Below are 115343 nucleotides of genomic sequence, written 5' to 3'. Positions count from 1 at the left end.
TTCCCGACGTCGCCACCGACACGGGCAAGAGCGAGGACGGCGGCAAGAAGTGGACGTTCACGATCAAGGACGGCGTCAAGTGGGAGGACGGCAAGCCCACCACGTGTGAGGACTTCAAGTACGGCTTCTCGCGCAACTTCGCCACCGACGTCCTGACCGGTGGACCGTCGATCTACCCGCTCAACTTCCTCCCGACGGTCGCCAAGGCCTACAAGGGCCCGTACCTCAAGACCGGTCAGGAGGTCTACGACAAGGCCGTCACCTGCAACGGCAACGTGCTGACCTTCAACTTCGAGAAGCCGTGGGCCGACTTCCCCATGGCCATCGCCGGCCTCAACTTCGCCGCCCCGTTCCGTCAGGACAAGGACCAGGGCGACAAGAACAACTTCGTCATCTTCTCCAACGGCCCCTACAAGGCCGAGGGTGGCAAGTGGACGAAGGGCTCGGGCGCCACGTTCGTGCGCAACGACCAGTACGACCCGAAGACCGACGGCAACCGCCAGGCGAACCCGGACAAGTTCGTGTTCACCGAGGGTCTGACCAACGAGATCATCACCCAGCGTCTCATCGCCGACGGTGGCAACGACAAGTACGCCATCACGGACCGCTCGATCCCGCCGGCCTTCTACAACCAGATCACCGGTGACGTGGCGAAGCGTGCAACCAACGTCCCCTCGCCCTACACGTTCTACATCCTGCCGAACTTCAACAAGATGAAGAACCTCAAGGTCCGTCAGGCGCTCGCCCTGTCGACCGACCACACCGGCTACATCAACGCCCTCGGTGGTGCCAAGGCCGCGACGCTCGCCAAGAGCCTCGTCGCCCCGGACCTGCCCGGCTACAAGGAGAACCCGGCGTTCGCCAGCATGAACCCGGCGGGTGACCCGGTTGCGGCGAAGAAGCTGCTCCAGGAGGCCGGTGTGCCGATGCCGTACCCGATCACGTACACCTACCAGGGCGGCACGCCGACCAGCGACAACGCTGCGGCGGCCCTGAAGTCCGGTTGGGACAAGGCAGGCTTCAACGTCAAGCTGGCGCCCCTGACGGACACGTACTACGACGTGATCCAGAACCCGTCCAACAACTCGTTCGACGTCACCGAGGGTGGTTGGGGTGCTGACTACCCGTCCATCTTCACGGTGCTGCCGGCCCTGTTCGACTCGCGCATCAACCTGACCGGCAAGTCCAACGGCCAGGACTACGGCAACTACAAGAACCCCGACGCCGAGAAGATCATGGACGAGGCCGCTGCTGCTCCGAACGCGGACGCAGCGAACGCCAAGTGGCAGGAGCTGGACGCGTTCCTCGGCAAGGACGTCGCCTACATCCCGAACTACATCCAGAACTTCTACTTCCTGCACGGTTCGGGTGTCGGCAACTACAACCAGAACCCGGCTGTCAGCCAGTTCCCGGACCTCGGCGTCATCAGCGTCAACAAGTCCTGACACATCGGATCGGTGCGGCGGCTCTGAGATGAGCTGACGCACCGGGTGGGGGGCGGCCACGCCCGCCCCCCACCCTTTCCGATGCTCGCTCCACCCCGTCACACACGCCCCACCCCCACTACCGGAAGGACGGGCCCCCCTTCGGGGGGCGACCTCGCACATGTTCGCGTACATCGTCCGCAGAGTGGCTGCAGGCATGGTCATGATCCTGGCCATGTCGCTCGTCACGATGGTGCTGTTCTTCGCCAGTCCCGTCGACCCGGCGCGCTACACGTGCGGGAAGAACTGCACTCCGGAGCTCCTCGAGCAGAACCGCAAGGCGCTCGGCTACGACCAGCCCGTGCTGTCCTACTGGGTCGACTTCACCAAGGGCATCTTCGTCGGCAGCGAGTTCCCCAAGGACCCGGCTCTGAAGAAGTCCGCCCCCGAGACGATCGCCGACTGCCCGGCCCCGTGCCTGGGCTACTCGCCGCAGTCGAGCAGGCCGGTGCGCGACATCATCGTCGAGAAGCTCCCCGTGTCGGCCTCCCTCGCCGTCGCGGCCTTCATCATGTGGATGATCGCCGGCGTCGGACTCGGCATCGTGGCCGCGTTGCGCAAGGGGTCGCTGGCCGACCGGGCCATCGTCGGCAGCGCCCTCGTCTTCTATGCCTTCCCGACCTTCTTCATCGGCTTGGGGCTCTACGTCTTCCTCGCGCTCAAGTGGGGCATCGTCCCCGTGCCGGCCTACACCTCCATCGCCGACGGAGGCGTCGGGATGTGGTTGCAGGGACTCTTCCTACCTGCCCTGACCCTCGCCCTCGTCTACATCGCGGGCTACATCAGACTCACGCGCGCGTTCGTCCTCGAGGTCAAGGGCGAGGACTACCTGCGCACAGCGCAGGCCAAGGGCCTGACGTCGGGACGGATCCTCTTCAAGCACACGCTCCGCGGCGCCCTGACCCCCATCGCGACGGTGGCAGGTCTGGACCTCGGTGGTCTCCTCGGTGGCACGATCATCACCGAACAGGTCTTCAACTACGACGGACTCGGACGCACCGCCGTCATGGCGGCCACGACCTACGACCTCCCGGTCACGGTCGGCATCGTGCTCGTGGCCGCGACGTTCGTCATCACCGCCAACATCGTGGTCGACGTGCTGTACGCAGTCATCGACCCACGCGTCAAGTACAGCTGACCCGGCACCGCCGCTGCACCATCAAGGATTGGACAACGCATGAGCACGTGGGTGCCCACGGAGGGGACGAGCGACGCACTGCTCTCCGTTCGCGACCTCAAGGTGACCTTCCCGACCGAGGACGGACTCGTCAAGGCCGTCAACGGCCTCACCTTCGACCTGAACGCCGGTGAGACCCTCGGCATCGTGGGCGAGTCCGGGTCGGGCAAGTCCGTGACGAGCCAGGCCATCATGGGCCTGCACCGGGGAACGCGCGCCAAGGTCGAGGGGAGCATCGGCTTCGACGGCAAGGACCTGCTCAAGCTCGAGGACGAAGAGCTGCGGGTCATGCGCGGGCGCGACATCGCCATGATCTTCCAGGACCCGCTCTCGGCCCTGCACCCGTACTACACGGTGGGCAACCAGATCATCGAGGCCTACAAGGTCCACCACGGGTCGGCCTCGAAGTCCGCGGCGCGTGCGCACGTCATCGACATGCTCGAGCGGGTCGGGATCCCCAACCCGCAGAAGCGCATCGACCAGTACCCGCACGAGTTCTCGGGCGGCATGCGCCAGCGCGCGATGATCGCGATGGCGCTTGTCAACAGCCCGCGCCTCGTCATCGCCGACGAGCCGACGACGGCCCTCGACGTCACCGTGCAGGCCCAGATCCTCGACCTGCTGGTCGACCTGCAGAAGGACATCAACGCGGCGATCATCATCATCACCCACGACCTCGGGGTGGTGGCCGAGATGGCCGACAAGATCATGGTCATGTACGGCGGAAAGGCGGTCGAGGGCGGCACCGCCGACCAGACCTTCTACTCCCCGGAGCACCCCTACACCTGGGGCCTGCTGCAGTCGATGCCCCGCATCGACCGGGAGCGCCTGGACCGCCTCCGGCCGATCCCCGGCAACCCCCCCTCGCTCATCAGCCCCCCCTCGGGCTGTGCCTTCCACACCCGCTGCGCCTACCGCGACGACGAGAACCTCGGGTGCTCGACCATCGTTCCCGAGTTCGACGTGCACGACTGGCACCCCGTCCGGTGCCTCATCCCGGCACCGAAGCGCAAGGCGATCTTTGACACGGAGATTAGGACGCCCTCATCGTGACCACCACCCACCCTGAGTCCGACGTGATCCTCGAGGTCAAGGACCTCCAGAAGCACTTCCCGACGCGCACCTCGGGCATCATCCGGCGAGCGTCCGACCCGGTCAAGGCCGTCGACGGCATCTCCTTCACGGTCAACCGCGGTGAGACCCTCGGCCTCGTGGGCGAGTCCGGCTGTGGCAAGTCCACGGCCGGGCGCACGATGCTGCAGCTGCTCGCGCCCACGGGCGGCACGATCCACTACAACGGCCGCGACATCACGGGCGTCCACGGCAACGACCTGCGCAAGCTGCGGACCGAGATGCAGATGGTCTTCCAGGACCCCTACGGCTCGCTCAACCCGCGCCAGACCATCGGCACGATCGTTGCCGCGCCGTTCGACATCCAGGGGATCACCCCTGAGGGCGGCGTCAAGGCCGAGGTCCAGAGCCTCATGGAGCGCGTGGGCCTCAATCCGGAGCACTACAACCGCTACCCGCACGAGTTCTCCGGCGGCCAGCGTCAACGCATCGGCATCGCCCGGGCCGTGGCCCTGCGTCCCAAGCTCATCGTCTGCGACGAGCCGGTCTCGGCTCTCGACGTGTCGATCCAGGCGCAGGTCGTCAACCTGCTCGAGGACCTCCAGACCGAGTACGACCTGACCTACGTCTTCGTCGCCCACGACCTGTCCGTCATCCGCCACATCAGCGACCGGGTGGCGGTGATGTACCTCGGCAAGTTCATGGAGGTCGCCGACCGGGACGAGCTCTACGCCAACCCGCTCCACCCCTACACGCAGGCCCTGCTGTCGGCCGTGCCGATCCCGGACCCCCGCAAGGAGAACAAGCGCGAGCGGATCCTGCTCAAGGGCGACCTGCCCTCTCCCATCAACCCGCCCTCGGGCTGCGTCTTCCACACCCGCTGCCCGCGCTTCCGTGAGGAGCTGGGCGAGTCCGAGCGCAAGCGGTGCACCACGGAGATCCCACTCGTGCAGAAGATCGGCAACCACGAGGTCGCCTGCCACTTCGCCGGACCGGCCAAGATCGACGTGCTCTAGGCCGGCCGACGGTCGCGGCTCAGCCGTCCGTCTCGTCGTCGAACTGACCCAGGACCCGCTCCAGCAGGTCCTCCATGGTCACGAGCCCGACCGGCCCGGACGGCCCGTCGACGAGGACGAGCTGCGCCTGCTGGGCCCGCATGGTCGACACGGCGTCGAGCAGGGAGAGCTCGGCGTCGACGTGGACCGCGGGGGTCGTGACGGTCGTGACCGGCTGGCCTGGCGCGGCTCGCACGATGTCGCGCACGTGCACCACCCCCACGGGGAGGTCGCCCTCGAGGACGACCAGCCGTGAGCGTCCCGTGTCACGAGAGACGACTTCCGCCTCCGCGCACGACGCGGTCGTGGTGACGGCGACGAACCGCTCGCGCGGCACGACGACGTCACGAAGCGGCGTCGTGTCGAGGTCGATGGCTCCCGCGAGCACCCGGTGCTCCGGCTCGGCGAGCATGCCGTGGTCCTTCGAGCTGGCGATGAGCAGCTGGAGCTCCTTGGGCCCGTGGACCTGGCCGAGCTCGTCCTGAGGGGTGACGCCGACGAGGCGCAGACAGCCGTTGGCCATGGCGTTGAGCAGGCTGAGCGCCGGCCGCATGACCCACGCGAAACCGCGGAACGGCAGGGCCAGCAGCACCGCCGAGCGCTCGGGGTGGGCGATGGCCCAGGACTTCGGGGCCATCTCGCCGACGACCATGTGCAGGAAGACGACGATCCCGACGGCCAGGACGACCGAGACGACGTATGCCGCCGCGTCGGGGACGCGCACGAAGGTGAACACAGGGGTGAGCAGCTCGGCCACGGCGGGCTTGGCCAGCGAGCCGAGGCCGAGGGTGCACAGGGTGATGCCGAGCTGCGCGCCGGCCAGCATGAGCGAGAGCTCGCGGCTGCCGCGCACCGCCGCACGGGCCGCGACGCTGCCGCGCTCGGCCAGGACCTCGAGCCGGTGCCGCTTGCTGGCGACGAGGGCGAACTCCGCGGCGACGAAGAACGCGTTGAGGACGAGGAGCAGGAGCGAGATGAGCAGGGCGGTGGTCATCGACCGGCCTCCGTCGTGGCGTCGGTGTCGGCAGGGTCGGTGTCGGCAGGGTCGGGCTCTCGGTCGGAGCCGAGCGACTCGAGGTCGGACATGAGGTCCAGCACCTCGATGCGCACCGACGACGGCACGTGCCGCTCGACGGCCTCGACCGTGAGGCGCACCGACACCGGCAGGTGGCGGCTCTCGGGCTCGGGGTGGTCCTCCCGAGACTCGACGGGTTCGTCTGCGGCAGAGGGGGACTCGCCGTCGATGAGGCGCTCGAGAGCGACCTCCCGACGGGCCTGCAGGAGGACCTCGTCGCCGACGACCGCGGTGCGCCCGAGGTCCTCGAGCATCAGTCCGCTGATCGTGGAGTACTCGTCGCTGCTCGTGAGGTGCAGGTCGGTGGCCGTGTCGAGCTCGTCGATCCGCAGGTGTCCCGGGACGCGCCAGGTGTCGGGCGCGGTCTCGACGACACCGGGCTCGGGCACGTCGTCCTCGTCGAGGATCTCGCCGACGACCTCCTCGGCGATGTCCTCGAAGGTGACGATGCCGGCGAAGCCGCCGTGCTCGTCGACGACGACCGCGAGCTGGCGGTGGTCGGCCCGGATCTGCTCGAGCACGCGGGGGAGCGGTGCGCTCGTCGGCACGACGGTGGCCTCGGACACCACGGTGCCGACGGGCGTGGTCGCACGAGCCTCGAGCGGGGTGGCGAGCACCTCGGCGAGGCCGGCCACGCCCACGATGTCGTCGCCGTCGCGGCCCGTCACCGGGAAGCGCGACCACCCGGTGTCGAGCAGGTCGACGAGGTCGGCGACCGTGGCGTCGGCGTGCACCGTCGTGACGCGCACGCGCGGCGTCATGACGTCGCCGGCGTCGAGCTCGCGGAAGCGCAGGCCGCCCTCGAGCACGTCGGACAGGTCGTCGTCGAGCAGGCCGCCGGCGTGCGACTCGTCGATGATGCGGGTGAGGTCCTCGGCGGTCGCGCCCTGCTCGAGCTCCTCGACCGGCTCGATGCCGACCTTGCGCAGCAGGGTCGTCGACGCGCGGTCGAAGAGGCGCACGACGGGTCCGGCGAGCCGCAGGTAGAGCAGGGTGGACCGGCTCAGCGACCGGGCCAGCGGCACGGTGCGGGCAATGGCGAGGTTCTTCGGGGCCAGCTCGCCGAAGACCATCTGGACGACGGTGGAGAAGACGAGGACGGCGGTGACCGACAGGCTGAGGCGGGCGGCATACGACATCGAGGGGTCGAGCAGCCCGGCGATGCCGGCACCGACGAGCGGCTCGGAGACGTAGCCGACGAGCAGGGCGGTCACGGTGATGCCGAACTGGGCGGCCGACAGCGTGAAGGACAGCTGGGAGGTGACGCGCAGGGCGCGCTCGGCAGCGGCGTCACCGCTGGCGGCAAGCTGCTTGAGGGCGTTGCGGTCGACCGCGACATACGCGAACTCCTGGGCCACGAAGTAGCCCGTCGCGGCCGTCAGGGCCAGGATCAGGACGATGCCCAGGACGATGCCCAGGACGGTGCTCATGCGATCACCACCCGAGCGAGCGAGTGGTGGGTCAGGGTCGGCCGGACCGGGTCCGGCCAGGGACTATGGCCCTCCCGGGACTCGGCGCGCGAGTCGGAGCGTGAGTGGGATCGCATGAGGCAATCCTAAGTTACGCGACCACCCCGTCCGGCTCGGCGTCAGGTGGTCGCCACGGCGCCGCGCCGCGCGGCCTCCTGGCTGATCTGGTGCGCGAGCTCGACGTCGAGCTGGGTCAGGCCACCCTCGGAGTGCGTCGACAGCGCGAACGAGACCGTGCGCCAGCGGATGTCGATGTCGGGGTGGTGGTCCATCGTCTCCGCCGCGGCCCCCACCTCCTGCACGAGCGCGATCCCCGTGAGGAACGCGGGTGCCTCGAACGAGGCCCGCAGGGTGTCGCCGTCACGCGTCCAGTCGGGCAGGTCGCCCAGCTGGCGCTCGATCTCCTCGTCGGTCAGCCGTCGTGTCATGCAGTCCAGTAAACGCCCATGCGGCGGCGGGCGGGGGCGCTCCCACCGGCGGGAGCGGCTCCTGCCCGTAGCCCACCGGACGCCCGGGAGACCCCCGTCGGTCGTCCGGCTGTGGCACCATCGGTGGCGCCATGAGCAGCCCAGCCCCCATCCCGCACCCGGTGCGCCTCGTCGTCGGGGCCGCCGTCGTCGACGACCTGGAGCGCCCGACCCGCCTGCTGTCGGCCCGTCGCACCGAGCCGTCCGCCCTCGCCGGCGGCTGGGAGCTGCCGGGTGGCAAGGTCGACGACGGTGAGTCGCCGCTCTTCGCCCTGCACCGGGAGCTGCGCGAGGAGCTCGGCGTCACCGTGCGCCTCGGGCCGCACGTGCCGGGTCCGCAGCCGGGCTCCACCTGGCCGCTCGGCGACCGTTACGAGATGCTGGTGTGGCTCGCCGAGGTCGTCGAGGGCACACCGGAGCCGATCGAGGACCACGACGAGCTGCGCTGGCTCGGGCTCGACGAGCTGGGCTCGGTCGGGTGGCTGCCCGCAGACCTGCCGATCGTCGAGACGCTCGAGTCGATGTTGCGGGACCGTCCCGGCACGCACCCTGGCCCCGAGCGCCACGCCTGACCTCACCGCACGACCCCACGACGACGTGGTCCGAACCACCCTCAAAACCCTGAGAGACTGTTCCTCATGCCCATGAAGACCCGCGCGGACATCCGCAACGTCGCCATCGTCGCCCACGTCGACCACGGCAAGACCACCCTCGTCGACAAGATGCTCTGGCAGTCCGGCGCGTTCGGCGAGCACCAGCACGTCGACGAGCGCGCGATGGACTCCGGTGACCTCGAGCGCGAGAAGGGCATCACGATCCTCGCGAAGAACACCGCGGTGCACTACACGGGCAAGGCCGCCCAGGACCGCGGCCTCACCGACGGCGTCACCATCAACATCATCGACACCCCCGGCCACGCCGACTTCGGTGGCGAGGTCGAGCGCGGCCTGTCGATGGTCGACGGCGTCGTGCTCCTCGTCGACGCCTCCGAGGGCCCGCTGCCCCAGACCCGCTTCGTGCTGCGCAAGGCGCTCGCCGCGAAGATGCCGGTCATCCTCTGCATCAACAAGGTCGACCGTCCCGACTCGCGCATCGCCGAGGTCGTCGACGAGGCCTACGAGCTGTTCATGGACCTCGACGCGACCGAGGAGCAGATAGACTTCCCGATCGTCTACGCCTCGGCCAAGGCCGGTCGTGCCTCGACCGAGCGCCCCGACAACGGTGGCCTCCCGGTCGGCGAGGACCTCGAGGCCCTCTTCGAGACCATCCTCGAGACCATCCCCGCGCCGACCTACGACGACGAGGCGCCCCTCCAGGCCCACGTCACCAACCTCGACGCCTCCAACTTCCTCGGCCGCCTCGCCCTGCTCCGTGTCTTCAACGGCACGATCAAGAAGGGCCAGCAGGTCATGTGGTGCCGTCACGACGGCTCGCAGCAGCGCGTCAAGATCACCGAGCTGCTCATGACCGAGGCCCTCGAGCGCAAGCCCGCCGAGGAGGCGCGCCCCGGCGACATCATCGCCGTGGCCGGCATCCCCGACATCACCATCGGCGAGACCCTCGCCGACCCCGAGAACCCGATCCCGCTGCCGCTCATCACGGTCGACGAGCCGGCCATCTCGATGACGATCGGCACCAACACGAGCCCGATGGTCGGCCAGGTCCGCGGCTCCAAGGTCACGGCCCGCATGGTCAAGGACCGCCTCGACAAGGAGCTCATCGGCAACGTGTCGCTGCGCATCCTCAACACGGAGCGCCCCGACGCGTGGGAGGTCCAGGGCCGAGGCGAGCTCGCGCTCGCCATCCTCGTCGAGCAGATGCGCCGCGAAGGCTACGAGCTGACCGTGGGCAAGCCCCAGGTCGTCACGCGCGAGGTCGACGGCAAGGTCCACGAGCCCGTCGAGCGCCTCACGATCGACACCCCCGAGGAGTTCCTCGGCGCGATCACCCAGATCATGGCCGCCCGCAAGGGCCGCATGGAGCAGATGACCAACCACGGCACCGGCTGGATCCGCATGGAGTTCCTCGTGCCGAGCCGTGGCCTCATCGGCTTCCGCACCGAGTTCCTCACCGAGACCCGCGGCACGGGCATCGCCCACCACGTCTTCGAGGACTACGAGCCGTGGTTCGGCGCCATCACGACCCGCACGAGCGGCTCGCTCGTCTCGGACCGCAAGGGCGTCGTCACCTCCTACGCCATGGTCAACCTCCAGGAGCGCGGCACGCTCTTCGTCGACCCGACCACCGAGGTCTACGAGGGCATGATCGTCGGCGAGAACTCGCGCGCGGACGACATGGACGTCAACATCACCAAGGAGAAGAAGCTCACCAACGTGCGCGCCTCCTCCTCGGACAACTTCGAGAAGATCGTGCCGCCGCGCAAGCTCAGCCTCGAGCAGAGCCTCGAGTTCTGCCGCGAGGACGAGTGCGTCGAGGTGACGCCCGAGTCGGTCCGCATCCGCAAGGTCGTCCTCGACGCCGGCGAGCGCGCCCGAACGGCGTCCCGCGCGCGTTCGGCGGCGAAGGCCGAAGGCTGACCGACCGGTGCCGGTCGGAGGTCGCGGCGTGGTGCGTGGGCTGACGAGGTCGCTCGCTGCCGCGGTCGGGGCTGCCATCCTGGCAGCCACCGCTGCGGCGTGCACGGGCTCGAGCGAGCCCGCGAGCACCCAGGCCGCGCTGGGCTCTGCCCCGTCGGCGTCGACGGGGCAGCCCCAGCGGGGCGGCGCCCTGCAGGTGCTCGTCGCCGGGACGATCGCCACGTGGGACCCCCAGCTGATGTACGTCGGCCCTGAGGCGTTCTTCGCCCAGCGGACCTTCGCGCGCGGCCTGACGGCATACGGCACGGGCGACCACCAGCGCGACGTCCAGGCCGACCTCGCCACCACCACCGGCACGCCGAGCGACGGGGCCCGCACGTGGTCCTTCACGCTCCGTCCGGGGGTCACGTGGCAGGACGGCTCGCCGATCACGTGCGACGACGTGCGGCACGGCGTGGCGCGCACCTTCGACCGGCGCACCCACATCGGCGGCACCAACTACGCCAGCTTCCTGCTCGACATCCCGACGCAGGTGACGCCGGAGGGCCTCGAGAAGCCCGTCTACTCCGGGCCGGGCGACACCGCGCACCAGGCGGACTTCGAGCGGGCCGTGTCGTGCAAGGGGTCGACGATCACCTTCCGGCTGCGTGACTCCGAGCCCGACTTCCCGCACATCGTGGCCCTTCCGGAGTTCGCGCCGCGCAAGGCCTCTTCCGACACGAAGAGCGACAAGGCGTCGTATGCCGTCATGTCGAGCGGGCCCTACCGGCTCAAGGGCCCGTGGGTGGTCGGGCAGGGGGGCACCTTCGTGCGCAACGAGCACTGGGACCCGCGCACCGACCCCATCCGCCGCGCCTGCCCCGACGAGATCCAGGTGACCTCGGGGCTCGGTGAGCAGACCGTCATCCAGCGGCTGCTCAACCAGCAGGACGACGACGCGTATGCCGTGTCGTGGGTGCAGGCGAGCCCCACCCTGCGCAACCAGGCCGGCACGGGCCTCCAGGCGCGCCTGACCTTCCCCTACACGGGCAACGTCGACTACCTCGCCCTCAACATGCGCAGCAAGGTGATCTCGGACCCGGCCGTGCGCAAGGCCCTGGCCCTGTCGACGAACCGGGCGACGTACGTCACCGCCACCGGCGGTGAGGGGGCCGGCACGCCGACGTGGTCGATCCTGTCTCCGACCGTCGACCCCGAGTCGGTGAACCCGCCCCCGGGCGCCGGTGTCGAGGGCGACCCGGAGGGCGCGCGCCGCGTGCTGCAGCAGGCCGGCGTCAAGCTGCCCGTGCCCCTGCGCGTCGTCTACGCCCGCTCGGTGCTCGGTGACAAGGCCTACGCCGCGCTGGCGGCCGGCTGGGAGCGTGCCGGCTTCCAGGTCGACCTCACCGGGGTCCCGGCCGAGAAGTACTACGAGACGATCGAGAAGCCGTCGTCGGTCTCCTCCTTCGACGTCTTCCGCGGGGTGTGGACCCCGGACTGGCCGTCCGCGGGCGGGGTTCTGCCGGCGCTGTTCGACTCGCGCATCAACATCGACTCGACCGGGCCGGGACAGGACGTCGGCTACTTCAACAGCTCCGCCGTCAACGCCCTCATCGACAAGGCCGACGTGACGCCCGACGCCCGCGCTCGCGCCAAGGTGTGGGAGCAGGCCGACCGGACGCTGCGCGACGAGGGCGGCTACATCGCGCTCTCGGCGACCAAGGCGCTCTACCTGCACGGTTCCGGCGTCCGGTTCTACGAGGACCACGCCGTCGGTGGGATCGTCGACCTCGCCACGGTGGCCGTCCGGTGACGCCGGGCCTCCGCCGACCCCGCTGACCCGCTGACCCGAGAGGTGCCCACCGTGTCGCGACTGCTCTTCGTCCACGCCCACCCCGACGACGAGACGCTGACGTGCGGGATCGCCATGGCCCACCACGTCGCGCGCGGCGACGAGGTGCACGTGCTGACGTGCACGCTGGGGGAGGAGGGCGAGGTCATCCCGCCCGGTCTCGCGCACCTGGAGGGCGACCCCGACGACAGGCTCGGCCCCCACCGGCACGGTGAGCTGACGCAGGCGCTCGAGCGCATCGGCGCCGTCATGCACTTGCTCGGCGCCGACGACGCCGCAGGGCGGCTCTCGCTCTACCGCGACTCCGGCATGGCGGGCTCGGCCGCCGCGGCCCACCCCCACGCCTTCGCCGCGGCCGACCTCGACGTGGCCGGCGCCCTCGTCGCCGACGTGGTGCGCGAGGTGCGCCCTGACGTCGTGGTCACCTACGACGACCACGGCGGCTACGGTCACCCCGACCACATCCAGACGCACCGCGTGACGCGCCGCGCCCTCGAGCTGCTCGGCCCCGCCGACCGCCCCGCGCGCGTCTACGAGATCCTCACGCCCGCGGGGTGGGCGCGCGAGGACCGGCAGTGGCTGCGCGCGGCTGACCCCGCGCTGCTCGACACGTCCGCGTGGTGGAGCCAGCAGGACCTCGGAACAGGCTCGCCCGAGGCGCCGCGCCTCGTCGTGCCCGACCTCGTCCACCCGTTCCCGCCGTCCGTCGTCGATGACGCCCTCGTGACGCACGCCGTCGTTGACGAGGCGGCCCGCGCGACACAGAACGACGCCCTGCGCGCGCACGCGACCCAGGTCATCGTGGCGAGCGAGGACGTCCACGCCCTCTCCAACCTCGTGGCGGCGCGGACGACGGGTCGCGAGGGCTTCCGTCGGGTCGACCCCCTGACCTGGGAGACGGTCGGGGACGCGGTCGAGCCGGGCGAGGCTGGCCTGCTCGGCTGAGGCGCCTCCCCGCGAGAGCGGAGCCGTGAAGGGGAGCGGGGCGACCGCCCGACGTGTGCCGGGTGACGGCGCTGCCTCGCGGGTTTGGCGGCCGTCCGGGGTTACCTTCGTGCCACTCGATGTCCCCTGCCCGGAGAGCTCATGGCCGACGACTGGTACGACGACACGCGGCGCGAGCGACGCTCCACCGCCCTGCGCCTGCTCGTGGCGGCGATCGTCCTCGGCGGCGGCTACACCGGCCTGTGCCTGTGGTCCTCGGAGCACGTCCCCGCCTCGGTGTCTGTCGGCGGCATCCAGGTCGGAGGCATGACCCCGACCTCGGCGCGTGCGGCCATCGAGGCCGGGTCGCGCACCCTCCTCGCCACCCCCATCTCCCTCAGCGTCCCGGGTCGGGACGAGCCGGTCCCGGTGGTGCCGCGCGAGGCCGGGCTGGCCGTCGACGCCGACCGCTCGCTCGACGGGCTGACCGGCCTCACGCTCGACCCCCGCGTGGTCTGGGACCGGCTCACGGGCTCGGTGCGGGCTCCGCTGCTGACGAGCGTCGACGACGACGCCCTGACCGCCTACGTCGGCCGGATCGCCCCCACGGTCGCGGTCGCGCCGGTCGAGGGCCGGGTCACCTTCCCCGGCGGCTCCGTGGCCGTCGACATGCCGGTCCCGGGCCACGAGCTCGACGTGGCCGGCACCAAGCTGGCGCTCCGCAGGGCCTTCCCCGACTCCACGCAGGCCACCGCCGTCGTGCGCGAGACCCCGCCCCTCGTGAGCGCCGACGCGGTCGAGGCGATGGCCTCGGACTTCGGGAGCACGGCGATGTCCGAGCCGCTGACGCTGGTGTCCGGCACGACCCGGGCCCGGCTCGACCCGTCGGAGTTCGCCCCCACCGTCTCCGTCGTCGCCGACGCCTCCGGCACCCTCACGCCCCGGTTCGACGAGACGGCGCTCGCGCGCCTGGTCGCCAGCAAGGTCAAGGTGACGACGCGCGCGGCGAGCAGCGCCCGCTGGGAGTTCGAGGCCGACAACGGCAAGCCCCGCCTCGTGCCGTCGGTCGACGGCCTGACGGTCGACGAGAACGCGCTGGCCGCCCGGGCCGTGACCGCCATCTCGGGCGCCGACCGCACCGTCGACGTCAGCCCGGCCAAGGCCAGCCCGCCATTCACGACCGAGGACGCCCAGAAGGCGGGGGTCAACGAGCTCGTCGCCGACTTCAGCTCACCGTTCCCGACGAACGACCCGACGCGCACCAACAACCTCGTCGTCGCCGCGAAGCACCTGAACGGCACCTACGTCCCACCGGGAGGGACGTTCAGCCTCAACGCCATCCTCGGCGAACGCACCGAGGACAAGGGGTATGCCGACGGCACCGTCATCATCGACGGGCGCCTGACCCGTGGCACCGGGGGAGGCATCAGCCAGGTCTCGACGGTCGTCTACAACCTGGCCTACTTCTCGGGCGTCGACTTCCTCCAGTTCAGCCCGCACGCGTTCTACATCCCGCGCTACCCGGAGGGTCGCGAGGCGACCGTCTACTGGCCCACCATCGACAACAAGTGGAAGAACGACACCCCCTACGGGATGCTCCTTCAGACCTGGGTCGAGGGCGGCAACGTGCACGGCCGCGTGTGGAGCACGAAGACGTGGGACGTCACATCGGTCAAGGGCCCACGGCGAAACATCGTGCCTCCCAGGACGATCCGCAACGACACCCTGAAGTGCTATCCGCAGCAGCCCAACCCGGGGTTCGACGTGACGGTCACCAGACAGTGGCGACGTCCCGGTTCGACCGACCTGGTGCGCAGCGAGCCCGTGACGACGCACTACGTCCCCGAGGACCACATCATCTGCACCAACCCGCGCGCGACGCCGCCCTGACGCGCGGGCGCCGATGCCCCGCGGGCGCTCCGGCGGAGCCGACGCGAGCGCCGTCGACGCCTCAGGCGGTCGGGCGGCTGAGGTAGGTGTACTCGTGGTGCACGCCGAAGCCGAGCTCCTGCCAGAAGGCGACCCCGTCGGTGTTGTCGGCGGAGACCTGCAGGTAGATGGCCGGCATGTTGTTCTCGCGCGCCACCATGGCCACCGCCGAGACGAGCGTGCTCGCGAGGCCCTCGCGGCGGTGGTCGGGGTGCACCCACAGGCCGAAGATGCCGGCCCAGCCCGGGTGGATGGCCATGCGCGCCAGGGCGATGATGCGGTGGCTCTGCGGGTCGGTCACCGACAGGAAGAGCTGGCCCTCGCTGCCCGTCAGGACGGCCTCGGTCGCACCCGGGACGATCGGGCGCTGCTCGGCGTAGGCCTGGAGCCAGTCCAGCTTGAGCTCGGCATCGGCCGTGACCGGGACCGACTCCTCGGTGAGCGGCGGGACGGCGGCGGACAGCCCGGTCATGATCAGCACCCGCTGCCAGTCGTCACGGCCACCGCCCACGATGTAACCGCGCTCGAGCAGGGCGGCCGCGACCGGGTCGGTCCCGACGTCGAACCCGCGCTCGCCGTGCACCTGGAAGACCGTCGGGCGGCCGCGGCCGTCGTACCACTTCTCGACGAAGTCGATCGCCTGGGGCAGGGGCAGGCTCGGGTCGCCGACGACGAGCGCGGAGTTGGCGCGTCCGGTGAATCCCTCCGAGGCGCGCAGCACCCAGTCCCCGAGGCCGCCGCGGTCGAGGGCCTGCCACCCCTTGGCCATGAGCTTCTCGAGGTCGTCGGCCGAGATCCGCTCGTGCGCGTGCCCGGGCCGGCTCGCCGGAGGCGGCACGTCCTTGGCGGCGATGACGTCGGCTCGGATCAGCTTGACCCGCTCGGTCTTCGTGTCGACCACGAGGAAGTCGTCGTCACGGGCGACGAGCTCGCCCAGGAAGTCGGTGGCACCCGCCTCGGCGCCCTCGGCCAGCCGGTAGCGCACGACGACGCGGCTGCCGACCGTCAGCGCCGCGCTGAGCCGGTGGCCGGGGGTGTCCGTGGCGCCCCGAGCGACGTGAGACGGACCGCCCTGCGAGCTCGTCCCGCGAGAGCCCTCGGTGCCCGCGTGCAGGTTGGTCTCATCCGTGGGGCCGTCGGTGGGCTCGCGGTTCATGTCCGGCATACTAGGCGGTGCAGCATCCGCTCCCGAACGCTCCACAGCAGGAGGTCCGCACCCCCATGACCTACGTCATCGCCCAGCCTTGCGTCGACCTGAAGGACCGTGCCTGCATCGAGGAGTGTCCGGTCGACTGCATCTACGAGGGCAAGCGGTCGCTCTACATCCACCCCGACGAGTGCGTCGACTGCGGTGCCTGTGAGCCTGTCTGCCCCGTGGAGGCGATCTACTACGAGGACGACGTCCCCGAGCAGTGGGCCGACTACTACAACGCCAACGTCGAGTTCTTCAACGACCTCGGCAGCCCCGGCGGCGCCGCCAAGCTCGGCGTCATCGACAAGGACCACCCGCTCATCGAGGCGCTCCCGCCGCAGGAACACGACGAGTGACCGTGCCCGTCGTGCCCGGCGCGTCCGTGCGTGGGCTCGACCTGCCGGACTTCCCGTGGGACTCGCTCGCGCCCTACAAGGCGCGAGCGGTCGCGCATCCGGACGGCATCGTCGACCTGTCGGTCGGCACCCCCGTCGACCCGACGCCCGAGGTCGTGCGCCGTGCCCTGGCCGATGCGGCCGACGCCCCGGGCTACCCCCTGACGGTCGGCACCGCCGACCTGCGCGCCGCGATCTGCGAGTGGTTCGAGCGCCGTCGCGGCGTCCCCGGCCTGACGCCGGACGCGGTGCTGCCGACCATCGGCAGCAAGGAGCTCGTCGCGTGGCTGCCCACGCTGCTCGGGCTGCGTGCCGGTGACGTCGTCGGCATCCCGGCCGTCGCGTACCCCACTTACGACATCGGGGCACGCATCGCCGGTGCCACGGCCGTCGTGGCCCAGTCGCTGACGAGCCTCGGCCCGCTGACGGCCGCCACGACGCCGAAGCTGTTGTGGCTCAACAGTCCCGGCAACCCCAACGGTCAGGTGCTCGGCGTCGACCACCTCCGCAAGGTCGTGTCGTGGGCGCGCCAGCACGGCGTCGTCGTCGCGAGCGACGAGTGCTACGCCGAGCTCGACTGGCGCGAGGGGCACGTCGGCACGTCCACCCCGAGCATCCTGCACCCCGACGTGTGCGGCGGCGACCACACGGGCCTGCTCGCGGTCTACTCCCTCTCCAAGCAGTCCAACCTCGCCGGCTACCGCGCGGCGTTCGTGGCCGGGGACCCCGCGATCATCGGGACGATCCTCGAGGTGCGCAAGCACGCCGGCATGATCATGCCCACACCCGTCCAGCACGCGATGGCGGTCGCCCTGCGCGACGACGCGCACGTGCAGACGCAGCGGACGGCATACGCCCGCAGGCGAGAGCTCCTCCTGGATGCGGTCACGCGTGCAGGGCTGCGCGTCGACCACTCCGAGGCGGGGCTCTACCTGTGGGCCACCCGCGGGGAGGACTGCTGGACAACGGTTTCCGAGCTCGCCGACCGCGGGATCCTCGTGGCGCCCGGTGCCTTCTACGGCGCCGCCGGGGCGCAGCACGTGCGGATCGCGCTGACGGCCACCGACGAGCGCATCGCCGCCGCCTGCTCCCGGCTCTGACGCCTCACGTCGACGCCTGCCACGCACGCCCTCGGGCGGTGGTATAGGGGTGGACCTGTTTTCTCAGCGGACCCGACGCTGGGGTAACGTCGCTCGCGGATACGTCCGGCGATCGTGGGCCGGAGTTACAGGAGGCGGAGGAACAGTGACGAAGGCAGTGGACGCGACACTCAGGGTCGCAGACAAGGAACTCACGTTCCCGGGAGTCGGCGCCGTCGAGGGCAACGACGGACTGGGGGTCGGGTCCTTGCTCAAGGAGACCGGCCTCGTCACCTACGACGTCGGGTTCGTCAACACCGCGTCGTGCAAGAGCGCGATCACCTACATCGACGGCGACGAGGGCGTGCTGCGCTACCGCGGCTACCCGATCGCCGAGCTGGCCGAGAAGTCGACGTTCGTCGAGGTCTCCTACCTGCTCATCTACGGCGAGCTCCCCACCCCCGAGGAGCTGACGCGCTTCGAGGACTCCATCCGTCGGCACACGATGCTGCACGAGGACCTCCGCGCCTTCTTCAACGGCTTCCCGCGTGACGCCCACCCGATGCCGGTGCTCAGCTCGGCCGTGTCGGCGCTCGGCACGTTCTACCAGGACAGCCTCGACCCCTTCGACCAGGAGCAGGTCGAGATCTCGACCGTGCGCCTGCTCGCCAAGCTGCCGACGATCGCGGCCATGGCGCACAAGAAGAGCGTCGGCCAGCCGTACATGTACCCCGACAACTCGCTGTCGTTCGTCGAGAACTTCCTGCGGATGACGTTCGGCTACCCCGTGGAGCCCTACGAGGTCGACCCGACCGTCGCCAAGGCCCTCGACCTGCTCTTCATCCTGCACGCCGACCACGAGCAGAACTGCTCGACCTCGACGGTGCGCCTCGTCGGCTCGGCCCACGCGAACCTCTTCAACTCGGTCTCGGCCGGCATCCACGCCCTGTCGGGCCCGCTGCACGGCGGCGCCAACCAGGCCGTCCTCGAGATGCTCGGCAAGCTCCACGAGTCGGGCGACGACCCGAAGAAGTTCATGGAGAAGGTCAAGAACAAGGAGGACGGTGTCCGCCTCATGGGCTTCGGGCACCGCGTCTACAAGAACTACGACCCGCGCGCGGCCATCATCAAGAAGGCCGCCGACGACATCCTCGAGAAGCTCGGCCAGAACGACCCGCTGCTCGAGATCGCCAAGGGCCTCGAGGAGATCGCGCTCGCCGACGACTACTTCGTCGAGCGACGCCTCTACCCGAACGTCGACTTCTACACCGGCCTCATCTACAAGGCCATGGGCTTCGAGTCGAAGATGTTCACGGTCCTCTTCGCCATCGGCCGCCTCCCGGGCTGGATCGCCCAGTGGCGCGAGATGATGACCGACCCCGAGACGAAGATCGGCCGCCCGCGCCAGATCTACACCGGCGAGGCCGAGCGCAGCTATCCCGCCTGAGCCACGCGCTCACCGGACCGCACGACGGCCCGTCCCGCACCAGCGGGGCGGGCCGTTCGCGTACCCCACGGTGGACGCGTGACCCGAGCGCGGGGTGGCCTTGTGCCGGATCGCCGTCTGCCGGGTGGTCGTGCTCCCCGGTGGCCCTGCGCAGGCGGGCCCGGTGTCGGGGAGGGCGTGCCCCGGGTGGTGTATGCCGGGTGGCTCAGCCGAGGTTGATCGTGACCGTCGTGCCGGCCACGCCCCGCGACCAGCCCTCGTCGCCGGCCGAGCGCAGCCAGGCGCGGTCGCCGATGCTGACCTTGGTGGCGCCGTAGATCTCCGCACGCGCGACGGCCCACTGGGCGACGGCCCACGCGGTGGTCGTGTCCCGCGCCGTGACGGTGAGGTAGCCGGAGCCGGGTCGAGCCGAGCTCACCCCCATCTGCTGGACGAGGTCGCTCGCGACGCGCTGCGGGCTGGCGCTCGACTTCACCGCGTCGAGGCGGCACGTGAGTCCCGCGGGGGAGTGGCCGGTCAGGGTCGAGGCGAGCACGCGGCCCTGCCCCTCGTGGTCACGGTAGGCCTCGGGGAAGCCGCTCTTCTGCACCTGCTGGGCGATCGTGGTGATGTCGGCCGTCTCGTAGCCCTTGAACTTCACGAGGGCGTCGTAGAAGGCGTTCGTCGCGTGGACGGGGTCGAGGATCTGCTCCGCCGTGCCCCACCCCTGGCTGGGCCGCTGCTGGAACAGGCCCAAGGAGTCACGGTCGCCGTAGCGCAGGTTGCGGATCTTCGACTCCTGGAACGCCGTGGTCAGCGCGATGGTCGCCGCCCGAGGCGGCAGGCCGCGCTTGACCGACAGCGCCGAGATGAGCGCTGCGTTGGCCGTCTGGTCCGGGTCGAAGGTCTCGGTGGTCCCGGCAGCCTGGATCGTGCACTGCGGGTTGACGACGCTCTGGATGAGGAAGCGCGCCCCGAACCACCCGGCGGTGCCGAGGACGGCGAGCACGAGCAGCACGGTCACCCACCGGCGACGGCGACGCGCCGGTGAGCGGCGCCGCGAGTCGGCAAGGGTCGGGCCCGGTCGTTTCGTCGGCATGGGGGTCTGGTCCTCGGGTGGTCCGGCTCTGTGCTGAACCGGGTCGGGCCGGTCAGGTCAGTCGTTGGCGTGGAGCGCGGCGTTCAGCGTGATGCCGGTTCCCTTGCGGTCGCGGGCCTCGACGGCACCGGTCACGCTGTTGCGGATGAAGAGCACGTTGCTCGAGCCCGACAGCTCCTTGGCCTTGACCACGGTGCCGTCGGGAAGCGTCACCTTCGTGCCCGCCGTCACGTAGAGCCCGGCCTCGACGACGCAGTCGTCGCCGAGCGCGATGCCGATGCCACCGTTGGCTCCGACGAGACAACGCTCGCCGATGCTGACGCGTTCCGTGCCACCGCCGGAGAGCGTGCCCATGATCGAGGCCCCGGCCCCGATGTCGGACCCGTCGCCGACGACGACGCCCTGCACGATGCGGCCCTCGACCATCGAGGTGCCGAGGGTGCCGGCGTTGAAGTTGCAGAAGCCCTCGTGCATGACGGTCGTGCCGGCCGAGAGGTGGGCGCCGAGCCGCACGCGGTCGGCGTCGGCGATGCGCACGCCCTGCGGCACGACGAAGTCGGTCATCCGCGGGAACTTGTCGACGCCGTAGACGGCCACGTGCTGGCCCCGGGCGCGCAGCCGCAGCCGGGTCTGCTCGAAGCCCTCGACCGGGCAGGCGCCGGCGCTCGTCCAGACGATGTTGGGCAGGGTGCCGAAGACGCCGTCGAGGTTGACGGTGTTCGGCCGGACGAGGCAGTGCGAGAGCAGGTGCAGGCGCAGGTAGGCGTCGGGCGCGTCCGCGGGGGCGGCGTCGAGGTCGATCTCGACGAGACGGACCTCGGTGCGGACCCGGCGCGCCTCGTCGGTCCCGACGAGCGCGTCCAGCCCCTCCGGCGCCGCGGCGTCCGCGGGGCGGTCACCGAGGGCGGGCTGCGGGAACCAGGTGTCGAGCACCTGCCCGTCGTCCGTGATCGTCGTCAGTCCGTGACCCCATGCGTTGCGCTCCGACATGGCCGCAAGGATATGGGGCGTCGGGGCCGGAGTGTGACGGCGACCCACGCCGCGGACGCCGCGCCGCGTCCGGCGCCCCCGCTGCCCTCCGCCGGGGCGGGGGCTGCGGATAACCTTCGGCGTATGCCGTCGACCTCCTCGTCCGCCGACCCGACCACCTCCGTCTCCCTCGACCTCTCGGCCGACGTGACGTCGCTGACGGCGGCCGTGTGCGACATCGAGTCGGTGAGCCGGGACGAGGCGGCACTGGCCGGAGCCATCGAGGCGGCCCTGCGGCCGCTCGCCCACCTCGAGGTCTCCCGCCACGGCAACACCGTCGTGGCGTGCACCTCCCTCGGCCGGGCGGAGCGCGTCGTGCTGGCCGGGCACATCGACACCGTCCCGCTGACCTCGGTGCCCAACCTGCCCACCCGGCACGTCGACGGCGAGCTCTGGGGCCGGGGCACGGTCGACATGAAGGGCGGCGTCGGCGTCATGCTGCGGATCGCGGCGGAGGTCGCCGAGCCCACCCGCGACCTCACCTTCCTCTTCTACGAGTGCGAGGAGATCGAGGGCCAGTACAACGGCCTGGCCATCCTCGCCGAGACCGACCCCGAGCTGCTCGCCGGCGACTTCGCCGTGCTGCTCGAGCCGACCAACGGCGCCATCGAGGGTGGCTGCAAGGGCACCCTCCGCGTCGAGATCGTCACCAAGGGCATTGCCTCCCACTCGGCCCGTCCGTGGAAGGGCCACAACGCGATCCACGACGCCGCGGCGGTGCTGTCACGCCTGACCGCCTACGAGGCCGAGACCATCACCGTCGACGGGCTCGACTACCACGAGGCGCTGCAGGCCGTCGGCATCAGCGGCGGCATCGCCGGCAACGTCGTCCCCGACCGCTGCACCGTCACGGTCAACTACCGCTACGCGCCCGACAAGGACACCGAGGAGGCGCTGGCCCACGTGCGCCGCGTCTTCGAGGGCTTCGACGTGACGCTCACCGACGCCGCCGACGGTGCGCGCCCGGGGCTGCACCTGCCCGCCGCCCAGGCCTTCATCGAGGCCCTCGGCGTCGAGGTCAACCCCAAGGAGGGCTGGACCGACGTCGCGCGCTTCTCGGCGCTCGGCATCCCGGCCGTCAACTACGGGCCCGGCGACCCCAACCTCGCGCACATGGACGACGAGCGCTGCCCCGTCCACCAGTACGTCGACGCCGAGGCCGCCCTGCTGCGCTGGCTCCGCTGACCGCGTTGCATAGGGTGACGCTGTGACCGACCACCAGCCCGTGCCCGAGGCGTCGTCCGGCGTCCGCGCCGACCGCCGGCAGACCGGCCCCGTGACCCTGCGCGGCCACAAGGTGCCCAAGACGACGACCGACCAGCGCCTGCTAGAGACGCGCCAGCGCACCGACTGGCTGCACGCCGACCCCTGGCGCGTCATGCGCATCCAGTCCGAGTTCGTCGAGGGCTTCGGCACCCTGTCCGAGCTCGGGCCGGCCGTCGCTGTGTTCGGCTCGGCGCGCATGGGAGCCGACGACCCGGCATACGCCATGGGTGTCGAGGTCGGGCGGCTGCTCGCCGAGGCGGGCTACGCCGTCATCACCGGCGGGGGACCGGGCGCGATGGAGGCAGCCAACAAGGGTGCCTACGAGGCTGACGGCACCTCGGTCGGGCTCGGCATCGAGCTGCCCTTCGAGACCGGGCTCAACGAGTACGTCGACCTCGGCATCAACTTCCGCTACTTCTTCGCGCGCAAGGTCATGTTCCTCAAGTACTCCCGCGGCTTCATCGTGTTGCCGGGCGGCTTCGGCACCCTCGACGAGCTCTTCGAGGCCGTGACCCTCGCCCAGACGCAGAAGGTGACCGAGTTCCCTGTGGTGCTCATGGGGGTCGCGTACTGGCAGGGCCTCATCGACTGGATGCGCGACACCGTGCTCGCCGAGGGCATGATCGGCCCCGCCGACCTCGACCGCATCCTCCTCACCGACGACCCGCACGAGGCCGTCCGTGCCATCCGCACCTACGAGGAGCGGCCGGCGTGAAGTGGTTCATCCTCGTCGTCGCGATCATCGTCCTGTGCTTCGTCGTCGCCCTCGTCCTGGGTCTCGCCGGTGGCGGTCTCGGGCGCGGCACCACGAGCCTCAGCCACGAGCCGCTGCCCGACGAGCCCATCCGTGACGCCGACTTCGACGACCTCGTCTTCGACGTCGGCGCGCGCGGCTACCGGATGAGCCAGGTCGACGGGGTGGTCGACCGGCTGCGGCGCGAGCTGCGCGAGAAGGACGAGGAGATCGCGGTCCTGCGCGGCGACGAGGCCCCCGCCCGGACGCGTGAGCCGGCCGAGACGGCTGCGCCGACCGAGGCCCCCGAGCCGGACGAGGCTGCCGCGCCGAATGAGGCCTCCGCGCCGACCGAGGCTCTCGAGCCGGCCGAGCCCACCCAGCAGAAGCAACGCCCTGAGCCGGCCGTGGCCCGCGACGCTCCGGCCCCGACGGCCGAGGCGCCTACGCCGTCCGATCCGACGGTCGGCCGCGAACCCACCACATGACCGAGGGGCTCGCCCTGCGGCCTCGCCGCGTCTTCATCGCCTGCCTGCTCGCCGTCTACGCGCTGGCCCGGGTCGTCACGACGACGATCCTGCTCGTCGTCATGCAGCACCAGGTGCCCTCCGGCATGACCGGCGGCGACGACGTGCCGGTGTCGTACTTCCCGTTCACGGCGCTGTGGGACGGGCAGTGGTACCAGACCATCGCGCTGCACGGCTACCCGTCGACGCTGCCGATGAGCGAGGGCGGCAACGTCCAGCAGAACGCCTGGGCCTTCTACCCGCTCTTCCCGTTCCTGGCCCGCGCCGGCATGTCCGTCACCGGCCTCGGCTTCCCGGCCGTCGGCTCGAGCATCGCGCTGCTGTGCGGTGCGGGTGCGGCCGTGCTCATGGGGATGCTGCTGCGCGACCGCATCGGCGAGCCCGCGGCCTACCTCGTCGTGGCGCTGTGGGCGAGCTTCCCCGCGTCGGTGGCGCTGCAGCTGGCCTACACCGAGTCGCTCGCGATGCTGCTGCTCGTCGGCTACCTCTACGCGCTGGCGAAGGAGCGGTGGCTGGTCGCGACGGTCGTGGCCCTGCTCGTCGGCCTGTCGAGACCGATCGCCGTGCCGCTCGGGCTCGTCACGCTCGTGGTCGTCGTGCTGCGCTGGCGGGCGCGCCGAGAGCGACCCGTCACGAGGGGCACGTATGCCGCCATGGCCGCCGCGCTCGTCGGCTGCGGCGTCGCCGGGCTGCTCTGGCCCGCCATCGCCTGGTGGGTGACCGGCGTGCGGTCGGCCTACACCGACACGATGGCGACCTGGCGCGGGTCGGGGACCGTCGAGCCGTTCACGCCGTGGCTCGGCATGTCGAAGTACACCTTCGGTGACACCTGGGGACCGGTGCTGCTCGTCGTCGTGCCACTCCTGCTCGTCGCCGTGGTGGCGGGGCCGTGGGCCCGGGCGCTCGGGGCCGACCTGCGCACCTGGACGCTGGCCTACCCGGCCTACCTGGCAGCGGTGCTCGACCCGTTCACGAGCATCTTCCGCTACCTCATCCCGCTCTTCCCGATCCTCGTCGTCGTGCTCGGGGCCGGGTGGGCCGACCGGCGCGGCAACACGTGGAAGCGGCTGCTGTGGCGGTTCGTGCCGCTGCTCGTGCTCTGCGTGGTCGGCCAGTACTACTGGACTGACATCCTCTGGCGCTTCGTCCCCCCGAGCGACTACCCGCCGTGACCCGACCCGACCAGACCTCACCCACGCCCGGACCCACCGTCCGGCTGAGGATGGACCGGCAGATGGTCCTGCGCCCGGTGTGGTGATCACCCCACCGAGCGCAGGACCATCCCGCAGTCGATGGGTCGGTCCATACGGGAGCCACCATCCACACCCGCCCCGACCCGGCCTCGACTGTCCACAGCCGGGCGCGGCTCGCAGGCGTCGACACGCCGCTGCCTCCAGTCTCGAGGCATGGCGCTCACCGAGACGGCCCTGGCTCTCGCCCGGACCCAGTGCGGGGTCCTGACCCGGGCCCAGCTTCTCGCGTCGGGTGTCAGCCGCGAGACGCTGCGCTGGCGGGTCGGCCGGGACTGGCGCCTGCTGCTGCCGGGGATCTACGTCCTCCAGACCGGCCTGCCGACCGAGGAGCAGCGGCTCGTCGCCGCGCAGCTGTTCGGAGGCGACGGCGCGTGGCTGGCAGGCTCGACCGCTGCGGCACTGCACGGACTGCGGGCGTGTCAGGTCCGGTTTCCGATCCGGGTCCTTGTCCCGGCGCCGCGTCGGTCCCGTCGTGTCGCGTGGGTCGACATCCGGAGCACGACGCTGCTCGGAGAGCCACTCGTGCCGCGGGGGTCCCTCCGGCTCGGATGCCTCGCCCGGGCCGTCGTCGATGCTGCGGTCGAGACCCCCGACGATCGCAGCGCGCGTGCCCTCGTGATCGAGGCGGTGCAGCGCCGGCTCGTCCGCCTCGATGACCTCGAGCACTGGGTCGACGCGCGGGGGCGTCAGCACTCGCGACGCCTGCGTCGGGTGCTGGCTGAGGTCGCTGCCGGCGCCTGGTCGGCTCCGGAGGCCGACCTGCTGGCGCTGCTCCGCACCTCGGATCGACTGCCCGAGCCGATGGCCAACCCGGTGCTGACCGGGCCCGACGGGCGGGTCCTCACCTCACCGGATGTCTGGCTGGATGACGTCGGCATGGCCGTGCTGGTGCAGTCGAGGGCGTTCCATGCCGACGGCCTGGCCTGGGACGACACCGTCGAGCAGGCGTCGGACCTGTCAGCCGCGCGGGTCGTCGTCGTGGGTGTGACACCGTCGGCGCTCGCGCGCGACCCGATGGCCCAGCTCGTCCGGATCGAGCTGGCGCACGCGGAGGCGGCACGAACCGGGACGCGAGCCCCGGTCACGGCGACGGAGCGTCCGACACTGCCGCTCGGGCGGGCAGGCTGAGAGTGCTGACCGGTGGTCCGCCGAATAGTCCTGCGTCTGGTGGGGTGATCACCACATCAGACGCAGGACCATCGGCAGATCCATCCGTCGGTCAAGGCCTATCCGCTTGACCAGAGCTGTCGCGAGGCCGTGACGACGGCGGACGGCGTTGGGTCAGGCGCCGGTGTAGGTGGGCTTCTCCTTGGCCAAAAAGGCGTCGACGGCGGCGCGGTGGTCGCTGCTGCCGCCCGTCAGGGCCATCAGCTCCGCCTCGTTGGCGAGGGCGTCGGCGAGGTCGGTGCCCGCCGAGTGGGCCACCGCGCGACGGATCGAGCCGTAGGCGAGCGTCGGGCCGTCCGCGAGGGTCCGGGCCAGCTCGGTGACCCCCGCCTCCAGCTCCGCGTCGGGCACGACCTTCGTCACGAGACCCATCGCCAGGGCCTCGGCCGCCGGCACGGTGCGGGGGAGCAGCAGCAGCTCCTTGGCGCGCGCCGGCCCGACGAGCCGCGGCAGCGTCCACGAGGCACCCGAGTCGCACGAGAGCGCGATGCCGGCGAACGAGGTGTTGAGCCCGGCCTGCTCCGAGGCGATCCGGAAGTCGCAGGCGAGCGCGAAGCTCATCCCGGCCCCCGCCGCCACGCCGTTGAGCGCCGCGACCACCGGCTTGTTCATCGTCGACAGGGCGATGACGATGGGGTTGTAGTGGTCGGTGACGGTCGTGGCGAGGGTCGAGGTCGGGTCGCCGAGGCTGCGCACGTGCTCCTTGAGGTCCTGGCCGACGCAGAACGCGCGGCCGGTGCCGGTGAGCACGACGCAGCGGACCGCCGGGTCCTCGCCGACCTCGCGCAGCGCGGTGACGAGCGCGTCCTTGAGCGCGTTGTCGAGGCTGTTCATCGCCTCGGGCCGGTTGAGCCGGAGCCAGGCGATGCCGTCGGCGACCTCGACGAGCAGGGGGGCGGTGGAGGGGGAGTCGGGCGTCTGCGTCATGGCCGTCACTCTGTCCCAATCCGTCCCCCGGTGGAAGCGTGGCGGGCCCGTCGCGACCATGACGTGCCCTCTGTCACATCCCCAATTAGGTCTCGCAAACGAGACACGGAATAATGGTGCCAAAGACCGAGGATTCCTAGGGAAGGGGAACCATGGCAGCAATGAAGCCGAGGACCGGCGATGGCCCGCTCGAGGTCGTCAAGGAGGGCCGCGGCATCGTGCTGCGGATGCCCCTTGAGGGCGGCGGGCGTCTCGTCGTCGAGATGACCCCCGACGAGGCTGCAGCTCTGCGTGACGCGATCCAGGGTTGTGACGGCGTCAACTGACCCTTCCGCCTGATCCAGGTTCGACGGCCCCTGACCTCACGGTCGGGGGCCGTCTCGCTGCCCACGCGGACGAGCACGTATGCCGGGTGGCGCGCCACCCGGCATACGTGGTCAGCGCTTGACGGCGACCAGCAGGCCCTCGCCCACGGGCAGGAGGGAGACGGTGAACTGCTCGTGGTCGCGGATGGTGCGGCCCACCTCGCGCAGCGTGCGGGTCTCGGCGTCGCGGTTGGCGGGGTCGGACTCCTTGTCGGACCACGTCATGACGAGCGTGCCGCCCCGGCGGAGCAGGCGCGTGGCCTGGGCCAGGTAGTCGGGGTACTCCTCCTTGTCGGCGTCGACGACGACGAGGTCGTAGGCGCCGTCGGTCATGCGGGGGAGCACCTCGAGGGCGCGACCGGCGATGACGCGGGTGCGCTGGTGGGCGATGCCTGCGGCGGCGAAGGCGTCGCGGGCCGCGCGCTGGGGCTCGGTCTCGAGGTCGATCGTGGTGAGGATGCCGTCGGCGGGCATGCCGCCGAGGAGCCAGAGGCCGGAGGCGCCCGCGCCGGTGCCGATCTCCATGACGGCCTTGGCGCCGGTCGCCGCGGCGAGCATCTGCAGGACGGCGCCGACCCCGTTGCCGACGGCCGGCGCGCCGAGCTCCTCACCGCGGTGGGCGGCCTCGTCGACGTGCTCGGTCGGGGTGACGAACTCCTCGGCGTGCGACCACGCCGCGACCTTCTGACTGCTCATGTTCGTCACCCTACTGTGACGAACCGGGCGGTTTCGGCACCCCGTCGCCCCCGAGAGGGTAAGGAGTGGGTCATGGACGACAAGGACGCACCGACCCGTGAGCACCGGCGCCCGCAGGGTGTCGACGACGCCACCGTGGAGGCTCTCGGCAAGCTGTCCGAGGCCCTCGAGGTCGTCGAGGACGCCCGCGGCCACCTCTACGGCTTCCACCGGCTCTCGGGGATGGCCGACCTCACCCTCGGCGAGGCGGTGGACCTCTTCCGCGAGGCCGGCCACGACGAGCTCGCCGAGCGCCTCCAGACCGAGCTCGTCGGTCGCAACGTCGTCCAGGGTCGGTGGACCTTCCAGATCGTCGAGGAGTACGACGACGACTACTACGCCACCTTCAAGCGCCTCGAGGCCTCCGCGCGCGACGACCTCGTGGGTGGCCGACGCCACCTCTTCGAGGCGGAGATGAAGGAGGACCGCCGCACGCACGGCCTGGCCCACCACGAGGCCGTCCCGCACGACGGCAGCGAGCAGGCTCCCTGAGCACCAGCGGCCGCCCACAGCGAAACCACAGGTTCCGGCTGGCGGCGGGACAGCCCCATCCGAGACGATCGACGGGAACGAAACGAGAACAGATGGCGTTCTTGTCGTTGAACCCTCAGCCTGAAAGGCCCGGCCCCCTGTGAGCACCAGCGTGACGTCCACCTCTCCCACCTCGGTGGAGCAGGCCGACTCGACGTGGACTCCTCCCACGTGGGAGGAGATCGTCGAGCAGCACTCGGCACGCGTCTACCGACTGGCCTACCGCCTCACGGGCAACCCGCACGACGCCGAGGACCTGACGCACGACGTATTCGTGCGCGTCTTCCGCTCGCTGCACTCCTACCAGCCGGGCACCTTCGAGGGCTGGCTGCACCGCATCACGACCAACGTCTTCCTCGACAAGATGCGCCGCAAGCAGCGCATCCGCTTCGACTCGCTGCCCGACGACGCCGCCGGACGGCTGCCGAGCTACGAGAAGGGCCCCGAGCAGACGTACCACGACGCGCGTTTCGACGACGACGTGCAGCGGGCGCTCGACGCGCTGGCGCCGGAGTTCCGCGCCGCCGTCGTCCTGTGCGACATCGAGGGCCTCTCCTACGAGGAGATCAGCGCCACGCTCGGCGTCAAGCTCGGCACCGTCCGCTCGCGCATCCACCGCGGCCGCGCCCAGCTGCGCGAGGCCCTCGCGCACCGCGCCCCCGAGGTGGCCGCTGCCGCCCGTCCCGCCAAGCCCGAGTCGCGCGCCGCGCGTGCAGGCCTGCGCCTGCCCGGCCGTCGCGTCGCCGCGAGCTCGCGCTAGGACCGGCAGGTGATGTCGTGACGCCGCACCTCAAGGGCCACGTCCGGGCCTACGTCGACCGCGCCCTGCCGCCGGCGATGCTGCACCTCTACGACAAGCACCTCGTCTGCTGCACCCTCTGCCGCGCCGCGGCCGACCAGGAGCGCCGCATCGTGGCCGCGCTGCGCTCCGACACAGGCGTCCCCATGAGCCTGCGAACCTCCCTCATGGGGCTCGGCGCCACCGCCGGCGCCCCGCAGCCCCCTCCCGCCCCGCCCGCGTCGTCCGGCCCCCGCATCCCGCTGCCGCCCCTCGGCCTGCGTATGCCGTCCGCCCCCTCCTACGACCCGGTGCCCACCGTGCGCCCGACCGCACCCGCCCTGCACCGCTCGCCGATGCGCGCCGCGGTCGTGGCCTCGATCGCCGCCGGCGCCTCCGTGGCGGCGGCCTGGGGCCTGGCCATCGCGCCGGTCCCCGGCTCGCGCGTCCCCTCGGTCCGCGGCCCGGTGGCGAGCTTCGGCGACAGCTCGGTCAGCGCCGTGAACTTCGGCGGGTCCGTCCTGCCCGGCGACCGCGTCACGCCGGTCACGCGCGACGCTCAGGTCTCCCGCGACGTCGGCAGCGGCAACGTGCCCTACTGGGTGGTGACCACCCGTGCCTCGACCCGGGCACTCGGCACCGCCTCCGGTGTCGTGGCCCCGGTTCGGGTCGTCAACGTCCGTTCGGCACAATCAGGTCCATGAGCGACGAGCCGACGACGCCGGGCCCCGATCCCGCGGCAGCCCCCGAGCAGCCTGCTGCACCCGGCGAACCCTCGTCGGCCGGCCACCCCGTCGAGTCCGCCCCTGCCCGGGAGCAGACCGGCATCATCGACCTGCACGACACGCGCGCGATCCCGTCGAGGCGGCCTCACGACGCCGGCGACGACGCCTGGTTCGACGTCTTCGGCGGCGAGCACCCCATCGAGGGCGCCGCCGTCCCGGCCCGCGCCGACTCGTCGTGGGGGAGCGACCGCGCCGACGCCCGCGCCGAGGAGGCCCATCGCTCGGCCTACGCGCCTCCGGCGCCTGCTCCGGGACCCGACCCCGACGTCAGCCCGGCCACGCCCGTCGTGAGCGCGCAGACGGGTGCCCAGCACCCGGCATACGCAGGCCCCGTTCCTGCCGCACCCGGCAGCGAGTCCACGTCGGCAGCGGCCCCCGGCGGCCCGGGAGGCGTGCTCCTCACCGATGCCCCTCAGCCCGCACGGCGACGCGGTCGCGGCCGGCTCGCAGCGGCGGTCGTCGCCCTCTGCCTGCTCTCCGGCGTCGTCGGCGGCATCGCCGGCCAGCTCGTCGAGTCGCGCATCAGCCTCGGCGGGTCGACCCTGCCCGAGCCCGGCGCCGGCGCGACGCAGCGCCCGGCCGGGTCGGTCGCCAACATCGCGGCCAACGCGCTGCCCAGCGTCGTCACGATCAAGGTCGACGCCGGCAGCGAGGGCTCGGCCACCGGCTCCGGCTTCGTGCTCGACAACAAGGGCCACGTCCTGACCAACAACCACGTCGTCGAGCCGGGCGTCAACGGCGACATCGAGGTCGTCCTCAGCAACGGCGACACCGAGAAGGCCACGATCGTCGGGCGCGACGCGAGCTACGACCTCGCCGTGCTCCGGATCAACCGCACCGACCTCAGGCCCCTGACGCTCGGCCCCTCCGACAAGGTCGTCGTCGGCGACCAGGTCATCGCCGTCGGCGCGCCGCTCGGTCTGGACCAGACCGTCACCACCGGCATCGTCAGCGCCCTCAACCGGCCCGTGCAGCCCGGCGACCCCGGTGAGTCCTCCTACATCAACGCCATCCAGACCGACGCCGCCATCAACCCCGGCAACTCGGGCGGCCCGCTGCTCGACATGACGGGCAAGGTCATCGGCGTCAACAGCGCCATCGCCCGGGTGCCCGGCACGAGCGGCTCGACCGGCGGCAGCATCGGGCTGGGCTTCGCCATCCCCAGCGACCAGGCCCGGCGCACCGCCGACCAGCTCATCGCCACCGGCAAGGCCACCCACCCCGTCATCGGCGTCAGCCTCGACCGCACCTTCAGCGGCGAGGGCGCGCAGGTCGACGACAAGGCCGGCTCCGTGACGGCCGGCGGCCCCGCGGCCAAGGCAGGCGTGAAGCCCGGCGACGTCATCGTCGGCTTCGAGGGCAAGCGCATCCGCACCCCCGACCAGCTCATCGTCTCGATCCGCGCGAGGGCCGTCGGCGACACCGTGACCCTCAAGGTGCAGCGGGACGGCCAGGAGCTCGAGCTGAAGATGACGCTCGAGGCCGATCCGGCCAAGTAGCTCTCGGCTCGCCACCGTAGGATGGCGCAGCCGGTACGCGTGGAAGCGAGGGACTGTGTTCGACATCAACGGGTGGGAGCTGCTCCTGCTCGGTCTGCTCGCGATCCTCATCCTGGGTCCCGAGCGTCTGCCCGAGTACGCCGCCAAGTTCGGCAAGTTCGTCCGCCAGGCGCGCAGCATGGCCGACCGCGCCAAGCAGCAGCTCAAGGACGAGATGGGTCCGGAGTTCTCCGACGTCGACTGGCGGGCCTACGACCCGCGCCAGTACGACCCGCGCAAGATCGTGCGCGACGCGCTCGCCTCCCCGCCCGACGAGGACTACGCGCCCTCGCCGGCGGCCGACAAGCCGGTCAGCACCCCGAAGGGCCACGACCCCTCCGTGCCGACGCCGTGGGACAGCGAAGCGACCTGAATCTCTGACCCAGAGGCATCAGTGTCGGACGTCGGGGTTATCGTCCTGCTTGATGCCTGCTGACCCGACCTCGAACCCACCCGCCTCCGTCCGGTCCCTGTGGCGCCTCCGGGGCTACCTCCGGCCCCACCGGTGGGCCCTCGTCGTCATGTTCACCGTGTCGCTCGCCGGTGTCGGCCTGACGATCGCGATCCCGCTCGTCACCCGCGCGATCATCGACGGGCCGATCACGCGGCACGAGCTCGCCCCGGTGCTGCCGCTCGGCCTGCTCGCCCTCGCGCTCGGTGTCCTCGAGGCCGTGCTCATCTTCGTGCGCCGATGGGTGCAGTCCAACGCCGTGCTCGGGCTCGAGACCGACCTGCGGCGCGACCTCTACGAGCGGCTGCAGGCGCTCCCGATGAGCTTCCACACCCGCTGGCAGTCGGGGCAGCTGCTCTCGCGGGTCACGACCGACCTCTCGGCCATCCGCCGCTTCAGCGGTTTCGGGCTGCTCTTCCTCGTGGTCAACATCCTGCAGGTCCTCGTCGTCACCATCGTGCTGCTGACGATGTACTGGCCGCTGGGGCTCGTCGTGGCCGCGACGGCCGCGCCGATCGTCTGGCTGTCGATGCGCTTCGAGAAGGCCTACGTGCTCGTGTCGCGCCGCGTGCAGGACCAGCAGGGCGACCTCGCGACCCAGGCCGAGGAGGGCGCCGTCGGCATCCGGGTCATCAAGTCCTTCGGCCGCAGCGACCACATGGCGGCGCGCTACGACGAGGCGGCCCTCGAGCTGCGCGCGACGAGCCTCGAGAAGGTCCGGCTCTCGGCGAAGTTCTGGACCTTCCTCGAGGTCATCCCCAACCTCGCCGTCGTCGTCGTGCTCCTGCTCGGCGCCATCGGTGTCGGGCGCGGGGCCCTGACGCCCGGCGAGCTCGTCGCCTTCATCACCCTCCTGCTCTCGCTCGTCTGGCCGGTCTCCTCGCTCGGGGTCATCCTCGCCATGGCCCAGGAGGCCATGACGGCCGCCGCCCGGGTCCTCGAGATCTTCGACACCGAGCCCGACATCGTCGCCGGTGACCAGGGGGTGCGGGCCCCGCGCGGGCACCTGCGCCTCGAGCACGTCGACTTCGCCTTCCCTGACGCCCCCGACCAGCCGGTGCTGCGCGACGTCAACCTCGACGTCCCGCCCGGCCAGACCCTGGCGCTCGTCGGTGCCACCGGCTCGGGCAAGACCGCCCTGACCGCCCTCGTGCCGCGGCTGTTCGACGTGACCGGCGGCCGCGTCACCATCGACGGCGTCGACGTGCGCGACCTCGACCTCGCCGTCCTGCGCAGCCTCGTGGCCACCGCCTTCGAGGAGCCGACGCTCTTCTCCATGAGTGCCCGCGAGAACGTCACCCTCGGCCGGTCCGACGCCGACGAGGCCGACGTGCTCGCCGCGCTCGAGATCGCGCAGGCCGGATTCGTCCACGACCTGCCGTGGGGGCTCGACACCCGCATCGGCGAGCAGGGGCTGTCGCTGTCGGGCGGTCAGCGACAGCGACTCGCCCTCGCGCGGGCGGTGCTGGCGCAGCCGGCCGTGCTCGTGCTCGACGACACGCTCTCGGCGCTCGACGTCCACACCGAGAAGCTCGTCGAGGAGGCGCTGTCCAACGTGCTGTCCGAGACCACCGGCCTCGTCGTAGCCCACCGCGCCTCGACCGTGCTCCTCGCCGACCGGGTCGCCCTGCTCGAGCACGGCACCATCACCCACGTCGGCACCCACCGGGAGCTGCTCGAGACCGTACCGGCCTACCGTGAGCTGCTGGCCGCCGACCCGGTCGCGCCGGCCGGTCCCGGTCCGGACACCGGAGGGCCCGGTCCGTTCGGTGCCTCCGACGGGTCCGGAGCCGCGACGAGCGAGGGGGTGCGCGCATGAGCTCGCCGACCCAGCAGTGGCGTGGTGTCGCGGCCGACGACATCGAGGGTGACCTGACGGCGGAGACCTCGGCCCGCCTGGCCGGGCGCTCCAGCCGCCTCCTGCGCGAGGTGCTGCGCCCCTGGCGCCGGGCCCTCTGGTGGCTCATGGTCGTGGTGGTCGTCGAGAACGCCGCCCGGCTCTCCATCCCCTATCTCGTCAAGGAGGGCATCGACACCGGCATCCCGCCGATCCGGGCCTCGGGCGACCTCGAGCCGCTGCTGCTGGTCGTCGCCCTCGTGCTCGGTGCCACCGTGACCCAGGCCGTGGCGCGCAACCTCTTCCTCGTCCGGTCCGGCCTCATCGGGCAGGACATCCTGCTCTCGATCCGCCGACGCGTCTTCCGGCACTTCCAGGTGCTCAGCCCGGCCTTCCACGACCGCTACACCTCCGGTCGGGTCATCTCGCGCCAGACCTCCGACGTCGACGCCATCTACGAGATGCTCGAGACCGGCTTCGACGGGCTGGTCACGGCGGCGCTGACCCTCGTGGGCACCTCTGTGCTGCTGCTGGTGCTCGACGTCAAGCTCGGCGTCGTCGCGCTCCTCTGCGGACCCGCCCTCGTCCTGCTCACCAACTGGTTCCGCAAGGAGTCGGCCAAGAGCTACCGGGCCACCCGCGAGAAGGTCGCGCTCGTCATCGTCCACTTCGTCGAGTCCATGAACGGCATCCGGGCGGTGCAGGCCTTCCGCCGGGAGCCGCGCAACCAGGCGATCTTCGACGACGTCAACGACCAGTACCGCCGGGCCAACCTCGTGGCGTTCCGGCTCATCGCCTGGTTCATGCCCGGCATCCGCCTCATCGGCAACGTCACGATCGCCGCCGTCCTGCTCTACGGCGGCTACCTCGCCTACCACGGCGAGGTCACGGTCGGGGTGCTCGCTGCCTTCTTGCTCTACCTGCGCCAGTTCTTCGAGCCGATGATGGAGATCTCGCAGTTCTACAACACCTTCCAGTCCGCCTCAGCCGCCCTCGAGAAGCTCTCGGGCGTGCTCGAGGAGGAGCCCGACGTGCCCGAGCCCGTCGACCCGGTGCCACTGGCTGACGCGAAGGGTGAGGTGCGGTTCGACGACGTGCGCTTCGCCTACGTCGAGGGCTCCGTCGTGCTCCCCGGCCTCGACCTCACGGTGCCGGCCGGCCAGACCGTGGCCCTCGTCGGCACGACCGGCGCCGGCAAGACGACGATCGCCAAGCTCGCCACCCGCTTCTACGACCCCACGGGCGGGGCGGTGCTGCTCGACGGCGTCGACCTCAGGCAGGTCGCCACCGAGGACCTCCACCGGGCCGTCGTCATGGTGACGCAGGAGAGCTACCTCTTCAGCGGCACGGTCGCCGACAACATCCGGTTCGGCCGTCCCGACGCCACCGACGAGCAGGTCGAGTCCGCGGCCCGGGCGCTCGGTGCCCACGAGTTCATCGCGGCCCTGCCGGAGGGGTATGCCACACCGGTCTCCAACCGCGGTGGCCTGCTGAGTGCGGGGCAACGCCAGCTCGTCGCGTTCGCCCGCGCGTTCCTCGCCGACCCGGCCGTGCTCATCCTCGACGAGGCGACGTCGTCGCTCGACATCCCGTCGGAGCGCCTCGTGCAGCAGGCCCTCGGGACCATCCTCGCCGGACGCACGGCGGTCGTCATCGCGCACCGGCTCTCGACGGTCGAGAACGCCGACCGGGTCCTCGTGCTCGAGCACGGTCGCATCGTCGAGGACGGCGCGCCGGGGGAGCTCATCGCGTCGGGCGACGGCCGCTACTCCGACCTGCACCGCGCGTGGGTCGACTCCCTGGCCTGACCGGCTCCGCCCGCCGCGCCCGTCCATCGCCCGGTGCGCCTGCGCTCCGGCCCTGTGGCGCCTGCCCTGCGCAGACCGAACGCAGCGTTCGATCACGAACTCACTGCTCCGACAACGCTTTCGCCACCGAACGCGGCGTTCGGTGGCGAAAGGCGGGGCGTGCGGCCCAGGGGTCAGCCGGGTCAGCCGGGGTCAGGTTCGGTCAGCGGCCGGCGGGTGTCAGACCGAGCGAGCGGCCGGCGAGACCACGGGCGCGCGAGCCCAGGCTGCGGGCGATGCCGCGCAGTGCGACGGCCGCGGCCGAGTCGGGCTCGCCGAGCACGACCGGCGTGCCCGAGTCGCCGCCCTCGCGCAGGCGCGTGTCGAGCGGGATCTGGCCGAGCAGCTCGACCGGGGCCCCGATGCTCTTCGTCAGCGAGTCGGCGACCGCCTGGCCTCCGCCGGAACCGAAGATCTCCTGACGGGTGCCGTCGGGCAGCTCGAGCCAGCTCATGTTCTCGATGACGCCGACGACGCGCTGGTGCGTCTGCAGGGCGATCGAGCCGGCGCGCTCGGCGACCTCGGCCGCGGCCTGCTGAGGCGTCGTGACGACGAGGATCTCGGCGGTCGGGATGAGCTGGGCGACGGAGATCGCGATGTCGCCGGTGCCCGGCGGCAGGTCGAGCAGGAGCACGTCGAGGTCGCCCCAGAAGACGTCGCCGAGGAACTGCTGGAGGGCCCGGTGCAGCATCGGGCCACGCCACACGACGGGCTGGTTGCCGGGCACGAACATGCCGATCGAGATGACCTTCACGTCGTGGCTGATGGGCGGCAGGATCATGTCGTCGACCTGGGTCGGGCGCTGCTCGACACCGAGCATCCGCGGCACCGAGAAGCCGTAGACGTCGGCGTCGACGACGCCCACGCGCAGGCCCTGCTCGGCCATCGCGGCGGCGAGGTTGACCGTCACCGACGACTTGCCGACGCCGCCCTTGCCGGACGCGACGGCATACACCCGCGTGAGGCTGTTGGGCTTGGCGAAGGGGATCTCCTTCTCCGGGGCGCCGCCGCGCAGCTGCGAGCGGAGCTCGGCGCGCTGCTCGTCGCTCATGACGTCGAGCTCGACCTCGACCGAGGTGACGCCGTCGAGCGCGAGGAGGGCGTTGCTCGAGTCCTTGGTCAGGGTCTCCTTCATGGGGCAGCCCGACACGGTGAGGAAGATCGCAAGGTCGACCTTGCCGGCGTCGTCGATCTCGACCGACTTGACCATGCCGAGCTCGGTGATCGGCTTGCGGATCTCCGGGTCGTTGACCTTCGACAGCGCCGTGAGGAGGGCGTCACGGCTGGGCAGTGCGGCGACAGACATGTGCTCCATCGTATGCCGCGTGCCCGGGCCTACCGACCACGCCGGGTGTCTACCGCAACACACCGAGCAGACGGCGGCCCGCCCCGTGCCGGGGCCGGGTGCGTCGTGACCTACTCGCTGGGTTGCTGGGGTGGCGGCTGGTCCTCGGTACGGCCGCGGACCACGGCCCGGTCCTCGAGCTCGTCGAGGAGGTTGCGCAGCTCGGAGCGAACGAAGTCACGGGTCGCCTGCTCCCGCAGGGCGATGCGCAGGGAGGCGACCTCCCTAGTGAGGAACTCGGTGTCGGCGAGGTTGCGCTCGTCGCGGGCGCGGTCCTGCTCCAGCGCGACCCGGTCGCGGTCGGCCTGACGGTTCTGGGCGAGCAGGATGAGAGGTGCGGCGTACGACGCTTGGAGGCTCAGCGCGAGCGTGAGGAAGATGAACGGGAACTCGTCGAAACGCAGGCTGGCGGGCGCCGCGACGTTCCAGAGGATCCACGCGGCGACGAAGACCGTCATGCCGATGAGGAAGCCCGCGGTACCCATGAGTCGCGCGAACTGCTCCGAGAGGACGCCGAAGGCCTCCTGCGAGAACGTCATCCTCGGCAGCACGCGGGCACGCTGCTCCTGCGGCTGGTCCAGCTTGTCGCCCCGCACCGCGCGCGACGGGACGCGGCGCTCGGCGCGCTCGCTCACGTCACCACCCCGATCTCGTGCCGTTCCTCACGCCAGTCCTCGGGGAGGATGTGGTCGAGCACGTCGTCGACCGTCACCGCACCGATGAGCCGCCCGTCGTCGTCGACGACAGGCAGGGACACGAGATTGTAGGTGGCGAGGGTCCGGGTCACCTTCTCGAGCGAGTCGCCCGCACCGACCGGCTCGATCTCCTTGTCGATGATCGACCCGATCGCGGCGTGCGGTGGCTCGCGCAGCAGCCGCTGGATGTGCACGAGCCCGAGGTAGCGGCCGGTCGGCGCCTCGAGCGGGGGACGGCAGACGTAGACCATCGAGGCCAGGGCGGGCGCGAGCTCCTCTCGACGCACGGTCGCCAGGGCCTCGGCGATCGTCGCCTCCGGGCCCAGGATGACCGGCTCGGTCGTCATCATGCCGCCGGCGGTGTTCTCGTCGTAGGAGAGCAGTCGGCGCAGGGGAGCCGCCTCGTCGGGCTCCATGAGCTGCAGCAGCTGCTCGGCCTGCTCGGGCGGCAGGTCGGCGAGCAGGTCCGCGGCGTCGTCGGGCTCCATCGCCTCGAGCACGTCGGCCGCTCGGGCGTTGGCGAGGCCGGCGAGGATCTCCACCTGGTCGTCCTCGGGCAGCTCCTCGAGGACGTCGGCGAGGCGCTCGTCGTCGAGCGCGGCGGCCACCTCGGCGCGGCGCTTGGGGTTGAGGTCGTGGATGACTTCGGCGAGGTCGGCGACCTTGAGGTCGTCGTAGGTCTCGAGCAGCCGTTCGGCGCTCTGGGCGCCGAGCTGCTCGTGCAACCCCACGACGTCCCGGATGTCGACGAGCATCGTCTTGCCCGAGCGGCGGCGGGCGAGGCGCGACATGGCCTTGGAGGCCGACGACACACCGGTGGCGGCCTGGCGCACGAACACCTTGACGCCGAGCCAGTCACGGCGCGGGCCCTGCTCGATGGCGAGGTCCTCGACGAGGGCCTCGGAGAAGCCGGCCTCGACCGCCTCCGGAGCGGTGACCGTCACGGTGCGGTCGAAGAGCTCGGCGGCCACGAGGACCTCGTTGGTGCGCTGCTCGAACCGGCGCATGTTGACCAGGCCGGTCGTGATGACGGCGCCGGCGTCGATAGAGGTCACGCGCGTCATCGGCACGAAGACCCGGCGGCGACCGGGCACCTCGACGACGAGGCCGATGACGCGGGGCTCTGGGCGGTTGGCCGAGAACATCACCACGACGTCGCGGACCCGCCCGACCTGGTCACCGAGCGGGTCGAAGACGCTCAGTCCGGTCAGGCGCGCGACGAAGACGCGGGCGCTGGCACTCATGGGGCAAGGTTATGGGGTCAACGTCCGCGCCGACGGGCGCCACGTCGCTGACGCTTCTTGCGCAGCTTGGCCCGCTCCTTCGCGGCGCGCCTCGCGGCCTTGAGCTCGTCGCGGGCGCGCTTGCGTGCGGCCTTCTCCTCACCGCGACCACCCCAGTGCCACGGGCGCCACGCCGTGGTCGTCGCGGCGGTCCGTGCGGGGGGCTGGCGGTGGTCGTGAGCGGCATACGCGCCCGGTGACTCGAGGGGGCTGTCGAAGGGGACGAGGGCGGTGACCGTGCACTCGGCGGCCCACCGGGTCAGGGAGTCGTCGACGGAGTTGAGGCGCGAGGCGCGGAGCAGCCCGGTCGCCCGCTCCCACTCGGGGGTGCCCGGCTCGAGGACGTGCACGTGCGCGCGGACGGTGAGCAGCCGGCCGCCTGTGTCCTTGCTGCGCAGGATGAGCCGGACCTCCGGGGGCAGCCACGGGAGCGGCTGCTCACCCGGGCCGCTGACGACGAGGGCGGCACCGTCGTCCCAGACGTGCCAGGCCGGCCAGGTGCGGTCACCGTCGACCTCGACCCACAGCAGCCCGGACTTCGACATCGCCTCGTTGAGCAGGGCCGCAGCGCCGGCCGCGCTGGCAGGTCCTGCAGCCCCGGATCCTGCAGCCACGGGGTCGCCGGGAGCGTCGGAACCACCGCCGGCGCCCGCCCCGCGACCCGGGCCGGGACCGGCTGCGGGCTCGGACACCTGGTCGGTCGCGCGCTCGGTCACACCGCCACCATAGTGATCCCGCCCTCATAGGTGGCACGCGTGACTGTCGTCATAACGCAGCCCGTCCTGCCGTTGCTACGTTGGCGCGCATGCGCAGCGCCAAGGACTTCTTCCGCCCGCTCGCGGTGGGGGCGCCGACGCCCCTGACGCAGGTGCCGGCCCGCCCGTCACGGGTCATCCACTTCTTCGACCCCAGCAACCCCAAGATGGCCGCCAAGGTGCCCGGCATGGTCGGCACCGTCGACGTGCTGCTCGGCAACCTCGAGGACGCCGTCAAGGCCGACCGCAAGGAGGCAGCCCGCGCCGGCCTCGTCGAGATCGCCAAGGCGACCGACTTCGGCGCGGACACCCAGCTGTGGACCCGCATCAACGCCCTCGACAGCCCGTGGGCGCTCGACGACCTGACGACGCTCGTCACCGAGATCGGCGACAAGCTCGACGTCGTCATGGTCCCCAAGGTGCAGGGCGCCGAGGACATCCACTACGTCGACCGCCTGCTGGCACAGCTCGAAGCCAAGGCCGGGCTGACCCGCCCGATCCTCGTCCACGCCATCCTCGAGACGGCCCGAGGTATGGTCAACGTCGAGGAGATCTGCGGCGCCTCACCGCGCATGCAGGGCCTCTCCCTCGGGCCGGCCGACCTCGCCGCCGACCGTCGGATGAAGACGACCCGCGTCGGCGGCGGCCACCCCGGCTACCTCGTGCGCACCGACCCCGTCGACGGGGACGTCACGGGGGAGCGCGCCACGGCGCAGCAGGACCTGTGGCACTACACGATCGCCCGCATGGTCGACGCGTGCGCGATGCACGGCATCTATCCCTACTACGGCCCGTTCGGCGACATCCAGGACGTCGTCGCGTGCGAGGACCAGTTCCGCAACGCCTTCCTCCTCGGGTGCGTCGGCACGTGGTCGCTGCACCCGGTGCAGATCGAGATCGCCAAGCGCGTCTTCAGCCCGTCGGCCGACGACGTGGCGCACGCGCGCAGGGTCGTGGCCGCCATGGGCGACGGCACGGGTGCCGTCATGCTCGACGGCAAGATGGAGGACGACGCGAGCCTCAAGCAGTGCCTCGTCATCGTCGAGCTCGCCGAGCGCCTCTCCCAGACCGACCCCGCGCTGGCCGAGCTGTATGGCGCCGCGCCCGCCTCCCAGGAAGGCTGAGCTCGTGACGCAGCAGACGGCATACCGTCCCCGCCGCTCGGTGCTCTACATGCCGAGCTCCAACGAGCGGGCGCTCGAGAAGGCGAAGACACTCCCCGTCGACGCGCTGATCCTCGACCTCGAGGACGCCGTCGCCCCGGACGCCAAGGAGGCGGCGCGCGAGAATGCTTGCGCTGCAGCACGATCCGGTGCCTACGGTCGACGCGAGCTGACGATCCGGGTGAACGGCCTCGGCTCCCAGTGGCACGACGCAGACCTCGCCGCGGCGGCAGCGGCCGGCCCCGACGCGATCGTCGTGCCCAAGGTGAACTCGGCCGACGAGGTGCGTTCGCTCGTGTCGGCCATGGAGGCCGCCGGGGCGCCGGAACACACCAGCCTCTGGGCGATGGTCGAGACCCCGGTGGCCGTGCTGCACGCCGAGGAGATCGCGCGCGCCTCCGACCGTCTCGGCTGCCTCGTGCTCGGGACCAACGACCTCTACAAGGAGCTCGGGGCGAGCTTCGCACCCGGCCGTGCGGCCATCGCGACCAGCCTGCAGCTGGCCCTGCTCGCCGCACGGGCCGCCGGCGTCGCGGTCGTCGACGGCGTCTTCAACGACGTCAAGGACGAGGGCGGCTTCCTCGCCGAGGCCCGGCAGGGCCGCGAGTGGGGCTTCGACGGCAAGACGCTGATCCACCCGGGTCAGGTGGGGCCGTGCAACGAGGTCTTCGCGCCGAGCGCCGACCAGGTCGAGGAGGCGCGGGCCGTCATCGCAGCCTTCGAGACGGCGCGGGCCGAGGGCAAGGGAGTCGTGACCCTGAAAGGCCGCCTCATCGAGAACCTCCACGTCGACACGGCGCAGAAGGTCCTCGCGACCGCGGAGGCCATCGCCGCCCTGTCCTGATCGGCCGTACGCCGGCTCAGGTGCGGGCCGCCGCCCATGCCATCTCGGCCGCCACGTTCCCGCTCCAGAAGCCGTCGTCGTGGCCGCCCGGGGTGAAGTGGGCCTCGACGCCCGGCAGCCGCTGGGCCAGCGTCCGGTTGGCGGCGATGAAGGGGTCGGAGGTGCCGCAGTCGAGGCGCACGGGGATGCCCCGGAGCCGCGGCACCCGGTTGAAGATCGAGTGCGCGTCGAAGTCGGCCCGACCGTCGTAGGCCCGGGCGGGCGTCTGGCTGCCCTTCAACCACAGGGCGGCGCTCGCGGCGACGACCCCGCTGACTCGCGTCCGGCCGAGGTCGCTCGCCAGCAGGAGGGCGCCGAAGCCGCCCATCGACCAACCGAGGAAGGTGGCCCGCGAGCTCGCAGGGAGCCCCGCCGCGGCGAGGGCCATCGGCACCAGCTCGTCACTGACCATGGCCCCGGTGTCGCTGCCGTCCCCGCGGGCGTGCCAGTAGGTGTCGCCGCCGTCGACGGAGACCAGCGCCATCCTCGAGGTCTCCACGGCGTCGCCGAAGCCGAGGTCGAACGCGTCGTCGGCCGAGCCCCCGAAGCCGTGCAGTGCCACGACGAGACCTCGCGGTCGCGCCGCACGCGGCACTGCCATCCGCCACCGCGGCGCCTCGAGGCCGAAGCCGTCCGGGAGCACGCCGTCCGACAGCACGGGGCCGCTCGTGCCCGAGGACGAGCACCCGGCGAGGCCGGGCGCGAGGGTGGTCGCCAGGGCAGCGCCGCCGAGCAGCACCGTGCGCCGCGACGGTGCACGGTCGTTGGGCATGGCGGGAGCGTAGCCGCGCACGTCGCGCCCATCCGTGAGGCGGCGCGGCGGGATCGGTCGACGGCCTTCGCGCGTTGGAGCAGTCATGAGCCAGCAGCCGCGCGAGGGCGACGCCACGACGCCACCCCTCGCGGGTGGTGACCGTGCGGGCCTGTCCCGTCGCCGGCTGCTGACGCTGGGCGCCGTGGGTGTCGTCGCGGCCGGTGGGGCGTATGCCGTGTCGCGCGGTCCCGGGCTTCCGTCCCTGCCGCAGCTGCCGGGCCTGGTCGAGCCGTCGCCGCCGGAGCTGCGGATCGACCCGCAGCCGGTGGACTTCCGGGACCTCGCGGCGCGGCGTCGCATCGGCTCGGCGGCGTACGTCTACGAGGTCACGGGGCGGGCGGCCGCGTACTACGTGACCGAGCCGTTCGGGGCGCGCCTCGACCGGTGGATCGCCCTGCACCGCAAGCACATCGGTCAGGCCCCCGACGAGGTCCGGTCCTACGGTGCTTGGGTGCGGGGTTCGACGACGTCGTGGCACAGCTCCGGCGAGGCCATGGACATCGCCCGACTCCGCGCCGACGGGCGTGACCTCACCTCGCTGCGGTACGACCAGTGGCGCGATGCCCCGGCCAGCGAGCTGCGGCGTCGCCTCGCGCTCTACTGGCGCACGGCTGCCGGCCTGCACCACGAGTTCGCCGACGTCCTGACGTATCTCTTCGACGACGCGCACAGCAACCACATCCACGTCGACATCGGTCGCTTCGGGCCCGAGAGGCCGCGCCTCATCCGCCGCTCGAACGCTCAGGTGCAGGCGGTGCAGGCCATGTGCCGCCACGTGTGGGGTCGCACCGACGTCGAGCCGAGCGGCGACTTCGACGACGTGACCCGGGACGCGACGACGCAGATCCTCGAGAGGGCCGGTGGGCCGGGCGAGCTCGCCGACTCCCGCGAGGCGTGGCAGGCGTTCATGGTCGCCACGATGCAGCGCGCCTGACGCTCCCTGCGCAAAAGGTCTGCGGCCGCGTGCAGCCGCGCCCGTAGGATCGGGCGCATGCCCAAGACCGTGCTCACCCCCCAGTCGGAGGACTTTCCCCGCTGGTACCAGGACGTCGTCGCCAAGGCCGAGCTGGCCGACAACGGCCCGGTGCGGGGGACGATGGTCATCCGACCGTACGGCTACGCCATCTGGGAGCGCATGCAGGCCGACATGGACCGGCGCATCAAGGAGGCGGGCGCCCGTAACGCCTACTTCCCGCTCTTCATCCCCGAGTCCTACCTCACTCGCGAGGCAGAGCACGTCGAGGGCTTCAGCCCCGAGCTCGCCGTCGTCACCCACGCCGGTGGCAAGGAGCTCGAGGAGAAGGTGGTCGTGCGCCCGACCTCCGAGACGGTGATCGGCGAGTACCTCGCCAAGTGGACGCAGAGCTACCGCGACCTGCCCCTGCTGCTCAACCAGTGGGCCAACGTCGTCCGGTGGGAGCTTCGTCCCCGGATCTTCCTGCGCACCAGTGAGTTCCTCTGGCAGGAGGGCCACACGGCGCACGCGACCGAGGAGGACGCCCGCCTCTACGCGAAGCGGATCCACGAGGAGGTCTACGCGTCGTTCATGCGCGAGATGCTCGCCATGCCAGTGGTGCTCGGCCGCAAGACTGCTCGGGAACGCTTCGCCGGGGCGACGAACACCCTGGCGCTGGAGGGGATGATGCGTGACGGCAAGGCGCTGCAGATGGGCACGAGCCACGAGCTCGGGCAGAACTTCGCCAAGGCCTTCGACATCACCTACCTCTCGGAGCAGGGCCGGCAGGAGACGTGCTGGACCACGTCGTGGGGCACGTCCACCCGCATGCTCGGTGGACTCATCATGGGACACGGCGACGACCAGGGCCTGCGCGTGCCGCCCCGTCTCGCGCCCGTCCAGGTGCTCGTCATGGTGGTCAAGGACGGCGAGGGCGTCGTCGAGGCAGCCCGCCAGGTCGTCTCCGACCTGCTCGCACGCGGGGTGCGCGCCGAGCTCGACGCGCGGGTCGACACCCCCTTCGGCCGGCGGGCCGTCGACGCCGAGCTCAAGGGCATCCCGGTCCGGGTCGAGGTGGGTCCGCGTGACCTCGCCGAGGGGTCCGTCACCGTCGCGCGCCGCATCGCCGGCGGCAAGTCGCCGGTGCGGCTGGCCGCCGTGGTGGACACCGTCACGGCGGCGCTCGAGGAGGACCACGACGCGTTGTATGCCGCCGCGCTGGCGCACCGCGACGCCAACACCACCGCCGTCGAGTCCCTCCAGGACGCCGCCGAGGCGGCCCGCACCGGCTGGGCGACGATCCCGTGGTCGACCCTGGGGCCCGAGGGCGAGGCGACCCTCGCCCAGTCGGCCGTCACGGTGCGCTGCCTGACGATGCCCGACGGGTCGGTGCCCTCGTCGGAGTCCGACGACGGGGTGCTCGCGGTCGTGGGACGGGCCTACTGACCCTCACCGAGTGGTCCCGGCCACACGGGCGGCCGGGAAGAGACGCGGCTGCGGCATGGTTGTGGGATGCGTGAGGACGGTGAGCGCGACGTGACGGACCGGGCCCAGCCCACGGGACGGCATACGCCGGCGGTGGTCCCGGTCGCGGCGCAGCCGCAGTCGCTCACCCCGCTGCTGCGCGACCGCGAGAGCGTCATGGTCTACGACCGGACCCACGAGCTCGGCCCCGAGGCCCTGCGGGCCATCCTCGAGGCGGCCCGGTGGTCACCGTCCGCCGGCAACTCCCAGCCCTGGGGCTTCATCGTCGGGCTGCGCGGGGACGACACCCACGCCGCCATGGTGGACGTGCTCTCCTCGGCCAACCAGGTGTGGGCACCGTCCGCGTCGGCCATCATCCTGACGCTGCACCAGGTGGCGACGGACGAGGACCACGAGATCGCCTACAGCGACTACGCGATGTTCGACCTCGGGCAGGCCGTCGCCCACATCACCGTCCAGGCCCGCTCGATGGGCCTGCAGGTGCGCCAGTTCGGGGGCTTCGACCACCGCGCCGCGACCGAGCGGTTCGCCGTGCCGCCGCACTGGGCCGTCACCACGGGCATCGCCCTCGGGCTGCCCGCCGGGCCCGACGACGACGCCGAGATGCCGGACTGGGTGCGCACGCGGGCGCGTCTGCCCCGCTCGCGGCTCCCGCTGGAGGCCTTCGTGCACTCCGGCAAGTTCGGGCACCCGGCCGACTTCCTCGCCGACTGACGACCACCGGGACGACAACCAGCCACAGGGATGGAGGTCACCCCACGAACGGGTGACCTCCACCTGACCTGTGGGCTCCTCCGGGACGACACGACGCGACGCCGCCCGGTCTCACCAGCGGGACGTCGCCGCCGCCATGAGGTCCCCGAAGAGCACTCCCTCGTCCACCGCGTACCCACGACGGGCGAACCAGTCACACATGTTGTGGGTGTCGCGCTCGAGGAACTCCGGACCGTGCGGGTTGCCGATGACGTCGACGACCTGGGGCCAGTCGATGAGGACGAGCCGCGCCCGGTCGCCCTCACCCTCGAGCAGCACGTTGTACGGCGAGAGGTCCCCGTGCGCCCAGCCGAGCTCGGCGAGCCGGAGCATCGCCTCACGCAGCTGCTCGAAGAGCACCGGCAGCAGCTCGGGGTCCGGACGCACCTGCGCGAGGCGGGGCGCCGCTCGGCCGTCGGAGGTGCCGATGAACTCCATCAGCATCTCGTCGTCCGACATCTGCACCGGGTAGGGCACGGGCAGCCCCTCGTCCCAGAGCCGCACGAGCGTCTGGAACTCCGCGAAGGCCCAGAGCCCGCTGATCAGCTCCTTGCCGAACGAGGTGCGGTTGCGCATGGCCCGCATCTCGCGCGACTTCCGCACCCGGCGCCCCTCGAGGTAGCCCGAGTCGCGGTGGAACATCCGGTGCTTGCTCGACCGGTAGCGCTTGCCGGCCATGACGACGTCGCGCTCAGGTGAGCCCGGCACCCACCGGCGGACCAGGTGGACGTCGGCCTCCTTGCCGGTCTTGAGCACCCCGAGGTCGGCCTCGACCGCGCCGAGGTCGGTGATGACCCAGTCCGGTCGGGGTTTCGGGCCGTGGGTGGCGCCGTCCCAGCTCGACCACCGCTCACCCTCGGGTGGGCCGTCGGGTTCGCTGTCGACCGCGTAGTGCTCGTCCTCGAGGCCGAGGACCCCTCGACCCGTCAGCCGGGAGTGGACGACCTCAGGGTCGTCGTCGTGAAAAGCGTTGAAAGACAAGTGAACTCCAAGGAAGAAGAGATGTGGGCAGGTGCGCCCGGTGCCGTGATGGACATGTCACCCTCCTTGGGTCGGTGCGGGCGGCCGTGTGCCGTCGCGCTCGGTCACAGACTGGCGCGGCGGCGTCAGGGCGCGCAACGGGTTTTCTCTGGCGCCTCCCGGGTCAACCGGTGGCGGAGGCAGTGCCTCCGGTCGGTAACCGCTTCGCGCGATCTGTATCACCCGTGGCCCCGTTCGCCTCTACCGTGGCAGGAGCAGGGGAGACCTCTCGGAGGGGAGCCCAGGTATGCCGTCCGCATCCTTCGGTCGAGGAGCGGTGCGTGTGCGCGCGCCCCGCGGCTACGACGCGTCGGCGGCCACGGACCGCACCGACCGCGACCTCCCGACCGGTGGGCGGGTGGCCCAACGGGCTGCGCTCGTGGAGGCGCTGCGCGGTGGCGACTTCGACGTCGTCGACCGGATCGACCTGACACCACGGCGAGGTCGTGACCTCGACGGTCGCCCGCCGGCCAACCGGCGCGGCACCGTCGCCCTGGACGTCGACGTGCCGGCCGGCGAGGACGCTGTCGTCCTGCTCGAGCGTGACGGGCTCTACTCGTGGCACCTGCCGGTCGACGTCGGGGAGCGCACGCGCTCGCTGGACCGTGGTCCTCGGACGGTCTCGTTCGCGCTGACGGTGCAGCCCGAGCCCGCGAGGCCGCCGTCGGGGGCAGGCACACGCTCGCTCGTCGCGCCCCCGGCGAGCGCCGACCGTGGGTTGCTGGGGGACATCGCGCACGGAGCGCTGCAGGCCATCGTGCTCCGCTTCGCAGCCCCACTCGTCGTCGGCAAGGTCGTCGAGCACCTCGAGTCGGGGGTGCGCACCGGACTCGTCCACGTGACCGGCGGCGCGCTCGCGGACTGGAGACCGGTCGCCTCGCTCGCCGAGGTGGGTCTGCCCACGGACCGGCCCGCGCGGGTGCTGCTCCTCGTCCACGGCACCTTCTCCTCGACGACGGGCGCCTTCGGGGCCCTGGCGGTCACCCCCGGGGCGGAGGGTTTCGTCGACACCCTCGTGCAGGCCTACGACGCCGTGATCGGCTTCGACCACCGCACCCTGAGCGTCGACCCGGAGCAGAACGCGCGCGACCTGCTCGCCCTGCTCGCGCCGCACGACGGCGAGCTCGTGCTCGACGTCATCACCCACAGCCGTGGTGGACTCGTCACCCGCTCCTTCGTGGAGGCGGTGCTCCCGGGCGCCGGCCTGCGCACGAGCGTCGACTCGATCGTCTTCGTCGCCGCGACCAACGGCGGCACCCACCTCGCCGACCCCGAGCGCTGGCACGACCTCGTCGACCTCTACACCAACCTCGTCATGGCGGGGGCCGCCGGACTGTCGCTCGTGCCCGGGGGCGCCCCCTTCGGGGCGATCGTCAGCGGGGTCGTCACCGGCATCGGTGCCCTCGTGAAGTACCTCGTGTCGTATGCCGCGGGCGACGACGGGGTGCCCGGGCTCGCTGCCATGACTCCCGACGGCTCGTTCGTGACCACCCTCAACGACGTGCAGCCCGGTCAGCCGGCGCCCGGGACCGACTGGCACGTGGTCACCTCCGACTTCCACGTGTCGCTCTTCGACGATCACCACAACCCGCCCGAGTTCCCCCGGGAGCTGGCGGTCAAGCTCGCCGAGGGCTTCGTCGACGGCCTCTTCCACGGTCGCAACGACCTCGTCGTCGACACCGACTCGATGTCGGCGATCGGCGGCCCTGCAGGTGGCTATGTCCGCGACACCTTCGCGCTCGGCACCAACGACGTCGTCCACCACGTCAACTACTTCTCGCAGCTGTCGGTCATCGGGGCGATCTCCCAGTGGCTGCCCCTCGGGCTCGGCGCCTCGGACGACGAGAGCCACCTGCCGGCGTGGATGACCGCGGGACCGGACCTCGGTGCGGGCGACGAGGGGACCCGTGGGCTGGAGATGGCCGAGGCGCCACTGCCTCCGCCCGCGGCCGGCCGTCCACCGACGACGGCCCCGCGACCGCCGGTACGGCGCGAGGCAGCGAAGACGGCTCCGGCGAAGAAGGCTGCGGCCAAGAAGGCCACCGCGAAGAAGGCCACCGCGAAGAAGGCCACCGCGAAAAAGGCCACCGAGGGCGGGGACACGACGTCGGCCGAGCTCGCGGCGGAGATGCCCTCGGTCCTGGTGCCCGGAGCCGACGCGACGGTGCGGGTGCGCCTGGCGCGACAGGGGCTCGCAGCGACCGAGGGCACCGTCCACGTCGAGCAGACCGTCCAGGTCGACGCCGAGCGTCCGGTCAGCGTGCAGGTCTACGCCAAGGACAACGTCCAGGTGCTCGAGACCGACGCCAAGGTCTTCGGATTGCCGAGCGGGGACTGGGCGAGTGAGCTGACCTTCCGGGTGAGGGCCCTCGCCGCAGGACCGGTGCGGGTGTCCGTCGTGCTGCGCCAGGGCTGGGTCCCGGTCGCCACGCTGACCCTCGAGGCGACGGCAGGGCCAGCCACGGTCGCGCTCCCCGCCCCGGTGACCGCCACGGTCCACGCGGGCATCGACGCCCCGCAGCTCGACGGGCTGCCCTGCCTCGACATCGTCGAGGGTCGACGGGTCACGGGGGAGAGGGTCTACAGCTACGCGCTCCGCCTCGTCCCCGGCGAGCCCGAGCGCGTCTTCGAGTCAGCGCCGATCGTGGGTCGTGACGACTTCGTGCACGACCGCATCGCGGAGGTCGAGCGTGTCATCAAGGACCCTGACCTCACGCCGCGCCAACGACTGTCGCAGCTGCAGAACACCGGGACCCTGCTCTTCGACCAGTTCTTCCCGGAGGACATGCAGCGCTACCTCTGGCAGCACCGCGACCTCGTGCACGACCTCATCGTCTACACCGACGAGCCCTTCGTCCCGTGGGAGCTCGTGCACCTCAAGCCGCCCCGGGGCAAGCGCGGCACCACCCCGCGCTTCCTCGCCTCCGGGGGGCTCGTGCGCTGGCAGCTCGGCAGCTTCCCTCCCCGGGAGGTACGCGTCCGGCGGGGTCACGCACGCTCGATCTGCCCCGTGTACGCCGACCCGATGTTCAAGAACGACGTCGGGGTGGCCGAGGCCGGTTACCTCAGGGACCGGTTCGGCGCGACGGCCGTGACGGCCACCCCCACCGGCGTGGAGCGGCTCCTGCGCGGCGGCGGCTTCGACCTGCTCCACTTCTCCGGCCACGGCGCGGCACGGTCCGACGACATCGCCGAGGCGAAGGTGCTGCTCAAGGGTCAGCGGCGCGGATCCACGGTGCGACAGCAGTACCTCTCCGCCACCGACGTCTCGGAGAACCTCGACTGGACCGGACCCGACAGCGTCGGACCCCTCGTGGTGCTCAACGCCTGCCAGACCGGACGGTCCGGCGAGCTCTTCACGACCGTCGGCGGCTTCGCCAAGGCGTTCCTCGACGCCGGCGCGTCGGCGTTCGTCTCGTGCCTGTGGTCGGTCCAGGAGGAGCCCGCACGTGTCTTCGTCGAGACGCTCTACGAAGAGCTCCTCAAGGGCACCACCATGTCGAGGGCCAGCGCCTTCGCGCGTGCGGCGGCCCGTGACGCCGACGATCCCACGTGGCTCGCCTACGTGGTGTACGCGAGACCGGACGCGACTCTTCAGACGGTGTGAAACGGCATACGCCCCAGTCGAACCCACTCGCCCGAGGGGTTCACGAGAAGGAAGGAACGACCATGGCACGCAGGGCTCTGTGCGTGGGGATCAACGAGTTCGAGTCGCTGCCTCAGACGAGCTGGCTCGCCGGCTGCGTCAACGACGCCAACGACATCGCCAAGGCCCTGCGGCCGCTCGGCTTCACCGGCAGCTCGACGACGGTGCTCACCGACTCGGCGGCGACGAAGAGCGCCGTCATGGCGGCGCTGACCAAGCTCGTCGACACCGCGAAGGCGGGGGACCACATCATCTTCACCCTCTCGAGCCACGGCACCCAGGTGCCCAACGAGCCGGGCGGCGACTTCGAGCCCGACGACCTCGACGAGGCCTTCGCCTGCCACGACATCCGGCAGAAGGGTGACCAGTGGGACCGCGACACCGTCATCGTCGACGACGAGATGCACGACCTGCTGGCTCGCGTCCCCTCCGGCGTGCTGTTCGAGGTGCTGCTCGACACGTGCCACAGCGGCACCGGCCTGAAGGACCTCGAGGAGATCATGCAGGCACAGCTGCTCGGCCGGAAGCCCAGGTTCCTGCCGCCACCCACGCCCAAGGGCCTGGAGCAGACGCGGGCGCTGCGCACGCGCGCGCCGGCCGGTCGACCCGACCGCCGGGCTCTCGTCGAGCTCACCAAGAGCCGGTCGACGGCCTCGAAGCCGGTGCTCTTCGCCGCCTGCAAGTCGGGACAGACCGCGTCCGACGCGACCTTCGGCGGCCGGTCCAACGGGGCCTTCACCTACCTCTTCCTCAAGGCGCTGCAGGACCAGCCCGCCGCGACGCGCAGCGACCTGCTGCGCGCCGTCACGGCCGGCCTCAAGGACGGCAACTTCAGCCAGCGCTCGACGCTCGAGGGCCCGGTCAAGTGCAAGAAGGTCGGCTTCGGGCAGCCCTGGTAGCGGCGTCTCCCCGGCCGCGGCCGGTCCGCGGTCGGGGACCCGGTGACCGACGACACAGGTGTCGACCCTCACACGCGTGCGCGGTGACCCGCCGACCGGCGCGACGGCATACTCGATCGCAGTTGACCGAGAGCCCAGACGCAAGGTGGCGATTCGCGCATGTCCCGACTGCAGCAGACCGACGGCCTCACCGAGGAGCAGACCGAGCTGATCAAGCTCGTGCGCGAGTTCGTCGAGGAGCAGATCATCCCCGTCGCCACCGAGCTGGAGCACCGGGACGAGTACCCGCAGGCCATCGTCGACGGCATGAAGGAGATGGGGATCTTCGGGCTGATGATCCCCGAGGAGTACGGCGGTCTCGGCGAGTCGCTCCTGACCTACGCCCTCTGCGTCGAGGAGATCGCCCGCGGCTGGATGAGCGTCAGCGGCATCATCAACACCCACTTCATCGTCGCCTACATGGTGCTCCAGCACGGCACCGAGGAGCAGAAGCAGCACTACCTGCCGAAGATGGCGACCGGCGAGATCCGCGGGGCCTTCTCGATGAGCGAGCCGGGCTGCGGCTCCGACGTGTCCGCCATCAAGACCAAGGCCGTCCGGGGCGACGACGGTGGCTGGACCGTCAACGGCCAGAAGATGTGGCTCACCAACGGAGGGTCGGCAAACCTCGTCGCCGTCCTCGTCAAGACCGACACGGGCGCCGACTCGGTCTACAAGAACATGACGACCTTCCTCGTCGACAAGGAGTCCGGCTTCGGCGAGACCGCCCAGGGCGTCACGGTGCCGGGCAAGATCGACAAGATGGGCTACAAGGGGGTCGACACGACCGAGCTCATCTTCGACGGGCACCGCACGACCGACGCGCAGATCCTCGGCGGCGAGCCGGGCAAGGGCTTCTACCAGATGATGGACGGCGTCGAGGTCGGCCGCGTCAACGTCGCCGCCCGCGGATGCGGTGTCGCGAGAAGGGCTTTCGAGCTCGGTGTCTCCTACGCCCAGCAGCGCGAGACGTTCGGCAAGAAGATCGTCGACCACCAGGCCGTGCTCTTCCGCCTGGCCGACATGGCCGTCAAGGTCGAGGCCGCGCACGAGATGATGGTCAAGGCCGCCCGCAAGAAGGACTCCGGCCAGCGCAACGACCTCGAGGCCGGCATGGCGAAGTACCTTGCGTCCGAGTACTGCTCGCAGGTCGTCGAGGACAGCTTCCGCATCCACGGCGGCTACGGCTACTCCAAGGAGTACGAGATCGAGCGCCTCTACCGCGAGGCCCCGATGCTCCTCATCGGCGAGGGCACCGCCGACATCCAGCGGATGATCATCGGCCGCCGGCTCGTCGAGGACTACAAGCTCAAGGCCTGAGCGTCCCTTGCCCGTCCGGCAGGGGGTGCGAGGATGGAGGCATGAGCCTGCAACCGAAGGGTCCGGGGGGACGCCAGGGATTTGCGACGCTGTCCCTGGAGTACCCCATGTCGCTGGGTGTGTTCGAGAAGTACGTCGACGCGCAGAAGGCCGTCGACACGCTGTCCGACAACCAGTTCCCGGTCGAGAACTGCCTCATCGTCGGCACCGACCTCAAGCAGATGGAGCGGGTGACGGCGCGCCTGACGTGGGGCCGGGTCGCGCTCGGGGGCCTGCTGTCCGGCGTGTGGCTGGGGCTGTTCGTCGGCCTCATCCTCTCGCTCTTCGCCCGTCCCTCGAACCCGCTGACGCTGCTGCTCTACACCGCGCTCTACGGTGCGGTCTTCGGCCTCGTCTGGTCGCTCGTCGGCTACGCCTTCACGCGGGGCGCCCGTGACTTCTCGTCGGTGAGCCAGGTCGTCGCGACGCGGTACGAGGTCTTCTGCGAGCACAAGTTCGCCCAGCAGGGCCGCCAGATCCTGGCCGAGGCGGGCATCGGTGTCGGCGTCGGAGGCCACGGCAGCGCGCCAATGACGCCGCCGCAGGCCCCGCCGACCCCGCCGGCGGCGCCGTCAGGCACCGACCAGCAGGGTCCGCCGCCCGCCGGCTGAGCCCCAAGCGCCGCGAGCCGGTCAGGAGCGGCGGGTCAGGCGCGTGCGGCCCAGATGCCCGCGATCCACCGCTCGACCTCGGCGGAGCTGCGCGGCATCGCGGCCGAGAGGTTCTCGCAGCCGTCCTCGGTGATGAGGATGTCGTCCTCGATGCGCACGCCGTTTCCCCTCAGCTCGGCCGGGACGAGCTCGTCGTCGGCCTTGAAGTAGAGGCCGGGCTCGACGGTGATGACCATGCCGGGGCGCAGCTCGGCGTCGGAGTACTCCTCGCGCGTGGCGAGGGCGCAGTCGTGGACGTCGATGCCGAGGTGGTGGCTCGTGCCGTGCACCATCCAGCGACGGTGGTACTGCCCGTGGTCGGCGTCGAGGGTGCCCTCGACGTCGACGCCCTCGGGGAGCAGGCCCCACTCGTGCAGGTGCTCGGCGATGACGCGGATGGCCGCGGCGTGGACGTCGCTGAACTTGTTGCCCGGCCTGCAGGCGGCGATGCCCGCCTCCTGCGCGGCATGCACGGCGTCGTAGATCTTGCGCTGCGCGTCGCTGAACGTGCCGCTCACCGGCAGCGTGCGGGTGATGTCGGCGGTGAAGAGCGAGTCGACCTCGACGCCGGCGTCGAGGAGCAGCAGGTCGCCGTCCTTGACGTCTCCGGTGTTCTTGATCCAGTGGAGGGTGTTGGCGTGGTCGCCGCTCGCACAGATCGAGTCGTAGCCCACTCCGTTGCCGTGGTGGCGCGCGTGCAGGCCGAAGACGCCCTCGACCCAGCGCTCGCCGCGGCCACGACGGACCGCCTCCGGCAGGTCGGCGATGACGGCGTCGAAGCCCTTGTGGGTGCCGGCGACGGCGTCGCGCATCTGCTCGACCTCCCACTCGTCCTTGACGAAGCGCAGCTTGGAGAGGAAGGCAGCGAGCTGCTCGTCGGCCTCGCGCTGGCGGTCGACGCGGGTCTCGGCCTCGGCGGTCTCCTGCGTGCCGGCCGCGGCGTCGCGGGCCTTGTCGACGCGGGCCGCCACCTCGGGGTCGGCGTCGCGCACGACGCGGACCGTGACCTCGCCGGCGTCCTTGCCGACGGCGTCGGCGAACTCGTCGATGTGGCGCGCCGTCAGCCCGAGCTCGGACTCGATGTCGGCGAGCGTCGGGCGGGCGCCGACCCAGAACTCGCCGTAGCGCGAGTCGCCGAAGAACTCCTCGGTGTCGCGCTCGGCGAGCGGCCGGAAGTAGAGGACCGCCTCGTGCCCGGCGCCGTCGGGCTGCTCGCCGTCGGCGGCGCCTCTCGGCTCGAGGACGAGGACGGCGTCGGGCTCGCGGTCGCTGCCCAGGCCCGTCAGGTGGGCGAAGGCGCTGTGCGGCCGAAAGACGTAGTCGCAGTCGTTGCTGCGCACCTTGAGGCCGCCGGCCGGGACGACGAGGCGCTCGCCGGGGAAGGCGGCGCTGACGGCGTCACGACGGCGGGCTGCGTGGTCGGCGACCTCCGCCCGGGGGGTGACCCCGGTGCCGCGGGGCGCCCACCCGCTCGCGACGAACGCCCGGAACTCGTCGGTCGTCGGGCGCTTGCGGCTCGGGGAGGCCTTCTGCTCTTCACTCATCACCGCGTCATCGTGACACGCCATTGCACCCCCGTCACAACCAGATTGCCTCTACCGTCCTCTCATGGATCTCTCAGGAAGGGCGAGCCGTCGGGCCTTCGTCCTCGGCTCGGCCGGGCTCGCGCTGCCGGCCACGACGGTCCTCGGTGCGGGAGCGGCGTCGGCCGCCGGCATCGACACCCCGGCCGCGCTCCGGGCGGCCCTCTCCTCCTACCTCAGCACGAGGGTCGGCACCGTGGGCCTGCTCCTGCACGACCACCACACCGGGCAGGAGGTCACCTACAACACCTTCCGCAACCAGTCCCTCAGCACCATCAAGGTGCTCGTCCTCGTGGCGCTGCTGCGGCGCAGCCAGGAGCGCGGTTTAGCCGTGACCACGAGCCAGCGGGCGCTCGCGAGCAAGATGATCCGCTACAGCGACAACGCGGCCACCGACTCGCTCATCGCCCAGGTCGGGAGCAGCACGATCGTCCGGGTGGCCCGCGACGTCGGCATGAGCTCGACCGTCGTGCAGACCGGTTCCTACGGGACCTCGTGGTGGGGCTACTCCACGACGATCCCCGCCGACCTCGTGCGGCTGCTGCGCGTCGTCGTCATCAGCACCGGCTACCTCACCACCGTCAACCGCGCCTACGTGCGCCAGCTGATGTCCACCGTCACGGCGACGCAGCGGTGGGGCGTGTGCGACCCGCCCCTGCCGACCGACGTCTACACGATCGTCAAGAACGGCTGGGGTCCGCTGAGCGGGGGCTACCGCGTCAACTCGCTCGGCTACGTCCACGGGAACAACCGGTGGTACTCCCTCGCGATCCTCTCCCGCAGCCCCAACGGCTTCACCTACGGCCGCGCCACCGTCGACGCCGTGTCGCTGCTCGTCTACCGCGCCCTCGACGTCCCGCTGCGGTGAGGGGCGGGGCCGCCCACCCCTGAGCGGCGTGGGCTGGTGGCATACGGTCTGGGGGTGGCCCGCACCGACCGAACCACCCGGCCGACGACCGCCCACCGGAGCCTGCCCTCGCTGAGGGCGAGCACCAGGCGGGCGATGAGGCCGAGCGGGCCACCGACCGACGAGATCCCGATCTGGACGACCCCCGACGGGGTGGACTCCGTGACGGCGCAGGCGGTCATCGACCTCGCGATGCGCGCCGGGGTCGCGATGATCGCCACGGGGGCCGCGGCGGCCGACGTCACGGCGACCGTGCTGACCCTGACGAAGGCCTACGGCCTCAGCTCGGTGCACGTCGACGTCACCTACACCTCGGTCACCGTCAGCTACCACCGCGGCCCGAACGCGGACCCCATCACGGTCATGCGCATCGTGCGCTTCCGCGTGCAGGACTACACGCGGCTCGAGCGGCTGCGCGGCCTCATCGTCGAGCTCTCCCAGGACCCGGTGCCGGTCGAGGAGGCGCGGGTGCGCTTCGACTCGGTCATCACCGCGCCCCACCCCTACCGGCGCTGGCTCGTCACGGTGGCGGGCGGCGCGCTCGCCGCCGGCGCCGCAGGGCTCGTCGGCGCCGGACCGTTCATCATCCTCATCAGCTTCCTCACCGCGACGGTCGTCGGCCGGGTCCTGACCTGGCTGACCGGCGCGGGTGTCGCCGCCTTCTTCGCGCAGTGCGTGGGGGCGGCCATCCCGACCGCCGTCGCGACCCTCGTCGTCATCGCCCAGTCGGCCGGCCTCACCTTCGTCGGTGACGTCTCGCCGTCGCTCGTCGTGGCCTCCGGCATCGTGCTCCTGCTGTCCGGGCTATCCGTCGTGGGCGCGGCGGAGGACGCCCTCGAGGGCTACTACGTGACGGCCGGCGCGCGCGGTTTCGAGGTCGTCGTGCTCTCGCTCGGCATCGCCGTCGGCATCTCGGTCGTGCTGTCGCTCGGCAAACGGCTCGACTACCCGATCGCCATCACCGCCCAGACGCTGCTCACCGACAACGTCGTCGTGCAGGTGGTGTGCGCGGTCATCATCTCCGTCGCCTTCGCCGTCATGTCCTACGCGACCGGCACGGCCGTTGCCGTCGCGGGCCTGGCGGGTGGACTGGGCTGGGTCATGCTCGCGCTCTCCGAACGGACGCTCCAGCTCGGCGCCGTCACGGCCTCGGCGACCGCCGCCCTCGTCATCGGTTTCGCCGCCCGCCTCGTCGCGCGGCGGCTCACGATCTCTCCGCTGGCCGTCACCACGGCGGCGATCGTGCCGCTGCTGCCGGGGCGGATGGCGTACGAGGGCATCTCGCAGCTCGTGACCAACCCCGACGGCAACGGTTTCGCGGTGGGCGTCCCGACGCTGCTGCAGGCCTTCGGGCTCGGCCTGGGACTGGCTGCCGGCGTGTCGCTCGGCACCTACTTCGCCAGCCTGCTCGTCGCCAAGCAGCAGGGGGTTCGGCCGCGTCCGGCCGCCGGGGCGACCCTCCCCGCCGACCCCGACCCCACGGCCTCGGGCAGCACGGCGCCCGTCCTCTCGGAGACGGGCGACCTGCCGTCCGTGGCCGACGACACAGAGGCTCACGGGCCATCGTGAGCAAGCACACGGCATAAGAGCATGGGCGTATGCCGTGTGCTCGGGCAGGCTGGTAGCCGCTCGTCCCAGCGGGGCCGGGTGATCACTCTCGACGAGGAGCGGGCATGCAGTTCGGACGCAGCTACGAGGAGTTCGAGGTCGGTGCGGTCTACCGCCACTGGCCCGGCAAGACGGTCACGGAGTACGACGACCACCTCTTCTGCCTGCTGACGATGAACCACCACCCGCTGCACCTCGACACCCACTACGCCGCGGGGTCGACCCAGTTCGGGCAGAACGTCGTCGTCGGCAACTACGTCTACTCGCTGCTGCTCGGGATGTCGGTGCCGGACGTCTCGGGCAAGGCCATCGCCAACCTCGAGATCGAGTCGCTGCGCCACGTCGCGCCGACCTTCCACGGCGACACGATCTACGGCGAGACGACCGTGCTCGACAAGTGGGAGTCGACCAGCAAGGACGACCGCGGCGTCGTGCACGTCGAGACGATCGGCTACAAGCAGGACGGCACCGTCGTGTGCATCTTCCGCCGCAAGGTCATGGTGCCCAAGGAGAACTACCTCGAGGCGCGCGGCGGCGAGCAGCCCGGCCGTCCGGTGCCCGTGCCGGACAAGAACTGGCCCGGTCGCGACGCGTCGGCGCCCGAGCAGCCCTGAGCCGGCGATCGTGGAGGATCCCCGGCGCCAGGTGCCGGGGATCCTCCACGATCCACCGCACCCGGTGCGCGGCCCTAGGCTGAGGGGCGTGACCCCGACCGGTTCCGCGCGCGAGGCGCGCACGCGTCCGGTCATCGACCTGCACACGCACTCGGCCGTCAGCGACGGCACCGAGACACCGACCGAGCTCGTGGCCGCGGCGGCGCGGGCGGGCGTCGACGTGCTGGCCCTCACCGACCACGACACCGTCGCGGGCTGGGCCGAGGCGGCCGCGGCGGCGCGGACCCACGGCGTCACCCTCGTGCGGGGCATCGAGATCTCGTGCGCCTGGCACCACTCATCGATCCACCTGCTCGGCTACCTCACCGACGCCGACGACGCAGCGCTCGCCCGGGAGCTCGCGCGGGCGCGGGACTCCCGGTCCACCCGGCTGGAACGCATGGTCGCGCTCATGGCGGCGGACGGCATACCCCTGGGCTACGACGAGGTGCTCGCCCAGGTGGGGCCCGGCGCCACCCCGGGACGACCGCACATCGCGGACGCGCTCATCGCCAACGGCACGATCCGCCACCGTGACGAGGCGTTCCGGTCCTGGCTCGGCGACGACTCGCCCTACTACGTCGGCCACTACGCGCCCGACCCCGTCCGGGCCGTCGAGCTCGTGCGGGCCGCGGGCGGCGTTCCCGTCATCGCCCACCCGTTCACCCGCACGCGGACCGGCGCCCTGGACGACGCGCTCGTCGAGCGGATGCGCGAGGCGGGGCTCGTCGGGCTCGAGGCCTACCACCGGGACCACGGGCCCGCCGAGGTCGCCCGGGCGGAGGCGCTCGCCGGGCGCCTCGGGCTGCTGCTCACCGGGTCGAGCGACTACCACGGCGAGGGCAAGCGCAACCGGCTCGCCGAGAACACCACGAAACCGGAGGTGCTCGAGGCGATCGAGGCCGCCTCGAGCGGCGTCACCGAGGTGCTGAGGCCGTGAGCGTGTTCGACACGACGGTCTTCCTCAGCACCTTCATCACCCTCATCGTCATCCTCGACCCGCCCGGGGCCGTCCCGATCTTCCTCGCGCTGACCGCGTCACTGACCAGGGCGCAGCGCAACGTCGCGGCCCGGCGTGCCTCGCTCGTCGCAGTCCTCGTCATCGCGATGTTCGCCCTCTTCGGGCGCAGCATCCTCGACTACCTCCACATCTCGATCGCGGCCCTGCAGGGCGCCGGGGGCCTGCTGCTGCTCCTCGTCGCGCTCCAGCTGCTGACCGGGAAGGAGTCCGACGCGCTCGCCGACGCCGGGGTCAACGTCGCGCTCGTCCCCCTGGGCACCCCGCTGCTCGCCGGTCCCGGGGCGATCGTCGCGACGATGCTGGCCGTGCAGCGGTCGGGCACGACGGGGGAGTATGCCGCCGTGGCCGCCGCGCTCGTGGCAGCGATGTTCGCGGTCTACCTCGTCCTGCGCTTCGCCGGTCGGGTGCGCGCCCTGCTGCGCGAGAGCGGCACCATGCTGCTGACCCGCATCGCGGGCCTGCTCCTGTCGGCCATCGCCGTGCAGATGGTCGCCAACTCCGTGCGCGCGTTCGTCGCCGGCGAGGGCTGAGAAGGGCCTCGTCACTCCCAGGGGTGACTCTGTCTGCTGTAGTACCGTGCCCGTGAAGGGCAAGCTGGGCACCGACGGCGGCGTCGGGAGCGGAGGCGGAGATGACGGCCGGCAGCCCGAGCACCTCCCGCACGGGAGTCTGGGTGCTCGGTGGGTTCCAGACGGACTTCGCGCGCAACCTCACCCGTGAGGGGCGCGAGGTGTCGGACCTCGTGGGCGAGGTGGTCGACGGCACGCTCGAGGCAGGCCGCACCGCCGCGTCCGAGGTCGAGGTCGTCCACGTCGGCAACGCCTTCGGGCAGCTCTTCACGGGTCAGGGCCACCTCGGCGCCATGCCGGCGACGGTCCGCCCAGACCTGTGGGGCCTGCCCGCGAGCCGCCACGAGGCCGCCTGCGCGTCCGGGAGTGTCGCGCTGCTCGCCGCCATGGCCGACCTGCAGGCCGGGCACTACGGCTGCGCCCTCGTGCTCGGGGTCGAGCTCGAGAAGACCGTGCCCGGCGACGAGGCCGCGCAGCACCTGGGGGCCGCTGCCTGGGTGGGGCGCGACGGCGAGGGCGCCCGCTTCATGTGGCCCCCTGGGTGCTCGGTGGGTTCCAGACGGACTTCGCGCGCAACCTCACCCGTGAGGGGCGCGAGGTGTCGGACCTCGTGGGCGAGGTGGTCGACGGCACGCTCGAGGCAGGCCGCACCGCCGCGTCCGAGGTCGAGGTCGTCCACGTCGGCAACGCCTTCGGGCAGCTCTTCACGGGTCAGGGCCACCTCGGCGCCATGCCGGCGACGGTCCGCCCAGACCTGTGGGGCCTGCCCGCGAGCCGCCACGAGGCCGCCTGCGCGTCCGGGAGTGTCGCGCTGCTCGCCGCCATGGCCGACCTGCAGGCCGGGCACTACGGCTGCGCCCTCGTGCTCGGGGTCGAGCTCGAGAAGACCGTGCCCGGCGACGAGGCCGCGCAGCACCTGGGGGCCGCTGCCTGGGTGGGGCGCGACGGCGAGGGCGCCCGCTTCATGTGGCCCCACGTCTTCAGTGCCGTCGCCGACGAGTACGACCGCCGTCACGGCCTCGACGACGCCCACCTGCGCGCCATCGCCTCGCTCAACCTCGCCAACGCCCGGCGCAACCCGAACGCCCAGACCCGGGGCTGGGACGTGCCCGACCTGACCGGCCCGGACGCGACCGACGACGCCCTCAACCCCGTCGTGGAGGGCCGCCTCCGGCGCTACGACTGCAGCCAGGTCACCGACGGCGCCGCCGGCGTGGTCCTCGTCTCGGATGCCTGGCTGCGCGACCACCCCGACCGACGACCCGTGGCGAGCATCGACGGCTGGGGCCACCGCACCGTCGGCCTGGGACTGCGCCAGAAGCTCGACCGGGACCGGGACGAGCTCTACGTCCTGCCCCACGTGCGTCGAGCCGTCACCGACGCCTTCGACCGCGCCCACGTCACGGTCGAGGACCTCGACGGCTTCGAGGTGCACGACTGCTTCACGCCCTCCGAGTACCTCGCGATCGACCACATCGGGCTCACCGGGCCGGGGGAGTCGTGGAAGGCCGTCGAGGACGGCTCGATCGCGCCCGGCGGCCGCCTGCCGATCAACCCCAGTGGTGGCCTCATCGGCGGTGGCCACCCGGTGGGGGCGAGCGGCATACGCATGCTCCTCGACGCGACCCGGCAGGTCAGCGGCACCGCCGGGGACTACCAGGTCGAGGGTGCCCGCACCTTCGGCACGCTCAACTTCGGTGGCAGCACCGCAACCACCGTCAGCCTCGTCGTCGGCGCTGTCGACGACTGACCCACCACCCCGAAACCACTGCGAGGCAAGGAGACCCGGATGGATGTCGACATCGTCGGTCGGATGCTCTCGACGCTGCCCGCGGACGACGACCACCCCTACCGCACCGGTCCGTGGCAGCCGCAGACCACCGAGTGGCGCGCGGACGACCTCGACGTCGTCGAGGGCGAGGTGCCGGCAGACCTCGACGGCGTCTACCTGCGCAACACCGAGAACCCAGTCCACCCCTCGCTCAAGAACTACCACCCCTTCGACGGTGACGGCATGGTCCACGTCGTGGGCTTCCGCGACGGAAAGGCCTTCTACCGCAACCGTTTCGTGCGCACCGACGGCCTCCTCGCAGAGCAGGAGGCCGGGCAGTCGCTGTGGGCCGGCCTCGCCGAGCCGCCCTACCTGTCGCTGCGCGAGGACGGGTGGGGCGCGCGTCGCCAGATGAAGGACGCGTCGTCGACCGACGTCGTCGTGCACCGCGGCACCGCCCTGACGAGCTTCTACCAGTGCGGCGACCTCTACCGCCTCGACCCGATGTCGGCGGAGACCCTGGGCAAGGCCACGTGGAACGGCCGGTTCCCCTTCGACTGGGGCGTCTCGGCCCACCCGAAGGTCGACGACCGCACCGGCGAGCTGCTCTTCTTCAACTACAGCAAGGACGCGCCGTACATGCACTACGGCGTCGTCGACGGGGCCGACGACCTCGTGCACTACATCGACGTGCCGCTGCCGGGCCCCCGGTTGCCGCACGACATGGCGTTCACCGAGAACTACGTCGTGCTCAACGACTTCCCGCTCTTCTGGGAGCCCGAGGCGCTCGCGAAGGGTGCGCACGTCGCGCGTTTCCACCGCGACCTGCCGAGCCGCTTGGCCGTCGTGCCGCGGCGGGGGCAGACGAGCGACATCCGGTGGTTCGAGGCCGAGTCGACCTACGTCCTGCACTTCGTCAACGCCTACGAGGACGGCGACGAGATCGTCCTCGACGGCTTCTACCAGGGCGACCCCGACCCGAAGGACAACGGCATGGGCAACCGGTGGGAGCGTGCCTTCCGCTTCCTCGCGCTCGACCGGATGCAGGCTCGCCTGCACCGCTGGCGGCTCGACCTGCGCACCGGGCTCGTCAAGGAGGAGCAGCTCTCCGACAGCATCACCGAGTTCGGCATGATGAACGGCGCCTACGCCGGCGGGGCGTACCGCTACGCCTACGCGGCCACGGGCAAGCCCGCGTGGTTCCTCTTCGACGGGCTCGTCAAGCACGACCTGCAGACGGGCACCGAGGAGCGGTTCTCCTTCGGGGACAACGTCTTCGGCAGCGAGACCGCGATGGCGCCCCGCGTCGGGAGCACCGGCGAGGACGACGGCTACCTCGTCACCCTGACGACCGACATGAACGACGACGCCTCCTACTGCGTGGTGCTCGACGCGGCCCGGGTAGCCGACGGTCCGGTCTGCAAGCTCCGGCTGCCCGAGCGCATCTCGAGCGGCACCCACTCGACGTGGGCGCCCGGGGCGGAGCTGCGACTGTGGCACACGGCGGAGACGGCTGCGGATGCCATCGGTCTCTGAGCCCGTGGTCGACGGCGTCGACCTCGGCACCGTGCCCACCCGGCTCGAGCGCGGCGCGACGAACGCCATCGGCCGCATGCTGGGGCTGCTCGGCGACGAGTGGACCCTGCTCATCCTCCAGCGGGCGCTGCGCGGCACCACGCGCTACGGCCAGTTCCTCGACGAGCTGGCGATCTCCAACGCGGTCCTCACCTCGAGGCTGGCGACGATGGAGCGGGAGGGGGTGCTGCACCGCGTCGTCTACCAGGACCGCCCCGTGCGCGCCGAGTACGTCCTCACGCCCCGGGGGCGGGGCCTGTGGCCCGTCACGATCGCCATCTGGGAGTGGGAGCGGCGGTGGGTGCCGGGCCATGCGCAGACCCTCCCCGGCATGCGCCACGCCCTCTGCGGGCAGGACTTCGCCCCCGACCTGACCTGCCGGGTATGCCGTGGGGCCGTGCCCTCGAGCACCGTGCACGCCGAGTGGGGGCCGAGCGGGTCGCCGGAGCGGTCTGTCCCCGACTCCTCGACCCGGAGGCGCTCGGACGCTCGTGCCGACCGGTCGTCCGCGGGCCTCTTCCCGGAGACGATGGCGATCTTCGGCAACCGCTGGTCCTCGGCGCTCATCGGCGCGTCGCTGCGCGGCCTCACGCGCTTCGGCGACTTCGCCGACGCGCTCGGCGCGCCGCCCGGGCTCGTCGCGGAGCGGCTCCGGGCCTTCTGCGACATGGGGGTCCTCGAGGCGCGAGGCAGGCGCGGTCCCGGACGTGTGGGACGGGCGGAGTACCACCTCACCGACAAGGGGCACGCCTTCTACCCCGTCGTCGCCGTCGCCATCGACTGGGCGCAGCACTGGTATGCCGCCGAGGACGGTCCCGCCCTCGTCCAGCAGCACGTGCCGTGCGGGGCGCCGCTCGCCGTCGCGCTCGCCTGCGACCAGTGCTCCGCCGACCTGCACGGCAGCGACATCGAGATCGTGCCGCGCTCGGCGCGTCGAGCGGCCCGGTAGCCGGACATGGCCCGCACGCGAGGACTGCACCCGGCGGAGAAGGTCGCCGACTACCGCGCCCGGGGCTGGTGGGGCGAGCAGACGCTCGACGGGCTCTTCGCCGACCAGGTCCGCGCCCGGGGGGACGCGCTCGCCGTCGTCGACCCGGCCAACCGCGAGGCGCTCCTCGGCTCGCCGCCACGACGGCTCACCTGGGGCGAGCTCGACGCCGAGGTGACCGCCCTCGCGGCCCGGCTGCTGTCGCTGGGGCTCGGCCGGGGCGACGTGCTCGGGGTTCAGCTGCCCAACACCGTCGAGCTCGTCGAGGCCTACCTCGCGGCCTGGCGCCTCGGGATCGTCGTCTCGCCGCTGCCCGTGCAGCTGAGGGAGCGCGAGGTGGCCACGATGTGCGCCCGAGCCGAGGTGACGGCATACCTCACCTGTGCGCGGTTCGGCGAGCGGGCCCTGGCGACGGACGCGGCGACGGCGCTCGCGGAGGTCGGCTCGGTGCGCGCGGTCGTCGCCTACGGTCCCGAGCGCGAGACCGCCGAGGCACCCATCGCCGTCCGCGTCTGGCACCCGGGCCCGGCCACCGACGCCGAGCGCGACACGGTGGAGGCGTATGCCGCGGGCGACCCCAACGAGGCCAACGACGCCGTCACGATCTGCTGGACGTCGGGGACGGAGAGCGAGCCCAAGGGCGTGCCCCGCTGCCACATGGACTGGCTCGCCGTCGGCGTCGCGACGACCGAGGCGCCGCAGGTGACGGTGGAGGACGTGCTGCTCAACCCCTTCCCGATGATCAACATGGCCGGTATCAGCGGCATGTTCCTGCCGTGGCTGCTCACCGGGTGCGTCCTCGTGCAGCACCACCCGTTCGACCTGCCGACCTTCCTCGGCCAGGTCGCCGGCGAGCGCGTCACCTACACGTGCGCACCTCCGGCGCTGCTGTGGATGCTGCTCGGCAACGAGGCGCTCATGGCTTCGGTCGACGTCAGCAGCCTGACCCGGATCGGCTCCGGGTCGGCGCCGCTGCAGCCCGCCATGGTCCGCGGCTGGCAGGAGCGCCACGGCATCAGCGTCATCAACTTCTTCGGCTCCAACGAGGGCATCGGGCTGCTGTCGAGCCCCCTCGACTTCCCCGACCCGGACGTGCGGGCGCAGTTCTTCCCGCGCTTCGGGGCGCCCGGGACCACCTGGTCGACGCGGGCCGGGGAGTGGACCGACACCCGCCTCGTCGACATCGTGACCGGCGAGGACGTCACCGAGCCGGGCCGGCCGGGAGAGCTGCACATCAGCGGCCCGAGCGTCTTCGCCGGCTACCTCCACGGCGAGGAGCTGCCGAGCCCGTTCGACGACCGGGGCTACCTGCGCACCGGCGACCTCTTCGAGATCGCGGGCGAGCGCGGGCAGTACCTCCGCTACCTCGACCGTGCGCGCGACCAGGTGATCCGCGGCGGCATGAACATCGCGCCGGCCGAGCTCGAGGGCCTCATCGCCGACCACCCGGCGGTCGCGGACGTCGCCGTCGTCGGAGACCCCGACGACCGTCTGGGGGAGCGGGTCGCCGCCGTGGTCGTGCTCCGGGAGGGGGCGAGCCTGACGCTCGACGAGCTCGTCGCGTGGCTGCGGGAGCGGAGCATCGCCTCGTTCAAGCTGCCCGAGCGGCTCGAGGTGCGCGACGAGCTGCCCCGCAACGCCGTCGGCAAGGTGCTGAAACGCTTGCTGCGCCGGCCCGAGGTGACCGGGTGACGCCGGAGGAGCTGCTGCGCTCGCTGCGGCTGCCGGTGGTCGCGGCGCCGATGTTCCTCGTGTCCGGCCCCGAGCTCGTCGCGGCCGCCGCCCGGTCGGGGATCCTCGGGGTGCTGCCGACCCAGAACTGCCGCAGCACCGACGAGCTCGACGGCTGGCTGGGGTCGATCGCGGCCCAGGCGGGCGCCGGGCCCTGGGCGGTCAACCTCATCACCCACCGGACCAACTCGCGGCTCGCCGACGACCTCGCGCTCGTCGCGGCGCACCGGCCGCCCGTCGTCATCACCGCCCTCGGCTCGCCCCGCCCGGTCATGGAGACCGTCAAGGGCTACGGCGGGCTCGTCGTCGCCGACGTCATCGACATCAGGCTCGCCCGCAAGGCGGTCGCGGCCGGCGTGGACGGGCTGGCCTGCATCAGCGCCGGGGCCGGTGGGCACACCGGCCACCTGTCGCCCTTCGCCTTCGTGTCGGCGGTCCGCGACCTCTTCGACGGACTCGTCACCGTCGGCGGCGGCATCGCCGACGGCGCGGGTGTCGCAGGGGCCGTGGCCGCCGGCGCCGACCTCGTCTACATGGGCACGCGGTTCCTCGCCACGACCGAGAGCCGCGCCCCCGAGGCCTACAAGCAGATGGTCGTCGACCACGGGCCGGACGACCTCGTCGTCAGCGACGGCATCACCGGCGCCGACGCGTCGTGGCTGCGCCCGAGCCTCGTGGCCCACGGCCTCGACCCGGACCGGCTCGGCGGCGAGGCGGTGCGCGACTACGACGTCGGGGTGGGCGAGGCGAAGCGGTGGTCGCAGCTGTGGGCGGCCGGACAGGGACTGCAGAGCATCCGGTCGGTGTCGTCGGTGGCCGAGGTGGTGGACGGTCTCGAGGACGAGTTCCACACGGCCGCAGCACGGCTCGCCCGCGTCGCCGGGGCGCCACGCTGAGGGTCTGTGGATGTCGACGCAGGGTTGTCGGGAGCGGGTCGTAGGGTGTCGGCGTGACGACGGGACCCGCTGAGCAGACGACCTTCGCCGGCATGCCCACGCCGCTCTACTCCGGCTCGCCGTCGCGGCTGCTCGCCTGGCTCGACTGCCCGCGCCGCTACCGCATGCAGTACCTCGACCGGCCCCGTCCGCCCGCCCGTCCGCAGCGGGCACACACCTCCGTCGGCATCGCGACGCACAACGCGCTCCGCGACTTCTGGGACCTCCCCTCAGGGCAGCGCACGCCGGCCGGTGTGGCCGAGCTCGTGCGCTCGTCGTGGATCGACGTCGGCTTCCGCGATCCGGAGCAGTCCGCGGCCTGGCGGCTGCGGGTCCGCGACGCCGTCACCGACTACCTCCGCGCCAGCGACCGCGACAACCAGCCCGTCGGCCTCGAGCGCAGCGTGTCGCTCAAGACCGACGAGGTCGCCATCACCGGCCGCATCGACCGGCTCGACGACCGTGACGGCGAGCTCGTCGTCGTCGACTACAAGACGGGCCGCCAGGTCCCCACCGACGACGACGCCCGCACGTCGCTGCCCCTCGCGCTGTATGCCGTCGCCGCAGCCCGCATGTTCCGCCGCCCCTGTCACCGGGTCGAGCTGCACCACGTCCCCTCGGGCACCGTCGCCGTGCACGAGCACACCGACGAGTCTCTGGCGCGCAAGATCGCCGAGGCCGAGTCCATCGCCTCCGACCTGCGCCGGGCCGACGCCGAGTTCAAGGAGGTCGGCGTCGAGTCGACCCGGTTCGCGCCGCGCACCTCGGCCATCTGCTCGTGGTGCGACTTCCGCGCCCACTGCCCCGAGGGGCAGCAGATGGGGCCCGAGAAGTCCGACTGGGCGGGCCTCGAGCCGGCGGGCTACGAGACCGCCCCGCGCGAGCGCGACGACGCCTGACCCGTCAACCCGCTGACGGACACGCACGGAGCGTGCCCCACGGACGATCTCGGCGTTCTGGGCGGCCGACCTGACAGACTGGCCGCATGGCGCCCCGCACCCGCACGTCCGGCTCGTCCACGACGTCCGGCAGCGCCCGAGGTGCTGCCGACACCGGCCCCACGGTCATCGCGCTGGCCAACCAGAAGGGCGGCGTCGCCAAGACGACCTCCGTGGCCAGCATCGGCGCCGCCCTCGCCGAGCTCGGGCAGCGGGTGCTGCTCGTCGACCTCGACCCGCAGGCCTGCCTGACCTTCTCCCTGGGGGTCGACCCCGACACCGTCGAGCGCTCGGTCCACGACGTCCTCACCGGCTCGGCCGAGCTCGACGACGTCGTCGTCACCTGCGAGGAGGGCGTCGACCTCGTCCCCTCCGCCATCGACCTCGCCGGGGCCGAGGCCATGCTGCTGCCGCGACCCGGGCGCGAGTACGTCCTGCGCTCGGCCCTCGAAGGCGCCGACACGGCATACGACGTCGTGCTGCTCGACTGCTCGCCGAGCCTCGGCGTGCTGACCCTCAACGCGCTCACGGCCGCCGACGCGCTCATCATCCCGATGCCGTGCGAGATGCTCAGCCACCGCGGCGTGGGCCAGCTGCTCGACACCGTCGCCGACGTGCAGAAGATCCTCAACCGCGACCTCGAGGTCTGGGGGATCCTGCCCACCCTCTTCGACGGTCGGAGCAACCACGCCCGCGAGGTGCTCGCCGACGTGGGGGAGCGCTACGACCTGCCGGTGCTCGAGCCGCCGATCCCCAAGACGGTGCGCTTCGCGGAGGCCCCGGCGGTGGGCCGGTCGATCCTCGCGACGGCCCGCACGTCGAAGGGCGCCCAGGCCTACCGCGACGTCGCGACGGGCCTGCTCGCGAGGCTGTGACCCGGGTCGCACCGTTCGACGGGACCGGCAGGCGGGGAATGAATGGTGGTGAGGCTGCGCTGGACCGAAGAGCGTCGCCACCCACCACGAAGGAGACACCCTCTTGATTTCCACCCCCGCCCTGGTCGCCCCGAGCGCCGGCGCCGCCTTCGAGGCCCGGACCGTAGAGCACCGCGACCTGCGTGACGACGACGTCCTCATCGACATCAAGTTCGCCGGCATCTGCCACAGCGACATCCACCAGGTCCGCGAGGAGTGGGGCAGCGCGCACTTCCCCATGGTCCCCGGGCACGAGATCGCCGGCATCGTCTCGGCCGTCGGTGACGGCGTCACGAAGTACAAGGTCGGCGACCGCGTCGGCGTCGGCTGCATGGTCGACTCGTGCGGCGAGTGCGAGTTCTGCAAGGACGGCGAGGAGCAGTTCTGCTCCAAGGGCGCCGTCATGACCTACAACGGCAAGGGCTACGACGGCGAGCAGACCAAGGGCGGCTACGCCCAGCAGGTCGTCGTCTCCGAGCGCTTCGCGGTCGGCATCCCCGACGGCATCGAGCTCGACGTCGCCGCCCCGCTGCTCTGCGCCGGCATCACCGTGTGGTCCCCGCTCAAGCGCTGGGGCGCCGGTCCCGGCAAGAAGGTCGCCGTCATCGGCCTCGGCGGCCTCGGCCACATGGCCGTCAAGCTCGCCGCCGCCATGGGCGCCGAGGTCAGCGTGCTGAGCCGCAGCGACGCCAAGAAGGACGACGGTCTCGCGCTCGGCGCCGCGGCCTACCACGCCACCGGTGACGAGGGTGTGCTCAAGAGCCTCAAGGGCACCTTCGACATCATCATCAACACCGTCAGCGCGGACCTGCCCATGCAGACCTACATCGGCCTGCTGCGCCCGCTCGGCGTCATCGCCAACGTCGGCCTGCCCGCCGGCAACTACGACTTCGCGCCCGGCGCCGTCGTCGGTGGCAGCCGCGTCGTGGCCGGCTCGAACATCGGTGGCATCCCCGCGACCGCCGAGATGCTCGCCTTCTGCGCCGAGCACGGCATCGGCGCGACGATCGAGAAGATCTCGGCCGACGAGGTCGACGCCGCCTACGACCGTGTCGTGGCCGGCGACGTGCGCTACCGCTTCGTCATCGACACCGCGACGATCAACGCCTGATCCCGCGAGCCCCCCGCGTCACCGAGGGCGTAGGGGAACGGCCGGGTCCCCTGGGGTCCCGGCCGTTCGCCGTCTGCCGGCAACACACCGAGCAGTGGTCAATGTCTGCGGCCGCAACCGGCGTGGTTGACGGCTGCTCGGGGTGTTGCGGTGGTTCGGGGTCAGGCGGGGGCGGAGGTCGCGGTGGCGGCCTAGGTGGGGTCGAGCGCGGGCAGGCCGTCGATGGACGTGGCGTTCTTCGTGGCCCGGTAGGTCGCCAGGCCCTCGTCGCCGTGGTTGTCGGCCCAGCGGGTCAGCAGGTCGCGGTCACCGTCGTGCGACATCAGCGGTACGGCATACCCGCACGAGTCCGACACGCGCTCGACATCGATCACCACGACGCCCCGAGCGCCGGCGTGGTCCGCGAACAGCTCACGGTAGGAGTCGATCTCGGCGTCGTCGAGGGCGAGGTGGCGGCCCCGGCCGTGCAGCCGCACGATGTTGGGCGCCCCCTCGAAGGCGCAGAACATGACCGTGATGCGGCCGTTCTCGCGCAGGTGGGCCACGGTCTCGGCGCCGCTCCCCGTGAGGTCGAGGTAGGCCACGGTGTGCTCGTCGACGACCGCGAAGGTGCCGTCGAGGCCCTTGGGGGAGAGGTTGACGTGACCATCGGCCGCGAGGGGCGCCGTCGCCACGAAGAAGAGGTGCTGCTTCTCGATGAAGGCGCGCAGGCGCCCGTCGATGCGGTCGTGGAGCTTCATCAGGGTCCTCCTCGGAGCCGGGTCCGGCTCCAGCGTAGGACCGGGCCGTGCGGCTGCGGCCGGCCGGCCTCAGCGTGGACGGCCCAGACGCGGACAGCCCAGACGCGGACGGCCCAGACGCGGACGAGCGACGACGAGCGGGCCGGGCAGCACGAAGGCCCGGGCCGGGGACACCGTCTGGTGCCACCCGACCCGGGCCCGTCACGTGCTGGGTGCGACGTCAGCCCCTGGGGCCGGACGTCGCGGCGTCACTCCGCCGTGGTGGTCGCGGGCGCCGACTCGCCGCGGCCAGAGCCGCTGCGACCCGAGCCGCCGCGGCGACGACGGCGCGGGGTGCGCGAGCCGCCCTCGCTGTCGGACGAGCCCTCGGACGAGCCCTCGGAAGGGGCCGACGGGGCCGAGCCCTCCTCGGTGCCGGTCGCGCCGGCGGCACCGGCAGCAGCGGCGCCGGCACCACGCGTGCGGCGGCGGTTGCGGCTGCGGCGGGGACGGCTCTCGCCGGCCTCGGTGGAGGACGACTCGCCCGGCTCGGCCGCATCTGCGGCGGCCTCGCGGCCCTCGCCGGAGCGACGGCGGTCGCCGCGCTCGCCACGGCCACCGCGGTCACGGTCGCCGCGCTCGCCGCGGTCACCACGGCCCGCACCGGCGCCGGACTTGCCGTGGCGCTTGCCGGTCTCGCCGAGGTCCTCGATCTCCTCGGCGCCGAGGCCCGCGAGCTTCTGCTGCGAGCGGCGCAGGCGCCCCTTGGCGTCGGTGGGGATGTCGAGGTCGGTGAAGAGGTGCTCGGAGCTGGAGTAGGTCTCCTGCGGCTCGGGGATGCCGAGGTCGAGCGTCTTGTTGATGAGCGCCCAGCGGTGCAGGTCGTCCCAGTCGACGAACGTCACCGCGACACCGGTGTTGCCGGCACGCGCCGTGCGACCGATGCGGTGAAGGTAGGTCTTCTCGTCCTCGGGGCACTGGTAGTTGATGACGTGCGTGACGTTCTCGACGTCGATGCCACGGGCCGCGACGTCGGTCGCGACGAGGATGTCGACCTTGCCGTTGCGGAAGGCGCGCAGCGCCTGCTCACGGGCGCCCTGGCCGAGGTCGCCGTGGATCGCAGCGGCGGCGAAGCCGCGCTCGACGAGCTCGTCGGCGACCTTGGCGGCGGTGCGCTTCGTGCGGCTGAAGATGATCGTCAGGCCACGGCCGTTGGCCTGAAGCATGCGCGAGAGCATCTCGACCTTGTCCATGGCGTGCGCGCGGTAGACGAACTGCTCGACGGCCTTGACCGTGTGGGCGTTCTCGTTCTCGTCGCCCATGGCGCGGATGTGCGTCGGCTGGGACATGTAGCGGCGCGCCAGGGCCACGATGGCCCCCGGCATGGTCGCGGAGAAGAGCATCGTCTGGCGCGACGCGGGCGTCAGCGACATCAGGGTCTCGACGTCGGGCAGGAAGCCGAGGTCGAGCATCTCGTCGGCCTCGTCGAGGACGACGGTGCGGGCCTGGGACAGGTCGAGGTGACCCTGCTTGGCCAGGTCGATGAGGCGCCCGGGCGTGCCCACGACGACCTCGACACCGGCCTTGAGGGCCTCGATCTGGGGCTCGTAGGCACGGCCGCCGTAGACGGTGAGCACGCGAACGCCGCGCTTGCGGCCGGCCCGCTCGAGGTCGCTCGCGACCTGGACGGCGAGCTCGCGCGTCGGGGCGACGGCGAGGGCCTGCGGCTTGCCGGGGCGAGCCTGGGCGTCGAAGCCGTCGTCGCCGCGGGCGAGGACGCGGTTGAGGATCGGCACGCCGAACCCGAGGGTCTTGCCCGTGCCGGTCTTGGCCTGGCCGATGATGTCGTGGCCGGCGAGGGCCACGGGCAGCGTCATCGCCTGGATGGGGAAGGGGTGGACGATCCCGTGCTCGGCCAGCGACTCGACGATGTCGGGGTGGACGTCGAAGTCCGCGAAGGTGAGCTCGACGGCCGGCTCTGCCGCGTTCTCGGCGCCGGTCTCGGCGGCGGTCTCGACGGCGGTCTCTGCGACGGGCTGGGCGGTCTCCGCGACAACGGTCTCGGGCGCGTCCGTGGTGACCCCCGCGTCGGCGGGGGTCTCGTGGGGCTGGGTCATGGGCATCTCTCGATCGGCACGAGCACCCCGGCGGTGCGGGAGCTCAGTGGCGCGTGACGGGCCGATCGGAGACTGTCAGGGACGGTGGGTGGCTCTCGCACGAGGTGATCCACGAGGTGGTCACTGTGCGGGCTCCACCGGTGCGCGGGGAGTCCGCGAGCACCATCTGGGCAAACCAACGGGCCGACCGGGCACCGAGTTGTCCGGCTCAGTCTACCGGCAAGGGGGCAGAACGCCCGAACTCCTTCACTAGATTGGGCGCATGAGCGAGGACGCGGCGCCCGAGAACACCGACCAGACGACCGACCGGACGGCCGATGAGGTGACCGAGGAGGAGGGCGCCGAGCCGGGCTACCTCGCCGCCGTCACCGACCTTCTCGGGGCGCTGGCCTACGGCGAGCTGCGCGCCTTCAGCCAGCTGGCCAAGGACGCCGAGCTGGCGCCGACCCTGCGCCACAAGTCGGCGCTCGCGGTCCTGGCCGCGCACGAGCTGCGCAACTACTCGGTGCTGACCGAGCGCCTCCAGTCCCTCGGCGTCGAGCCGGAGACCGCGATGGAGCCGTTCGTCCCCGCCGTGGACGCCTTCCACGAGCGCACGAGCGCCTCCGACTGGCTCGAGGGCCTCGTCAAGGCCTACGTCGGGGAGGGCATCGCACAGGACTTCTACCGCGAGATCTCGCGCTACGTCGACGAGGACACCCGCGCCCTCGTCGTCAGCGTGCTCGAGGACACCGGGCAGGCCGAGTTCGCCGTCACCGTCGTGCGTGAGGCGATCTCCGCCGAGCCTCGGCTCGCCGGTCGCCTGGCGCTGTGGGGCCGTCGCCTCGTCGGCGAGGCCATCACGCAGGCCCAGCGCGTCGGCGTCGAGCGCGACGCCCTCGCCAGCATCCTCGTCGGCGCCCCCGGCCGGGCCGGCGCCGACCTCGCCGAGCTGGGCCGGATGTTCGCCCGCCTCACCGACGAGCACTCCCGCCGCATGGAGCGACTCGGCCTGTCGGCCTGACCGAGGGCGGATGCCGTCCGTCCGGCCCCCGCGGGCGCGCTCACGCCCACCGGACGCAGCACACGGCATACGCCCTCGGTGGCGTGCAGCCGAGGGCGGTCCGCCCGGGACACGACGAAGAGCCCGACCAGGTGGTCGGGCCCTTCGGTCGCTGCGTCGGTCAGACCGACTTGTGGCTCATGCGGCCGTAGAGAACGATGATGATCGCCGCCACGATGGCGCCGAGGATCAGCGGGATCCAGGCGATGCCGCCGCCGCTGTTGGAGTAGCCGAGCTGGCGCACGACGAACGTCACGATGACGTTGGCGACGATGCCGATGAGGATCGTCACGACGATCGAGATGTTCTGCTTGCCGGGCAGGATGAGCCGACCGAGCGCGCCGATGATGGCGCCGACGATGATGGCTCCGATGATGGTGCTGACCATGTGTCACAGCTCCTTCTGGTCACCGGGGTGACCGTTTGATCCGCGAGGGGTGCGGACGAGTACGTGCAACGAGTTCAATGTCCCACCGCTTGGGGCGGGAGTGGTGGATGTGGCGGGTCCCATTTCCACGGGATTCCGCCCATCGGGGGACGAAGGTGACGAGTGCCGCGACGCGGCGCCCGCCCGGAGTCTCAGCGCGTCTGCCGGTTGCCGGTGATCATGCCGTAGCCGACGATGAGCGCGGCCGCGACGACGACCCCGATGAGGCCCGAGATCCAGTCGATCCCCTTGGTGTCGCTGACTCCGGTCGCCTTGTAGTAGATGAAGGCCCCGATGAGCGAACCGATGGCGCCGAGCACCACCGTGAGCAGGACGCCGATGTGCTGCCTGCCCGGGAGCACCAGTCGGGCCAGCGGTCCCACGATCGCACCCGCCACGAGGGCGGCAAGGATGGTTCCGATCATCTCGGTGCCTCCTCCTTCGTGCCCGCGATGCGGGCGGCGACGACCCGGCGGTTCCGGCTCGTTCTCCCACCTTGTACCCAGCCTGCCCCCAGCAGCCACACCCGGCCGCGCGGGAGGACGACGGAGGCCGCCGATCCGCGATGGATCGGCGCCCTCCGTCACGACGCCGTCACGCCGAGGTGCGACGTGAGCGCGTGCTCCCTTGCGGGAGAGCTGTTCTCGTGCCAGTCAGTGGGCGCCGAACCCGACGCCACTCTTGCGCTCGGCACCCGTCGTCACGTAGCCGATCGACACGGACGGGACGATGACGCGCCCGCCCTTGTCGTCGACGAGCTCGAGGACGTCGGACCCGAGTGCTGCCTTGACGGCGGCGTGGATCTCGTCGGACGACTGCGTCGTCTCGAAGGTGATCTCGCGCGCCACGTTCTGCACGCCGATGCGGACCTCCACGTCAAACCTGCTTTCTCAGTTCTGGTGGACGCGGTCGACCGCGCCCTGTCGTCACCTTAACCAGCGGGCGTGCCGACGGATTCCCTGGCCGTGCCGCCGGGCCTGTCGCCCTCGACGGTCTCGGTGGTCTCGACGGTCTCGGCGGTCTCGCTCCTGCCGTCCGCGCGCCCGACGAGCGGGAAGGCCCCGAAGCCGCGTCGGATGAGGGCTGCCGTGATCCGCACGGCCGTCTCCTTGGACAGCCTCGCCTCGTGGGTCAGCCAGTGGCGCGCCGACGTCTGGGCCAAGCCGACGAAGGCGACGCCGACGAGGACCGCCTCCTCCTGGTCCATCGAGGTCTCGCTGCGGATGATCGTCGCCATCGCCTCCGCGCACGTGAGGTCGATCTGGTCGAGGCGCTTGCGCACCTCCGGCTCGTTGGCGAGGTCGGACTCGAAGATGAGCCGGAAGGCCGCACCCTCCTGGCCGACGAAGTCGAAGTAGGCGCGCGTCATCGTGTTGATGCGCGACTTGTTGTCCGAGAGCGCGAGGGCGTCGCGGACGAGCTGCTCGAGCTCCCCCGTGTGCTGGTCGATGAGCGCGAGGTAGAGCTCGAGCTTGCCCGGGAAGTGCTGGTAGAGCACGGGTTTGGACACGCCGGCCCGAGCGGCGATGTCGTCCATCGCCGCCGCGTGGTAGCCGTTCTCGACGAACACCCCGAGCGCGGCGTCGAGCAGCTGGGCGCGCCGCTCGGAGCGGGGCAACCGCTGGCCGCGGCCTGGCGGGGTCGTGTCGTCTGCCATGCGGATCCTCTTCGGGTCTGGGCGCGTTGCTCGTCGGTCCGTGCCGTCCGCCCTCGCAGACGACCGTGTCCGTCTCACCATACCGAGCAGTACGGTGAGGGCATGCCGACGGATCCGCTGGTCAAGACGGGTCGCGCCCTCAGCACGGCCGAGACGACGAGGTACGCCCGTCACCTGCTGCTGCCCGACGTCGCCCGCGACGGCCAGGAGCGCCTCGCCGCCGCGCGGGTGCTCGTCGTCGGTGCCGGCGGTCTGGGTTCGCCCGCACTGCTCTACCTCGCCGCCGCCGGCGTGGGCACCATCGGTGTCGTCGACGCCGACGTGGTCGACCTGACCAACCTGCACCGGCAGGTCATCCACTCCGACGCCGACATCGGGCGCCCCAAGACGGAGTCCGCCGAGGCAGCCGTGCACCGGGTCAACCCGCACGTCACCGTCGAGCGCCACGACGTCGCGCTCGACTCCTCCAACGCCCTCGAGATCATCGGCCGCTACGACCTCGTCGTGGACGGCACCGACAACTTCCCGACGCGCTACCTCGTCAACGACGCCTGCGTCCTGCTCGGCAAGCCCCACGTCTGGGGCTCGATCCTGCGTTTCGACGGCCAGGTCTCGGTGTGGTGGGCCGGCCAGGGGCCCTGCTACCGCTGCGTCTTCCCCGAGCCGCCCCCGCCGGGGTCCGTGCCGAGCTGCGCCGAGGGCGGCGTGCTGGGCGTGCTCTGCGCGGCCATCGGGTCGGTCCAGTCCACCGAGGCGATCAAGCTGCTCCTCGGCATCGGCGAGCCCCTGGTCGGGCGCCTCATGGTGCACGACGCGTTGCGCCAGACGTGGGACACGCTGACCGTGCGGGCCGACCCGCAGTGCCCCGTCTGCGGAGACGAGCCGACCGTCACGGAGCTCATCGACTACGTCGAGTTCTGCGGCGTGCCGGGCGCGGCCGCCCACGACGAGGGCGACCTGCCGACGGTCACCGTCCGCGAGATGGCCGACGAGCTCGCAGCCGAACGGCCGCCGCTCCTCGTCGACGTCCGAGGGGACGAGGAGCGGGCCATCGCCTCGATCCCCGGCGCGGTCGCGATCCACCTCGACCGCTTCCGTTCCGGCGAGGCCTTCGACGAGCTGCCCACCGACAGAAGGGTGCTCATCCACTGCAAGGTCGGCGGACGGTCGGCCGAGGCCACTCGTCTGGCGCTGCGCGCAGGGCTCACCGACGTCGCGAACGTCGAGGGCGGCATACTCGCCTACCTCCGGGAGATCGACCCGAGCCAGCCCGAGTACTGAGAGGACGCCCGTGTCGCTGGAGGACCACGCCGAGCGGGTGCTCGACCTCGTCGCCACCATCCCCGAGGGACGGGTGCTCGCCTACGGCGACATCGCCAAGCGCCTCGGTGGGATGGGCCCACGGACGGTCGGCACGGTGATGAGCCGCTACGGCTCCGACCTGCCGTGGTGGCGCGTCATCCGTTCCGACGGGCGCCCACCGCAGGGGCTCGAGGACGAGGCGTTCGAGCACTGGCGCGCCGAGGGGACGCCGATGGTCGGCGGGCTCGTCGAGGGCGGACGGGCCGACATGCCGGCTGCCAGGTGGGACTTCGGGGGAGCGGCGTCCCCGGCCGCGGCAGGAGCCGGTCCTCGTGGCGGCCTGCACCACGTCGAGATCTGGGTCGACGACATCGCCGCGGCGGGGCGCGAGTGGGGCTGGCTGCTCGGCCGCCTCGGCTACCACCTCGGCGACGACTGGGGCCACGGGCAGGCGTGGGAGCTCGGCTCGCTCTACGTCGTCCTCGAGGCCGGACCCGACGTCGTCCCCGGACGCCACGAGCGCACGCGGGCAGGGCTGAACCACCTTGCCTTCCATGGTGGTTCACGTGCCGAGGTCGATGCGATCGCCGAGAGCTGCGCCGACGGCGGGTGGACGCTGATGTTCGCCGACACGCACCCGTATGCCGGGGGGCCGCAGCACTATGCCGCCTACCTCGAGAGCGGCGAAGGGTTCGAGGTCGAGGTCGTGGCGCCCGACCTGTAGGTCGCCCCGACCGTCGTCTGCCTGGGCGAAATGTGACGTTTGCCGAGGGTTCAGCCTCCCGCCGCCCCCGGCCCTCCGAGCCTCTCTAGCGTCGTCGTCGTTCGACGATCTGGAGGACCGCATGGAGAGCTCGGCCGCAGTCCGCTCCCGCAGCACGACGAAGTACTTCGGCGACGTGGTCGCCCTCGACGGTGTCGACCTCGACATCCCCCTCGGCCAGGTGCACGGCCTGGTCGGCCCCAACGGTGCCGGCAAGACGACGCTGCTCGGCCTGCTCCTCGGGCTCTCCGTCGCCGACCGGGGCACCCTCGAGATCCTCGGCGCCCCCGTCGACCGGGTGCTGGGCACTCCCGCAGGCGTCGCCGGGTTCCTCGACGGTCCCGGCCTCTACCCGTCACTGACCGCGCGGCAGAACCTCGCGGCGCTCGCCTCGCTCCGCGGGCACCGGTCGGACCGGTCGCGCGAGGTCGACGAGGCCCTCGAGCAGGTCGGCCTCAGTGACGTCGGCGACGAACGGCCCCGCGGCTTCTCGCTGGGGATGCGCCAGCGGCTCGGCCTCGCCGCCGCCCTGCTGACCCGCCCTCGGCTGCTGGTGCTCGACGAGCCGTCCAACGGCCTCGATCCCGCAGCCAAGCGCCACATCCACCGACTGCTCGGCGAGCTCGCTGCCGCCGGAGCGACCGTGGTCGTCTCCAGCCACCACATGGACGACGTCGCCGCCCTGTGCTCCGAGGTCACGCTGCTGTCGAACGGGCGGGTCGTGTTCTCCGGGCCGGTCGAGAAGCTCGCGGCCGAGAGCGGACGCCTCGACTACCGGGTCGCGACCTCGGACCCCGTGGTCGCCCGCCGTGTCGTGACGGAGACTCCGGGACTCGAGCTGGTCACGGATCCGGACGGCCTGCGGCCCGAGGACGACGTCGTGGTCGCGCGCGGCCCCGTCAGCGCCGTGGACGAGCTCGTCGTCCGGCTCGTGGGCGCCGGTGTGGCCGTCCGCGGCCTCGGCCCGACCGTGACGCCCCTCGAGGCGGCGTTCCTCGCCCTGACAGACGCGGCGACGCCAACGGCCCCGGCGACCCCGGCGACGCCGGCGACGCCGGCGCATGACCAGACCTCGCCGACCGTGCCCGCTCCCGCCGGAGGTGCCCGATGAGCCCGACGTCCGCGACCGTGTCCGCCTCGGCCCCCACGCCGGCGACAGACCCAGCACGCACCCCCGCAGGCGGCCCGGGTGCGGCCCCGGCGCATCCGTCTCCCGAGGGCGCCGGGCGCCCCGCCCGACCCGCGGCGCTCGCGCCGGTGCTGCGCTTCGAGCTCGTCAAGCTGCTCACCCTGTGGCGCGTCCGGGTCGTGCTGCTGGCCTGCTGGGTGACGCCGGCCGCCTTCATCGTCGCCGTCGGCCAGCAGAGCGCGCTGCCGAGCGACACGGTCTTCGGTCGCTGGATGTTCGCCACCGGCTGGGCCGGCTCGCTCGTGGTGCTCGGCTTCGCCTCCACCTGGGCGCTGCCGTTGCTGACCGCGCTCGTGGCCGGTGACGTCTTCGCTGCCGAGGACCGGCTGGGCACGTGGCGCCACCTCCTCATGGCGGTGCGGTCACCGCGTCGCATCTTCGCGGCCAAGGCCCTCGCCAGCACTGCGGTGATCCTGGCGATGGAGGTCGGTCTCGCCGTCTCGAGCATCGGCGGCGGCCTGGCCGTGATGGGTGACCGGGAGCTCGTCGGCCTCACCGGCCAGATCATCGACCCGGGGCAGAGTGCCCGCCTGGTGCTGCTCGCCTGGGCCTGCGCCATCGTCGCGTCCCTCGCGTTCGCCGCCGTGGGCCTGCTCGGGTCGGTCGCCCTCGGGCGCTCACCCATGGGCCTGCTCCTGCCGGCGATCCTCGCCTTCGTGCTGCAGGCGGCGCAGCTGCTGCCGCTGCCCGCTGCCGTCCGTCTCGCCCTGCCGAGCCAGGGGTTCCTCTCCTGGCGTGGCCTCTTCACCGAGCCGCCGCAGACGGGACCCCTGCTCGTCGGGGTCCTCGTCAGCGTCGCGTGGGTGCTCGTCGCCACGGCGCTGGCCCTGCGGGTCTTCGTGCGCCGGGACTTCACCGACGTCGCCTACGACGGTCCCGGGCGCCGGTCACTGGCGGTCGGCGCGCTCCCCGTGGCTGCCCTGGCCGCCGTCAGCATCGCCGTCGTCGCGGTGGTGACGCCCGCCGACGGCTCGGGGATCGACCGCGCCAAGGTCGAGAGCTCGCTCGCCGCCTCGTTCGCCCACCTCTACCGGCTCCAGTCCCGCGAGCTGCACCGCCCCGACGTGACCGAGGAGCAGCTGCGCGTGACCGCGGCGTGCTACCGGGGCGGGTCGCCGGGCGACGACGAGGGCGCAGGCAACGACTGGCGCTGTGCCGTGTCGTGGCACATCCCCGGTGCCACCGCCGTCGGCACGGCCCTCTACCAGCTCGACGTGGCCGCCGAAGGGCGCTACGTCGCTGACGGGGACGGCCCGAAGGAAGTGAACGGCTACTTCCAGGTGCGGACCCCCAGCGGGGACGCGGCCAACCCCCTGTGGCAGATCGACAGCCTCGTCGACCTGTCCTCGAGCAGTACCTCCAGCAGTACCTCGAAAGGATGATCATGCAGGTCACTCGTCAACGGCTCTCCGGCTCCGGCTCGGCTCCTGAGCGCCGTCGCACCACCCGCAGGGTCCGTGTCGCCGCGGCCGGTACCGCGGCCCTGACCATCGTCGGTGGCGGCATCGCCACCGCCGCCACCGGGGGCTTCGGCAACCACACCGTCGGCACGGAGTACGCCAACGGGCTCCAGGTCTCCGACAACCAGGTCATCAAGCCCATCGGTGACCGGATCATGACCCAGTACGGCAAGTTCATGGGCTCGACGGTCAGCGCCGACGGTCGCTTCCTCGCCGCGAGCAGCGCCGACAAGAGCGTCGTGCTCCAGGTGTTCGACCTGGCCGCAGGCAAGCTGATCTACCGGGTCGGCAAGGCCGCCGGGGTCGACCAGAAGCTGACCGACGGCAGCGTGGGCCAGGAGGGCCCGACCTACTCGCCCGACGGCAAGTTCCTCTGGCTCTCCCAGCAGGACGCCCTGACCCGTTTCCCGGTCAACGCCGACGGCACGCTCGGGACCGCGACCCGCTTCCCGCTCCCCCAGGAGGGCGGCAAGTCCGCGCTGCCCGGCAAGTCGGTCTACTCGCCCGACGGCTCGACGCTCTACGTCGCCGTCAACGGCCAGAACACCGTCGTGGCCCTCGACCCGGCTACCGGCGCCGTCAAGCAGACCTGGCACGTCGGCACCGCCCCCAGGCACCTGACGTTCGTCGGCGGCAAGCTCTACGTCAGCAACGAGGGAGGCCGGCAGGCCAAGCCCGGTGAGCCGACGATCAACTCCTACGGCACCGACGTCCCGGCCGACCCCTACCTCGGCACCACGACGACGGGCACGGTCAGCGTCATCGACACCGCCGCCCCGTCCTCGGCCGTCCGGTCGATCGACGTCGGGCTGCACCCGACCGCGATGTATGCCGCGGGCAACGCCCTCTTCGTGGCCAACACCAACAGCGACACGGTGTCGGTCGTCGACACCCGCAAGGACGCCGTCGTCCAGACCATCGCGACGCAGCCGTGGCCCAAGGCCAAGGTCGGCTACGAGCCCACCGGCATCGCGCTGACCAAGGACGGCCGCCTGCTCGTCACCCTGGGCCGCGCCAACGCGGTCGCCGTCTACCGCTACGCCGGCACGCCGCAGGCGCCGGTGAGCTACGTCGGTCTGCTGCCGACCGACTACTACCCCTCGGACGTGGCCACGGTCGGCAACCGCGTCGTCGTCACCAACACCCGCGGCATCGACGCGCGCGGCCCGGCGATCACCACCAACAAGGGTTACGGCGTGCCGGTCGTGAGCGGACACGACACGCACAGCACGACCGCGTCCCTCACGAGCTTCACGATGCCGAGCGACAAGGCGATCGACCGCTACACCGCGACGGTCTTCGCCCAGAACGACTGGGGTCACGACGACGTCAAGCAGGCCGAGGGCAAGCGCGCCAAGGCCGTGCCCGTCCCGGTCCGGCTCGGCGACCCGTCGACGATCAAGCACGTCTTCATGATCGTCAAGGAGAACCGGACCTACGACCAGGTCTACGGCGACGACAGCCGCGGCAACGGCGACCCCTCGCTCGTGCAGTTCGGCCAGAAGGTCACCCCCAACCAGCACGCGCTGGCCAAGCAGTTCGGCCTCTACGACAACCTCTACGACATCGGCACCAACTCGGCCGAGGGCCACAACTGGCTCATGCAGGGTGACAACCCGGAGTACACCGAGTCCAGCGCGGGCGAGTACGTGCGCAGCTATGACACGGAGGACGACGCCCTCGGGCACCAGCGCTCCGGATTCCTCTGGACCGCAGTGCAGTCCGCGGGCAAGACCGCCCGGAACTACGGCGAGTTCACCCAGTTCCTCACCAAGCCGGCCGGTGCGACGTGGCAGAAGTACTACTGCACCGCCAAGCAGGTCGAGGCCGGCGGCGACCCCAGCGCGCTGACGGACCCCTCGGTCAAGTCGGACACGCAGTCGCCGATCCCGTCGCTCAACGCGATCACCCAGCACGACTACCCGAAGTTCGACGTCAACATCCCCGACATCTACCGCTTCCAGCTCTGGAAGCAGCACTTCGAGAAGGAGGGTCCGGCCAACTTCAACATGCTGTGGCTCTCCAGCGACCACACCGGCGGCGCCCCGGACGCCCGGGCGCAGGTGGCCGACGGTGACCTCGCCGTGGGCAAGGTCGTCGACGAGATCTCGCACAGCAAGTACTGGAAGGACTCGGCGATCTTCGTCGTCGAGGACGACAGCCAGGACGGTGCCGACCACGTCGACGGGCACCGTGCCCCCGTGCAGGTCATCAGCCCCTGGGCCCAGCACGGCAAGGTCGACAGCACCTACTACTCGCAGATCAACATGGTGCGCACCATCGAGCAGATCCTCGGCGCGCAGCCGCTCAACCAGAAGCTCGCCGCGGCGACGCCGATGTTCGACGCGTTCCAGTCCAAGCCGGACCTGACGCCCTTCACCACGCTGCCCAACCAGATCCCGCTCACCGAGCAGGTCAACCCGGCACCCGAGTGCGGCCAGGACACCACGCCTGCGACGAGCGGCGCTGCGGCGCAGCCGAGCTCGGCCCAGGTCCCGGCATCCGAGAAGGCCGTCGCGGCGCAGTGGGAGGCCTGGCGCGTCAAGCAGGGCTTCAACGGCAGCAACCCCTCGCCCGACACCGCGAGCCCGGAGCTGATGAACCGGTTCACGTGGTACCAGGCGCACAACTGGGCCGCCCCCTACCCGGGCGACTCGAAGATCTACACGCCGTCGCAGGTCCCGGGCGGCTACGTCCCCAGCGCCGACGGTCAGTGACTTTTCGGCAGGGAAAGGCGTGAGCGTGCGGGCCGGTCGACGGATGTCGGCCGGCCCGCACGTCTGTGCTGCGTCACCGTCGTCGCCGTCTGCCCGGTCAGCCCCGCCGGCGTGGTCGGCCGCCGTCGCGCCTCAGGCCGCGGGGGTAGGGGCGGTCCGGGTGGGGGAGCACGTCGTGCACGATGCGCGGCAGCTGGGCCAGCGGGCGACGCTGCTGCTCCTCCTTCCACTGCTGGTGCACCCGGGCGCGGTCCTCGAGGTCGAGCCGGGCCAGGACCTGCTCGACCGCGGCGAGGATCGAGCCGCGCAGCAGCCACGACGAGGTGTCCTCGCGGGCCCGCACGAGGATGAGCTCGGTGAGGATGGCCTGGGTCTCGCGGAGGATGTCGAGGCTTGTCGCCAGGGCCTGCTCGGTGTCCTTCTCGCGGCCCTCGGACTCGGCGATGACGAAGCCGCCGAAGGCGCGCAGGGTGTCGGCGCTGTCGTGCAGCACGACGGCGAACGCCGAGCGCACCTCGTCACCGTAGGGGTCCTCGGGCGCGCCCTCGGGCGGCAGCTCGGCGAGGAGCAGGGTGAACAGTGCCCGGATGGCGAGCAGGCAGTGCTCGAAGGTGTCGAGCGCCGAGGCCAGGACGGGCTCGACGTCGACGGTGCCGAGGGCGCGCGGGTTGAACCGGCGGCTGTCCCTCAGGTGGCCGATGGTCTCGGTGGCGCGCGCGACCTCGCGGTTGGCCGAGCGCACCCGGTCGATCCACTCCGTGACCTGGTCGCGGGTCACGGGCCCGCTCTCGAGGGCCTCGGCCGCGTTGTCGAGGGCGGAGGCCGCCGCCTCGACGACGCGCAGCAGGGCCTGCCTCGCCTGACCGATCGGCATGGCGGGCGGGTAGACGACGCTGAACGCCACTCCGACGGCGGCACCGATGAGGGTGTTGAGGATTCGCGTCTCGGACGCGATGTCGTGGTTGCTCACGCCGAGGATGAGCATGGCGCTGATGGGTGTCTCGAGGGCCTGCTCGCCGAGGCGCAGCACCTTGGCCAGCAGCAGGGACGCGGCGATGGCCGCCGCGAGGCTCCACCAGGTCAGGCCGATCCACGTCGACAGCAGCGTCGCGACGAGGATGCCGGAGAGCACCGCGCCCACCCGCACGGCACTCATCTTGATCGTCGAGAAGGCCGAGGCCTGGACGACGAGCAGGGCGGTCAGGGGTCCGGTGAGGTCGGGCGTCCCCGGGGTGACCAGCTGGGAGATGACGTAGGCGGCCACCGCGGCCGCCGTGAGACGGAACACGGTGCCCAGCGTCGGTCGCAGCCGCGTCGGCACCTCGCGCCACGTCGCGGGGTGGCCGGGCCAGGCCCATGCGGCCAGATGGCGCCAGGGGGACTCCCGGAAGCCGTTCTCTGGTGACATGCGCCGCCCTCGGGTGTGCGATGTGGTGCCGAGTCCGGGCGGCGCGGTCGCGCCTCGCCGCCCCGTGCGCATCGTACGAGAAGGAGGGTCGGTCCCGCCGGAGCGCGACGTGCGCGGAGTCCGTCACAAGACTTGATTGTTTCCAGAAAGCGGGACAGACTCGGACCATGCCCGAGTCCGCCGTGGAGGTGCAGCTGCGCGAGTCGGGCCTGCGCGTCACCCGCCAGCGGGTCGCGGTCCTCACGGTCCTGCACGACCACCCGCACACCGACACCGACACCGTCATCCGGCGCGTCCGCGAGGTGGCGGGGGACGTCTCGCACCAGGCCGTCTACGACGCGCTGCGCGCGCTCACCGACGCCGGCCTCGTGCGCCGCATCCAGCCGACGGGCTCCGTCGCCCGCTACGAGGTGCGCGTCGGGGACAACCACCACCATGTCGTATGCCGTTCGTGCGCGGCCATCGCCGACGTCGACTGCGCCGTGGGCGAGGCTCCCTGCCTCACGGCATCCGACACCCATGGCTTCCTCATCGACCAGGCCGAGGTGACGTACTGGGGACTGTGTCCCGCGTGCGCTGCCGCGGCCGTCTCCTGATTGCCCACCCGAAGAAGAGAAGGACGTCCCGTGTCTGAGCAGCAGCACACCGCCAAGCCTGACGCCGAAGTCGGCGAGATGAACGAGCCCGAGGCCGCCCAGTGCCCCGTGGCCCACGACCGCTCGACCCGCCCCGCGGGCACGAGCAACGAGGACTGGTGGCCCAACCGCCTCAACCTCAAGGTGCTCGCCAAGAACCCCGCGGTCGCCAACCCGCTCGGTGAGGACTTCGACTACGCCGCGGCCTTCAACAGCATCGACCTCGCCGCCGTCAAGGCCGACATCGAGGCCGTCCTGACCGACTCCCAGGACTGGTGGCCGGCGGACTTCGGGCACTACGGCCCCTTCATGATCCGCATGGCGTGGCACAGCGCCGGCACCTACCGCGTGCAGGACGGCCGCGGCGGCGCCGGGGCCGGCCAGCAGCGCTTCGCACCGCTCAACTCCTGGCCCGACAACGGCAACCTCGACAAGGCGCGCCGGCTGCTCTGGCCGGTCAAGAAGAAGTACGGCCAGAAGCTCTCCTGGGCCGACCTGATCGTCCTGACGGGCAACGTCGCGCTCGAGTCGATGGGCTTCCGGACGTTCGGTTTCGGTGGCGGTCGCGAGGACGTCTGGGAGCCGGACGCCGACGTCTACTGGGGCTCGGAGTCCGAGTGGCTCGGCGACGAGCGCTACACCGGTGACCGTGACCTCGAGAACCCCCTCGCCGCCGTGCAGATGGGCCTGATCTACGTCAACCCCGAGGGCCCCAACGGCAAGCCCGACCCGCTCGCTGCCGCCCGCGACATCCGCGAGACGTTCGCGCGCATGGCGATGAACGACGAGGAGACCGTCGCCCTCATCGCCGGCGGCCACACGTTCGGCAAGACGCACGGCGCCGCCGACCCGCTGAAGTACGTCGGCAAGGAGCCCGAGGCCGCCGGCCTCGAGGAGCAGGGCCTCGGCTGGAGGCAGTCCTTCGGCTCCGGCAAGGGCAAGGACGCCATCACCTCCGGCCTCGAGGTCACGTGGACCCCCACGCCGACGCAGTGGGGCCAGGGCTTCTTCGACATGCTCTTCGGCTACGAGTGGGAGCTCTCCCAGAGCCCGGCCGGCGCGAACCAGTGGGTCGCCAAGGACGCCGAGGCGATCATCCCCGCCCCCGACGAGGGCGGCGCCAAGCGACTGCCCACGATGCTGACGACCGACCTGTCGCTGCGGGTGGACCCGGCATACGAGAAGATCTCCCGGCGCTTCCACGAGAACCCGGCCGAGTTCGCCGACGCCTTCGCGCGCGCGTGGTTCAAGCTGACCCACCGCGACATGGGTCCGGTCGAGCGCTACCTCGGCCCCGAGGTGCCGCAGGAGGAGCTGCTCTGGCAGGACCCGCTGCCCGCCGCGACGGGTGAGCCGATCGGCGCCCACGACGTCGCGACGCTCAAGCAGGCCATCGCCGACTCCGACCTCACCGTCACGCAGCTCGTCAAGGCCGCGTGGGCGTCCGCGTCGACGTTCCGCAGCAGCGACAAGCGCGGCGGCGCCAACGGTGCTCGGGTGCGCCTCGAGCCGCAGAGCGGCTGGGACGTCAACGACCCCGCCGAGCTGGCCGCGACCCTGCGCACCCTCGAGGGCATCCAGGCCGACTTCAACGGCCGCGGCGGGGCCACGGTCTCGCTCGCCGACCTCATCGTCCTCGGCGGCAACGTGGCGGTCGAGCAGGCCGCTGCTGCAGGCGGGGTCACCGTCGAGGTGCCCTTCCGCGCGGGCCGCGTCGACGCCTCGCAGGAGCAGACGGACGTCGAGTCGTTCGGCTACCTCGAGCCGCACCACGACGGCTTCCGCAACTACGTCGGCAAGCCGGGTCGTGTGCCGGCCGAGTACCTCCTGGTGGACCGCGCCAACCTGCTCGGCCTCTCGGCCCCGCAGATGACGGTCCTCGTCGGCGGACTGCGCGTCCTCGGCGCCAACACGGGCGGCTCGAGCACCGGCGTGCTCACCGACCGCGTCGGCACCCTCAGCAACGACTTCTTCGTCAACCTCCTCGAGCTCGGTACGACGTGGACGGCCGTGGGCGAGGGTGCCGACGAGTTCACCGCGACCAACGCCGCCGGCGAGCAGACGTGGACCGGCAGCCGGGTCGACCTGCTCTTCGGCTCCAACTCCGAGCTGCGCGCCCTCGCCGAGGTCTACGCCAGCGACGACGCCAAGGAGAAGTTCGTCCGCGACTTCGTCGCCGCGTGGTCCCAGGTCATGGAGGCCGACCGCTTCGACCGGTCGTGAGCTGAGCACGCCGATCGGGCCCGGGACGAGCAGGTATGCCGTCCCGGGCCCGACGCGCGCCCGTGGGCGCCCGATCACGCTGGGCCCGAGGGGCCGCCGCTCACCGCCTCAGCGTGAAGGCGAAGTCGCTCGCGCGCCTGGCGTGAAGCGGGACCGTCGACACGAGGTCGCCCGCCACGAGCAGGCGCTCCACCTCGGCCCGGGGGAGCGCGAGGCCCTCGGCGACGAGCCGCACCGGCCGCACCGGGATGCGTGCGGCGAAGCGCACCCGCACATCGACGCAGGCGGCGGGATCTCGGTGCTGCGGCGGGCCGGTGTCGAGCCGCCAGGCGCCGTCCCAGTCGAGGGCGATGCGGTTGCGTCGCAGGACGGTCCCGTCCTGCAGCACCTGCGCCGCGAGACGGGGGTCGTTGTGGTGCAGGCGGTCGAGCAGCTCCTGCCTGACGGAGCGGACGTGGGTCCGCTCGAACACGGTCAGCTTGGTCGTGTCGCCGCACCCCTCGCAGAGCGCGAGGAGCCAGGCGTCGAGGAGCTTGTGGTTGGCGTTGACGCGGAACTTGCCGGTCGTGCGGAAGCGGTTCCCGGTGCACGCGTGGCACCGGCGGACGACCCTGGGCAGGCAGGTGGGCACGACGGCCCAGTGAGTGGGCACGGAGAGGAACCGGTTTCCTGTGAGGAGTTCGAAGGCAGAAGGAGCACGGCGCGCGGGCGCCGTACGACGGTTCAGCGGTCGAGGGGTCTCACAGGAGGTGCATCGGCAGGTCCTCGGGACGCAGCGGCTGGGGCAGCAGCACCGTAGCCGCGACGGCCACCGGTGCTCCACCGCTTTTCGGCCGCGGCCGGGCGGCGGCCGCGGGACGTCGGCGGGTGTCGGTCCGGCGTGATGGAATCCGGGGGTGGTCATCCTCCGTCGAGCTCCTGCCCTCGCCCCGGTGCAGGTGCGGCTCGACGAGCGCCAGCAGGCCGCCCTCGACTCGTCCGCGCGCGTGCTCCGCGTCCTCGGTGGCCCCGGCACCGGCAAGTCGACCCTCGCGGTCGAGCTCGTCGTCGACGCGGTCCGGCGCCAGGGCCTGCGCGCCGACTCCTGCCTCGTGCTCACCTCGAGCCGCAGCGCGGCCGCCCAGCTGCGCCAGCAGGTCACGGCGCGCCTCGGAGGCACGTCCACCGAGTCGCTCGCCCGCACGTGGCAGGCGTTCGGCTTCGGCGTGCTGCGGGTCGAGGCCGCCCTCCGCGGCGACCCGCCCCCCCGGCTGCTCAACGGTCCCGAGCAGGACGTCATCCTCCGCGACCTCCTCGCCGGGCACGCCTCGGGCGAGGTGCCGGGACCGGCCTGGCCCGAGGAGCTGCGTGAGGCCCTGACGACGCGCGGCTTCCGCAACGAGCTGCGCGACCTGCTGATGCGCGCCGTCGAGCTCGGGCAGGGGCCGGACGAGCTCGCGGACCTCGCGGTCACCCACGATCGTCCCGAGTGGACCGCGGCGGCCCAGGTCCTGCGTGAGTACGACCAGGTCACCTCCTTCAGCCGGCACGGCTCCTACGACCCCGCGTGGGTGCTCACGGCGGTCGCCGAGCTGCTCGACGACGAACCGTCGGCGCTCGACCGCCTGCACGAGCGCATCCGCCTCCTCGTCGTCGACGACGCCCAGGAGCTCACCTCGGCCGCGGCCCGGCTGCTGCGCGTCGTGGCCCGGTCCGGGGGACCCCGCGTCGTGCTGCTCGGGGACCCCGATGCCGCGGTGCAGACCTTCCGGGGCGCCGATCCGCGCTTCCTCGCCGACGGGTGGACCGACCTCGCCGGGCCGGTGCGGGACCCGCGGTTCGTCGGCGGTCTCTTCGACCTGCTCGACGACCCCGACGACGGGGCCTGCGAGACCCTCGTGCTCGACCGCACGCACCGGCTGGGCACCGCGATGGTCGGAGTCGCCGACCGCGTCTCGAGGCGCATCGGCGCCCTCGGTGGTGGCGAGCAGCGGCGGATGACGCCGGCGCCCGTCGACCCGTCGCGGGGCACCGTCCAGGTGGCACTGCTGCGTTCCGCCGCGCAGGAGACGGCCCACGTCGCTGCCGTGCTGCGACGCGCCCACCTCGTCGAGGGGGTCCCGTGGACCGACATGGCCGTCGTCGTCCGAGGCTCCGGGCGCGCCGACACGATGCGCCGGCTGCTGGGCCAGGCGGGAGTCCCGGTCGAGGCCGGCAGCGCCGAGGCGCCGGTCCGCGATGAGAGTGCCGTGCGGCCGCTCCTGCACCTGCTCGAGGAGAGCATCGCCGTCGCGCGGGCCGAGCACCGTGGGGAGACCCACGTCATCGATCCCGTGCGGGCGGCGGACCTCGTGCTGTCGCCCCTCGGCGGGTCCGACACGGTGGGCCTGCGCCGGCTGCGCCGTCTGCTGCGACAGGACGAGCTCGCCTCGGGCGGTGGACGTTCGAGCGACGAGCTGCTCGCCGACCTGCTCCAGTCGCCGGCCCGCGCACGCCTGCTCGGCTCGACTGCGCGCCCCGCCGAACGCGTCGCCACCGCGCTGGCGGCCGGCGCCGAGGCTGCGCGGGTCGGTGACGACGGCCGGTGGGACCGTGGCGTCACTGCCGAGTCGGTGCTCTGGGCCATCTGGCAGGGCGCCGGCGTCGCCGAGTCCTGGCGCCGGCAGGCGCTGTCGGGTGGATCGTCGGGGGAGCGGGCCGACCGCGACCTCGACGCCGTGCTGGCCCTCTTCGACGCCGCCGGCGCCTTCGTCGACCGGCTGCCCACGGCAGGTCCCGACAAGTTCCTCGAGCACATCCAGGGCCAGGACGTCCCGGGCGACACCCTCCTCGTCGGAGGCCAGTCCGGCGGTCGGGTCGCGCTGCTGACGCCCCAGACCGCGGCCGGCCGCCAGTGGCGCATCGTCGTCGTGGCCGGTGTCCAGGAGGGCGTCTGGCCCGACCTGCGCCTGCGCGGCTCGGTCCTGGGCTCCGAGGAGCTCGTCGACGTCGTCGCGCAACGGCCGTCTGGGTTCCGCGCGGCGCAGGCCGCCGTGCGCTACGACGAGACGCGCCTCTTCCTCGTGGCCGTCACCCGCGCCACGGAGCGCCTTCTGGTCACCGCCGTCGGCAACGAGGACGAGCAGCCGTCGGTCTACCTCGACCTCGTCGACCCGCCCGCGGCCACCCGCCTGGCCGACGAGGTGCGCGCCCACTCCGAGGTGGCACGCACCATGACGCTGCCCGGCCTGGTCGGTGAGCTGAGGCGCGAGGTCGTCAGCCCCGACCCCGCGGTCGCCGAGCCGGCCCTCAACCTGCTCGCGGCCGCGGCGCGGGAGGGCGTGCGCGGCGCCGACCCGACGTCGTGGTGGGCGCTGCGGTCCGTGACGAGCGAGCGACCCGTGCGCCGTCCCGACGAGGCCGTCCGAGTTTCTCCGTCGAAGGTGACCTACTTCGCCGACTGCGGTCTGCGGTGGTTCCTCACGTCGGTCGGCGGGGAGGGCGTGTCCCTCGGGGCCGCGTCCGTCGGCACGTTCGTCCACGACATCGTCGCCGAGCTGCCCGACGCGCCCCTCGAGGAGCTGCGTCACGAGGTCGACGAGCGCTGGGGCCGGCTCGGCCTCAAGCCGGGCTGGGTCACCGACCGCACCCACCAGGAGGCGCACGACATGGTGGCCCGCTTCGTGTCCTACCGCGACGGGGCCGAGAGGGACTGGGAGCGGGTCGGCATCGAGACCGACTTCCGCGTCGAGGTCGGCCGGGCCGTCGTGGCCGGCCGCGTCGACCGCATCGAGCGCGACACCCAAGGACGCCTGCGCATCGTCGACCTCAAGACCGGCAAGTCCAAGCCGACCAAGGCCGAGCTCGCCGAGCACGGCCAGCTCGGCACCTACCAGGTGGCCGTCGAGGCGGGTGGCTTCCCGGACCTCGGTGACTCCAGCGCCGGGGCCGCGCTCGTCTTCATCGGCAAGGGTGGGCTGTCCGGGCTCAAGCCGAGCGTGCTGCCGCAGCCACCGCTCGCGGGCAGCGACGACCCGGGCTGGGCCCGGGCGCTCGTCGAGCGGACGGCCGAGGGCATGGGGGCCGGCGAGTTCCACGCGACCCAGGGCAAGGCGTGCGAGACCTGCCCGGTGCGGTCTTCGTGTCCCGTCCAGCCCGAGGGTGACGCCCTGTGACCGCCGTCGAGACCCCCAGCGCCCCGGGCGGAGCGCCGGTCGTGCAGCACAGCGCCCTCGACATCGCGACGGCGCTCGAGATGCCGCCGCCGACCGCGGAGCAGGCTGCCGTCATCGAGGCCGGGGCCGCGCCCCTGCTCGTCGTGGCGGGTGCGGGCTCCGGCAAGACCGAGACGATGGCCGCGCGCGTCGTGTGGCTCGTCGCCAACGGCCTCGTCGACCCCGACCAGGTGCTCGGCCTCACCTTCACGCGCAAGGCCGCTGCCGAGCTCTCGCAGCGCATCGCCAAGCGGCTGCGTGGCCTCGAGCGGGCCGGCATCTGGACCCCGCCCGCCGACGACGGCACGGGCGCCGAGGTGCTGGGCGGCACCCCCACCGTCTCGACCTACCACGCGTATGCCGGTCGGCTCGTCCGCGAGCACGCGCTCCGCGTGGGCATCGAGCCGGAGTTCCGCATCCTCACCGAGGCGGGGGCCTGGCAGCTAGCCGCCGAGGCCGTGTCGCGGTGGGACGGTCCGATGGACGACGTCGTCAAGAGCGAGGCCACGGTCATCCAGGCCGTCATGGCCCTGGCGGGCGAGATGGCCGAGCACGTGCGCACGCCGGGCGAGGTCATGGCCCACCTCGACGAGGTGCTCGCCCGGCTCGACGCGCTGCCCGACGGTGACGGCCGGGGCTCGCTCACCGCTGCTCGCGACGCGATCGCCGTGCTGCGCGAGCGGCGCACGGTGCTGCCCATCGTCGAGGCGTTCCTCGCGCTCAAGCGCGAGCGCGAGTCGCTCGACTTCGCCGACCAGATGGCGATCGCCGCGCGACTGACGCGGTCGGTGCCGGCGGTGGGCGAGATCGAGCGCGAGCGCTTCCGGGCCGTGCTGCTCGACGAGTTCCAGGACACCTCCGAGGCCCAGCTCGAGCTGCTGCGGTCCCTCTTCCACCACCCCGGGGTCGCCCTGACCGCGGTCGGTGACCCCAACCAGTCGATCTACGGCTGGCGCGGCGCGAGCGCGACCACCCTGCTGCGGTTCCCGTCGGAGTTCGCGAGCGGGGGTGCCCCGGCCGACGTCCTCCCGCTCTCGACGAGCTGGCGCAACGACGAGGTCGTCCTCGAGGCGGCCAACGCCGTCGCGCGGCCGCTCGCGACCGAGCACGTGCAGCCGCTCCGTCCCCGTCCCGGCGCCGGCGTCGGCTCGATCGAGGTCGCCCGCCTCGAGACCGCCGAGGAGGAGGCCGACCACCTGGCGGGGTGGATCGCAGCGCACTGGTTCAGCCCGAGCGGCCGGCGCACCGGGCGCAGCGCCGCGGTGCTGTGCCGTCGCCGCTCCAGCTTCCCGCTGGTCCTCGAGGCCCTGCGGCGCCGACAGCTTCCCGTCGAGGTCGTCGGTCTCGGCGGACTGCTCGTGACCCCCGAGGTCAGCGACCTCGTCTCGGCTCTGTGGGTCGTGCAGGACCCGTCGCGCGGCGACCAGCTGATGCGGCTGCTCACCGGCCCCGTCGTGCGTCTGGGCGCGGCCGACCTCGCCGGGCTCTGGGCCTGGGCCCGAGAGCTGCACTCACGCGCCTCCCGCCCGGGTGCGCCCGCCGCGGGGGAGGAGGGGCACGACCCATCGGAGACCGTGGGCCCAGAGGTCGCGCCGGAGGATGCCGCCGCCGACCGCCGGGGGTCCGACCTGGCCGCCGACAGCGCGGACACCGCCACCCTGGTCGAGGCACTCGACGACCTGCCCCGCCCCGGGTGGACGGCGCGCGACGGCGCCCGCATCAGCGACGAGGCGCTGGACCGCCTGCGCGACCTCGGCGACGTCGTGCGCCGCCTGCGCCGGCTGACGGCCCTCCCGCTCGTCGACCTCGTCGCCGAGGCGGAGGTCGCGATCGGGCTCGACATCGAGGTGCTGTCGCGGCCCGAGCACACCGCGTCGACGGCCCGCGTGCACCTCGACGCGTTCGCCGACGTCGCCGCGCGCTACGCCACCACCGCCGACCGGCCGACCCTGTCCGGCTTCCTCAGCTGGCTCGACGCCGCCCGCGACCAGGAGCGCGGCCTCGACGTCGGGCACACCGAGTCCGACGCCGATGCCGTGCAGGTGCTCACCGTCCACGCCGCCAAGGGGCTCGAGTGGGACGTCGTCGCCGTCCCCACCCTCGTCGAGGGCGTCTTCCCGGCACACGGGGCCACCGCCGTGGCGCCGGTCGCCGACAGCCACCCCACGGCATACGCCTGCTCCGGCGACGTCAAGGACAAGGGCTGGCTCGTCGGGCTCGACTCGCTGCCCTACGACCTCCGGGGCGACCGCGCCGGCCTGCCCCACCTCGACTGGCGCGGCGTGCCCGACCGCAAGTCGCTGAGTGCCGCCATCGACGCGTTCGTGCTCGACGGAGGCCGTCACGCGGTCGCCGAGGAGCGCCGGCTCGCCTACGTCGCCCTGACCCGGGCGCGGTCCTCGATGCTGCTGACGACGCACCTGTGGGGAGCCGCGAAGAAGACGCTGTCCGTGCCGTCGCGCTTCCTGACCGAGGTGGAGCAGGCGCTGCCCGACGCCGTGACGCGCACCGTCTGGGTCGCGGACCCGGAGCCCGTCGTCGACGACAAGGACAGGACCGTGGCGCCGACCAACCCGCACCTCGCCGTCCCGGTCTCGCAGCTGTGGCCCCACGACCCCATGGGGGTGAGGCGGCAGGGGCTGCTCGACGCCCACCGACGCATCGCCACGCTCGTCGAGGCGGGTCCCTCTGTGCCGCAAGGTGATCCGCGCGTCGACGACCTGCGCATCCTGCTCGCCGAGCAGGCGGCCCGCCGGTCGAGGGGCGAGCCCGTCGTCGACGTCCCGCGCCACCTGTCGGCCTCGGCGGTCGTGTCGCTCGCCCGGGACGCCGAGACGTTCGCGATGACGTTGCGCCGCCCCATGCCCACCCCGCCGGCCGTGGCGGCCCGACAGGGCACGGCGTTCCACGCGTGGATCGAGGAGCACTACTCGCGGGCTGCGTTCGTCGACCTGCTCGACCTGCCCGGCAGCGCCGACGAGGGCGCCGCCGACGACGGCGACCTGGACGCGATGAAGGAGCGCTTCCTCGCCAGCGAGTGGGCCGACCGCATCCCGGAGGAGATCGAGATGTCGATCGAGACCGTCATCGACGGCATCGCCGTGCGCGGCCGGGTCGACGCGGTGTTCGCCCGTGACGACGGCGGCTGGACCGTCGTCGACTGGAAGACCGGTGCCCGGCCCGTCGGGCGCGACGCCACGGTCCGCGCCCTCCAGCTCGGGGCGTACGCCGTCGCCTTCGCCCGCCTGCGCGGCGTCGACCCCTCGCTCGTCGACGCGGCGTTCTACTACGCGGGGGAGGGGGTCACCGTGCGACCGGACCTGCCCGGCGAGGACGCGCTCGTCGACCTCCTCCGCACCCTCCCCGACTAGCCGCCCCGGGCCGCCACCACTACCCAACTCGAGTGGGTGTGGCTGCGAGTTCGCTCGAGCTGAAGAGCGCGGCTTGCGGGGTCGGTCAGCGGTCGCCGGGGCGCGCGTGGCCCGGATGGTCGTGACCGGTGACGGGGATGAAGTCCGAGGCCCCTTCGTGGAGGTCGAGGACGCCGCTCGTCTCCTCGGGCAACGCCTCGACCTCGTCGATCTCGAAGGGGGACGCGTCGGAGTCCGGCGCCACGACCGGCACCGGCTGGGAGTCCTCCACGGGCTCCGCCTGACGGGGCTGCAGGAGTTGGGTCTCCACCCCGCGCACGTTCCCGGCGCTACGAACGGGCGCCGGCCGGAAGTCCGCCACGGGCTCCGCGTGACCGGGCTGCTGGCGTCCGGTCTCCACCCGGAGCACGTCCTCGGCGCCGCGAACGGCGTCTGCGGCGTCCTCGTCGTCCGCCTTGACACCCTCGCGCCCAGGGACCTCGACCGCAGGCGTGTGCTCGATCGCCTCCGAGGGCGTCGACCACCCGGCGGCCTGGACCTGCTGCTCGGCAGCGGGCGTCGCGTCTACGGCAACACCGTCGGCCTCGTCGGCCTCGAATGCGACCGGCGGCGACACGGCATACGCCTGCGTCCCCTCGAGGAGGGGGTGCATCGAGATGGCCTGCGTCTCGCCGAGCATCGGGAAGGGCACGTGGGGCTGCGTCGCGTCCCACTCGTACTCAGGCCGGTCACCGGTCGCGGGGCGCTGAGGCTGCTCGGGGTCGTCGGGGTCGAGCCCGGAGGACCGGTCCTGCGCCCGTCGGGTGCGCTCGCTGCGCTCGGCGTCCTCGCGGGCGTGGCGACGGTCGTCCGCCTCGACACGGGCATCGAGGTCACGCAGCTCCTCGGCGGTGCGTTCGACGACCTCGAGCTGTCCGGAGGCGAGCGCATGGAGCAACCGCCGCAGCGGCGCCATCTCGGCGGCGAGGCGGGCCCGGCGGACGAGGTGCACGTCGGGTCGCTCGATGCGGCTCGCGGCGTAGGCCTCGAGGACCGCGTCGACGGTGCCCGGCGGGGCGACGCTGGCGAGCTCGGCGAAGTCGTCGGCGGGGTCACCGATCCGGCTCTCCTCCCACGCCAGCACGCCGCGGATGTGGCCGGTCGAGGAGTCGTCGTCATCGTCGAAGGAGGCCAGGACGTTGGCCCCCGTGAACGTGCCGTGCACCGAGGTCGGGGCGAACCGCCACATCGACACGTCCTCGAGGGCATGCTCCCAGCGGGTCAGCAGGCCGGTGGGCACGTGGCCGGTGGCGGCGGCACGGTCGAGCTCGGAGAGCCGGCGGCGACGGTGCGCCTCTGCGTCGTAGGCCGGGCGCCCGGCCTCCTCGAAGAGCAGGTGCTCGACATTGTGGATGTGGGCCAGGGTGCGGCCGACCTCAGCCGCCAGCGGACCGGGCTCGAGCCCGGCGAGGTCCAGCGGGCGTCCGGGGACGCGGAGGTACACGGCCGCGCGACCCTCGGGCACCGGCGCGAAGCCACGCACCATCGGCATGGCGATCTCGAGCCGCCGCCCGAGCAGCCCGGAGAGCGGCGAGATGTCGTCGAGCATCGCGCCGGCAGCCTGCGTGCACGGCGCCTTGACGACCCACCGGCGGTCCTGGCTGTCCTGCACGTAGGCGATCTCGAAGAGGTCGCCGGGCTCGCTCGCCACGCCCTCGACGGTCACCGGGTCGAGGCCCGGCACGGCCGAGCTCGCCAGGGCGGCGAGGAAGAGAGGGCTGCGCGTCACGAGACCACCGTAGGTCGCGCGGCGCGCCGAGCGTGGGAGGCGACGCCCGGGCCGGTCGATGCGCCCGCGTCCTAGGGTGGACGCTGTGGCACTGACCGAGGAGACCCTGGCCGACCTCGCGCTCTCGCGCAGCTCACTGGACCGGGTGGCGCTCGAGCGCCGGCGCCCCGACATCCTCACCGAGCTGCTCGACGACGCACGCACCAGGGTCGTCGAGATCCGCGGCGACCGGGTGCAGGTCGAGCCGAGCTCGACCACCGGCGACGGCACCCCTGCCGGCGACGATGCCGGCGACGATGCCGGCGACCGGCTCCGGCTCGTGCTGCGCGCCCCCGAGGCAGCGGACTCCGGCCGGCTGGGACTGCATCTCGGCCGCGACACGGACGGCACGGCATACGTCGGCGTCGTGACCCCGGTGGCCGACGGCGACACCGGGCGCGACCCCGCAGAGGACGGGTGGCTGACCCTGCGCCAGGCGGGCGAGGCGCTCGCCTCGCGCGACGCCGGGATCTTCACGACGGCCCTGGCGCTCGCCAACTGGCACGCCAGCCACACCTTCTGTCCGCGGTGCGGCGCCCCCACCCACCCCGTCCAGGCCGGCTGGGTGCGCCGGTGCGAGCGGGAGGGCAGCGAGCACTACCCGCGCACCGACCCGGCCGTCATCATGTCGGTCGTCGACCCCGACGAGCGGCTGCTGCTCGGGCGTGGGGCTCACTGGCCCGAAGGCCGCTTCTCGGTGCTGGCCGGCTTCGTCGAGCCGGGCGAGTCCTTCGAGGCGGCGGTCGCCCGCGAGGTGGCCGAGGAGGTCGGGGTCACCGTCGACGAGGTGCGCTACCTCGGCAACCAGCCGTGGCCGTTCCCCTCCTCGGTCATGATCGGCTTCGAGGCGACGACCCGTGGGACGGAGCTGACCATCGACCCGGTCGAGATGGCCGAGGCGCGCTGGGTCAGCCGCGAGGAGTACCGCGACCTGCTGCGCAGCGGCACGATCCGCACGCCGAGCGGCATCTCGATCGCCAAGCGCATCATCGAGCACTGGCTGGGCCAGACGGTCGAGTCGGTCGTCCCGGCGGGAACCCCCACCGGTTTCTGAGGCGCCCGAGCGGCCCCGACGCTGGAGGTCGCGCGGCCCGTCAGCCGGCGAGACGCGAACGGACCTCGGCGAGCGAGGGGTTGGTGGCCGCCGAGCCGTCGGGGAAGACGACCGTCGGGACCGTGCGGTTGCCGCCGTTGACCTGCTCGACGAAGTCGACGTGCTCGGGGCTCGCCTCGAGGTCGATCTCCGTGAACGGCACGCCCTCGCGGGTCAGCTGGCCCTTGAGGCGCGTGCAGTAGCCGCACCACGTCGTCGTGAACATCGTGACGGAGCCCTGCTCGGGCGTGACCTGGGTGCTGTCGGGCATGGATGTCCTTGCTCTTCGTGGCCGATGGGGCCGGCCGTGCTGCTCGTGGTGCGGAGGTGGGGACGGGCGCCACGGGCGTCGTCCCTCGATGCAAGGATGAGCCCATGGCCAAGCGCGGCGCAAAACGACCCCGGAAGATGGACCTCCACGTCTACGAGACCGAGGTCCGTCGCCTGCAGGCCGAGCTCGTGGCGTTCCAGGAGTGGGTGCGTGCCACCGGTCAGCGCGTCGTCGTCGTCTTCGAGGGCCGCGACGCCGCCGGCAAGGGGTCTGCCATCAAGCGCATCACCGAGTACCTCAGCCCCCGCGTCGCCCGCATCGCGGCCCTCCCGGCGCCGACCGACCGCGAGAAGTCGCAGTGGTACTTCCAGCGCTACATCGCCCACCTGCCGGCCGCGGGCGAGATCGTCCTGTTCGACCGGTCCTGGTACAACCGCGCCGGCGTCGAGCGCGTCATGGGCTTCTGCACCGACGAGCAGTACTCCCGCTTCCTCGAGCAGGCGCCCGTCTTCGAGCAGATGCTCGTCGACGACGGGATCATCCTGCGCAAGTACTGGTTCAGCGTCTCCGACGTCGAGCAGGAGCGCCGATTCCGCTCCCGGGCCAAGGACCCCATGCGCCAGTGGAAGCTCTCGCCGATGGACCTCGAGTCCATCACCCGCTGGGAGGACTACTCCGAGGCCAAGGACATCATGATGGCCGAGACGAGCACCGAGCACGCGCCGTGGCACGTCGTCGAGTCCGAGGACAAACGGCGCTCGCGGGTCAACGTCATGCACCACCTGCTCAGCTCCATCCCGCACTCCGAGGTCGACCCGGAGGTGCCGCCGATCCCGAAGCGCCCGGCTCCGCGGGGCTACGAGCGGCCGCCGCAGCACGAGCAGAACTACGTGCCGGACCACGCCGCGAGCGTGCTGGCCACTTCGAAGGGTGATCACTCCTGAGCGCAGTACCCTCCACACCCTCTGCCGACCAGATCCTCGAGGGGCTCGACCCCGAGCAGCGCGAGGTCGCGACGGCCCCGCCGGGCCCCCTGTGCATCCTCGCGGGTGCCGGCACGGGCAAGACCCGCGCCATCACCCACCGGATCGCGTATGCCGTGCACTCGGGTGCGCAGCAGCCGCAGCGCATGCTGGCCCTGACCTTCACGGCCCGCGCGGCGGGTGAGATGCGCACGCGACTGCGGGGTCTCGGCGTGCAGGGCGTGCAGGCGCGCACCTTCCACGCCGCAGCCCTGCGCCAGCTGCACTTCTTCTGGCCGCAGGCCATCGGGGGCGCCGCTCCCGAGGTGATGAGCCACAAGGCGGCAGCCGTGGCCGAGGCCGCCAGCCGGCTGCGCATGCAGTTCGACCGCACCACGGTGCGCGACCTCGCCGCCGAGATCGAGTGGGCCAAGGTCAACCTGCTGACGCCGCAGTCGTATGCCGCCCGCGCCCGTGAGCAGCGCCGTGAGCCCCCGGGCCTCGACCTCACGGCGATGGCCCGGCTCTTCGAGGCCTACGAGGACGTCAAGCAGCGGCGCGGGGTCATCGACTTCGAGGACGTCCTGCTGCTGACGGTCGGCATCCTCGACGAGCGCGAGGACATCGCCCGCACGGTGCGGGGGCAGTACCGCCAGTTCGTCGTGGACGAGTACCAGGACGTCAACGACCTGCAGCAGCGGCTGCTCGACCAGTGGCTGGGTGAGCGCAAGGACCTCTGCGTCGTCGGTGACCCCGCCCAGACCATCTACTCCTTCACCGGGGCCAGCCCCCGTCACCTCGTCGGCTTCCCGCAGCGCTTCCCCGGGGCGCAGGTCGTGCGGCTCGTGCGCAACTACCGCTCGACCCCGCAGATCGTGGGCCTGGCCAACACCATCGTCGCGTCCGGCACCCAGGCGGCGCGCGACGGCTCGGTGCGGCTGCTCGCGCAGTCGGCGCCCGGTCCGGTGCCCGAGCTGACGAGCCACCCCGACGACCCCGCGGAGGCCGCAGCCGTCGCACAGCGCGTCAAGACCCTCGTCGACGGCGGGCACCCCGCCGCCGAGATCGCGATCCTCTTCCGCACCAACGCCCAGTCCGAGGCCTTCGAGTCGGCCCTGACCGACGTCGGGGTGGCCTACCTCGTCCGCGGCGGTGACCGCTTCTTCTCCCGCAAGGAGGTGCGCGACGCGGTGCTGCTGCTGCGCGGCGCGGCCCGCAGCGACGACGGCAGCAAACCGCTCGGCGAGATCACACGCGACGTCATCACCGGTGCCGGCTGGACGCACGAGCCCCCGTCGGGCGGTGGGGCCACCCGCGAGCGCTGGGAGTCGCTGACGGCGCTCGCCACGCTCGCCGACGACATCGCAGCGGCCGCTCCCGAGGCCCGGCTGCCCGAGCTCGTCGCCGAGCTCGAGCGCCGCGCCGCCGAGCAGCACGCGCCCGCCGTGCAGGGAGTGACGCTCGCGAGCCTGCACGCGGCCAAGGGTCTCGAGTGGGACACCGTCTTCCTCGTCGGGGCCTCGGACGGGCTCATGCCGATCTCCATGGCCGAAGGCCCGGACGCCATCGAGGAGGAGCGGCGCCTGCTCTACGTCGGGCTGACCCGTGCCCGCAAGCAGCTGTTCCTGTCGTGGTCCGGCGCCCGTACCCCCGGCGCACGCGCCACCCGCCGGGTCTCGCGCTTCCTCGCCCCGGCGGCCGACATCCTCGGTCAGGGGGCCCGAAGCGAGGCCCGTTCGAGCGGGTCCAAGCGCTCTGCCCCCAAGGTGGCGCGGCCGGCCCACTGCCGCGGCTGCGGGGCAGACCTGGTCTCCGCAGCGCAGCGAAAGACCGGCCGGTGCGACGCCTGCCCACCCACCTACGACGAGGCGACGTTCGAGCGTCTGCGCACCTGGCGGCTCGCCGTGGCCCGCGACGCGAGCGTCCCGGCATTCGTCGTCTTCACCGACGCCACGCTGACCGCGATCGCCGAGAGCGCGCCCTCCGACGAGGGCGGACTGTCGGTGATCAGTGGCGTCGGCGCCCGCAAGCTCGAGCAGTACGGCAGCGACATCCTGGCCATCCTGGCCGGCGCGGACCCGCAAGAACTCATCGAAAATCATTCTGCGGCAAAGGAATCCGCCGAATAGCACTAACCCGCAAAAATAAGTTCCGAAAACTTCGTTAAATCAGTTGTTCGCCCGCGAGGCGCACGCGTACCCTTGACGAAGTCAAGCCCAGTGGTCTCGGTGGCCAGCTGGGGCCCGTGAGCAGAAGTGAGGAGGTCGGCCTGATGGACAACACCACGATGACGATGAACGCAGTCTCCTGCGTCCTTTCCGTGCGTCTGCGGCCGACCACCGGCGATGTCCGCCTCGCGGCCACGCGCGCTCCGGAGCAGGGGACCACTGTGTCCGTCGTCGCCGTCATGGGCGGCCGTGTCGCTGACTTCCGCGCCCCGATCCAGGGAGACGTCTCGGTCGCCGACCCCACGTTCGCTCCCGCCTACAAGACCCTCGATGTCGTTCGCTCCCGTTCTGGGAGGCCCCCGGTCTAGCCAGACCCGAAGCCTCACCTCCAGGCCGCGAACCCGACATCACCGGGTCCGCGGCCTTCGTGTTTCCCCGGGGAGCTCTCCCGGTCGAATGCCGCTCCACACCGCACCAACCGACACCGCCAGAACAGCACCCGTCCGGGTGCCAGACAGATCAGGGACACAGATGACTCCCCGGATGCCGAGCAGCAGGACCGAGACCCGCACCACCGGTGCCGGGCTTCGGACCAGACCAGACACGAGTGAGCAGGGGGCCCCCGCCGTGGGCACCCAGGAGACGGAGGTGAGAACGATGCAGCTGAGCGAGTTGATCGACATGAGGACCGAGGCGGAGCAGGTCGGCGAGACCATTCCGTGCCGCGACTACGACGCGGAGCTCTGGTTCGCCGAGCGTCCCGAGGACGTCGAGTTCGCCAAGACGCTCTGCGGGCTCTGCCCCGCACGCGTCCAGTGCCTCGCCGGCGCCCTCGAGCGTCAGGAGCCGTGGGGGGTCTGGGGCGGGCAGCTGCTCGTCCAGGGCGCCATCGTGGCCCGCAAGCGGCCCAGGGGCCGTCCGCGCAAGCACCCCGTGGCCGCCTGAGAGCACGCGTGAGCACGCATGACTCCGACGTGGGCGACCACAGACATCAACCCTTTTCACACACCAGGAGAACGTCATGAACCAGCTCGAGATGCTGGCTCGCGACCGGATCAACCAGCACAGTCAGCGCCACGAGCGCCGCGGCGTCCGCCGCAGCGCCCGGCTGATCGCCCTGGAGATCCGCGCCCGTCGACGCCACAACGAGAAGTGAACGACCGCGCCACGAGGCGCGCTGCAGGACAACTGAACCGAGTGAGCATGCCGCGGGTGACGCGCACGTCACCCGCGGTTTTGCCTGTCCGGGTCCGTCCGCCGGCAGGTGATCTCCCGCAGGCTGGTGCTCTCGCGCCGGGTGGCTCGTCCGGTCGGGTCCGGTCGGACTGCCTCCAGCGTGGCGCCACGTCCGCTCCGGGGACCGGCGGATACTCGAGGTGAGAAGGGAGCACCCCATGGACACTTCTACCGGCTCGACAGCCTCCGACCGGAGCGTGGACGAGGGGCTCGTCTGCACCAGCTGCGGCGCGACCCCGCCTCCCGGCCAGGAGCCGGCGGCCCGGCTCACGTGGAGCCGCGGCACCGACGGCCGCCGCACGACGTGGACCTGTGACCGCTGCAGCCGGGCGAACCTCCGCTCCATCGAGGGCAAGCTCGACCCTGCCTGGTGGTGACGCGGTCCCGATATAGGCCCAGCGGTGGGCTCAGCCCGGCTCGCCGACCGGCGGCAGGTCGGCGCCCGGCAGCAGCTCGTCGACGATGGCGCGTCCGTGGACGGTGCCTCCGAGCTGGCTCAGCACGCCGATGCCCCCACCCCACACGCGGTGGATCAGGAGGTACTCGGGGGGCAGGTTGAGCTTGTACGCGACGGCGTAGTTGGGCTGTCGGGGGTCGTTGATGTGGGCAAAGACGCCCCGCAGCCAGTCCCTGCTGAAGGTGAAGGTGTCGGTGCGGAACGGCGCCATGAACGGCTCGAGGTAGTCGAGCAGCCGCTCCGGGTCGAGGTCGATGCGTTCCTTGACGAAGCCGATCTCGCGCAGGCCCTCGAGCACGTCCTCGGCGCTGCCCTCGAGACCCGTCGTCAGCAGCGGTCCGATCTCGGGCGGCATGCCCTCGGGGAGGTGGTTGACGGCCCCGAAGTCGATGACGCCCAGGCGCCCGTCGGGGGTGATCCGGAAGTTGCCCGGGTGCGGGTCGGCATGGAGCAGGCCGGCGCGGGCGGGACCGGCCAGCAGGAAGCGGAGGTAGAGCTGGGAGGCGGTGTCGCGCTGCTCCTGGGTGCCCTCGGCGATGATCCGTGACAGGGGGAGGCCGTCGAGCCACTCGGAGACGATGACGTGCTCACGGCCGTCGACGACGTGCGGCACGGCGAAGTCCGGGTCGTCGTCGAAGGCGGCGGCGAACGTCTCCTGGGACTCTGCCTCGAGGCGGTAGTCGAGCTCCTCGGCCATCCGGTCGCGCAGCTCGTCGAGGATCGGTCCGAGCTCGATCCCCGGCACCCAGCCCGCAGCCACCTTGGCCACGCGGCTGATCTGGCGGATGTCGCTCATGAGGGCAGCGCCGGCGCCGGGGTACTGGATCTTCACCGCGACGTCGCGGCCGTCCTTCCAGACCGCGCGGTGCACCTGGCCGATGGAGGCGGAGGCGACCGGGTGGTCGTCGAACGAGGCGAACTTGCTGCGCCAGCGAGTGCCGAGCTCGGCGCGCAGGACTCCGTGGACCGAGCTGGTCGGCATCGGCGGTGCGCTGTCCTGCAGCTTCGTCAGCGTCGCGCGGTAGTGCACGGCGAGATCCTCGGGCAGGGCGGCCTCGAAGATCGAGAGGGCCTGGCCGAACTTCATGGCGCCGCCCTTGAGCTCGCCGAGCACCTGGAAGAGCTGTTGGGCCGTGCGGGCCTGCAGCTCCGCGGCCACCATCTCGGCGGGGCGACCGCCCAGGCGCTTGCCGAGCCCGAGCGCGGTGCGACCGGCGAAGCCCAGCGGCACGGAGGCGAGCTTGGCCGAGCGGACCACGGCCTTGCGGGGCAGATCGGTCACGTCGCACCTCCTCGGGCGGGCTGGCGGTCTCTGGCGGGAGTCTCAGGTGGGTCAGTCTGGAGCGGGTCGGTCTGGGGCGGGCTGGTCGTCCTGGGTCGGTCGGCCTGACGCAGGCGCCGGGTCCGACGCCGGCGACCAGAGGTCACCTCGGCGGCGGGACGGCGCCCACCCTCGACTCTATGTGTACCCGCCGTGGGCAGCGCACCTGCCGGTCCGGCTGTACAGCCTTGGGGGCGCGCGACTCCGCCGGCCTCGCCGGACGTCGCCGGACGTCGCCGGACGTCGCCCAGGGTCACGCACCGCGCTGCAGCGACACGTCTGGCGCCCGGCGACCGACTACCTGGCCGGGCGCGGCCTCCGCGGCGCGATCATGACCAGGGCCGGAGACGCCCGCTGCGCCGCCTGCGCCCGACCTCGTGCTGGTGCGAGCCGGGTGCTCGGGGCAGAGCGGGTGGGGCGGCCAGCGCCGGTGGTCCATCCGCGGCCACGGGAGGCTCACCTCGACCGACACGCCGGGTGGTGGCGGGTGACCCTCGAGCAGGCCCGTGACGAGGAGCGTGACGCTGCCGACGACGAGGTGCGCCAGGCCGGGGCTGAGTGCGTCGTGCCGCCCCTCCACCGGCCCGGCGAGGGTCAGTGAGCGGGCAGGCGCCGCCTGGCTCATGACGGCCGGCCACGCCTCGTCGCGGTCGGCCCGGTGGCGCTCGAGGCACCACAGGCACGGCGCGCCGGGTGAGTCGTCGACGAGAGGGCCGACCACGGTGCGCGGTCCGGCGGGCGCCACGGGCAGGTGCGGCACCCCGTGCCGCAACCACAGCTCGCCCCGCCGCGGGTCGACGACCGGTGATCCGACGATGACCACGAGGTCGGGACGCGGGCGCACGGGGGAGGCGACGGCGCGGTCGACCCCAGCGCGACCGTGCACGACCGTGGTCCCGGTCAGCAGCAGGGCCTCGGCGATGCCCGACGCGACCTGTCCGCAGCCGTCGACGACGACCCGTCCCGGTGACCTCACCCCGGCGGTGGCGCCGTGGGGATCGCGGTCGGTGAGCAGGCCCAGGTCGCTCGTCAGCTCGAGGAGGGCGCGCCAGCGGCCCGGCTCGACGCCGGCCTCGGCGGCGACGCGGTCGGTCGAGGCGAGGGGGAGGGCGCCGTCGAGGCCGGCCAGCAGACCCACCTCGACGTCGGTCATCCCCGTGACGACGGGTCCGCCGGGCAGCACCCCGAACTGGACCTCGCCGGGTCTGCGGGTCAGTGGCCGCAGCCAGGCGGGCAGGCGTGGGTGGGACGGGACGGCAGCAGCGGACATGGGACCTCCAGACCCGGTGGCTCCTCCAGCGGCCGCCACCCTCGGTCGTCAGGCTCGCAGCCGGTCCGGTGGGTGCGTGGGCGTCGTCCACAGCCGAGGGGCCCCGCAGCCCGCCTCGGCTGCGTCCGGGTGTCACACAGCGCTCCGTGGCCCGAGGGGGCTGACGGCGCCCGAGCAGCGGCATGCCCCGGGGGGACGCCGAAGGGGTGGGACCGTGTGGTCCCACCCCTTCGAGCTGCGGCGTCAGAGACGCCGCCGTGACCTGGTCAGGCCTTGCCCAGAATGCGGTTCAGGTTGGTACCGCACACGGGGCACTGTCCCTTGGCCATGCGGCGACCGTTGTCGGAAACGACAACCTTGCCCTCGGCCTCGCGCTTCTCCTTGCACTTCACGCAGTAGAACTCGCCCTTGTAGGTCTCGTCAGCCATTGATGTCTCCTTGTTGACGGCACCCATCCGACGGGCGCCTCGACTCGTTCAACCCTAAGGCACGCTGAGCACGAAATCATGCTCATCCCCGCTTGGCGCGCCCGTGCCAGATGCGGTATGCCGCGTGGGCGCGCCCGTGTCGGGGTCGTGCTCCGGGCCGTTGTCCCCACCCTGACCTACCCTGCCCTCATGGCGACGGTGCGACGCGAGGTGGTGCACACGGTGGTCGACGGGGTGACCGTCGAGGTCCGCCGCAGTGCCAAGCGCCGTCGCACCGTCTCGGCCTACCGTCAAGAGGGTCGCCTCGTGGTGCTCGTGCCGGCCCGCATGAGCCGCGCCGAGGAGGGCGAGTGGGTGCGCACCATGGTGGCCCGGGTCGCCGCGTCCGAGCAGCGTCGGCAGCGCAGCGACGGTGACCTCGAGCAGCGTGCGCTCGAGCTGTCCCGGGCTCACCTCGGCGGCCGTGCCGTTCCGACGAGCGTCCGGTGGGTGTCCAACCAGAACTCGCGCTGGGGGTCCTGCACGCCGGCCGAGGGCTCGATTCGCTTGTCCGACAAGCTCCGTGGCATGCCGGGGTGGGTGGTCGACTACGTCCTGCTGCACGAGCTCGCCCACCTGCTGCAGCCCGGCCACGGTCCCGAGTTCTGGGAGCTGCTGCGGGGCTATCCCCGGCTGGAGCGCGCCCGGGGCTACCTGCAGGGGGTCTCGGCCGCGGCTGGCCTCGACCTCAGCGACGAGTGACCCCGCGCGCTCACTCCGCCTGACGGCATACGACCGCGTATGCCGTGTGGCCGGGCACCTGGGCCACGCGAGGTGAGTCGCGGGTCAACGTCGAGTCACGCGGCGCGCGGCGGCGACGAGCGGGCCCAGGTCCTCGCGGGAGCCCTCGGGCAGTGCGTCGACCGGCCACCAGCGCACGTCGATCGACTCGGTGCTGACGGCGGACTCGGCGGCGGCCGGGGCGACGGCGGCGAAACGGATGTCGAGGTGCTCGCGGCAGTGGCCGAAGTCACCCACGAGGACGTGCCGGTCGAGCTGCACGATGTCCGGAAGAGCCGAGATGTCGGGAATGCCCGACTCCTCGCGGGCCTCCCGGGTGGCTGCGTGCCACACCGAGGCGTCATCCGGCTCGAAGTGTCCTCCGAACTGGAACCACTCGCGGGCTCGACGGTGCAGGGTGAGCAGGGCGGAACGGCCATCCTCGTCGAGCACGATGACGCTTCCGGTCAGGTGGGCCGGCGGTCCGGCCTTGCTCATGGCGTCGGGGTGCTCGCGCAGGTGCTCGAGGAAGTCGAGCCGGAGCCGCTCCTGCTGCTCGTCGGGGGCCTGCCACGCCTCCAGCCGGCGGACGGCGTCGTCGTGCAGGCGGGACCACGTCACCGTGCGGGACCGCTGTCGCCGTCGGTGTCCGTGCCACGCTCGCGGTCGGCCTCCTCGAGGATGCCCCGGAGCACGGAGTCGAGGTCGGCGCCCAGGCCGCTGTCGTCCGCAGCTCCCGGCTCGTCGCCGGCCGCGACGGAGCCACCACCAGTGGCCCGCTCGACGAAACCGATGGGGTCGTCGAGGTCGGCCGAGGTCGGGGCCAGGTCCGGGTGGGCCCAGCGACCGTCGCGCAGGCTCGCGCCCCCGGCGTTCTCGAGGGCCGCCCAGAGGTTCGCGGCGTCGCGCATGCGGCGTGGCCGCAGCTCGAGCCCCACGAGCCCGGCGAACGCCTTCTGGGCCGCACCGCCGGCGCGGCGGCGCCGGATCGTCTCTGCCAGTGCCGCCGACTGCGGCAGGTGCTGGGCCGTGGTGCGGTCGGTGACGTGGTCGACCCATCCCTCGGCCAGTGCGAGCAGGGTCTCGAGCCGGTCGAGCGCGGCCCGCTGGGCGGCGGTGGGGTGGGGCCGGAAGAGGTTGCCCTGCAGCGCCGAGCGCATCGCCTCGGGGTCGGAGGGGTCGATCGTCGACAGCGCGGACTCGATGGCCTCGGTGTCGATGGTGATGTTGCGGGCGTAGTCCGAGACGGCCGAGAGCAGCTGCGGCCCGAGCCACGGCACCTCGGAGAAGAGCCGGACGCGCGCGGCCTCGCGCACCGCGAGGTAGAGACGCACCTGGGCCACGTCGATCTCGAGGGAGTCGGCGAGCTGTGCGACGTTGCCCGGCAGGAGCGCGACGACGCCGGGCTCGGTCAGCGGCAGGCCGACCTCGGTGCCGCTCACGACCTCCGTCGCGAGCGTGCCCACGGCCTGGCCGAGCTGCGCCGAGAACATCTGGCGGCTGAGGTTGCCCAGCATCGGTGCCCACTGCTCGACCATCTGCCGCGGGTCGAAGCCCTCGGGCAGCCCCTCCGGCAGCGCGTCGCCGAACGCGTCGGGGCCGAGCTCGCCGACCTGCTTGCGCATGGCCTCGGAGGTCGCGGCGGTGACGCCGTCGGACACGGGCTCGATCAGCTCGAACCACCGCGGCATCGTCGCCTCCACCCACTCGGCCCGGCTGAGACCGGTCGCGCGCCAGGCGGGGGAGGCGAGGGTGGTCTGCTCGTCGAGCCAGAGGGTCGCAACGGCCACGGCGTCGGCCACCGCGCGGGCGGCAGCCTCGTCGTGCACGTCGTTGCCCTCGACGCCCATGACGTGGCGCCGGGCGACCTCGGTCGCCATGTCGCGCGAGCCGGTCGGTGACTCCTGGGCCGCCATGAAGGTGCCCAGCTGGGCGCGCATCGCGGCCTGCGTCGCAGGGTCGGTGGGGTCGACGCCCATGCTCTTCATGACCTCTGCGAGCTCCGGGTTCTCGGCGGCCTCGCCGAGGACCTTCTCGAGCATCGCGCCCAGGTCGGACGGGTCCATGCCGCCGAGGTCGGGCAGGCCGGGGAAGCCCTCACCGAAGCCACCTGAACCACCGGACGCACCCGAACCGCCGGCGCCGCTGCCAAAGCCCACGGGCCCCGAACCGCTGCCGGGCGACCCACCGCCGGGGCGGCGCAGGGGCAGCCCGAACGGGGACTCGTCGCGGCCGGGCTCCTGCCCGCCGGTGTCCGGCTCGTCGTCCTTGTCGCTGTGGTTGTCGTCACCGCGTCCACGGTCGTCGGCCATGCCTGCTCATCCCCACTCAACGGAACTCGTGGCGGCCGTCCGGCCGCACATCAAGACAACCACGGATCGACCCGGTTGGTTCCCGTCCTGCCCGTGGTTCGGCCGGTGGTTCGGCGCGAGAGGGGTCTCGGTCGTCCCGGTCGCGGCACGCGGGCGTCGGCGACGCGGCATACGATTGCCCGCGTGACGGTCACCCTTGCCGAGATCCGCGAGACGCCCCTGTCTGTCGACGAGGTGCTCTCGAGCGTCTCCTCGCCCCGAGCGGGTGGTGTCTGCCTGTTCGTCGGCACGGTCCGCGACCACGACGGGCCGGCGGACCCGGGCCCCGACGAGGCGGCCGACAAGACCGTCGCAGCGCTCGACTACTCCGCGCACCCGCAGGCCGCCGAGGCCGCCCGCGCGCTCGCCGACCGACTGGCCGGGGACGGCCGCGCGATCCGGATCGCCGTCGTGCACCGGGTCGGGCACCTCGAGGTGGGCGACGTCGCCGTCGTCGTCGGGGTCAGCGCCGAGCACCGCGGCGAGGCCTTCGACGTCTGTCGCGAGCTCATCGACGAGTTCAAGGCCACCATCCCGATCTGGAAGCACCAGAGGTTCGCCGACGGCGCCGACGAGTGGGTCGGCCTGCCGTGAGGACGATCAAGCGCGTGCCGGAGCAGCCGGCCGACAGCGACCTGCCCTCGCGGGCCGACGTCCACGAGGGCGAGAGGCGTGGCCGGCTGACGCGCGGCAACAAGGCGGTCCTCGCGGCCTTCTTCCTCTTCCTCGTCATCATGGTCGTCGGGTCAGTCGTGCACCTCCCGTATGCCGTCATGAGCCCCGGCCCGACGCAGGACACCCTGGGCACCTCGGCCGACGGCAAGAACACCCCGATCATCTCGATCTCGGGCCTGCCGACCTACCCCACCGACGGCGCCCTACGGTTCACGACCGTCCGGGTCGAGGGCGGTCCCGGCTACCCCGTCGACGTGTGGGACATCCTGCAGGCGTGGATCGACCCCGCCCGCGACGTCCTTCCGGTCGACGACGTCTTCGACCCCAAGGTCACCCAGGAGCAGGTCGCCGAGGAGAACGCCATCCAGATGGAGGGCTCGCAGGAGGAGGCCACGGCGGTCGCGCTGCGCGCGATCGGCAAGCAGGTTCCCACCCACATCGCCATCGCCGGCATCACCGAGGCGTCCAAGGCCAAGGGGGTGCTCCAGGTGGGCGACCGCCTCGACCGCATCGACGGCGAGCAGATCGCCACGACGGACGCGGTCCGCACCGCCCTCCAGAAGAAGAAGCCCGGCGACACGGTCTCGATGACCGTCACCCGCAAGGGCAAGGAGCTGACCCTCGACGTCCCGACCGTGGCGGGTCAGGGTGGCCGCACCGCGCTCGGCGTGCTGCTCGGGCTCGACCACGACTTCCCGGCGAAGGTCACCATCGACGCCGGGGCCATCGGGGGACCCTCGGCCGGACTGATGTTCTCGCTGGGCATCTACGACAAGCTGACGCCAGGTCCGCTCGCGGGCGGGCGGCAGATCGCCGGCACCGGCACCATCGACGACCAGGGTGTCGTCGGTCCGATCGGCGGCATCCGGCAGAAGCTGGCGGGGGCCAGGTCCGACGGCGCGCAGTACTTCCTCGCGCCGGCCGACAACTGCAACGAGGTGGTCGGGCACGTGCCCGACGGTCTCGAGGTCTTCAAGGTCGGCACGTTCGACGAGGGCCGCGCCGCTGTGGAGGCCATCGCCAAGGGGCAGACGAGCTCGCTGCCGCACTGCTGACGGACAGAGGGGCAGGCCGGATCGGCCCGCCCTTGCAGGTCTGTCCCGGCCCGGCCCGACGGCCTCGGGGTCGGCGGGCTCAGTCCTCGAAGCTCGCCTTGAGTGCCTCGACGAGCCCCGGGGCGATGTCCTTGCCCGTGGCGACGGCGTCGTCGGAGTCGTGGTCGCGCTGGCGCAGCAGGCAGATCGAGGCGCCACCACGCAGCACGGCCACGACGAGGCGCACGTCCTTGCGGTCGGGGTGGGCGGCGAGGTGGTCGACGGCGTCCTCACTGCGTGAGGGCAGCTCGCGCTCGGCCTCGGGCGGCACCACCATGCGCTCGATGGCGAAGGCGCAGCCGTCGACCTCGTCGGGCCACGCGAGCCGGCCGAGCAGGGTCTCGAGCGAGCTCGTCGTCGGCAGGCCCTCCTGCTCGATGGCCGTCAGGGCGCCCTCGGCGAGGTCGGAGGGACCCATCTGCTCGCGCAGCTGCGGCTCGCGCTCGAGCAGGTCCGCGGTGCGGACCAGGGCGAAGAGGCGGGCCGGCTGGTCCCAGCCGGCGGCGGCGACGTGGCGCTCGGTGTCGAGGGCGGCGATGGCCAGGGGGTCGATGACGGGCTGCGAGTTCACGTGACCATGCTGCCGTATGCCGGCAGGTCCGGCCGTGGTGGGCGGTCGGGTGGGCGGTCGGGTGGGCGCCCCGGGGAGCAGGGGTGGCCGTCCGGGCGGCCGCCCGGGTGGGCCTGACGGGACCCCTGGCCGGGCTCCACGGACCTGCTTGGTCTCGTGCCGGTCACGTTGAGGTATCACGCCGTGGGAGGGATCTGAGCGCGGGTTATGGTTGCCGCAGGCGGCCGGAGGAGGCCGCCCACGGGTCCGCCCGACCACCTGCCCGCCCCAGCACCCAAGGCACTCCACGTGAGCGACAGCAACTTCGGCCCCCCGCCGGGCAACTTCAACGACGACGACTCCGGCCCGCCGCGACGAGGCGACGCCGCCACGCTGCCCCCGACTCGACGCCCGCTCGTCACCTCGCTCGTCGTGGCTGCGGCGCTGCTCGTGGTGGTCGCGATCGCGGCGCAGTTCTGGACCGAGGTGCTGTGGTACCAGTCGGTCGGCTTCTCCGGGGTCTTCAGCACCCAGGTCGTGACGAAGATCCTGCTGGGCCTCGTCGGCGGACTGCTGACGGCTGCCATGGTCTGGTCGAGCATCCACTTCGCCTTCCGCAACCGGCCGATCTACGCGCCGTCCCCCGACACGCAGGCGATGGAGCACTACCGCCAGCTCGTCGAACCGATGCGGCGCACCGCCACGGTCGCGGCGCCGCTCGCCGTCGGCCTCTTCGCCGGGCTGTCCGCCGCGACGCAGTGGGACACCTTCCTGCTGTGGCGCAACGGCAGCCCGTTCGGCACGACCGACCCCGAGTTCGGTCTCGACATCGGCTTCTTCGTCTTCGACCTGCCGTGGATCAACTTCGTCGTCGCGTTCCTGACGATGATCCTCGTCATCGGCTTCATCACCGCCGCGTTCACGCACTACCTCTACGGCGGCATCGTCGCCGGCACGAAGATGCGCTCGACGCAGGCGGCGCGCGTGCACCTCTCGGTCATCGCGGCGGTGCTCGTGCTCGTGCGGGCCGTGGCGTTCTGGGTCGACCGCTACAACCTCGCGACCGCGCAGTCGACGAAGATCACCGGCATCCAGTACACCGAGTCGCACGCGATCATCCCGACGAAGGGGATCCTGGCGATCGCCGCCGTCATGTGCGCCATCATGTTCCTCACCACGATCTGGACCCGCTCGTGGCGCCTGCCCCTCGTCGGGGTCGCCGTGCTGGCCGTCATCGTCGTCGCGGTCGGCGGGATCTACCCCGCTCTCGTGCAGTCGCTCAAGGTGCGCCCGTCGGAGAAGTCCCTCGAGGTGCCCTTCATCCAGCGCAACATCGACGCGACGCGCGCGGCCTACGGCGTCGACCAGATCAAGGTCGCCTCCTACGACACGAAGACCGTGGCCACGCAGAACGCGCTGCGCGACGACGCCGCCACGGTGCCCGGGATCCGCCTCATCGACCCCAACGTCGTCAGCCCGACCTTCAAGCAGCTCGAGGCGAGCAAGGGCTACTACCAGTTCGCCGACGTCCTGGACGTCGACCGCTACCAGATCGACGGCAAGTCCCAGGACACCGTCATCGCGGCGCGCGAGCTCGACCTCAACGGCGTGCCCGACGCGCAGCGCAACTGGCTCAACGACCACACCGTCTACACCCACGGCTACGGCGTCGTCGCGGCCAAGGGCAACACCCGCGAGAGTGACGGTCGCCCGACCTTCTTCGAGTCCCAGATCGGCACCCAGGGCGCGCTCGGCAAGTACGAGCCGCGCATCTACTTCGGTGAGAACTCGCCGGAGTACTCCATCGTCGGCGGCAACAAGCAGGAGTTCGACTACCCGGACCCGAAGGGCACCGGGCAGATCAACTACACCTATGCCGGCACGGGCGGCGTTCAGCTCGACGCGATCAAGCGTCTCGCGTATGCCGTGAAGTACCGCGAGATCAACTTCCTCCTCTCCGACGCGGTGACCAACGACTCGCGCGTCCTCGACCACCGCACGCCGCGCGACCGCGTGCAGCGCGTCGCCCCGTGGCTGACGCTCGACGGCAACGCCTACCCGGCGGTCGTCGACGGCCGGGTGCTCTGGGTGCTCGACGGCTACACGACGTCGGCGAACTACCCGTACTCCGAGAACACCACGCTCGACAGCGTCACCGAGGACGCCGTGACGAGCACCCGCACGTCGGTGCGGGCGGTCCAGGCGGGGCAGGTCAACTACGTCCGCAACTCGGTCAAGGCCACGGTCGACGCGTACGACGGCACGGTGACGCTCTACCAGTGGGACGAGAAGGACCCCGTGCTCAAGGCGTGGATGTCGATCTTCCCCGGCACGGTCAAGCCGCTCAGCGACATCAAGGGCTCGCTCATGTCGCACCTGCGCTACCCGGAGGACCTCTTCAAGGTCCAGCGCAAGCTGCTCGAGAAGTACCACGACAAGGACGCGGCCTCCTTCTACGGCGGCCAGAACTTCTGGCGCGTGCCCGACGACCCGACGCAGGCCGACGCCCTGCCGCAGCCGCCGTACTACCTCTCGCTCGCCATGCCCGACCAGTCGAGCCCCGCCTTCTCGCTGACCTCGACGTTCATGCCGACCGGTGACCGCAACGTGCTCTCGGGCTTCCTCGCCGTCGACGGCGACGCGGGGTCGGAGAACGGCAAGAAGTCGCCGAACTACGGCACGCTGCGCCTCCTCGAGACGACCGGGGGCACGGTCAACGGTCCGGGTCAGGTGTACAACGACATGCGCAGCTCGGCGGTCTCGTCGAAGGACCCGGAGCTTCCGACGACGCTCGCGCAGTACATCGGCACGACGAACTCCAACGGCAACGTGGTGATCTTCGGCAACCAGCTGACCCTGCCCGTGGGTGGTGGCCTGCTCTACGTGCAGCCGATCTACTCCCAGGCCCGGTCGCAGTCCGGCTCCTACCCCCGCCTCGTGGCGGTTGCGGTGTCGTTCGGCAACAAGATCGCGTGGGCGGGCTCGCTCGACCTCGCGCTCAACGACCTCTTCGGCGGCTCGTCGGGGGCATCGGCCGGCGACAACGGCACGGGCACGCCGTCGAACCCCGGCACGACGCCCACACCGGGGAGCACGGCCACACCGACGCCCTCGGGCACGGCCACGCCGGCTCCGACGGGGACCCCGAACGCCGCTGCGCTCTCACAGGCGCTCAAGGACGCGGAGACGGCCTACGCCGACGGCGAGGCGGCCCTCAAGCGGGGCGACTTCGCGGCCTACGGTCAGGCGCAGACCAAGCTCAAGGACGCGTTGAAGCGGGCCGTCGACGCCTCGCCCCAGACGGCGCCGACGAAGAAGCCCTGACCGGCCAACCGGTGAACGACCTGTGGCAGCACGCGAATCGCGTGCTGCCACAGGTCGTTTCGCCGCCCAAGGCCCCGATCTGAGTGCTGGCGTCACTCCGATTTGGTCCTGCGGCAGGTTTCGCGTAACGTTGCTCTTGCCGACGCGGGGTGGAGCAGCTCGGTAGCTCGCCGGGCTCATAACCCGGAGGTCGCAGGTTCAAATCCTGCCCCCGCTACTGATGTGATGTCGCAAGACATCGGCGACAGTGGCCCTACGGAAACGTAGGGCCACTGTTGTTTTTCCTGGGGTGTTGTGGCTGGTAGTCGCGGCTGGGGTCAAGGGTCAGCTCGCGGATGATTTCGCCGG

At 72.0% G+C, this 115343-nt stretch carries 99 protein-coding genes, 1 tRNA gene and 1 pseudogene (1 of these 101 running past the window's edge); 70 read left to right on the top strand and 31 right to left on the bottom strand.

Features of this window, described 5'->3' with window-relative positions; genetic code table 11:
* The 4 genes from ABD297_RS16870 to ABD297_RS16855 all read left to right on the top strand — a co-directional run.
* Positions 1–1445, top strand: the 3' portion of a protein-coding gene (locus tag ABD297_RS16870) for an ABC transporter substrate-binding protein (RefSeq protein WP_344256207.1). Its footprint begins 292 nt before the window's first position; the window shows 1445 of its 1737 coding nt (coding positions 293–1737); its start codon lies beyond the left edge, outside the window; it ends in the stop codon at positions 1443–1445.
* Positions 1446–1605: 160 nt separating this feature from the next.
* Complete coding sequence (locus ABD297_RS16865; RefSeq protein ID WP_344256206.1) at positions 1606–2622, top strand: ABC transporter permease; 1017 nt, start codon at positions 1606–1608, stop codon at positions 2620–2622.
* 39 nt (positions 2623–2661) lie between these two features.
* Entirely contained in the window at positions 2662–3714 is a 1053-nt protein-coding gene (locus ABD297_RS16860; protein ID WP_344256205.1) for an ABC transporter ATP-binding protein, read from the top strand.
* Entirely contained in the window at positions 3711–4748 is a 1038-nt protein-coding gene (locus tag ABD297_RS16855) for an ABC transporter ATP-binding protein (RefSeq protein WP_344256204.1), read from the top strand. Before ABD297_RS16860 ends, ABD297_RS16855 begins: the two co-directional genes overlap by 4 nt.
* Before the next feature lie 19 nt (positions 4749–4767).
* Here ABD297_RS16855 and ABD297_RS16850 read toward each other — a convergent pair whose 3' ends face one another.
* The 3 genes from ABD297_RS16850 to ABD297_RS16840 form a co-directional block, all read right to left on the bottom strand.
* Positions 4768–5781 carry a hemolysin family protein gene (locus ABD297_RS16850; protein ID WP_344256203.1) on the bottom strand — a complete coding sequence of 338 codons (1014 nt, stop codon included), beginning with the start codon at positions 5779–5781 and terminating at the stop codon, positions 4768–4770.
* Positions 5778–7292, bottom strand: coding sequence for a hemolysin family protein (locus tag ABD297_RS16845; protein WP_344256202.1), 1515 nt, complete (start codon positions 7290–7292; stop codon positions 5778–5780). Before ABD297_RS16845 ends, ABD297_RS16850 begins: the two co-directional genes overlap by 4 nt.
* A gap of 158 nt (positions 7293–7450) precedes the next feature.
* A complete protein-coding gene (locus ABD297_RS16840) occupies positions 7451–7759 on the bottom strand; it encodes a 4a-hydroxytetrahydrobiopterin dehydratase (RefSeq protein ID WP_344256201.1) in 309 nt (102 codons plus the stop codon).
* Between the two features lie 131 nt (positions 7760–7890).
* Between ABD297_RS16840 and ABD297_RS16835 the strand changes: the two genes are divergently transcribed.
* The 5 genes from ABD297_RS16835 (at position 7891) to ABD297_RS16815 (ending at position 14980) form a co-directional block, all read left to right on the top strand.
* Positions 7891–8370 carry a (deoxy)nucleoside triphosphate pyrophosphohydrolase gene (locus tag ABD297_RS16835; RefSeq protein WP_344256200.1) on the top strand — a complete coding sequence of 160 codons (480 nt, stop codon included), beginning with the start codon at positions 7891–7893 and terminating at the stop codon, positions 8368–8370.
* Between the two features lie 66 nt (positions 8371–8436).
* Positions 8437–10335, top strand: coding sequence for a translational GTPase TypA (gene typA / locus ABD297_RS16830; RefSeq protein ID WP_344256199.1), 1899 nt, complete (start codon positions 8437–8439; stop codon positions 10333–10335).
* 7 nt (positions 10336–10342) lie between these two features.
* Complete coding sequence (locus ABD297_RS16825) at positions 10343–12127, top strand: ABC transporter substrate-binding protein (RefSeq protein ID WP_344256198.1); 1785 nt, start codon at positions 10343–10345, stop codon at positions 12125–12127.
* 51 nt (positions 12128–12178) lie between these two features.
* Complete coding sequence (gene mshB, locus ABD297_RS16820) at positions 12179–13111, top strand: N-acetyl-1-D-myo-inositol-2-amino-2-deoxy-alpha-D-glucopyranoside deacetylase (RefSeq protein ID WP_344256197.1); 933 nt, start codon at positions 12179–12181, stop codon at positions 13109–13111.
* Positions 13112–13252: 141 nt separating this feature from the next.
* Positions 13253–14980 carry a VanW family protein gene (locus ABD297_RS16815; RefSeq protein ID WP_344256196.1) on the top strand — a complete coding sequence of 576 codons (1728 nt, stop codon included), beginning with the start codon at positions 13253–13255 and terminating at the stop codon, positions 14978–14980.
* Between the two features lie 61 nt (positions 14981–15041).
* Here ABD297_RS16815 and ABD297_RS16810 read toward each other — a convergent pair whose 3' ends face one another.
* Entirely contained in the window at positions 15042–16175 is a 1134-nt protein-coding gene (locus tag ABD297_RS16810) for a GNAT family N-acetyltransferase (RefSeq protein WP_344256195.1), read from the bottom strand.
* A gap of 65 nt (positions 16176–16240) precedes the next feature.
* On the opposite strand from ABD297_RS16810, the gene fdxA reads away from it, so the two are divergent.
* The 3 genes from fdxA to ABD297_RS16795 all read left to right on the top strand — a co-directional run bounded on the left by fdxA (position 16241) and on the right by ABD297_RS16795 (position 19132).
* On the top strand, positions 16241–16567 hold the full coding sequence (gene fdxA / locus ABD297_RS16805; RefSeq protein WP_020143133.1) for a ferredoxin: 327 nt from the start codon (positions 16241–16243) through the stop codon (positions 16565–16567).
* Positions 16564–17706: a succinyldiaminopimelate transaminase gene (gene dapC, locus ABD297_RS16800; RefSeq protein ID WP_344256194.1), complete on the top strand. Its 1143-nt coding sequence runs from the start codon at positions 16564–16566 to the stop codon at positions 17704–17706. The genes fdxA and dapC overlap by 4 nt, the downstream gene beginning before the upstream one ends.
* 145 nt (positions 17707–17851) lie before the next feature.
* On the top strand, positions 17852–19132 hold the full coding sequence (locus ABD297_RS16795) for a citrate synthase (RefSeq protein ID WP_344256193.1): 1281 nt from the start codon (positions 17852–17854) through the stop codon (positions 19130–19132).
* Positions 19133–19337: 205 nt separating this feature from the next.
* Here ABD297_RS16795 and ABD297_RS16790 read toward each other — a convergent pair whose 3' ends face one another.
* Both ABD297_RS16790 and dapD read right to left on the bottom strand, forming a co-directional pair.
* Positions 19338–20210, bottom strand: a complete 873-nt coding sequence (locus ABD297_RS16790) for a hypothetical protein (protein WP_344256192.1) — start codon at positions 20208–20210, stop codon at positions 19338–19340.
* A gap of 57 nt (positions 20211–20267) precedes the next feature.
* On the bottom strand, positions 20268–21200 hold the full coding sequence (dapD, locus tag ABD297_RS16785; protein WP_344256191.1) for a 2,3,4,5-tetrahydropyridine-2,6-dicarboxylate N-succinyltransferase: 933 nt from the start codon (positions 21198–21200) through the stop codon (positions 20268–20270).
* Between the two features lie 123 nt (positions 21201–21323).
* Between dapD and dapE the strand changes: the two genes are divergently transcribed.
* The 5 genes from dapE to ABD297_RS16760 all read left to right on the top strand — a co-directional run bounded on the left by dapE (position 21324) and on the right by ABD297_RS16760 (position 26146).
* Positions 21324–22424 carry a succinyl-diaminopimelate desuccinylase gene (gene dapE, locus ABD297_RS16780; protein WP_344256190.1) on the top strand — a complete coding sequence of 367 codons (1101 nt, stop codon included), beginning with the start codon at positions 21324–21326 and terminating at the stop codon, positions 22422–22424.
* A 22-nt stretch (positions 22425–22446) separates the two neighbouring features.
* Positions 22447–23220 carry an LOG family protein gene (locus ABD297_RS16775; protein ID WP_425581187.1) on the top strand — a complete coding sequence of 258 codons (774 nt, stop codon included), beginning with the start codon at positions 22447–22449 and terminating at the stop codon, positions 23218–23220.
* Positions 23217–23726 (top strand): cell division protein DivIVA, encoded by a 510-nt coding sequence (locus ABD297_RS16770; protein ID WP_344256189.1) that lies wholly within the window; start codon positions 23217–23219, stop codon positions 23724–23726. The genes ABD297_RS16775 and ABD297_RS16770 overlap by 4 nt, the downstream gene beginning before the upstream one ends.
* Positions 23723–24937, top strand: coding sequence for a hypothetical protein (locus tag ABD297_RS16765; protein ID WP_344256188.1), 1215 nt, complete (start codon positions 23723–23725; stop codon positions 24935–24937). The genes ABD297_RS16770 and ABD297_RS16765 overlap by 4 nt, the downstream gene beginning before the upstream one ends.
* A 234-nt stretch (positions 24938–25171) precedes the next feature.
* A complete protein-coding gene (locus ABD297_RS16760) occupies positions 25172–26146 on the top strand; it encodes a hypothetical protein (protein ID WP_344256187.1) in 975 nt (324 codons plus the stop codon).
* A gap of 153 nt (positions 26147–26299) precedes the next feature.
* On the opposite strand, the gene ABD297_RS16755 is transcribed toward ABD297_RS16760, so the two are convergent.
* Positions 26300–27112: an enoyl-CoA hydratase/isomerase family protein gene (locus tag ABD297_RS16755; RefSeq protein ID WP_344256186.1), complete on the bottom strand. Its 813-nt coding sequence runs from the start codon at positions 27110–27112 to the stop codon at positions 26300–26302.
* 152 nt (positions 27113–27264) lie between these two features.
* On the opposite strand from ABD297_RS16755, the gene ABD297_RS16750 reads away from it, so the two are divergent.
* Positions 27265–27438, top strand: coding sequence for a DUF3117 domain-containing protein (locus ABD297_RS16750; protein ID WP_013493416.1), 174 nt, complete (start codon positions 27265–27267; stop codon positions 27436–27438).
* A 111-nt stretch (positions 27439–27549) separates the two neighbouring features.
* Here ABD297_RS16750 and ABD297_RS16745 read toward each other — a convergent pair whose 3' ends face one another.
* Positions 27550–28173, bottom strand: coding sequence for an O-methyltransferase (locus ABD297_RS16745; protein WP_344256185.1), 624 nt, complete (start codon positions 28171–28173; stop codon positions 27550–27552).
* A gap of 72 nt (positions 28174–28245) precedes the next feature.
* Here ABD297_RS16745 and ABD297_RS16740 point away from each other — a divergent pair, with 72 nt between their 5' ends.
* From ABD297_RS16740 to ABD297_RS16710, 7 genes are all read left to right on the top strand, one after another.
* Positions 28246–28704, top strand: a complete 459-nt coding sequence (locus ABD297_RS16740) for a hypothetical protein (RefSeq protein ID WP_344256184.1) — start codon at positions 28246–28248, stop codon at positions 28702–28704.
* A gap of 151 nt (positions 28705–28855) precedes the next feature.
* Positions 28856–29503: an RNA polymerase sigma factor SigE gene (gene sigE, locus ABD297_RS16735; protein WP_344256183.1), complete on the top strand. Its 648-nt coding sequence runs from the start codon at positions 28856–28858 to the stop codon at positions 29501–29503.
* 17 nt (positions 29504–29520) lie between these two features.
* Complete coding sequence (locus tag ABD297_RS16730) at positions 29521–30225, top strand: anti-sigma factor (RefSeq protein WP_344256182.1); 705 nt, start codon at positions 29521–29523, stop codon at positions 30223–30225.
* On the top strand, positions 30222–31805 hold the full coding sequence (locus tag ABD297_RS16725) for a S1C family serine protease (RefSeq protein ID WP_344256180.1): 1584 nt from the start codon (positions 30222–30224) through the stop codon (positions 31803–31805). The genes ABD297_RS16730 and ABD297_RS16725 overlap by 4 nt, the downstream gene beginning before the upstream one ends.
* Before the next feature lie 55 nt (positions 31806–31860).
* Positions 31861–32217 carry a twin-arginine translocase TatA/TatE family subunit gene (locus tag ABD297_RS16720; RefSeq protein WP_344256179.1) on the top strand — a complete coding sequence of 119 codons (357 nt, stop codon included), beginning with the start codon at positions 31861–31863 and terminating at the stop codon, positions 32215–32217.
* Positions 32218–32269: 52 nt separating this feature from the next.
* Positions 32270–34114: an ABC transporter ATP-binding protein gene (locus ABD297_RS16715; protein ID WP_344256178.1), complete on the top strand. Its 1845-nt coding sequence runs from the start codon at positions 32270–32272 to the stop codon at positions 34112–34114.
* The gene (locus ABD297_RS16710; RefSeq protein WP_344256177.1) at positions 34111–35940 is read left to right on the top strand and encodes an ABC transporter ATP-binding protein; all 1830 of its coding nucleotides are present in this window, start codon (positions 34111–34113) and stop codon (positions 35938–35940) included. The genes ABD297_RS16715 and ABD297_RS16710 overlap by 4 nt, the downstream gene beginning before the upstream one ends.
* A 202-nt stretch (positions 35941–36142) precedes the next feature.
* Here the strand turns inward: ABD297_RS16710 and ABD297_RS16705 are convergent, their stop codons facing one another.
* The 4 genes from ABD297_RS16705 to ABD297_RS16690 form a co-directional block, all read right to left on the bottom strand.
* Complete coding sequence (locus ABD297_RS16705; RefSeq protein ID WP_344256176.1) at positions 36143–37285, bottom strand: Mrp/NBP35 family ATP-binding protein; 1143 nt, start codon at positions 37283–37285, stop codon at positions 36143–36145.
* Between the two features lie 110 nt (positions 37286–37395).
* Positions 37396–37959, bottom strand: a complete 564-nt coding sequence (locus ABD297_RS16700) for a DUF1003 domain-containing protein (protein ID WP_344256175.1) — start codon at positions 37957–37959, stop codon at positions 37396–37398.
* Complete coding sequence (locus tag ABD297_RS16695) at positions 37956–39263, bottom strand: magnesium transporter MgtE N-terminal domain-containing protein (protein ID WP_344256174.1); 1308 nt, start codon at positions 39261–39263, stop codon at positions 37956–37958. Before ABD297_RS16695 ends, ABD297_RS16700 begins: the two co-directional genes overlap by 4 nt.
* A 17-nt stretch (positions 39264–39280) precedes the next feature.
* Positions 39281–40018: a hypothetical protein gene (locus ABD297_RS16690; protein WP_344256173.1), complete on the bottom strand. Its 738-nt coding sequence runs from the start codon at positions 40016–40018 to the stop codon at positions 39281–39283.
* An 89-nt stretch (positions 40019–40107) separates the two neighbouring features.
* Between ABD297_RS16690 and ABD297_RS16685 the strand changes: the two genes are divergently transcribed.
* Together ABD297_RS16685 and ABD297_RS16680 are read left to right on the top strand one after the other, a co-directional pair.
* Positions 40108–41181, top strand: a complete 1074-nt coding sequence (locus tag ABD297_RS16685) for an HpcH/HpaI aldolase/citrate lyase family protein (protein ID WP_344256171.1) — start codon at positions 40108–40110, stop codon at positions 41179–41181.
* The gene (locus ABD297_RS16680) at positions 41150–42064 is read left to right on the top strand and encodes an HpcH/HpaI aldolase/citrate lyase family protein (RefSeq protein ID WP_425581186.1); all 915 of its coding nucleotides are present in this window, start codon (positions 41150–41152) and stop codon (positions 42062–42064) included. The genes ABD297_RS16685 and ABD297_RS16680 overlap by 32 nt, the downstream gene beginning before the upstream one ends.
* 16 nt (positions 42065–42080) lie before the next feature.
* Here ABD297_RS16680 and ABD297_RS16675 read toward each other — a convergent pair whose 3' ends face one another.
* On the bottom strand, positions 42081–42875 hold the full coding sequence (locus ABD297_RS16675; protein WP_344256169.1) for an alpha/beta hydrolase-fold protein: 795 nt from the start codon (positions 42873–42875) through the stop codon (positions 42081–42083).
* Positions 42876–42960: 85 nt separating this feature from the next.
* On the opposite strand from ABD297_RS16675, the gene ABD297_RS16670 reads away from it, so the two are divergent.
* The 3 genes from ABD297_RS16670 (at position 42961) to ABD297_RS16660 (ending at position 46071) form a co-directional block, all read left to right on the top strand.
* The gene (locus ABD297_RS16670) at positions 42961–43851 is read left to right on the top strand and encodes an extensin family protein (protein ID WP_344256168.1); all 891 of its coding nucleotides are present in this window, start codon (positions 42961–42963) and stop codon (positions 43849–43851) included.
* Positions 43852–43908: 57 nt separating this feature from the next.
* A complete protein-coding gene (gene proS, locus ABD297_RS16665) occupies positions 43909–45318 on the top strand; it encodes a proline--tRNA ligase (protein WP_344256166.1) in 1410 nt (469 codons plus the stop codon).
* 66 nt (positions 45319–45384) lie between these two features.
* Positions 45385–46071: a nitroreductase family protein gene (locus ABD297_RS16660; RefSeq protein WP_344256165.1), complete on the top strand. Its 687-nt coding sequence runs from the start codon at positions 45385–45387 to the stop codon at positions 46069–46071.
* Positions 46072–46182: 111 nt separating this feature from the next.
* On the opposite strand, the gene ABD297_RS16655 is transcribed toward ABD297_RS16660, so the two are convergent.
* A complete protein-coding gene (locus ABD297_RS16655) occupies positions 46183–47091 on the bottom strand; it encodes a serine protein kinase RIO (RefSeq protein ID WP_344256164.1) in 909 nt (302 codons plus the stop codon).
* Between the two features lie 322 nt (positions 47092–47413).
* Between ABD297_RS16655 and ABD297_RS16650 the strand changes: the two genes are divergently transcribed.
* The 4 genes from ABD297_RS16650 to ABD297_RS16635 all read left to right on the top strand — a co-directional run bounded on the left by ABD297_RS16650 (position 47414) and on the right by ABD297_RS16635 (position 53684).
* The gene (locus ABD297_RS16650; RefSeq protein WP_344256163.1) at positions 47414–50737 is read left to right on the top strand and encodes a CHAT domain-containing protein; all 3324 of its coding nucleotides are present in this window, start codon (positions 47414–47416) and stop codon (positions 50735–50737) included.
* Between the two features lie 62 nt (positions 50738–50799).
* Positions 50800–51675, top strand: a complete 876-nt coding sequence (locus ABD297_RS16645) for a caspase family protein (RefSeq protein ID WP_344256162.1) — start codon at positions 50800–50802, stop codon at positions 51673–51675.
* A gap of 159 nt (positions 51676–51834) precedes the next feature.
* Positions 51835–53034: an acyl-CoA dehydrogenase family protein gene (locus ABD297_RS16640; RefSeq protein ID WP_344256161.1), complete on the top strand. Its 1200-nt coding sequence runs from the start codon at positions 51835–51837 to the stop codon at positions 53032–53034.
* A 41-nt stretch (positions 53035–53075) separates the two neighbouring features.
* Positions 53076–53684, top strand: coding sequence for a YflT domain-containing protein (locus ABD297_RS16635; protein WP_344256160.1), 609 nt, complete (start codon positions 53076–53078; stop codon positions 53682–53684).
* A gap of 35 nt (positions 53685–53719) precedes the next feature.
* Here ABD297_RS16635 and ABD297_RS16630 read toward each other — a convergent pair whose 3' ends face one another.
* Positions 53720–55267: an aminopeptidase P family protein gene (locus ABD297_RS16630; protein ID WP_344256159.1), complete on the bottom strand. Its 1548-nt coding sequence runs from the start codon at positions 55265–55267 to the stop codon at positions 53720–53722.
* Between the two features lie 64 nt (positions 55268–55331).
* Between ABD297_RS16630 and ABD297_RS16625 the strand changes: the two genes are divergently transcribed.
* The 14 genes and pseudogenes from ABD297_RS16625 to ABD297_RS16560 all read left to right on the top strand — a co-directional run bounded on the left by ABD297_RS16625 (position 55332) and on the right by ABD297_RS16560 (position 70027).
* The gene (locus tag ABD297_RS16625; RefSeq protein ID WP_344256158.1) at positions 55332–56174 is read left to right on the top strand and encodes a serine hydrolase; all 843 of its coding nucleotides are present in this window, start codon (positions 55332–55334) and stop codon (positions 56172–56174) included.
* Between the two features lie 54 nt (positions 56175–56228).
* Positions 56229–57782, top strand: a complete 1554-nt coding sequence (locus tag ABD297_RS16620) for a threonine/serine exporter family protein (RefSeq protein ID WP_344256157.1) — start codon at positions 56229–56231, stop codon at positions 57780–57782.
* Between the two features lie 104 nt (positions 57783–57886).
* Positions 57887–58435, top strand: a complete 549-nt coding sequence (locus ABD297_RS16615; RefSeq protein WP_344256156.1) for a MaoC family dehydratase — start codon at positions 57887–57889, stop codon at positions 58433–58435.
* An 88-nt stretch (positions 58436–58523) separates the two neighbouring features.
* Positions 58524–59414, top strand: coding sequence for a PHP domain-containing protein (locus tag ABD297_RS16610; protein ID WP_344256155.1), 891 nt, complete (start codon positions 58524–58526; stop codon positions 59412–59414).
* Entirely contained in the window at positions 59411–60025 is a 615-nt protein-coding gene (locus tag ABD297_RS16605) for a MarC family protein (protein ID WP_344256154.1), read from the top strand. The genes ABD297_RS16610 and ABD297_RS16605 overlap by 4 nt, the downstream gene beginning before the upstream one ends.
* 101 nt (positions 60026–60126) lie before the next feature.
* Positions 60127–60507: pseudogene (locus ABD297_RS16600) on the top strand (thiolase family protein); the annotation flags it as partial.
* Positions 60508–60593: 86 nt separating this feature from the next.
* Positions 60594–61814: an acetyl-CoA acetyltransferase gene (locus tag ABD297_RS16595; RefSeq protein ID WP_344256153.1), complete on the top strand. Its 1221-nt coding sequence runs from the start codon at positions 60594–60596 to the stop codon at positions 61812–61814.
* 39 nt (positions 61815–61853) lie between these two features.
* Entirely contained in the window at positions 61854–63371 is a 1518-nt protein-coding gene (locus tag ABD297_RS16590; RefSeq protein WP_344256152.1) for a carotenoid oxygenase family protein, read from the top strand.
* Positions 63355–64359, top strand: a complete 1005-nt coding sequence (locus ABD297_RS16585; protein ID WP_344256151.1) for a winged helix-turn-helix transcriptional regulator — start codon at positions 63355–63357, stop codon at positions 64357–64359. Before ABD297_RS16590 ends, ABD297_RS16585 begins: the two co-directional genes overlap by 17 nt.
* Before the next feature lie 6 nt (positions 64360–64365).
* The gene (locus ABD297_RS16580; RefSeq protein WP_344256150.1) at positions 64366–66090 is read left to right on the top strand and encodes a class I adenylate-forming enzyme family protein; all 1725 of its coding nucleotides are present in this window, start codon (positions 64366–64368) and stop codon (positions 66088–66090) included.
* Entirely contained in the window at positions 66087–67025 is a 939-nt protein-coding gene (locus ABD297_RS16575) for an NAD(P)H-dependent flavin oxidoreductase (RefSeq protein ID WP_344256148.1), read from the top strand. The genes ABD297_RS16580 and ABD297_RS16575 overlap by 4 nt, the downstream gene beginning before the upstream one ends.
* Before the next feature lie 53 nt (positions 67026–67078).
* Positions 67079–67963 carry a RecB family exonuclease gene (locus ABD297_RS16570; RefSeq protein WP_344256147.1) on the top strand — a complete coding sequence of 295 codons (885 nt, stop codon included), beginning with the start codon at positions 67079–67081 and terminating at the stop codon, positions 67961–67963.
* An 86-nt stretch (positions 67964–68049) separates the two neighbouring features.
* Complete coding sequence (locus ABD297_RS16565) at positions 68050–68877, top strand: ParA family protein (RefSeq protein ID WP_344256146.1); 828 nt, start codon at positions 68050–68052, stop codon at positions 68875–68877.
* Between the two features lie 103 nt (positions 68878–68980).
* Entirely contained in the window at positions 68981–70027 is a 1047-nt protein-coding gene (locus tag ABD297_RS16560; RefSeq protein WP_344256145.1) for an NAD(P)-dependent alcohol dehydrogenase, read from the top strand.
* 191 nt (positions 70028–70218) lie between these two features.
* Here ABD297_RS16560 and ABD297_RS16555 read toward each other — a convergent pair whose 3' ends face one another.
* Together ABD297_RS16555 and ABD297_RS16550 are read right to left on the bottom strand one after the other, a co-directional pair.
* Positions 70219–70767: a pyridoxamine 5'-phosphate oxidase family protein gene (locus tag ABD297_RS16555; RefSeq protein ID WP_344256144.1), complete on the bottom strand. Its 549-nt coding sequence runs from the start codon at positions 70765–70767 to the stop codon at positions 70219–70221.
* Positions 70768–71015: 248 nt separating this feature from the next.
* The gene (locus tag ABD297_RS16550) at positions 71016–72863 is read right to left on the bottom strand and encodes a DEAD/DEAH box helicase (protein ID WP_344256143.1); all 1848 of its coding nucleotides are present in this window, start codon (positions 72861–72863) and stop codon (positions 71016–71018) included.
* Between the two features lie 262 nt (positions 72864–73125).
* Between ABD297_RS16550 and ABD297_RS16545 the strand changes: the two genes are divergently transcribed.
* Positions 73126–73866 (top strand): ferritin-like fold-containing protein, encoded by a 741-nt coding sequence (locus ABD297_RS16545; protein ID WP_344256142.1) that lies wholly within the window; start codon positions 73126–73128, stop codon positions 73864–73866.
* A 160-nt stretch (positions 73867–74026) separates the two neighbouring features.
* Here ABD297_RS16545 and ABD297_RS16540 read toward each other — a convergent pair whose 3' ends face one another.
* The 4 genes from ABD297_RS16540 to ABD297_RS16525 all read right to left on the bottom strand — a co-directional run bounded on the left by ABD297_RS16540 (position 74027) and on the right by ABD297_RS16525 (position 75989).
* Positions 74027–74293, bottom strand: a complete 267-nt coding sequence (locus ABD297_RS16540) for a GlsB/YeaQ/YmgE family stress response membrane protein (protein ID WP_344256141.1) — start codon at positions 74291–74293, stop codon at positions 74027–74029.
* A gap of 191 nt (positions 74294–74484) precedes the next feature.
* Positions 74485–74757 (bottom strand): GlsB/YeaQ/YmgE family stress response membrane protein, encoded by a 273-nt coding sequence (locus ABD297_RS16535; protein WP_344256140.1) that lies wholly within the window; start codon positions 74755–74757, stop codon positions 74485–74487.
* A gap of 228 nt (positions 74758–74985) precedes the next feature.
* A complete protein-coding gene (locus tag ABD297_RS16530) occupies positions 74986–75207 on the bottom strand; it encodes a DUF3107 domain-containing protein (protein WP_344256139.1) in 222 nt (73 codons plus the stop codon).
* 56 nt (positions 75208–75263) lie between these two features.
* Complete coding sequence (locus tag ABD297_RS16525; RefSeq protein ID WP_344256138.1) at positions 75264–75989, bottom strand: TetR/AcrR family transcriptional regulator; 726 nt, start codon at positions 75987–75989, stop codon at positions 75264–75266.
* Positions 75990–76091: 102 nt separating this feature from the next.
* Between ABD297_RS16525 and moeB the strand changes: the two genes are divergently transcribed.
* The 5 genes from moeB (at position 76092) to ABD297_RS16500 (ending at position 83420) form a co-directional block, all read left to right on the top strand.
* A complete protein-coding gene (gene moeB / locus ABD297_RS16520) occupies positions 76092–77270 on the top strand; it encodes a molybdopterin-synthase adenylyltransferase MoeB (protein ID WP_344256137.1) in 1179 nt (392 codons plus the stop codon).
* Between the two features lie 10 nt (positions 77271–77280).
* Positions 77281–78015 carry an MGMT family protein gene (locus tag ABD297_RS16515; protein WP_344256136.1) on the top strand — a complete coding sequence of 245 codons (735 nt, stop codon included), beginning with the start codon at positions 77281–77283 and terminating at the stop codon, positions 78013–78015.
* A gap of 121 nt (positions 78016–78136) precedes the next feature.
* On the top strand, positions 78137–79165 hold the full coding sequence (locus ABD297_RS16510) for an ABC transporter ATP-binding protein (RefSeq protein WP_344256135.1): 1029 nt from the start codon (positions 78137–78139) through the stop codon (positions 79163–79165).
* Positions 79162–80625, top strand: a complete 1464-nt coding sequence (locus tag ABD297_RS16505; protein ID WP_344256134.1) for an ABC transporter permease — start codon at positions 79162–79164, stop codon at positions 80623–80625. Before ABD297_RS16510 ends, ABD297_RS16505 begins: the two co-directional genes overlap by 4 nt.
* 2 nt (positions 80626–80627) lie before the next feature.
* Complete coding sequence (locus tag ABD297_RS16500) at positions 80628–83420, top strand: alkaline phosphatase family protein (RefSeq protein ID WP_344256133.1); 2793 nt, start codon at positions 80628–80630, stop codon at positions 83418–83420.
* A gap of 97 nt (positions 83421–83517) precedes the next feature.
* On the opposite strand, the gene ABD297_RS16495 is transcribed toward ABD297_RS16500, so the two are convergent.
* Positions 83518–84828 (bottom strand): FUSC family protein, encoded by a 1311-nt coding sequence (locus tag ABD297_RS16495; protein WP_344256132.1) that lies wholly within the window; start codon positions 84826–84828, stop codon positions 83518–83520.
* A 167-nt stretch (positions 84829–84995) separates the two neighbouring features.
* Between ABD297_RS16495 and ABD297_RS16490 the strand changes: the two genes are divergently transcribed.
* Both ABD297_RS16490 and katG read left to right on the top strand, forming a co-directional pair.
* Positions 84996–85424, top strand: a complete 429-nt coding sequence (locus ABD297_RS16490) for a Fur family transcriptional regulator (RefSeq protein ID WP_344256131.1) — start codon at positions 84996–84998, stop codon at positions 85422–85424.
* Positions 85425–85502: 78 nt separating this feature from the next.
* Positions 85503–87686 (top strand): catalase/peroxidase HPI, encoded by a 2184-nt coding sequence (gene katG / locus ABD297_RS16485; protein WP_344256214.1) that lies wholly within the window; start codon positions 85503–85505, stop codon positions 87684–87686.
* Positions 87687–87786: 100 nt separating this feature from the next.
* On the opposite strand, the gene ABD297_RS16480 is transcribed toward katG, so the two are convergent.
* Positions 87787–88338 (bottom strand): DUF1062 domain-containing protein, encoded by a 552-nt coding sequence (locus ABD297_RS16480; protein WP_344256130.1) that lies wholly within the window; start codon positions 88336–88338, stop codon positions 87787–87789.
* Positions 88339–88582: 244 nt separating this feature from the next.
* Here ABD297_RS16480 and ABD297_RS16475 point away from each other — a divergent pair, with 244 nt between their 5' ends.
* Positions 88583–91819: an ATP-dependent helicase gene (locus tag ABD297_RS16475; protein ID WP_344256129.1), complete on the top strand. Its 3237-nt coding sequence runs from the start codon at positions 88583–88585 to the stop codon at positions 91817–91819.
* Positions 91816–95229, top strand: coding sequence for an ATP-dependent helicase (locus tag ABD297_RS16470; protein WP_344256128.1), 3414 nt, complete (start codon positions 91816–91818; stop codon positions 95227–95229). Before ABD297_RS16475 ends, ABD297_RS16470 begins: the two co-directional genes overlap by 4 nt.
* An 85-nt stretch (positions 95230–95314) precedes the next feature.
* Here ABD297_RS16470 and ABD297_RS16465 read toward each other — a convergent pair whose 3' ends face one another.
* Complete coding sequence (locus ABD297_RS16465; RefSeq protein WP_344256127.1) at positions 95315–96997, bottom strand: phosphotransferase; 1683 nt, start codon at positions 96995–96997, stop codon at positions 95315–95317.
* Between the two features lie 76 nt (positions 96998–97073).
* Here ABD297_RS16465 and nudC point away from each other — a divergent pair, with 76 nt between their 5' ends.
* Positions 97074–98090 carry an NAD(+) diphosphatase gene (gene nudC, locus ABD297_RS16460; RefSeq protein ID WP_425581185.1) on the top strand — a complete coding sequence of 339 codons (1017 nt, stop codon included), beginning with the start codon at positions 97074–97076 and terminating at the stop codon, positions 98088–98090.
* A gap of 40 nt (positions 98091–98130) precedes the next feature.
* Here the strand turns inward: nudC and ABD297_RS16455 are convergent, their stop codons facing one another.
* Positions 98131–98400, bottom strand: coding sequence for a mycoredoxin (locus ABD297_RS16455; protein ID WP_344256124.1), 270 nt, complete (start codon positions 98398–98400; stop codon positions 98131–98133).
* 104 nt (positions 98401–98504) lie between these two features.
* Between ABD297_RS16455 and ppk2 the strand changes: the two genes are divergently transcribed.
* The 6 genes from ppk2 to ABD297_RS16425 all read left to right on the top strand — a co-directional run bounded on the left by ppk2 (position 98505) and on the right by ABD297_RS16425 (position 103143).
* The gene (gene ppk2 / locus ABD297_RS16450) at positions 98505–99344 is read left to right on the top strand and encodes a polyphosphate kinase 2 (RefSeq protein WP_344256123.1); all 840 of its coding nucleotides are present in this window, start codon (positions 98505–98507) and stop codon (positions 99342–99344) included.
* Positions 99341–101491, top strand: coding sequence for an ATP-dependent DNA helicase UvrD2 (locus ABD297_RS16445; RefSeq protein WP_425581188.1), 2151 nt, complete (start codon positions 99341–99343; stop codon positions 101489–101491). Before ppk2 ends, ABD297_RS16445 begins: the two co-directional genes overlap by 4 nt.
* A gap of 116 nt (positions 101492–101607) precedes the next feature.
* Positions 101608–101898 (top strand): hypothetical protein, encoded by a 291-nt coding sequence (locus tag ABD297_RS16440; RefSeq protein WP_344256122.1) that lies wholly within the window; start codon positions 101608–101610, stop codon positions 101896–101898.
* 289 nt (positions 101899–102187) lie between these two features.
* A complete protein-coding gene (locus tag ABD297_RS16435; protein WP_020143058.1) occupies positions 102188–102475 on the top strand; it encodes a WhiB family transcriptional regulator in 288 nt (95 codons plus the stop codon).
* A gap of 76 nt (positions 102476–102551) precedes the next feature.
* Complete coding sequence (locus ABD297_RS16430) at positions 102552–102686, top strand: hypothetical protein (protein WP_344256121.1); 135 nt, start codon at positions 102552–102554, stop codon at positions 102684–102686.
* Positions 102687–102924: 238 nt separating this feature from the next.
* Positions 102925–103143, top strand: coding sequence for a hypothetical protein (locus tag ABD297_RS16425; RefSeq protein WP_344256120.1), 219 nt, complete (start codon positions 102925–102927; stop codon positions 103141–103143).
* 30 nt (positions 103144–103173) lie between these two features.
* Here ABD297_RS16425 and ABD297_RS16420 read toward each other — a convergent pair whose 3' ends face one another.
* The 3 genes from ABD297_RS16420 to ABD297_RS16410 all read right to left on the bottom strand — a co-directional run bounded on the left by ABD297_RS16420 (position 103174) and on the right by ABD297_RS16410 (position 106242).
* Positions 103174–104505 (bottom strand): ABC1 kinase family protein, encoded by a 1332-nt coding sequence (locus ABD297_RS16420; RefSeq protein WP_344256119.1) that lies wholly within the window; start codon positions 104503–104505, stop codon positions 103174–103176.
* A gap of 292 nt (positions 104506–104797) precedes the next feature.
* Positions 104798–105814 carry a hypothetical protein gene (locus ABD297_RS16415; protein ID WP_344256118.1) on the bottom strand — a complete coding sequence of 339 codons (1017 nt, stop codon included), beginning with the start codon at positions 105812–105814 and terminating at the stop codon, positions 104798–104800.
* A gap of 266 nt (positions 105815–106080) precedes the next feature.
* Complete coding sequence (locus tag ABD297_RS16410) at positions 106081–106242, bottom strand: DUF5679 domain-containing protein (RefSeq protein WP_020143053.1); 162 nt, start codon at positions 106240–106242, stop codon at positions 106081–106083.
* Between the two features lie 189 nt (positions 106243–106431).
* Here ABD297_RS16410 and ABD297_RS16405 point away from each other — a divergent pair, with 189 nt between their 5' ends.
* The gene (locus ABD297_RS16405; RefSeq protein WP_344256117.1) at positions 106432–106983 is read left to right on the top strand and encodes a M48 family metallopeptidase; all 552 of its coding nucleotides are present in this window, start codon (positions 106432–106434) and stop codon (positions 106981–106983) included.
* A gap of 84 nt (positions 106984–107067) precedes the next feature.
* Here ABD297_RS16405 and ABD297_RS16400 read toward each other — a convergent pair whose 3' ends face one another.
* On the bottom strand, positions 107068–107622 hold the full coding sequence (locus ABD297_RS16400) for an NUDIX hydrolase (RefSeq protein WP_344256115.1): 555 nt from the start codon (positions 107620–107622) through the stop codon (positions 107068–107070).
* Positions 107619–109313, bottom strand: coding sequence for a zinc-dependent metalloprotease (locus ABD297_RS16395; protein ID WP_344256114.1), 1695 nt, complete (start codon positions 109311–109313; stop codon positions 107619–107621). The genes ABD297_RS16400 and ABD297_RS16395 overlap by 4 nt, the downstream gene beginning before the upstream one ends.
* A gap of 183 nt (positions 109314–109496) precedes the next feature.
* On the opposite strand from ABD297_RS16395, the gene ABD297_RS16390 reads away from it, so the two are divergent.
* Positions 109497–109946, top strand: coding sequence for a molybdenum cofactor biosynthesis protein MoaE (locus ABD297_RS16390; protein ID WP_344256113.1), 450 nt, complete (start codon positions 109497–109499; stop codon positions 109944–109946).
* Between the two features lie 14 nt (positions 109947–109960).
* Positions 109961–111082, top strand: coding sequence for a YlbL family protein (locus ABD297_RS16385; RefSeq protein WP_344256112.1), 1122 nt, complete (start codon positions 109961–109963; stop codon positions 111080–111082).
* Between the two features lie 79 nt (positions 111083–111161).
* On the opposite strand, the gene ABD297_RS16380 is transcribed toward ABD297_RS16385, so the two are convergent.
* Positions 111162–111692, bottom strand: a complete 531-nt coding sequence (locus ABD297_RS16380; RefSeq protein WP_344256111.1) for a PPA1309 family protein — start codon at positions 111690–111692, stop codon at positions 111162–111164.
* Between the two features lie 288 nt (positions 111693–111980).
* Here ABD297_RS16380 and ABD297_RS16375 point away from each other — a divergent pair, with 288 nt between their 5' ends.
* Positions 111981–114995, top strand: a complete 3015-nt coding sequence (locus ABD297_RS16375; RefSeq protein ID WP_344256110.1) for a UPF0182 family membrane protein — start codon at positions 111981–111983, stop codon at positions 114993–114995.
* Between the two features lie 143 nt (positions 114996–115138).
* A tRNA-Met gene (locus ABD297_RS16370) sits at positions 115139–115212 on the top strand.
* The last annotated feature ends 131 nt before the right edge of the window (positions 115213–115343 follow it).

The sequence above is a fragment of the Terrabacter carboxydivorans genome (assembly GCF_039532035.1).
GTDB lineage: Bacteria > Actinomycetota > Actinomycetes > Actinomycetales > Dermatophilaceae > Terrabacter > Terrabacter carboxydivorans.
Note: the sequence above shows the minus strand (reverse complement) of the source record. Positions and strands in the feature narration are given on the sequence as shown.

Excerpts from the sequence above, each read along its gene's own strand:
- ABD297_RS16505 (WP_344256134.1), top strand. The coding sequence starts at position 79,162 with ATGAGCCCGACGTCCGCGACCGTGTCCGCCTCGGCCCCCACGCCGGCG.
- ABD297_RS16540 (WP_344256141.1), bottom strand. The coding sequence starts at position 74,293 with ATGGTCAGCACCATCATCGGAGCCATCATCGTCGGCGCCATCATCGGC.
- ABD297_RS16415 (WP_344256118.1), bottom strand. The coding sequence starts at position 105,814 with ATGTCCGCTGCTGCCGTCCCGTCCCACCCACGCCTGCCCGCCTGGCTG.
- ABD297_RS16510 (WP_344256135.1), top strand. The coding sequence starts at position 78,137 with ATGGAGAGCTCGGCCGCAGTCCGCTCCCGCAGCACGACGAAGTACTTC.
- ABD297_RS16535 (WP_344256140.1), bottom strand. The coding sequence starts at position 74,757 with ATGATCGGAACCATCCTTGCCGCCCTCGTGGCGGGTGCGATCGTGGGA.
- ABD297_RS16755 (WP_344256186.1), bottom strand. The coding sequence starts at position 27,112 with ATGACGCAGACGCCCGACTCCCCCTCCACCGCCCCCCTGCTCGTCGAG.
- ABD297_RS16740 (WP_344256184.1), top strand. The coding sequence starts at position 28,246 with ATGGACGACAAGGACGCACCGACCCGTGAGCACCGGCGCCCGCAGGGT.
- ABD297_RS16695 (WP_344256174.1), bottom strand. The coding sequence starts at position 39,263 with ATGAGTGCCAGCGCCCGCGTCTTCGTCGCGCGCCTGACCGGACTGAGC.
- ABD297_RS16410 (WP_020143053.1), bottom strand. The coding sequence starts at position 106,242 with ATGGCTGACGAGACCTACAAGGGCGAGTTCTACTGCGTGAAGTGCAAG.
- ABD297_RS16750 (WP_013493416.1), top strand. The coding sequence starts at position 27,265 with ATGGCAGCAATGAAGCCGAGGACCGGCGATGGCCCGCTCGAGGTCGTC.
- ABD297_RS16860 (WP_344256205.1), top strand. The coding sequence starts at position 2,662 with ATGAGCACGTGGGTGCCCACGGAGGGGACGAGCGACGCACTGCTCTCC.
- ABD297_RS16840 (WP_344256201.1), bottom strand. The coding sequence starts at position 7,759 with ATGACACGACGGCTGACCGACGAGGAGATCGAGCGCCAGCTGGGCGAC.
- ABD297_RS16710 (WP_344256177.1), top strand. The coding sequence starts at position 34,111 with ATGAGCTCGCCGACCCAGCAGTGGCGTGGTGTCGCGGCCGACGACATC.
- ppk2 (WP_344256123.1), top strand. The coding sequence starts at position 98,505 with ATGGCCAAGCGCGGCGCAAAACGACCCCGGAAGATGGACCTCCACGTC.
- ABD297_RS16790 (WP_344256192.1), bottom strand. The coding sequence starts at position 20,210 with ATGCCGACGAAACGACCGGGCCCGACCCTTGCCGACTCGCGGCGCCGC.
- ABD297_RS16635 (WP_344256160.1), top strand. The coding sequence starts at position 53,076 with ATGAGCCTGCAACCGAAGGGTCCGGGGGGACGCCAGGGATTTGCGACG.
- ABD297_RS16765 (WP_344256188.1), top strand. The coding sequence starts at position 23,723 with ATGACCGAGGGGCTCGCCCTGCGGCCTCGCCGCGTCTTCATCGCCTGC.
- ABD297_RS16845 (WP_344256202.1), bottom strand. The coding sequence starts at position 7,292 with ATGAGCACCGTCCTGGGCATCGTCCTGGGCATCGTCCTGATCCTGGCC.
- ABD297_RS16565 (WP_344256146.1), top strand. The coding sequence starts at position 68,050 with ATGGCGCCCCGCACCCGCACGTCCGGCTCGTCCACGACGTCCGGCAGC.
- ABD297_RS16685 (WP_344256171.1), top strand. The coding sequence starts at position 40,108 with ATGCGCAGCGCCAAGGACTTCTTCCGCCCGCTCGCGGTGGGGGCGCCG.
- ABD297_RS16630 (WP_344256159.1), bottom strand. The coding sequence starts at position 55,267 with ATGAGTGAAGAGCAGAAGGCCTCCCCGAGCCGCAAGCGCCCGACGACC.
- ABD297_RS16715 (WP_344256178.1), top strand. The coding sequence starts at position 32,270 with ATGCCTGCTGACCCGACCTCGAACCCACCCGCCTCCGTCCGGTCCCTG.
- ABD297_RS16705 (WP_344256176.1), bottom strand. The coding sequence starts at position 37,285 with ATGTCTGTCGCCGCACTGCCCAGCCGTGACGCCCTCCTCACGGCGCTG.
- ABD297_RS16455 (WP_344256124.1), bottom strand. The coding sequence starts at position 98,400 with ATGCCCGACAGCACCCAGGTCACGCCCGAGCAGGGCTCCGTCACGATG.
- ABD297_RS16865 (WP_344256206.1), top strand. The coding sequence starts at position 1,606 with ATGTTCGCGTACATCGTCCGCAGAGTGGCTGCAGGCATGGTCATGATC.
- ABD297_RS16435 (WP_020143058.1), top strand. The coding sequence starts at position 102,188 with ATGCAGCTGAGCGAGTTGATCGACATGAGGACCGAGGCGGAGCAGGTC.
- ABD297_RS16500 (WP_344256133.1), top strand. The coding sequence starts at position 80,628 with ATGCAGGTCACTCGTCAACGGCTCTCCGGCTCCGGCTCGGCTCCTGAG.
- katG (WP_344256214.1), top strand. The coding sequence starts at position 85,503 with ATGAACGAGCCCGAGGCCGCCCAGTGCCCCGTGGCCCACGACCGCTCG.
- ABD297_RS16815 (WP_344256196.1), top strand. The coding sequence starts at position 13,253 with ATGGCCGACGACTGGTACGACGACACGCGGCGCGAGCGACGCTCCACC.
- moeB (WP_344256137.1), top strand. The coding sequence starts at position 76,092 with ATGCCGACGGATCCGCTGGTCAAGACGGGTCGCGCCCTCAGCACGGCC.
- proS (WP_344256166.1), top strand. The coding sequence starts at position 43,909 with ATGCCCAAGACCGTGCTCACCCCCCAGTCGGAGGACTTTCCCCGCTGG.
- ABD297_RS16495 (WP_344256132.1), bottom strand. The coding sequence starts at position 84,828 with ATGTCACCAGAGAACGGCTTCCGGGAGTCCCCCTGGCGCCATCTGGCC.
- ABD297_RS16585 (WP_344256151.1), top strand. The coding sequence starts at position 63,355 with ATGCCATCGGTCTCTGAGCCCGTGGTCGACGGCGTCGACCTCGGCACC.
- ABD297_RS16680 (WP_425581186.1), top strand. The coding sequence starts at position 41,150 with ATGGCGCCGCGCCCGCCTCCCAGGAAGGCTGAGCTCGTGACGCAGCAG.
- fdxA (WP_020143133.1), top strand. The coding sequence starts at position 16,241 with ATGACCTACGTCATCGCCCAGCCTTGCGTCGACCTGAAGGACCGTGCC.
- ABD297_RS16545 (WP_344256142.1), top strand. The coding sequence starts at position 73,126 with ATGAGCGAGGACGCGGCGCCCGAGAACACCGACCAGACGACCGACCGG.
- ABD297_RS16430 (WP_344256121.1), top strand. The coding sequence starts at position 102,552 with ATGAACCAGCTCGAGATGCTGGCTCGCGACCGGATCAACCAGCACAGT.
- typA (WP_344256199.1), top strand. The coding sequence starts at position 8,437 with ATGCCCATGAAGACCCGCGCGGACATCCGCAACGTCGCCATCGTCGCC.
- dapD (WP_344256191.1), bottom strand. The coding sequence starts at position 21,200 with ATGTCGGAGCGCAACGCATGGGGTCACGGACTGACGACGATCACGGAC.
- ABD297_RS16835 (WP_344256200.1), top strand. The coding sequence starts at position 7,891 with ATGAGCAGCCCAGCCCCCATCCCGCACCCGGTGCGCCTCGTCGTCGGG.
- ABD297_RS16810 (WP_344256195.1), bottom strand. The coding sequence starts at position 16,175 with ATGAACCGCGAGCCCACCGACGGCCCCACGGATGAGACCAACCTGCAC.
- ABD297_RS16660 (WP_344256165.1), top strand. The coding sequence starts at position 45,385 with ATGCGTGAGGACGGTGAGCGCGACGTGACGGACCGGGCCCAGCCCACG.
- ABD297_RS16550 (WP_344256143.1), bottom strand. The coding sequence starts at position 72,863 with ATGACCCAGCCCCACGAGACCCCCGCCGACGCGGGGGTCACCACGGAC.
- ABD297_RS16670 (WP_344256168.1), top strand. The coding sequence starts at position 42,961 with ATGAGCCAGCAGCCGCGCGAGGGCGACGCCACGACGCCACCCCTCGCG.
- ABD297_RS16615 (WP_344256156.1), top strand. The coding sequence starts at position 57,887 with ATGCAGTTCGGACGCAGCTACGAGGAGTTCGAGGTCGGTGCGGTCTAC.
- ABD297_RS16725 (WP_344256180.1), top strand. The coding sequence starts at position 30,222 with ATGAGCGACGAGCCGACGACGCCGGGCCCCGATCCCGCGGCAGCCCCC.
- ABD297_RS16490 (WP_344256131.1), top strand. The coding sequence starts at position 84,996 with ATGCCCGAGTCCGCCGTGGAGGTGCAGCTGCGCGAGTCGGGCCTGCGC.
- ABD297_RS16590 (WP_344256152.1), top strand. The coding sequence starts at position 61,854 with ATGGATGTCGACATCGTCGGTCGGATGCTCTCGACGCTGCCCGCGGAC.
- dapE (WP_344256190.1), top strand. The coding sequence starts at position 21,324 with ATGCCGTCGACCTCCTCGTCCGCCGACCCGACCACCTCCGTCTCCCTC.
- ABD297_RS16395 (WP_344256114.1), bottom strand. The coding sequence starts at position 109,313 with ATGGCCGACGACCGTGGACGCGGTGACGACAACCACAGCGACAAGGAC.
- ABD297_RS16745 (WP_344256185.1), bottom strand. The coding sequence starts at position 28,173 with ATGAGCAGTCAGAAGGTCGCGGCGTGGTCGCACGCCGAGGAGTTCGTC.
- ABD297_RS16645 (WP_344256162.1), top strand. The coding sequence starts at position 50,800 with ATGGCACGCAGGGCTCTGTGCGTGGGGATCAACGAGTTCGAGTCGCTG.
- ABD297_RS16555 (WP_344256144.1), bottom strand. The coding sequence starts at position 70,767 with ATGAAGCTCCACGACCGCATCGACGGGCGCCTGCGCGCCTTCATCGAG.
- ABD297_RS16675 (WP_344256169.1), bottom strand. The coding sequence starts at position 42,875 with ATGCCCAACGACCGTGCACCGTCGCGGCGCACGGTGCTGCTCGGCGGC.
- ABD297_RS16525 (WP_344256138.1), bottom strand. The coding sequence starts at position 75,989 with ATGGCAGACGACACGACCCCGCCAGGCCGCGGCCAGCGGTTGCCCCGC.
- ABD297_RS16405 (WP_344256117.1), top strand. The coding sequence starts at position 106,432 with ATGGCGACGGTGCGACGCGAGGTGGTGCACACGGTGGTCGACGGGGTG.
- ABD297_RS16625 (WP_344256158.1), top strand. The coding sequence starts at position 55,332 with ATGGATCTCTCAGGAAGGGCGAGCCGTCGGGCCTTCGTCCTCGGCTCG.
- ABD297_RS16425 (WP_344256120.1), top strand. The coding sequence starts at position 102,925 with ATGGACACTTCTACCGGCTCGACAGCCTCCGACCGGAGCGTGGACGAG.
- ABD297_RS16580 (WP_344256150.1), top strand. The coding sequence starts at position 64,366 with ATGGCCCGCACGCGAGGACTGCACCCGGCGGAGAAGGTCGCCGACTAC.
- ABD297_RS16760 (WP_344256187.1), top strand. The coding sequence starts at position 25,172 with ATGGCGCTCACCGAGACGGCCCTGGCTCTCGCCCGGACCCAGTGCGGG.
- ABD297_RS16850 (WP_344256203.1), bottom strand. The coding sequence starts at position 5,781 with ATGACCACCGCCCTGCTCATCTCGCTCCTGCTCCTCGTCCTCAACGCG.
- ABD297_RS16640 (WP_344256161.1), top strand. The coding sequence starts at position 51,835 with ATGTCCCGACTGCAGCAGACCGACGGCCTCACCGAGGAGCAGACCGAG.